Origin of the sequence: Cupriavidus basilensis (genome assembly GCF_000876015.1) — a bacterium.
GTDB classification, from domain to species: Bacteria; Pseudomonadota; Gammaproteobacteria; order Burkholderiales; family Burkholderiaceae; genus Cupriavidus; species Cupriavidus basilensis_B.
Window position 1 is genome coordinate 1 of sequence record NZ_BBQM01000010.1, and the last position, 113,537, is coordinate 113,537.

Consider the following 113,537-nt stretch of genomic DNA (forward strand, 5'->3'; position numbering starts at 1 on the left):
CGCCCACCACGAAACCAGTGCCGGTGCTACGCCGTGACCGCCAAAACCGGTAACGGCAGATGCCCGAACCAGCAGTGCGCTTGCCATCATAGGTCTGACCCCGCAACCCATACCGCCAGCCAGATCGTGGCCAGCCGAACCGGTAACGGCAGGATGCCAGCAGAACCACAGGCCCCACCACGAAACCACCAACAAGAGAAATCCCAACGTTTCTGCCCCTGCCGGCTAGGCAGCCCGCTTTCTTTGCCTACTTTCTTTTCGGGGAAAAGAAAGTAGGTCGCTCCGGGGGAGCGAAAGCCTTTGACTTTGACTTTGATGTTGACTTTGAATTTGACTTTGACGTTCAGCCGCTGGCTTTGAAGTTGACTTCGATCTTGACGTTAAAGCTCTTAAAGCCGTTGACCTTGAACCTGAATAAAATTCCAAAAAAATCACGCCACCCCCAACCTCTCCCTCAACTCCGCGATCTTCGCCCGGCTGACCGGCACCAGCGTGCGCTGCGCATCATCCATGACCAGTTGCACACGCTCCTCGTTCCTCACTACCTCCACCGCGTAAGCCAGGCTGACGATATGGCTGCGGTGCACCCGCAGATAAACACTGTCGTCGAGCCGCATCTCCAGGTCGGTCAGCGACAGGTTGGAGAGATAGTGCTCGTCCCTGGTGACGATGGTCGTGTAGTGCCCGTCGCCCTGGAAGCGCACGATGTCCTTGAGGTCCACCAGGATCACGCGGTTCTTGCGGTACACGGGGATCTTGAACAGCCGGCGCGGTAGCGGCGTGCTGCCTGACGCGGGCGCGTGGTGCGGCTCGGTGGTGATGTCGGTCACGTCGTAGAAGATCATGCAGGTGCCGCATGCACCGCCGCTGTCCGCCATCTTGGACACCTTGATGAGCAGCACGCGGTCCGGGATGTTGATCATCATCGCCAGCGGCGGCGGCGACTTGACCGGGCAGCCGCTGGCATCCTCGGACTGCAGCAGGAAGCGCAGTTTCTCGCGGCTTTTTTCCGGGTGCAGCTGCACCACGTCGATGCCGATCAGCCGGTCCTGGCTGACGCCGAGCGACTGCTCGCTGGCGGGGCCGAGGATTTGCAGCGCAACATCGTTGAAGGCGGTGACGCGGCCTTGCGCATCGAGCCAGACGATGCCCGGGTTGAACTGTTCCAGCTTGTGCTGGAAGGTCTCGTTGCGGCGCACCTCGGGGGCTGGCGGGGTGAACGGCGCGAGGCGGTCCATTGTGCAATCTCCTGGTTTCGATGTCGGCCTGTCGTTGTTCTTGTCTTCGCGCCCGCGGTTGCCCGGTTGCTGCCCATCGCGCGCCTGCGCGGCAATTCTGTTGTACGTCCCTGCCGTAGTTCGTGCAAGTTTCCCGGCGGTTGACGCAGCCTTGCCGGGCGTTCGGGAAGTCACATTGCTTTGCTGCGCTGCATTATGAAATGCTCCTGAAAACACAGCGATGCGCGCAAGGCCGCCGGCACGGACCGCAGGCGCGGGCGCGCGAGCGAGACAAGGAGACCAGCGTGATCCCCCGCCCGTTTGAATATCATGCGCCCAGGACGCTGCCCGAGGCGGTGGCCATGCTCGAGGAATACGGCGACGGCGCCAAGCTGCTGGCGGGCGGGCACAGCCTGCTGCCGATGATGAAGCTGCGCTTCGCCGAGCCGGCCCACCTGATCGACCTCGGCAAGGTCGAGGGACTGAAGGGCATCCGCGAGGAAGGCGGCGAGCTGCGCATCGGCGCCATGACCACCGAGAACGAGCTGATCTGGTCGGCGCTGCTGCAGCAGAAGTGCCCGCTGCTGGTGGAGGGCGCGCGCCTGATCTCGGACCCGCAGGTGCGCTACCGCGGCACCATCGGCGGCGACATCTCGCACGGCGATCCGGGCAACGACCATCCGGCGCTGATGATCGCGCTGGACGCTTCCTTCGTGCTGGCCGGCAAGCTGGCCGAGCGCGTGGTGCCGGCCGACGGCTTCTTCCTCGGCACTTACATGACGCTGCTGGAGCCGGGCGAGATCCTCACGGAAATCCGCATCCCGGTGCCGGCGCCGGGCAGCGGACACTGCTACGCCAAGCTCAAGCGCAAGTCCGGCGACTTCGCCACCGCGGCGGCGGCCGTGATGCTGCGCCGGCGCGGCGAGACGGTGGAGGACGTGCGCATCGCGCTGACCAACGTCGCGCCCACGGCGATCCGCGCCACCGACGCCGAGCAGAGCCTGCGCGGCAAGCCGCTCGACGACGCGGCCATCGCCGAGGCGGCGCGGCTGGCGATGGCCATCTGCGACCCGGCCGAGGACCTGCGCGGCGACGCCGAATACAAGACCGCGATGGCGGGCGAGATGACGCAGCGGGCGCTGCGCACCGCGTGGTCGCGCGCCGCGCCGTAGCCGGGCGCCAGCCGCGCGGCGGGTTGCACGGCAAACAGCACAGCAAACAGCACCGCAGGCCGCGCACGCGCGCGGCGACCATCGCAAGCCCCAGCGGAGACCGGACATGATCAAGAAAGTGATGGTGTCGTTCAAGCTCAACGGCAAGGACACCGACGTGGTGGCCGAGCCGCGCGAATTGCTGATCCACACCCTGCGCGAGCGCTGCCTGCACACCGGCCCGCACATCGGCTGCGAGACCTCGCACTGCGGGGCCTGCACGGTGGACCTGGACGGCATGTCGGTCAAGTCCTGCACGGTGCTCACGGTGCAGGCCGAGGGCGCCGAGGTGCTGACCGTGGAGGGGCTGGCGCAGGGCGGCGAGCTGCATGCGCTGCAGGAGGCCTTCATGCAGGAGCACGCGCTGCAGTGCGGCTTCTGTACGCCCGGCATGCTGATGCGCGCGTACCGCCTCCTGCAGGAAAACCCCGACCCGTCCGAAGAAGAGATCCGCTACTGGATGGCCGGCAACCTGTGCCGCTGCACGGGCTACCAGAACATCGTCAAAGCGGTGCAGTATGCCGCCCGCAAGCTGCGCGGCGAAGCGGTGCAGACCTCGCATCCGCTGATGGACGAGGCAACGCACTGACGCGGCCGGATGGACCATGCCGGGCGCGCAATGGCCGTGCCCGGCGTCTGAAGCAGACGCACGGAGACGCACCATGGGAACGATGAACGCCGAAGCCGAGCGCCTCGCCGCGCTGGAGGGCATGGGCTGCTCGCGCAAGCGCCGCGAAGACCCGCGCTTCCTGCAGGGCAAGGGCACCTATGTCGATGACATCAAGATGCCGGGCATGCTGTTCGGCGCGATGGTGCGCAGCCCCTACGCGCACGCCCGCGTGAAGAAGATCGACAAGTCGCGCGCGCTGGCGCACCCCGGCGTGCACGCGGTGCTGACCGCCGACGACCTCAAGCCGCTCAAGCTGCACTGGATGCCGACGCTGGCCGGCGACGTGCAGGCGGTGCTGGCCGACGAGAAGGTCTGCTTCCAGAACCAGGAGGTGGCCTTCGTGGTGGCCGACGACCGCTACGTGGCGGCCGACGCCGCCGAGCTGGTCGAGGTGGAATACGAGGAGCTGCCCGCGCTGGTGGACCCGCACCTGGCGCTGGCGCCGGACGCGCCGGTGATCCGCGAGGACATCCGCGACAAGCAGGTGGGCGCGCACGGCGCGCGCCGGCATCCCAACCACATCTTCAACTGGAAGATCGGCGACAAGGACAAGACCGACCGCGCCTTCGACAATGCCGAGGTCACGGTCACGCAGGAGATGCTGTATCCGCGCGTGCATCCGTGCCCGCTGGAGACCTGCGGCTGCGTCGCGTCCTACGACAAGGCGCGCGGCGACCTGACCGTGTACATCACCTCGCAGGCGCCGCACGTGGTGCGCACCGTGGTGGGCATGCTGTCGGCGATCCCGGAGTCCAAGATCCGCATCGTCTCGCCCGACATCGGCGGCGGCTTCGGCAACAAGGTCGGCGTGTATCCGGGCTACGTGGTGTCGATCGTGGCGTCGATCGTGCTGGGCCGGCCGGTCAAGTGGATCGAGTCGCGCGCCGAGAACCTGAGCAGCACCGCGTTCGCGCGCGACTATCACATGAAGGGCGAGCTGGCCGCCGACCGCGACGGGCGCATCAAGGCGCTGCGCGTGAACGTCGTCGCCGACCACGGCGCGTTCGATGCATGCGCCGACCCGAGCAAGTGGCCGGCCGGCATGTTCCACGTCTGCACCGGCTCGTATGCGATTCCCAACGCCTTCGTCTCGGTCGACGGCGTCTACACCAACAAATTCCCGGGCGGCGTGGCCTACCGCTGCTCGTTCCGCGTGACCGAGGCGGTCTACCTGATCGAGCGCATGATCGACGTGCTGGCGCTCAAGCTCGGCATCGACAAGACCGAGCTGCGGCTGCGCAACTTCATCCGCAAGGACCAGTTCCCGTATCTCACGCCGCTCGGGCTGGAGTACGACTCGGGCGACTACGAGCCGGCGCTGCGCAAGGTGCTGGCCGCGGTGGACTATCGCGCGCTGCGCGCCGAGCAGGACGCGCGCCGCGCCGACCCCGAGGCCGAGTGGCTGATGGGCATCGGCGTGTGCACGTTCACCGAGATCGTCGGCGCGGGGCCGTCCAAGGCGTGCGACATCCTCGGCATCGGCATGTTCGACTCGTGCGAGATCCGCGTGCATCCGGACGGCTCGGCCATCGCGCGCATGGGCACCATCACGCAGGGACAGGGCCACCAGACCACCTACGCGCAGATCATCGCGTCGGAGGCCGGCATCCCGGCCTCGGTGATCCAGGTGGAGGAGGGCGACACGTCCACCGCGCCCTACGGGCTGGGCACCTACGGCTCGCGCTCCACGCCGGTGGCGGGCGCGGCGGTGGCGCGCGCGGCGCGCAAGATCCGCGAGAAGGCCCGGCTGATCGCCGCGCACCTGTTCGAGGCCGGCCCCGACGACGTGGAGTTCGACCTCGACCGCTTCGTGCTCAAGGGCTCGCCGGGCAAGTTCAAGACCTTGAAGGAAGTGGCCTGGGCCGCCTACAACAACGTGCCCGAAGGCATGGAGATGGGGCTGGAGGCGGTGGACTACTACGACCCGCCCAACTTCACGTTCCCGTTCGGCGCCTACCTGTGCGTGCTCGACATCAACCGCCATTCGGGCGAGACGCGCGTGCGGCGCTTCTACGCGCTCGACGACTGCGGCACGCGCATCAACCCGATGATCATCGAAGGGCAGATCCACGGCGGCCTGACCGAAGGCTTCGCGGTGGCGATGGGGCAGGAGCTGCCCTACGACGAAGCCGGCAACCTGCTGGGCGGCACGCTGATGGACTACTTCGTGCCGACCGCGCTGGAGACGCCGCACTGGGACACCGACTTCACCGTCACGCCGTCGCCGCACCATCCGATCGGCGCCAAGGGCGTGGCCGAGTCGCCGCACGTGGGCTCGATCCCGTGCTTCACCTCGGCGGTGGTCGATGCGTTCGCCCATCTCGGCATCACGCACATGAACATGCCGCACAACGCCTACCGCGTCTGGCAGCAATGCCGTGCGCTCGGCCTGGCGCAGCGCTGACGCCGGGCCCGACCACGCGCGCCGCGCCGCGGCACGCAAGCCTGCGAGGACAAGCTGATGAAAGTCGTGCTCGAAAAGGTCTTCCCGCTCGCCGCCGGTGCCGACGCGGCCTGGCAGTCGCTGCAGGACATCGCCGCGGTGGCCGGCTGCATGCCGGGCGCCGCCATCACCGAGCGCGTGGACGACACGCACTACAAGGGCACCATCGTCGTGCGGCTCGGGCCGGCCACGATGTCGTTCAAGGGCGAGATCGAGGTGCTCGGCCTGGACCCGGCCGCGCGCAGCCTGCACCTGGCTGGCAAGGGCGCGGACTCGACCGGCACCTCGGGCGCGTCGATGGACCTGCTGGCGACCGTGCAGGGCAGCGAGGGCAGCGGCGGCGCCTGCGCGCTGTCCGGCAGGAGCGAGGTGACGATGAGCGGCAAGGCGGCCGCGTTCGGCGGCCGCATGATGAACACCGTGGCCGACCAGATCCTCAAGCAGTTCGCGGCCAACTTCGACGCGCTGGCGCAGTCGCGGCAGGCGCCCGCGCGGGATGCGGCGGCGCCGGACGGCGACACCGCGCCGGCCACGGTGGCCCAGGCCGCGCCGCCGCGCACCGAACTCAACGGCCTCGCGCTGGCGTGGGCGGTGCTGCGCGACTGGCTGCGCGGGATCTTCTCGCGCAAGGCCACCTGACGCAGGCACGCCGCCATGCCAGCCGACCGCATGCCCGACGTGGCGGCGCTGCAGCAGCGCCTGGCGCAGCATGGCTACATCGCCGAGCGCAGCTTCGCCGCCACCCTGCTGCTGACGCTGGAGATGCGCCGCCCGCTGCTGCTCGAGGGCGAGGCCGGCGTGGGCAAGACCGAGGTCGCCAAGGCGCTGGCGCGGCTGCTCGGCACGCGCCTGATCCGCCTGCAGTGCTACGAAGGGCTGGACGCGCACGCGGCGCTCTACGAATGGAACTACCAGCACCAGTTGCTGGCGATCAAGCTGCTGGAGCAGGACCCGCGCTCGGTGGCCGACAAGGAGCAGGACATCTTCTCCGAGCGCTACCTGCTCAAGCGCCCGCTGCTCGACGCGATCACCGCCACGCCGGCGCCGGTGCTGCTGATCGACGAGATCGACCGCACCGACGAAGCGTTCGAGGCCTACCTGCTGGAGTTGCTGTCGGACTTCCAGATGTCGATCCCCGAGCTGGGCGTGGTGCGCGCAACCGAGCGGCCCTACGTGGTGCTGACCTCCAACGGCACGCGCGAGATCTCCGACGCGCTGCGCCGCCGCTGCCTCTACCAGTACGTGGACTACCCGGGCTTCGACAAGGAACTGCTGATCGTGCGCATGCAGGTGCCGGACGTGCCCGAGGCGCTGGCGCGGCAGATCGTGGAGTTCGTGCAGGCGGTGCGGCAGATGGACATGCAGAAGCGCCCCGGCCTGGCCGAGACGCTGGACTGGGCCTCGGCCCTGCTGCGCCTGGGCGTGAGCGCGCTCGACCCCGGCGGCGCCGAGCGCATCATGGATTCGCTGGCCGCGCTGGTGAAGACGCGCGCGGACCTGGCCGGGCTCACGCGCCCGGTCGTCGAAAAACTGGCGGCGGCATGCTGAACGCGCTGCCCGGCGCCGCGCAGCGCGCTCCCGAGACGGACCTGGCGGCGCGGCTGGTGTCGCGCTACACCGGCTTCGCGGGCTGGCTGCGCGCCAACGGCTTCCGCGTGGCGAGCGAGGACATGGCGGCCTCGATGGAAGTGGCGCGGCGCATGGGCCAGCTCGACAGCGAGCTGCTGCGCTGGAGCCTGCGCGCGCTGCTGTGCTCGCGCGCCGAGGAGTGGCGCCGCTTCGACGCCCTGTTCGATGCCTACTTCCAGCGGCCCAACCGGCGCGCGCTGGCGCCGGCGCAGGCCAGCGGCGCCGGGCGCCTGGAGCCGCGCCGCGACGCCGGGCCGGGAGACGACAGCGAAGGCACCGCGCTGGCTTGCGCCGGCCCCGAGGCGGAGACGCTGGCGGCGGAGGGCAGCGCGGCCGCGCGCGGCGCCAGCGCGGCGGAGTCGCTCGCGCACGCGGATTTCCGCCATCTCAACCAGCCCGACGCGCTGTTCGCCATCGACGACGCGATCCGGCGCTTCGCGCAGCGGCTGCGCGGCGTGCAGACGCGGCGCGAGCGCAGCGCGGCGTCGGGCCGCATGATCGACATGGCCGCCACCATCCGGCGCAGCGTGTCGCGCGGCGGCCTGCCGCTGGAGCTGGCGTGGCGGCAGCGCCGGCGGCAACGCCCGCGCATCGTGCTGCTGCTGGACGTGAGCCGCTCGATGAGCCTGTACAGCTTTTTCTTCCTGCGCCTGGCGCGCGTGCTGAGCGCGCGGCTGGCCGACGTGCACTGCTTCATTTTCCACACCACGCTGGCGAACGTGGGGCAGGCGCTGCGCGACCCCGACCCGTGGCGCTCGCAGGAGCGCCTCGCGCTGCTGTCGGCGGGCTGGGCCGGCGGCACGCGCATCGGCGAAAGTCTGGAGGCGTTCAACCGCCGCCACGGCGCGGCGCTGCTGCATTCGCGCACGGCGGTGGTGATCGTCAGCGACGGCTACGACGCGGGCGAGCCCGGCCTGCTGCAGGAAGCCCTGCGCAAGATGCGGCGGCGCTGCCGCCGGCTGGTCTGGCTCAACCCGCTGATGGGCCAGCCCGGCTTCACGCCGGCCAGCGCCGGCATGTCGGCGGCGCTGCCGTATCTCGACCTGCTGGCCGGCGCGCGCGACCTGGCGAGCCTGCGGCAGGTGCTGCCGCAAGTCCTGTCGGTATTGCAGTAAACGACGTTCCGGACCCTGCCATGAACCACGCCACCATAGACCCCGCCACAGACACCGCCACGGACGCCATCGACGGCGAAGCGCTGCTGCTGCGCGAGCAGCGGCTGATCGACGCGCTGCGCCCGTTCGCGGTGATCACCGTGATCCGCGCGCAGCCGCCCACCTCGGCCTGGGTGGGCGCGCAGGCGCTGCTGGAAGAGGACGGCGCGCTGCACGGCTGGGTCGGCGGCGGCTGTTCGCGCGCCATCGTGATCCAGGCCGCGCTGGAGGCGATCCGCACCGGCGCCCCCAAGCTGCTGCGCATCAGCAACGCGCCCGCGGCGGCGGAGGCCGGCATCGAGATGCACGCCATGCCGTGCGCGAGCAACGGCACGCTGGAGCTGTTCATCCAGCCGACCCTGCCGCCGCCGGTGGCGCTGGTGTTGGGCGCCACGCCGACCGCGCTGGAAGCCTGCGTGCTGGCGCAGCGCATGGGCTTCGCCGTGGTGGCCGCGGCCGGCATGACGGTGCCGCTGGCGGCGCTGGGCCTGCGCCAGGTGGTGGCGGGCTACGACCCGGCCGCGCTCGCCGCGCTGGCGCCGCGGCTGGTGCTGGTGGCCACCCAGGGCGACGGCGACGAGGACGCGCTGGAAGCGGCGCTGCGCGGCCCGGCCGCGGCGGTGCTGCTGGTGGCGAGCCAGCGCAAGGCGCAGACGCTGCGCGAGGCCATGCAGCGGCGCGGCATCGCGCCGCAGCGGCTGGCCGCGCTGCATGCGCCGGCCGGCCCGCACATCCACGCGCGCACGCCGCAGGAGATCGCGCTCGGCGCGGTAGCCGGGCTGGTGGCGCTGCGCCGGCAGATGGAGGAAGAACAGGCCGCGCAGGCGCCCGCGCAGAGCGGCGAGGCGCTGCCGGCGATGCTGCCGTGCGAATCGATGGCACCGGCTCCCGCCGCCACCGCCGCGCGCTACGTCAATCCGGTGTGCGGCATGGCGGTCGACATCGCGTCGGCCAGGCACGTGGTCGAGCATGGCGGGCAGCGCGTGTATTTCTGCTGCGACGGCTGCAAGGTGGAGTTCGAGCGCGACCCGGACAAATACCTGCCGGCCGCGCGCGGCGCGCGCAAGGCCACATGAGCGCGCCGGCGGACGCGGCGTTGCCGGCCTTCTCGGCGGTGGTGCTGGCCGCGGGCATGTCGTCGCGCATGGGCGGGCCGCACAAGCTGCTGCTGCCGCTGGACGGCGAGCCGGCGGTGCGGCGCACGGTGCGCGCGCTGCTGGCGGCGCGGCCGCGGGAGATCGTGGTGGTGACGGGTTACAAGGGCCGCGAGGTGATCGGCGCGCTCGACGGCCTGCCGGTCGCTTTCCAGCCGAACCCGCGCTACGAGGAAGGGCAGATGACCTCGGTGGCCGCCGGCGTGGCGGCGCTGCGCATGCCGTGCAGCGTGGTGCTGGTGTGCCTGGCCGATCAGGTCCTGCTGGAGGCGGCCGACTACCTGGAACTGGTGCGCGCGTTCGCGGCGATGCCGCGCGGCGCGATCGTGGTGCCCATGCACGCGGGGCAGCGCGGCAACCCGGTGGCGTTCTCGGCGAGCTACGCCGCGGAGGTCGTGGCAGGACACGTGAATCCGGGCTGCCGCAGGCTGATCGCCGAGCACCCGGACGAGGTCTTCGTCCACGAGGCCGGCCACGACCGCTTCACCACCGACATGGATACGCCGGAAGACTACGCGCGCATCGCCGCGCGCGTGGCGCGGCTCACTTCAGCATCTGCACCGAGCCGTTCACCGTCACCGTGACCTGGGCCTTGCCGCCCTCGACCGGCACCGGCGCCGCGTCCGACATCATGGCCTTGGCCGCGTACATGCGCGGCATCGGCTGCACCGCGCCGATCTCGCTGACCTGCACTTCGCGGATCGCGTAGCTGCTGTAGCCGAACAGCTTGGTGGTGGTGTCGGCCTTGGCGCGGAACGAGGCCACGGCCTGCTCGGCCAGCCTGGCCTCGGTGGCCTGGCGCGTTTCGCGCGAGAGCGAGAAGGCGATGTTCTGCACCTGCATCTGGCTGGCAAGCTGGCCGGCGAGCTTCGAGACCGCGGCGAAGTCGCGCGATTGCAGGATCACCTCGGCGCGCCCGCGCCAGGTGCTGATGCGGCCGTTGCGGTCGGTGGACGGGTTGATCGTGAAGCCGCCCGATTCCGCCTGCACGCCGGCCGTGCGCCGGGCCTGCGCGATGACCTGCTGCGCCTTGGCGGACAGCGCGGACGAGATCGCGCCGGGCTCGGCGCCTTCCTGCTCGGCGGCCAGGGTCAGGTGGACCACGTCGGTGGGCACGTCGGTGGCGGCCTGGGCCGACAGCGACAGCACGCCGGCGGGCGCGGGATCGCGGGCCGGGGCGCCGCCCTGGGCCGAGGCGATCATGGCGGTGGTGCCGAGCAGCGTGGCGGCAAGCAGTTTTTTCATGGTGTTCTCCCGTTTCTGGCAATGCGTATTCTGACGCACCCGCGGCGCGATCGTTCCACGATGCGGGATCGACCTTGTATCCGCCCACTTGTATCCGCCCGCTAGAGCGCCTGGAGCGCGAACGCGTGCCACGCCTTCCACAGCATGTAGGCCGACAGGCAGAACAGCAGGCAGGCGAAGACCTTCTTCAGCTGCGCCACGTCCAGGCGGTGCGCGGTGCGCGCGCCCAGCGGCGCGGTCAGCACGCTGGCCAGCGCGATCACCGCCAGCGCGGGCAGGTAGATGTAGCCGAGCGAGCCGGCCGGCAGCCCCGCCACGCCGAAGCCGCTCCACACGTAGCCGATCACGCTGGCCACCGCGATCGGGAAGCCGAGCGCGGCCGAGGTGGCCACGGCGTTGTGGATCGGCACGTTGCACCAGGTCATGAACGGCACCGAGACGAAGCCGCCGCCGGCGCCCACCAGGCTGGACAGGAAGCCGATCACGCCGCCCGCGCCGAGCATGCCCGGCGTGGCCGGCAACTGGCGGTGTGGCGCGGGCTTGCGGTTGCGCAGCATCTGCCAGGCCGAGAAGCCGACGAACACCGAGAACAGCAGCGACAGCCAGCCGGTCTTGAGCGCGGCGAAGACCTTGCCGCCGCCGAGCAGGCCGCCGGCCAGGATGCCGGGCGCCAGCGCGAGCACCAGCTTCCAGCGCACCATGCCGTGCAGGTGGTGGGCGCGCACCGAGGACAGCGAGGTAAACAGGATGGTCGCCATCGAGGTGGCGATCGCCATGTGGACGATGGCTTCGTGCGGGAAATCCAGGTAGGTGAACAGCAGCGTGAGGAAGGGCACCATCAGCATGCCGCCGCCCACGCCGAGCAGGCCGGCGCAGAAGCCGGTAAAGGCGCCGAGCAGCAACAGCCCGGGAATCAGGGAGACATGCATGGAACGAGGCCGGCCTTGTGGATGTCGTTGGCGCCGATGCGCCGGGGAGGGCGGGCGCGGCGCGCGCCGCGCGGGGGCAGCCGATCAGGCGGTCAGCCCATCAGCCGCGTGGTGATGAAGCGCCATTCGGCTGGCGTCACCGGCGTGATGGACAGGCGGTTGCCCCGCCGCAGCACCACCATGTCGGCCAGTTCCTCGTGCGCGCGCAGGTCGGCCAGCGAGATCAGCGGGCCCTTGCCGACGTAGCGCACGTCGACCAGCACCCAGCGCGGCGCGTCGGGCCTGGAGGCGTCGTCGTAATACCCGCTCTCGGGATCGAACTGGGTGGGATCGGGGTAGGGCTGCGAGCCGACCTCGGCCAGGCCGGCGATGCCGGGCTGCGGGCACGACGAGTGATAGAACAGCACGCCGTCGCCGATGCGCATGGCGTCGCGCATGAAGTTGCGCGCCTGGTAGTTGCGCACGCCGGTCCAGGGCAGCGTGCCGCGCCTGGCGAGGTCGTCGATGCTGGCCTCGTTCGGCTCCGATTTCATCAGCCAGTACTGGCGGGCCCGGTCGGCGGCATTGGCTTGCGAGGAGCGGCTCATTGGCGGGTTGGCTCACGGCGGAGTGGCGTTGGCGACAGCGCTATGGTGCAGCAAGCCCGGCCAAAAGAAAACCGTGTATGCCAATCGTGCGGCAGTCGCGCAGCAGCCGTGCGCGGCTCGCGCGGCCGGGTGCGCCGCGCGGGCGCGAAGCGTGAAAAATGCGAAAAACGCGAGGAAATGCGGGGAGGCGCGAGGAACCGGCAGGCATCGCCAGGGCCGCGCAAAAAGAGGCCGCGCAAAAAAAACGAGCGCAAAAAAAAGGCGGTGGTTTCAAACCACCGCCTTCTCTCGTTGGGGTCCCCGCCTCGGCCGCTGGATCGGCATCCTGAACCCAAGTGAGGTTCAGAGTGGCTGCGGAAGCCGCATTTTGGGTACATCACTGACTCAGGGAGTCCCGACTGCGAACTTTGAATCAAGCGACGCGCTCGCCCACACGGCATTGTCCCGCACCAACAAATGCTTATCGGTTCAAGGAATATGATCCTGACGAACCAGGCAGGGAAACTGTCAAACGTCTGACTTTGTTGCCGTAGGACCAATCGCTTCCGCAGGCTGTCAGACGTTTGCCGTTTCTAACTTGGATGGGATGAAAACGGCGGTCAGGCACGATAACCCGACCTTTGGTGTCGCGACTATGTGGCTTGGCGCGACTTGGCTCCACTATACACCGCCGGGCATTTCATACCAAGCCCGCCGTGCCGGGCCGTTACATTTTGCCGACGCGCGCGGCACCTCGGGCACATCGCGGTCATCGCGGCGTCACAACTGTGCCGTGCGGGGCACCGCGCCGCGGCCGGCCGCGCGCGGTCCTGCCCGGTCCGCGCCCGGCCCCGTTCAGCCGCGGGAAATGGGCGCGCCGGTGCCGACATGGGCGTACTGGCGCAGCGCCTCGTCGGCGCGCTCGTTGAGCTCGCGGATGCGCGCGCGCACGGCGTCCACCGGAATCGCGCCGTCTTCCTGCTGCTTGCGCTTGAGCGAGAGCAGGTCCGAGGCGATGCTGATGGCCGCCATCACCGCCACGCGCTCCACGCCCTTGGCGGAGACGCCGCTCTTGAGGCGGGTCATCTGGTCGTCTACCAGGGCCACCGCTTCCAGCAGCGCGGCTTCGTTGTCCGGCGCGATGGCGAAGCGGTAGGACTGGCCGGCGATGCTGACTTCGACTTGCTTGTTGCTCATGCGTTTTCTCCGGGTGCCTTGGTGAGGGCGCTGTCCGCGGCCTGCGCGGCGCCGTCGCCGAGCAGGTCGAGCTGGCGGGCGTCGCTGGCGGTGGGGAGCTTGTCGAGGATCGACTGGATGCGCAACTGCGCTTCCTCGATCTTGATATTGAGCAGCTCCCGGTCGGCGGCCATCGCCTCGCGGTCGCCGCGCAGCTGGCTGGCCTCGGCCTGCAGGCGTTCGATCTCCTCGCGCAGGCGCTGGTTCTCCGCTGCCAGGGTGTCGGCGTGATGCAGCACGCGCCCGATCTTGGCGGCGAGTTGTTCGAGTTCGGTGAGCATAGAGCCTGTCATATCCGGGTTTCGGGTTCTGGGATTTTAGCCCAAGCGCTCCGCGCGCAGCCGTGGAAAGCAGCCCGGTGTGACCGGGCCAGCGCGCCGAAGTTGCATGCAACGTCGCCCAACGGGCGCCGCGGCGGCATTTCCTGCCTGCTTCCATGCGTTTTCGCGCGGCCCGGGGCGGTGCGCGGGGCGTCATTGACGCTCGCGGTGAAACTGCCTACACTCGCGCACGTTCCAGGTGCTCGCAATCCTGTTCACTACAGGGTTGCAGTTCAACGGGAAACAGGGAGCCAGCCGCCGCCGCCAGGGCGCGTGCCGGGCCAACCTGTGCTGCCCCCGCAACGGTAAGCGACCGCGATCGGAAATATCGCAAGGCCGACCCATCAGCCACTGAACCGCAAGGTCCGGGAAGGCGGTCGGACTGGTGTCGCCAGCCCGGATACCGGCCTGAACGAGAGTGCGCCGCCTTCCGCAGGATGCGTGGCGCGCTTCGTCGCCAGACGGTCCGCGGGGGAACGGACCAGGCTGCTCTCTCCCTCTTCGCACCATGCGTTCATCGTCTTCCCGGCATCGCCGGCCGGCATCGCCGGCGCTTCGCCAGTCTGTTCCCGTTCTCGTTGCCGCGCGCGCGCGCCGGCCATTGTCCGCCGGCCTGCTTGCCGTGCTCGCCGCCGGCGCGCACGGCCTGGCCCAGGCCCAGCCGGTTCCCGACAGCGAACCCGCGCCGCAGCCGGCCGCGCAGCCTGCCGTCGCGCAACCGGTCGCACAACCCGCCGCGCAATCTGCCGCACAACCGGCCACGCAACCCGCCGCCACGCCGCTGGCCCCGGTGGTGGTGACGGCCACGCGCACCGCGCAGGCGCTGACCGAGGCGCTGCCGCACACCACCGTGGTCACGCAGCAGGACATCGTCAACTCGCAGGCGCCCGACCTGCGCACGCTGCTGCGCTCGCAGGCCGGCGTGGAATTCGCCGCCAACGGCGGCATGGGCGCCAACACCACGCTGTTCATGCGCGGCGCCAACGGCAACCAGACTCTGATCCTGATCGACGGCGTGCGCGTGTCGTCGGCCAGCAGCGGCACGGCGCAGCTGGCCAACATCCTGCCCGACCAGATCGACCACATCGAGGTGGTGCGCGGCAACGTGTCGGCGCTGTACGGCTCGGACGCCATCGGCGGCGTGGTGCAGATCTTCACCAAGACCGGCGCGGGCAAGCCGCCCGCGGCCAACGCGCAGATCGAGTACGGCAGCAACAACACGCGCCAGGCCACGGTGGGCTACGGCGGCCAGGTCGGCGACACCTCGTTCAACCTCACCGGCTCGATCTTCAAGACCGACGGCTTCTCCGCCGTCAACCCGCAGCAGCAGCCCAAGGCCAATCCCAACGACAACCCCTACGACAACAAGAGCGTGTCGGGCCAGGTCAAGCACCGCTTCACCAGCGACTGGGACGCGGGCGTCACGGCCTACTACTCCAAGAGCAAGCTGTCCTACGACAGCACCTCGGGCAAGCCCACCGACGTCTGGTGGATGGACAGCGAGCTCTACACCGTATCGGGTTTCGTCAACGGCAAGCTGGGCCGGGACTGGAGCACGCATTTCAAGGTGGCGCAGAGCGAGGACCGCAGCACCACGACCAGGAACGGCCTGTTCGACAGCCGCTTCAACACGCGCAACCGCCAGTACACCTGGCAGAACGAATACGCGCTGGCGCCCACGCACACGCTGCTGTTCGGCGCCGAGTACGCGCAGCAGGAGCTCGATTCGAGCTCCTACGCCACGCCGGTGCGCAATATCGCCTCGGTGTTCGCCGGCTACGACGGCCGCCTGGGCAAGCACCAGCTGCAGCTCAACGTGCGCAACGACCACTACTCGGACTTCGGCAGCCAGGCCAGCTACTTCGCCGGCTACGGCTACAACCTGACCGAGGCCTTCAAGCTGATCGCCAATGCCAGCAACGCCTTCCGCGCGCCCACCTTCAACGAGCTGTACTACCCCGGCTACGGCCAGCCCGGCATCCAGCCCGAGCGCGCCCGCTCGGTCGAGCTCGGCGCGCAGTACAGCACCGACGGCGCCGGCCTGCTGCGCGTGACCGCGTTCGAGACCCGCTACGACAACCTGATCGTCTCGGCGCTGCAGCCCAATGGTCTGTACCTGGCGCAGAATGTCGCCGAAGCCAAGGTGCAGGGCGTCGAGGCCTCGTGGCGCGCGCGCCTGCTGGGCACCGACGTGGGCGCCAGCGTGACCTTCCAGAACCCGCTCGACGAGCAGAACAACACCCAGTTGCTGCGCCGCGCGCGCCGCCACGCCGCCTTCGACGTGGGCCGCCAGTTCGGCGACTTCCGCCTCGGCGGCGAGTGGGTCATTTCGTCGGCGCGCCTGGACAGCGGCTCGCGCACGCTGGGCGGATACGGTATCGTCAACCTCAACGCCCGCTACAACATCGACAAGCAATGGTTCATCGCCGCCCGCGTGGAAAACCTGTTCGACAAGAACTACCAGCTCGCCTATCCCTACAACACGCAGGGGCGCGCCGGCTTTGTCACGCTGGGCTGGCGCCAGCGTTGACGGCGGCCTGAGATGCGCCGCGCGCTGGCCGTCTGGCTGATGCTCGCCGCCGCCGGCGCGGCGGTGTTCGTGCTGTCGCTGGCGGTGGGCAGCGTGCCGCTGAGCGCGGCGCAGGTGTGGCACGCGCTGGCCGGCGGCGGGGCCGACACCGCCGACACCGCCAGCGCCATCGTGCGCGAGCTGCGCCTGCCGCGCGCGGCCGCGGCCTTCGCCTGCGGCGGCCTGCTGGCGCTGACCGGCGCACTGATGCAGGTGCTGCTGCGCAACCCGCTGGCCGAGCCCTACGTGCTGGGCGTCTCGGGCGGCGCGGCCACCGGCGCGCTCGGCGCCATGCTGATGATGTGGCCGCTGTGGACCGTGCAGGCCGGCGCCGCCGGCGGCGCGCTGTTCTCGATGCTGCTGGTGGCCACGCTGGCGCGGCGCGACCTGCTGCATCCGCAGGTGCAGGGCGGCCACCACGAGGCCGGCTCGCGCCTGCTGCTGACCGGCGTGATCCTGGCCGCGGGCTGGGGCGCGCTGATCACGCTGATTCTGAGCGTGGCGCCCGAGGCGCGCCTGCGCGGCATGCTGTTCTGGCTGACCGGCGACCTCGGCGGCACCGCCAGCTACGGTCTCGCGCTCGGCGCGCTGGCGCTGGCCGTGCTGCTGGCCATGCCGCTGGCGCGCGCGCTCAACGCCATGCTGATGGGCGAGACCGTGGCGCAGGCGCTCGGCGTGCGCGTGGGCGCGGTGCGCATGTCGGTGTTCGTGCTGGCCTCGGTGGCGATCGCGGTGGCCATCACCTCGGCCGGCTCGATCGGCTTCGTCGGGCTGGTGGTGCCGCACCTGGTGCGGCTCGCGTGGGGCAACGACCAGCGCCTGCTGCTGCCGGCCTCGGCGCTGCTGGGCGGCGCGCTGCTGATGGCGGCCGACCTGGTGGCGCGCACCGTGATCGCGCCGGCGCAGTTGCCGGTGGGCGTCATCACCGCGCTGCTGGGCGTGCCGACCTTCCTCTTCCTGTTGCTGCGCAGGCCGCGCTGATGCCGATGCCAAGCTGGAACGAACCCGTCTCGAACTGTCCCGTGCTGGCGTTGCGGGCCCTGCAGTTGCGCGCCGGCGCGCGCGTGCTGCTCGACGGTCTGAGTTTGTCGGTGCGGGCCGGCGAGCTGTGGTGCGTGGTTGGCCCCAACGGCGTGGGCAAGTCCACGCTGATGTCGGTGCTGGCCGGGCTGCGCAAGCCGGACGGCGGCGCGGTGCTGCTCGACGGCCGCGCGCCGCTGGAGATCGCGCCGGCCGCGCTCGCGTTGCAGCGCGCGTATCTGCCGCAGGCGGTGAGCGACACCTTCTCGATGCGCGTGCGCGACGCGGTGGCGGTCGGCCGCCATCCGCACCTGTCGGGCTGGGGCTGGGCGCGCCGCGAGGACGATGCCGTCGTCGCCGCGGTGATGCGCGAGCTCGATCTCGACGCGCTCGCCGCGCGCGACGTGCTGACCCTGTCCGGCGGCGAGCGCCAGCGCGTCTCGCTGGCCGCCACGCTGGCGCAGCAGGCGCCGCTGCTGCTGCTCGACGAACCCGCCGCGCATCTCGACCTGCGCCACCAGATCATGGTGCTGGACACGATGGCGGGCCTGGCGCGCGCCGGCCGCCATGCCGTGATCGTGATCCTGCACGACCTCAACCTCGCGCGCCGCTACGCCACCCACGCGCTGCTGCTGGCCGAGGACGGCCTGTGCCTGCACGGCGCGGCCGCCGACGTCCTCACGCCGGCGCACTGCTCGCACGCGCTGCGCACGCCGATCGTCAGCGTCAGCGACGGCCGGCATACCGCGCTGATCGCGCACGGCGCCTTCCACCCGCACCCGGGCGGGCCAGACGAACAAGACGGAATTTCATCATGACCGAACCCAACGCCAACGCCAACGCCAACGCCAATACCACCCCCACGCCGGAAGACGCCGCGCGCGACGAGCGCCACAACGCACGCATGGCGCGCAAGAAGGACGTGGTCGACGCCAAGATCGCCGCCGCGCAGGACGAGCGCGGCGTGATCGTCATCACCACCGGCAACGGCAAGGGCAAGTCCAGCTCCGGCTTCGGCATGGTGGTGCGCGCGCTCGGCCACGGCATGCAGGCCGCCGTGGTGCAGTTCATCAAGGGCGCGATCCCGAGCGGCGAGGAAATGTTCCTGCGCCGCTTCCCGGACCAGTGCGCGTTCCACGTGATGGGCGAGGGCTACACCTGGGAGACCCAGGACCGCGCGCGCGACGTGGCCAAGGCCGAAGCCGCGTGGGAAGTCGCGCGCGGCCTGCTGCGCGACCCGGCCATCGGCCTGGTGCTGCTGGACGAGCTCAACATCGCGCTCAAGCTGCACTACCTCGACGTGGACACCGTGATCGCCGACCTGCGCGCGCGCCCGCCGATGCAGCACGTGGTGATCACCGGCCGCGGCGCGCCGCAGGCGCTGATCGACGCCGCCGACACGGTGACGGAGATGACGCCGGTCAAGCACGCGTTCAAGCAAGGCATCAAGGCCCAGCGCGGCATCGAGATGTAAGCTCGCGCTACGCGATTCCAGAACGACTACGAGTATTCGAACATCATGCAGTTTCCCGCCATCGTCCCGCTCGATGCTTCTCTCCGCCCGGCGCTGCAGGCCGCCATCGACGCCAAGACCAAGCCGCTCGGCGCGCTGGGCCGGCTCGAATCGCTGGCCCTGCGGATCGGCCTCATCACCGGCAGCACCGCGCCCGAGCTCCGGCGCCCGGCGGTGATCGTGTTCGCCGCCGACCACGGCATCGCCGATGCCGGCGTGAGCGCCTATCCGGCCGAGGTGACGGCGCAGATGGTGCTCAACTTCCTCGGCGGCGGCGCCGCCATCAACGTGTTCGCGCGCCAGCACGGGCTGGCGCTGGAGGTGGTGGACGCCGGCGTGCGCGCGCCGCTGCCGGCCGCGCCGGGGCTGGTCAACTGCCGCATCGCCGCCGGCACGCGCAACTTCGCGCGGGAGCGCGCGATGAGCGCGGAGCAGGCCGAGGCGGCGCTCACCGCCGGCATGGCGCGCGTGCTGCGCCACGCGCAGCTGGGCACCAACGTGATCGCCTTCGGCGAGATGGGCATTGCCAATACCTCGTCGGCCGCCTGCCTGATGAGCCGGCTCGCCGGCACGCCGCTCGACGCCTGCATCGGCCGTGGCACCGGGCTGGATGATGCCGGCCTCGCGCGCAAGCGCGCGGTGCTGGCGCAGGCGCTGGAGCTGCATGCCGATGCGGTCGAGCCGCTCGACGCGCTGGCCGCGTTCGGCGGCTTCGAGGTCGCCATGATGGCCGGCGCCTTCCTGGCCGCGGCGGCCAGCCGCATGGTGATCGTGGTGGACGGCTTCATCGCCTCGGCCGCGCTGCTGGTGGCGCAGCGCCTCGATCCCGCGGTGCTGGACTACTGCGTGTTCTCGCACTGCTCGCACGAGCACGGCCACCGCGAGCTGCTCGCGCGCTTCGGCGCCGAGCCGCTGCTGGCGCTGGACCTGCGCCTGGGCGAGGGCACCGGCGCGGCGCTGGCCTATCCGCTGCTGGTGTCGGCCACCGCGTTCCTGCGCGAGATGGCCACCTTCGGCGGCGCCGGCGTCAGCACGGCGTCGGCGTAGACTGCGCGGATCGCTCCCAGGCACCGGCCCATGCTCGACGAACTTCGCTACTTCCTCACCGCGGTCGGCTATTTCACGCGCGTGCCGGTGCCGCGCTGGGTCGGCTTCGCGCCGCACTACCTGAACGCGGCGGCGCGCTATTTCCCGCTGGTGGGGCTGCTGGTGGGCGCGCTCGGCGCGCTGGCGAGCTGGGGCGCGCTGCAATGGTGGCCGCCCGGCGTGGCGCTGCTGCTCGGCATGGCGGTGACGCTGCTGGCCACCGGCGCCTTCCACGAAGACGGGCTGGCCGATTGCGTGGATGCCTTCGGCGGCGGCTACCGGGCCGAGGACGTGCTGCGCATCATGCACGACTCGCGCATCGGCGCGTTCGGCGCCATCGCGCTGGTGGTGGCGCTGCTGCTCAAGTGGCAGCTGCTGCTGGCCATCGCCATGCGCGGCGGCACCGCGGACCTGCTGCTGGTGCTGGTGGCCGCGCACGGCGCCAGCCGCGCGCTCGCGGCGAGCTATCTCGCCACGCTCGACTACGTGCGCCCCGAAGGCAAGGCCAAGCCGGTGGCGCAGCGCCTGTCCGGCTTCGGCCTGGCCTTCGCGCTGCTGTGCGGCGCGCTGCCGCTGCTGCTGGTGTCGCCCGCGTTCGCCGGCGCCGCGCTGGCCGCGCTGGCGCTGCTGCGCTGGCCGCTGGGCCGCTACTTCGTGCGGCGCATCGGCGGCTATACCGGCGACTGCCTCGGCATGGCGCAGCAACTGGCCGAACTGCTGATCTACCTCGTGGCGGCGGCATGGACCTGGTCCTGATCCGCCACGCGCAGCCGCAGGTGGCGCCGGGCCTGTGCTACGGCGCGCTCGACCTCGCGCTGGCCGAGCCGGTCGCGCCCGCGCCGGCGCGCATGCTGGCCGCGCTCGATGGGCTGGCCCCGCGGCGCATCCTGTGCAGCACGCAGCAGCGCGCGCGGGCGACCGCGGCGCTGCTGGCCGCGGGCCATGCGCTCGTGCCCGAGCCCGACGCGCGCCTGCGCGAGCTGGATTTCGGCAACTGGGAAGGGCTGGCCTGGGACGCGGTGCCGCGCGCGGAGCTGGACGCCTGGGCCGCCGACCTGCTGCACGCGGCGCCGCACGGCGGCGAGAGCGCGGCCGCGGCGCTGGCGCGCGTGGCGGCCTGGGCCGATGCGCTGCCGGCGGATTCGGGCGATTGCCTGTGGGTGGTCACGCACGCCGGGCCGATGCGCATGCTGGCCGCGCACTGGCTCGGCGTGCCGCTGGCCACCACGCTGGGCTGGGATCTGGCGTTCGGCGCCAGTTGCCGCTTCGCGCTGGGCGGCGGCGCGAAGCGGCTGCGCTGGTGGAACCGGATCTGACGATCCGTCTCGGCGCTACTGCGCGGGCCGCCTGGCGCGCGCTTCGTCGAGGTCCTTGCAGATGATCTCCGCCCCGCGCGCCAGGCGCGGGCCGGCGCGGTTGACGAGGTCGCCGTCGATCGCGTACAGGTTGCCGCGCGCCACCGCCGTGACCTGCTTCCAGCGCTCCCACATGGCGAAGTCCGGCAGCGGGCGGTCGGCGCGCGTGGCGCCCATGCTCGCGGTCATCATGACTTCGGGATTGCCGGCCACCACCGACTCCACCGAGACCGTCGGCACCAGCAGCGATTCGCTGGCGAACAGGTTGCGCCCGCCGCACAGCGCCAGCACGTCGCTGATCAGGTGCTGGCCGTTGAGCGTCATCAGCGGCTGCTGCCAGACCTGGTAGAACACCGTCACCGGCGCGCGCGCGGCGTAGGTCTGGCGCAGCTTGTCGATCTGCTGGCGGAAGCTGGCCGCGGCGGCGCCGGCGGCGGGTTCGGTGCCCATCAGCGTGCCGAGCCGCTCGATATTGCCGGGGATGCCGTCGAGTTTGCGCGGCTCGCTGAAGAACAGCGGCAGGCCGAGCGCGCGCAGGCGGTCGGTCTGCTTCTGCGCATTGCCGTGGCGCCACACCACGATCAGGTCCGGCTTGAGCGCGGCGATGCGTTCGAGGTCGAGCGCCTTGTTGTCGCCCACGCGCGGGATCTCGCGCGCCTGCGGCGGATAGTCGCTGTAGCTCACCGTGCCGACGATGCGCGCGCCGCCGCCGGCGGCGAACAGCAGCTCGGTGACGTGCGGCGCCAGCGAGATCACGCGCTGCGCGGGCTGCGCCAGCGTGACGGTCTGGCCGGCGTCGTCGACCACCGAGACGGTGGCGTGGGCGCCGGCGCACAGCGCACAGCCGAGCAGGACGGAGAGGGAAAGCAGGGCGCGGGTCATCGGCGGGCGGCTCATGTGCGGCTCATGCATGGGTGGGGTTGGAGGCGTGGCCGCAAGCACTGGCCAGGGCGGCGTCGAGCCGCTGCCAGGCGTCGTCGCGGGCCGGCGGCAAACCCAGGCGCAGGCTCGGCGGCGCGCCGTTGCCGGGCGCGTCGAACAAGCGCGTCCACACGCCTTGCCGCGCCAGCGCGTCGTGCAGCCGCGCGGCATCGGCGTGCGGCACCCAGCTGAACAACGCATGGCTCGCGGGCGCCAGCCCGTGCGCGCGCAGCAGCGCCGCCAGGCGCTCGCCGGACTGGCACAGCCGCGCGCGCGTGGCGTCCTGCCAGGCCGTGTCGGCCAGCGCCAGGCGCGCCACCGCGCGCGCCGGGCCGGCCACGGTCCAGTGGCCGAGATGCGCCGACAGCGCGGCCAGCAGCGCGGGTTCGGCCAGCACGAAGCCGCAGCGCACGCCGGCCAGCCCGTAGAACTTGCCGAGCGAGCGCAGCACCGCCAGCCCGGGCCGGTGCGCGTGCGCCGCCAGCGACAGCGCGGGCGTGCAGTCCATGAACGCTTCGTCGAGCAGCAGCGTGCCGCCGCGCGCGGCCAGCTGCGCGTGCCAGCGCAGCAGCGTGTCCGGCGCCAGCGTGCGCGCGGTCGGGTTGTTGGGGTTGACCACCACGAGGTGGTCGAGCCGCGCGGGCAGGTCCGGCCGCGCGAAGTCCGCCTCGGCCAGCGCCACCACCTCGTGGCCGGCGCGCGCGAAGGCGGGCGCGTATTCGCTGTAGCCCTGCGCGGCCACGCCGGTGCGGCCCGGCCGCAGCAGCAGCGGCAGCGCGCGGATGGCGGCCTGCGAGCCGGCCACCGGCAGCGCGTGCGCGGCGCCGCAGGCCCGCGCGGCCAGCGCGGCGAGGCCGTCGTCGTCCTGCGGCAGGCGCTGCCAGGCGTCGGCGGGCAGCGCCGGCACCGGATAGCCGTCGGGGTTGATGCCGGTGGAGAGGTCGAGCCAGCCGGCGGCGGGCCGGCCGTAGCGGCGCTCGGCGGCGAGCAGGTCGCCGCCGTGGCGGATGGGCATGGTCATGCGGGCAAGAAATGAAGGAGGATGGCGCTGGCGGCGGCAAGGGCCAGCCACAGCCACAAGGTGCGCCGGACCAGCCGCAGGCAGGCCCGCACTTCGGCGCTGCCGGGGGCCGCGCCCGCGCCCAGCGGCGGGCGGTCTTCCCATTCGCCGTGGTAGCGCGCGGGGCCGCCGAGGGCCACGCCGACCGCGCCGGCACCGGCCGCCATGACCGGCCCGGCGTTGGGGCTGGACCAGGCCGGTGCCTGCGCGCGCCAGCAGCGCAGCGCCTGCGCGGTGTGGCCGAGCAGCGCGTAGGACAGCGCGGTCAGGCGCGCGGGAATCAGGTTGAGCAGGTCGTCGAGCCGCGCCGCGGCCCAGCCGAAATACACGAGGCGCGGGGTGCGGTAGCCCCACATCGCGTCGAGCGTGTTGGCCAGGCGGAAGGCGACCACGGCCGGCGCGCCGCCGAGCAGGAACCAGAACAGCGCGCCGAACACGGCGTCGTTGCCGTTTTCCAGCGCGGACTCGCAGGCGGCGCGCGCCACCGCCTCGGCGTCCGCGTCGGCGGTGTCGCGCGAGACGATGCGCGCGGTCAGGCGGCGCGCCTCGGCAAGGTCGCCGCGCGCGAGCGCGGTGGCGATCGGCGCGATGTGCTGGTGCAGGCTGCGCGCGCCGAGCGCGGCGTACAGCGCCAGCGCCTGCAGCAGCCAGGCCAGCGCCACGCTCAGTTGCGCGGCGGCCTGCACCAGCAGGGCGGTGAGCGCGGCGGGCACCAGCACCATCAGCAGCCACGCGCCGATGCCGGCGATGCGCTGGCGCAGCGGCGCGCCGCCGCGGTTGACGCGCCGCTCGAGCGCGGCGGCGAGGTTGCCGAAACCGACCAGCGGATGCCAGCGGCGCGGCTCGCCCAGCCACTGGTCCAGCAGCACGCCGGCCACGGCCGCCGCCACGCAGGCGGGCCAGGTGAAAAGCGCGGACAGTATCAGCACGCCGGATCGGCGCCCTTGACGCTCACGGGAATGCCGGCCACCACCAGCCGCACGCGGTCCGCGGCGGCGGCCAGCTTCTGGTTGAGGCGGCCCAGTTCGTCGACGTAGAAGCGCGTGATGGCGCCCATCGGCACCACGCCGAAGCCGATCTCGTTGGAGACCAGGATCACGTGGCCGGGCAGCGTGGGCAGCGCGGCCAGCAGCGCGTCGATTTCCTCGGTGAACGCGGGCGGCGGCGTCACCAGGCCGTGCTCGGGATAGCTGCGCGCGTCGAGGAACAGCAGGTTGTTGAGCCACAGCGTGACGCAGTCGACCAGGATGCAGCCGTCGCGGGTGGCGTTGGCGTAGAGCGCGTCGGCCAGGTGCAGCGGCGCTTCCACCAGGCCCCAGTCGACCGGGCGGCGCGCGCGGTGCAGCGCGATGCGCAGCTGCATTTCCTCGTCGGCGCTGTCGTCGTCGTGGCGCGCGGTGGCGATGTAGGTGACGGGGCCGCCGCAGGCGGCGGCGTGGTCGGTGGCCAACTGCTCGGCGAAATGGCTCTTGCCGGAGCGCGCGCCGCCGAGCACCAGCGTGAGCTGGCGCGCGGGTCCGGCGGCAGCGGTGGCAGCCTGCGGCGCCGCAGCGGCGCGGGGCGCACGCTCGCCTTGCGGCACGGCGGTGGCCGTGGCGGCGGGCTCGGTGGCGGTAGCGGTAGCGTTGGCCGGCGTCATCCGGGTATTGTAGCGGGCGCATCCGGGCTCCGCACGCTCGGCGAGGCCGCCGCCGGCGCGCAGGCGGGTGCGATAATCCCGCGATGCAAAATCCTCTCTCCGAAGCCGGTCCCGGCGCGCTGCCGGGTGGCTTGCGCGGTACCTTGATGGTGCAGGGCACGACCTCCGACGCGGGCAAGAGCACGCTGGTGGCGGGCCTGTGCCGCCTGCTGGCGCGCGCCGGCGTGCGCGTGGCGCCGTTCAAGCCGCAGAACATGGCGCTCAACAGCGCCGTCACCGCCGACGGCGGCGAGATCGGCCGCGCCCAGGCGCTGCAGGCGCAGGCCGCCGGGCTGGCGCCGCACACCGACATGAATCCGGTGCTGCTCAAGCCCAGCAGCGATACCGGCGCGCAGGTCATCATCCACGGCCAGGCGCGCATGGACCTGAGCGCGCGCGACTACCACGCCTACAAGCCGGTGGCGATGCAGGCGGTGCTGGCGTCGCACCGGCGCCTGTCGGATGCCTACGAGGTGGTGCTGGTGGAAGGCGCCGGCAGCCCGGCCGAGATCAACCTGCGCGAGCGCGACATCGCCAACATGGGTTTTGCCGAGGCGGTCGACTGCCCGGTGGTGCTGGTGGCCGACATCGACCGCGGCGGCGTGTTTGCGCACCTGGTGGGCACGCTCGACTGCCTGTCGGACTCGGAGCGCGCGCGCGTGAAGGGTTTCGTCATCAACCGCTTTCGCGGCGACATCGCGCTGCTCGAGCCGGGCCTGGACTGGCTCGAGGCGCGCACCGGCAAGCCGGTGCTGGGCGTGCTGCCTTACCTGCACGGCCTGCACCTGGATGCCGAGGACGCCATCATCGGCGCGCAGGCGGCCAAGCACGGCGAGCTGCTGCGCGTGATCGTGCCGGTGCTGCCGCGCATTTCCAACCACACCGATTTCGACGCGCTGCGCGCCCATCCGCAGGTGGACCTGCGCTTCGTCGGCCCCGGCATGCCGGTTCCGCCGGCGGACCTGATCGTGCTGCCCGGCAGCAAGAGCGTGCGCGCCGACCTCGCCTTCCTGCGCGCCAACGGCTGGGAAGCGGCGCTGCGGCGGCACCTGCGCTACGGCGGCAAGGTGATCGGCATCTGCGGCGGCATGCAGATGCTGGGCCGGCGCGTGGAAGACCCGGCCGGCCACGAAGGCCCGGCCGGCGGCAGCGACGGCTTCGGCCTGCTCGACTACGCCACCGAGCTGGCGCCGCACAAGCAATTGCGCGTGGTGGCCGGGCGCCTGGCGCTGGAGGGCGGGGACGCGGCGGTGCAGGGCTACGAGATCCACATGGGCGTGACCACCGGCCCGGCGCTGGCGCGGCCGGCGCTGTGGCTCGACGGCGCGCGCCCGGACGGCGCGCTGTCGGAGGACGGGCAGGTGCTGGCGTCCTACGTGCACGGCCTGTTCGACCAGCCCGCCGCGTGCGCCGCGCTGCTGCGCTGGGCCGGGCTGGCGCGGGCCGAGGGCGTGGACCTGGCGGCGCTGCGCGAGGCCTCGCTGGCGCGGCTGGCCGACACGCTGGCCGCCCATCTGGACCTGGCCGCGCTGTTTGCCCCGCTGCAAACGCCCGCCGGCGGCTGTCACGAAGCCGCCGCCAACTGCTAAACTCGCACGCGGGCCCGCGCCGCCAGGGCCGGCGGCATCGGCGTCGCGGGCGGCAGGAGCCGATGCGGCGCCCGATGGCGGCCGCCCTGGAAATCGCTTGCGGAGAGCCCGGAAATGCCCGTAGTCGTGATCGCCAATCCCAAGGGCGGCGTAGGCAAGACCACGCTGGCCACCAACCTGGCCGGCTATTTTGCCCGCGCCGGCCACGCGGTGATGCTGGGCGACACCGACCGCCAGCAGTCCTCGCGCGCGTGGCTGGGCCTGCGCCCGCCCACGGCGCCCGCGATCCGTACCTGGGAAATCAGCTCCGACCACATCGCCCGGCCGCCCAAGGGCACCACGCACGTGGTGCTGGACACGCCGGCCGGCCTGCACGGCTGGCGCTTCAACGAGGTGATGAAGCTGGCCCACCGCGTGGTGGTGCCGCTGCAGCCATCCATGTTCGACATCCTCGCCACCCAGGACTTCCTCGCGCGCCTGGCCGACGACAAGCGCGTGCGCCACGGCGACGTGGCGGTGGGCGTGATCGGCATGCGGGTGGACCTGCGCACGCGCGCGGCCGAGCAGCTGCAGCGCTTCGTGGCGGGGCTCGGGCTGCCGGTGCTCGGTTTCCTGCGCGACACGCAGAACTACGTGCAACTGGCCGCGCACGGCCTGACGCTGTGGGACGTGGCGCCGTCGCGCGTGGCGCGCGACTGGGAGCAGTGGCAGCCGATCATCGGCTGGCTCGATCCCGCCGCCGCCAGGGCCAACGGGGCCACCGGGGCCGGCGCGCCGCGGGCGCCGGGCGCGTCGGCGCTGCCCGAGGCCGCGCCCGATGCGGCCAACGATGCCTCGGCGGCCTAGCCGCCCAGCCGCGCGAGCAGGGCGCCCACGTCGCCCCAGCTGACACGGCGCACGGTCACGATGAGGCCGGCGCCCGGGAACGGGTCCTCGAACGGCTCGCTCTCGGCGCCGCCCAGCCGCCGGTAGAACTCGCGCGCCTGCGCGTTGGCGTCCAGCACATAGAGAAATAGCGGCTGCCCGGGCCAGCCGGCGGCGACGCGGCGCGCGCAGGCGGCCAGCAGGCGCTTGCCCACGCCGGTGCCGTGCCATTGCGGCATCACATGCAGGTTGTCCAGGTAGATGCCGAAGGCCGGCTCGGCCTGCGGCTGCAGGCAGGAAAAGCCCGCCGGCTCGCCGTCCACGCGCGCCAGCGTGACCTCCAGCGGCGCCTCGGCGCCTTCCACCAGCCGCGCGTGCCAGGTGCGCAGGCGCTGCGCCGGGGCTTCGTGCTCCAGGTAGCCGTCCGGCAGGATGCCGCGGTAGGCGTGCTGCCAGCTGCGCGCGTGGAGCGAGGCGACCAGCGCCGCGTCGTGCGGGCCGGCCGGGGTCAGTTCGATGGTCCTGTTCATGTCGGTCATGGTTTGGCCGGTCCGGTCCAGGGGACCGGCGGTTCCTGGGGCCGCGCCGGCCCCGGACCGACATTCTGCGCCAACTCGCGCGTCCGCCGGCACCGCCGGCATTGCTGACACCGCTGACATATGGCCGCTACACAGCCAATGCACAGCCGCGCGGCCGTCCTGATAGAATCGCGAATCCTTCGCATTCTCATTGTTGCCGGCGGCCTGCCAGGTACTCTTGCCTGCTGTCGCCGCATGCTGTGCGCCTTACCCACCCCACACACGGATTCCCGTCCTCATGGTCACCGGCCGCCTGCGCGTCGTCATCGTCAAGACCCACCTGTACATCGGCCTGTCGCTGGGGCTGCTGTTCATCATGCTGGGGCTGACCGGCACCACCATCGCCTGGCGCGACGAGCTCGACGCGCTGATCAATCCCGAACTGCTGACCGCCACGGCGGACGTGCCGATGCCGCTGGCGCCGGCCACCATCAAGGCCGTCGCCGGACGCCTCGAAGCCGACCCGCGCTATGGCCGGCCGCGCATGCTGATGCTGCCGTCCTCGCCGCGCGAGGTCTTCGTCGCCTGGTATCCGCTCAAGGGGCCGGGCGGCGAGGGCCGCTCGCGCCAGGTCATGGTCGACCCGGTCACGCTGGCGGTGAAGGGCGAGCGCATCTGGGGCCAGCCGGGCCTGTCGCGCCCGCTGCTGATGCCCACGCTGTTCCAGTTGCACCACTACCTGCTGTCTGGCGAGACCGGGCGCACCATCCTCGGCGTGACCGGCATGCTGGTGCTGGTGCTGGTCGTGGCCGGCGTGCTGCTGTGGCTGCCCAAGCCCCGGCCGCGCGCGCTGCTGCGCGCGTTCCGCATCAGCCACGGCGGCTCGTGGTCGCGCTTCAACTACTCGCTGCACCGCACCGCCGGCATCTTCGCCGCGCCGGTGCTGGCCACGATGGCGTTCTCCGGCTGGTACCTGAACCTGCCCAAGTGGGTGACGCCGATCGTGGCCAGCGTGATGACGGTGACGCCGCCGGGCAAGCCGGTCTCGGCGCCGGCGCCGGCCGGCACGCCGCTGCTGGACATCACGCAGGCGGTCGCCGCCGCGCGCGGCCTGTACCCGGCGGCCGAAGTCACCCGCGTGAGCTTCCCGCGCAAGCCCGGCGATCCGTTCGAAGTGCGCCTGCGCCAGCCCGGCGAGGTGCGCCGCGACACCGGCGCCACCCGGCTCTGGCTCGACGCCCATACCGGCCAGCGCGTGGCGGTGCGCGATCCGCTCAAGGCGCCCGCCGGCGACACCTTCCTCAACTGGATGTACCCGCTGCACACCGGCGAGGCGTTCGGGCTGCCCGGGCGGATCTTCATCTCGGTGTTCGGCCTGGCGCCGCTGGCGTTCGGCCTGACCGGCTTCCTGATCTGGTGGAAGCGGCGGCGCGGCCACCGCAGGCATGTCGCGCGCACGATGGCGCGGGCGCAGGTCGGCGGGGTCAGGGGCGCCTGAGGCGGGATGCCGACAAAGAAATCCAGGGAATTTTGGCGTTCCTGAATAAAATCCGGTCTCGCTGAATAAAATCCATGTGTGCGATGCACATGGGCCCTCCCCGACGGCGTGTTGTTCGGTGCACTACTGAACAAAAGCCTGTCCTACACTGTGATTCTGAGAAAAATCATTGTCCAGTGAGGAAAAACATGGCCGTGGTGGGATACGAGTTCTTGCGCCGCGCGGACAGGCTATCTGCTTTTCCTCTCAAGCGCCAGGCGGAGATCCGGCCGGTCACGCGCGTGCTCGTCGAGCACGGTTTCATCGCGGTGCCGGCTTCGGTTGCGCCCCGGACCGAAGACAGGCTTGAACACCTCCTGTTCGCGCTCAAACACGAAGGCGTGAATCTCCAGGTGCTCGCACAGGCACTGCCGCTGATTCCCGCGCAGCGCGTGCTGCGGGCGGTCTGCGAAACGCCGAATGGCCAGTACGTGCGAGTGGCAGCCTACCTCTGGGAGCATTTCACGGGGCAACGGCTGGCAGGGCATCCGGAAACCACGGCCGCCTACGTTGACGTGTTCGACCCGGCCCGCTACGTGACGGGGCTGGCGCGGCGCGACCCACGATGGCGGGTCAATTTCAACGGCCTGGGCACGCTCGCCTACTGCGCCACGGTGGAACGCACGCCGGCGATCATGGCTGGCATCCAAAGCCGGATCCTGGAGCGTACCGCCGAATTCCTGGACGGCCTGGGGCCCGAAATGCGCGACCGCGCGCTGGCGTGGGCGTACCTTCATGAGACCGAGGACTCCTACGCCATTGAGCGCGAAACGCCCAGCGAGGACAAAGCCGAGCTCTTCGTGCAGTTGCTCCACCAGGCTCACGACGGTCGCCGGCTCAGCGAGGACTACCTCTGCGAGCTCCAGTCGTCGACGGTGAGCAATCCCCATCTGCAGGCCGACCAGTTCAGGACCGGGCAGAACTGGCTGCGCGGCCCTGGCCGTGGCGCCAGCGGCGTTACCTACGTGCCGCCGCGGCCCGAGCTCGTCGAGCCGCTCATGGCCGAGTGGATGGCATTCGCCAATGATGCGCCGGGCCAGATCGACCCGATCGTCGCGGCAGGCATCGCCTCATTCGGGTTCGTATTCATCCACCCGTTCTGGGATGGCAATGGCCGCTTGTCCCGCTTCATGTTTCACAAGGCCCTGTGCAGCTCGGGCAAGCTGGCCAAAGGCCTGCTTCTGCCGGTGTCGGTGGCGATGAAGCACCACGAGGACGAGTACCTGGCTGCGCTGCAATCGTATTCGCGCCCGGCCAGGGAGCGGGTGAAAGTCAGCTGGATCAGTGAAGGCGAATACGCGTTCGACTTCAAGGCCGATGACGCCATCTTCCGCTTCTGGGATGCCACCCCGTGCGTGGAGTTCGGTTTCAGGATGGCCGCGCTGGCGCTGGATGTGGAACTGCGCCAGGAGACCGTTTTCCTCCAGCGGTACGACAAGGTGCTGCGCCGGGTGAATGATCAGGTGGACATGATCGGAAGCGACCTCAGCACCTTGGTCGTCATCTGCCTGGACGCGGGCGGAACCCTCTCCAACAAGAAACGAAAGCGGTATGCGAACAAAGTGCCGGAGGCGTATTTCGGCATCATCGAGGACGCCGTGCGCGAGGTGCTCGAAGACGACGAGGATGGCGGCGAGCCGGCCTGACACCCAGGGCGCCGCCGCGACCGGCCGGCCTTCGGCGTTCGCGGACGCCGCTTTTTCATGCCGGCCTTCGCCCGCGGCTCAGATCTCGAGATTGTCGATCAGGCGGGTGGCGCCGAGCTTGGCGGCGGTCAGCACCACCAGCGGCTCGCCGGCGACGAACTCCTCGCGGCTGGGCGGCTGCAGATCGGCGCGCTTGCGCACCGCGACGTAGTCCGGCTTCCAGCCGCGCGCGGCCAGCGCGGACACGGCGCCGGCCTCGATCGCGGCCAGGTCCGCGCTGGCGCTGTTGGCGGCCAGCACGGTGTCGCGCACCTGGTGCAGGGTCTGGTAGAGCACGGGCGCCTCGGCGCGCTCGCCGGGGGTCAGGTAGCGGTTGCGCGAGGACAGCGCGAGGCCGTCCTCGGCGCGCACGGTCTCGGCCGGCACGATGTCGATCGGCAGCGCGAACTGGTTGGCCATGCGGCGCACGATCATGAGCTGCTGGTAGTCCTTCTTGCCGAACACGGCCACGCGCGGCTGCGCGCACGAGAACAGCTTCATCACCACGGTGCACACGCCCTTGAAGAAGCCGGGGCGGAACTCGCCTTCGAGGATGTCGCCGAGGTCGTGCGGCGGCTCGACGCGGTATTCCTGCGGCTCGGGGTACATGTCGCGCTCGGTCGGCGCGAACAGGACGTAGACGCCTTCCTTCTGCAGCTTCTCGATGTCATCCTGCAGCGTGCGCGGGTACTTGTCGAAGTCTTCGTTGGGCCCGAACTGGAGCCGGTTGACGAAGATCGAGGCGACCACCGGGTCGCCGTGCTGGCGCGCCAGGCGCATCAGCGACAGGTGCCCTTCGTGCAGGTTGCCCATCGTCGGCACGAAGGCCACCCGGTTCTGCCCGCGCAACTGGTCCCGCAACTCGTGAATGGAGGAAATGACTTTCATGAAGTTGGTGTGCTGGTCGTGGTAGGAGTATGCCCGGCGTGGTCCCGCGCGGATGGCGGCGGGTGGGGAACCGGGCTGGCGCTCTTGTCGGCGCCGGCTGTCGGCGGATTGTAGAGCAAGTCGCGCCGTTCGGACGGCGCCGGGGAATGCGGACTAGTTGGGAATGTACGCCAATCGCACATAAATCGGCGCGAAGGGCTCGGCCTGGGTGATCTCGACCAGCGACTCGCGCGACAGCTCGAGCATGGCGATGAAGTTGACCACCACCACCGGCACGCCCTTGCCGGAGCGCACCGCTTCGTCGAAGAGCTGGGTGAACTCCATGAAGCGCGCATGCTGCAGGCGGCGCAGGATGTTGCTCATGTGCTCGCGCACCGACAATTCCTCGCGCGAGATCTTGTGGTGCTGGTTGAGCCGGGCGCGCTTGAGCACGTCGGCCCAGGCGGCCTGCAGGTCCGTCAGCTCCACGTCGGGGAAGCGCGGCGCCAGGCTCTGCTCGATGTACACCTGCGAGTGCAGGAAGTCGCGGCCGAGCTGCGGCACCTGGTCGATGCGCATCGCGGCGAGCTTCATCTGCTCGTATTCCAGCAGGCGGCGCACCAGTTCGGCGCGCGGGTCCTCGGCTTCCTCGTCGCTGTCGGTCTTCCTGACCGGCAGCAGCATGCGCGACTTGATCTCGATGAGCATGGCCGCCATCAGCAGGTACTCGGCGGCCAGTTCCAGGTTGCTCTTGCGGATCTGCTCGATATACGCGAGGTACTGGCGCGTCACTTGCGCCATCGGGATGTCGAGGACGTTGAAGTTCTGCTTGCGGATCAGGTACAGCAGCAGGTCGAGCGGGCCTTCGAACGCTTCCAGGAAGACCTCGAGCGCGTCCGGCGGGATGTAGAGATCCTGCGGCAGCTTGAACAGCGGCTCGCCGTACAGGCGCGCGAAGGCCATGCCGTCCACCGCCGCGGGCGTGGAGTCCTGGCCGGGCGCGACGCTCGGCAGCTCGATCGCCAGCGACAGCTTGTCCTGCTCGCTCTGGTTCATCGGGGGCGGGGGCGGCGCGGCGGCTGCCTCAGTCCAGCGCGTAGACGTAGGGCTTCTGCGCCACGCGCGAGGCGATGGCGCGATCGCGTTCCTCGAGGTTGATCGGCGCCTTGTCCCACAGCAGGGCGCGGCCCTGGCGCTGTTCCGTCTCGAGCGACGGGCGCTCTTCCTTGAGCGACTTCAGGAACTGGGTGATGTCCGATTCGTAGGCAGCCATGACGGGGAAATTGGTGAAATTGAAGGGGCAGCCGGGATTTTACCGTATCGGCAGGCGCCGGCAGGGGTTTGCGCGCGGGTCTGCCCGCGGACCCGCCCGGGGCGGCCCGGCCCGAGCCGCCGGCGGGCGCTCTTTTTCGCCCGCATCGGCAGGCTGGGCGCGCGGTGTGGTCAAATGTCGACTTCGCATGAAGTGCACCGATCGATGAGGATGGATCCAGGGAACGAGCGCCTGCCGCCTGCCGCGCCCTCCGGCCCGCCGCCGGGGAATGCGTCCGTCCGGCGCCGCTCGCGGCGACTGCCGCCGGCGGCCACGCCGGCCGGCTGGGTTGTCTGGGCCGTCCTGGCGCTGTGCGCGCCGCCGGCCGCGGCCACCTACAAGGTCGAGGTGGACGCGCCCAAGGCGATCAAGGACATGCTCGAGGAGCACCTCGACCTGTCGCGCTACCGCACGCGCGACGACATCTCGCCGGACCAGTTCAACTACATGGTCGAGACCGTGGGCGAGCAGGTGCGCCAGTTCACCTCCACCGAAGGCTATTTCGACCCGGCCACCACCACGCGGGTGGAAGGCAGCGGCGACCAGCGCACCGTGTACCTCACCGTGGAGCCCGGCGCGCGCACGCTGATCCGCAACGTGGACGTCGACGTGACCGGCCCGGCCGCCACCCAGTCGCCGGCGCAGGTGGCCGAGCTGCGCGCCAAGTGGGGCCTGCCGGCGGGCGAGCCGTTCCGCCAGGCGGACTGGGACAAGGCCAAGGATGACGCGCTGGCCGAATTGCAGAGCCATACCTATTACGGCGCGCGGCTGGCCGGCTCGCAGGCGCGCGTCGACCCCGACGAGCGCGCCGCCGACCTGAACGCGCGTTACGCCAGCGGGCCGGCCTACAGCCTCGGGCCGCTGCGGATCAGCGGGCTGCGCCGCTATCCCGAGCAGATCATCCGCAACGTCAACCCGTTGTCGCAGGGCGAGCCCTACCGCGTGGAGCGGCTGCTCGAGTTCCAGCGCGCGATCCAGAACCAGCCGTACTTCTCCAACGTGGAGATCGACCTGGGCCCGCAGGGCGACGCCCGGAGCACCGATGCCCGGAGCACCGGCGACCAGGGCGCCGACGACCAGCCGTCCGGCGCGCCGGCCGACCCGCCGCTGGACCAGAACGCCGAGCGCGTGACCGCGCCGGTCCACGTGCGCGTGCGCGAGTACCCGACCAACCGGCTCACCTCCGGCGTGGGCTACACCACCGACACCGGGGCCCAGGTGGAGGGGCGCTATTCGTACTACAACCTGTTCAACCGCGCCTGGGTGTTTGACTCGCAGGCCCGCATCGAGCAGAAGCGCCAGTACGCCTTCGCCGAGGTGGCCATGCCGCCCGACACCCGGACCTACCGCAACAGCGTCTATGGCAGCTACGAGCGCACCATCGACCTGGAAAGCACCGACCTGACCAGCCTGCGCACGGGCCTCAAGCGCTCGCGCTCGCGCGAGAAGTACGACACCACGCTGTCGCTGGACTACTACTACGACAGCCTGCAGCCCTACGGCGAGGAAGCGCAGCTCAGCCGCGCGCTGGTGCCGGCCTTTGCCTGGACCCGGCGCGACGTCGACAACCCGGTCTTCCCCCGGCGCGGCAACGTCATCAACACGCAGCTCGGGGTGGCGGCCAAGCACGTGCTCAGCGACGAGACTTTCTTCCGCCTCTATGGCCGCATCCGCCAGTACATCCCGGTGGGCAAGCGCGATCTCGTGGTGGCCCGGCTGGAGCTGGGCGCCGACATCACCCGCGGCGACGTGACCGGCGTGCCGGCTTCGCTGCGCTTTCGCGCCGGCGGCACCGATTCGATCCGCGGCTACGGCTACCAGTCCATCGGCACGCGCAGCGGCGCCAGCGTGCTGCCCGCCAAGTACCTGGGCACGGCCAGCCTGGAATACCAATACTGGTTCCTGTACGACTGGGGCGTGGCGGTCTTCTGGGATACCGGCACCGCCACCGACAACCTGACCGGCGTGCGGCTCTACAACGGCGTGGGCATCGGCGCGCGCTGGCGCAGCCCGGTCGGGCCGGTGCAGCTCGACGTGGGCTACGGCATCCAGGAGAAGCAGTTCCGCCCGCATATCTCGCTGGGAGTCGCATTCTGATGACGCTGCGCGCGCCCGCCCGCGGAGGACCCGCCGCATGAGCATTCCCGACATGCCCCCGGTGCCGGCCGGCGACGGCGCGCCGCCGCCGCCGCGGCCGGGCCGCCGTCGCCTGGGACGCTGGCTGGCCTGGCTGGCCGCGCTCGTGCTGCTGGCGCTGGTGGCCACGGTGCTGGCGGTGGTGCTGGCGCTGCGCACGGAAGCCGGCACGCGCCATTTGTGGTCGCTGGCGACGCGGCTTTCCGCCGGCGCCCTGTCGGGCACGCTGGAAGGCGGCACGGTGGCGCACGGGCTGCGCCTGCGCGACGTGGTCTTCGCCAGCGGCCAGACCCGCGTCACGGTGGACCGCGCCGAGGGCGACTGGGCGCTGGGCTGGTCGCCGGCGCGGCTGCACGTGAACTGGCTGCGCATCGGCAAGGTCACGCTGCGCCTGCCGCCCGCCGCGCCGGCCGCGCCCGGCAGTGCGCCGGCCACGCTGCCGGCGTCGCTCGAGCTGCCGCTCGCGGTGGACGTGGACTCGCTCGCGCTGGAGCGCCTGGCGCTGCTGCAGGGGCCGCCGGCCACGCCCGACGAGCTGGTGTTCTCCGGGCTGGCGGGCTCGCTCCATTCGGACGGGCTGCGCCACCGCGTCAGCATCGACCAGCTGCTCACGCCCTACGGCAAGCTGGCCGCCAACGCGCAGCTCGCCGGCCAGGCGCCGTTCGCGCTCAACGGCGGGGCGCTGCTCGAAGGCAACTGGCAGAAGGAATCGTTCAGCATCAGCGCCGGCGTGAGCGGCACGCTGGCCGCGCTGCACGCGCAGGCCGAGGCCAGCGGCGACCGCCTGCGCGGCCGCGCCGCGGCGGACCTGACGCCGTTCGGCAAGGTGCCGTTCACCCACGTGGGCATCGACGCCGAGCAGATCAACCCGCAACTGTTCAGCCCGTCGGCGCCGCGCGCCAACCTGTCCGTGCATGCCGAGCTGCGGCCGGTCGACGGGGCCGCGGCATCGGCCCCGGCATCGGCTCCGGCCCCGGCCCCGGCCCCGGCCCCGGCCCCGGCCGCCGCGGGGGCGTCGGCCGCCGGGGCTTCCGCGCCGGCGCCGCTGCGCGTGGCCGGCGAGGTGCGCGTGGTCAACCACGAGGCCGGCCCGATCGACGCGCAGCGCCTGCCGGTGGCGTCCGCGCAGGCGCGCATCGAGGTGAGCGAGGCCTCGCAGGTGGTGCGCGACCTGCGCGTGGCGCTGCCGGGCGGCGGCGAGATCCGCGGCAGCGGCGCGCTGCGCGACGGCCGCGGCGGCTTCGACCTCGACGTGCGCGAGCTGGACCCCAAGGCGCTGCACGGCAGCCTGAACCGCGTGCGCCTGTCCGGGCCGGTGATCGTGCGGCTGGAGCCGGGCCGCCAGAGCCTGGCGGTGGACCTGTCCGGCGGCGAGCTCAAGCTGTTCGCCGACGCGCGCCTCGACGCCGACGCGGTGACGCTGACCGCGCTGCGCGCCGGCATCGGCCGCGGCACGCTCAGCGCCGAGGGCACGCTCTCGCTCAAGGACGCGCAGCCCTTCAGCTTCAAGGGCAAGCTGGCCAACTTCGACCCCGCGCGGCTGGCCGCGGTGGCGCCCGGCAACATCAACGCGGAGTTCGCCGCCAGCGGCACGCTCGCGCCCGAGCGGCGCGTGGCGCTCGATTTCACGGTGGGCGACAGCGTCTACGCGGGCCTGCCGATGCGCGGCGAGGGCAAGCTGCGGCTGGCCGGCGAGCGCTTGCTGCCGAGCCAGGCCACGCTCGACATGGCCGGCAACCAGGCCCGCCTCGACGGCAGCTTCGGCGCGCGCGGCGACCGCCTCAGGCTGCACGTGGACGCGCCCCAGCTCGAGCGGCTCAAGTTCGGCGTGGCCGGCCTGCTCAAGCTCGACGCCGACATCACCGGCACGCTGGCCCGGCCCGAGGTGGCCGGCAGCTACAGCGCGCAGGCGCTGGCGGTGGGCCCGCACAAGGTGGCCAGCGCCAGCGGCAAGGCCGATCTGCGCGGCGGCCTGGACGGCACGCTGGCGCTGCAGCTCAACGTGCGCGACTACCGCGGCCCGTTCGCCGCGCTGCGCACGCTCGACGCCTCCATCAGCGGCACCCAGGCCAGCCACGTGTTCGACCTCAAGGCGGCCGGCGCGATGCACGGCAAGCCGCTCGACCTGGCCCTGGCCGGGCAGGGCGCGTGGCAGGGCGCGACGGGCTGGAGCGGCACCATCCGCATGCTCGAGGAGCGCGGCACCGCCAACGTGCGCCTGCTGGCGCCGGCGTCGCTGCAGGTGGCGGACCAGCGCGTGAAGCTGGGCGCGGCCGGCCTGCAGTTCGAGCACGCCCGCGTCGACGTGGACGGCTTCGAGTTCGACCACGGGCGCATCCGCACGCAGGGCAAGCTCGACGGCCTGGAGGTGGCGAACCTGCTGCGCCTCGCCGAGGCGTTCACCGGCGAGGCGCCGCCGCTGCGCTCCGACCTGGTGCTGGACGGGCGCTGGAACGTCACGCTGGCCGAGAGCGCGGCCGGCTTCGCCGAGCTGCGCCGGCGCAGCGGCGACCTCTCGGTCAACGCGGGGCGCGGCTTCACCACGCTGGGTTTGGGCGAGAGCGCGCTGCGCGCCGACCTGGCCGGCAACCGCGTCAACCTGCGCGGCGGCATCGAGGCTTCGCGGCTGGGCCGGGTGACGGTGGACGCCTCGGCCGGGCTGCTGCAGGAACAGGGCCTGATGACGGTGACGCCGGCCTCGGCGCTGGCGGGCAAGGTGACGGCGGACATCCCCCGGCTCAAGACGCTCGAGGCGCTGAGCGGCCCGCAATATGCGTTCGAGGGCCGGCTGGCGGCCGTGCTGCAACTGGCGGGCACGGTGGGCAAGCCGCTGCTGACCGGCAACATCGACGGCGAGGACATCGCGCTGACGCTGTACGACGAAGGCATCCGCCTGACTGGCGGCGTGGTGCGCGTGGCGCTGGACCAGGACACGATCGAGCTCCGGCAGGTGGAGTTCTACGGCGGCGACGGCAAGATCGTCGCCACCGGCAACATCAAGCTGGGCGACACCGACCCCAACCTGACCGGCCGGATCGTGGCCGACAAGCTGCAGATCTTCGCCAGCCCGGAGCGTACCCTGATCGTTTCCGGCGACGCCAGCATCCTCAACGAGAACCGCCAGATCGTGATCCGCGGCAAGTTCCGCGTGGACCGCGGGCTGTTCGACCTGCCCAAGGCCGGCGCCCCGGTGCTCGGCGACGACGTGGTGGTGGTGCGCCGGCGCGACCAGCGCGAGCTGAAGACCGCCGCCACGCCGGTGCCGGAAACCAAGCCGGCCGGCCGCTTCAGCCCGCTGATCGACCTCACGCTGGATCTCGGCGACAACTTCCGCTTCCGCGGCGCCGGCGCCGACCTGCGGCTCGGCGGCCAGCTCGGCGTGCGCAGCGCGCCGCTCACGCCGCTGCGCGCCACCGGCACCATCCGCGTGACCGACGGCACCTACGAGGCGTTCGGGCGCAAGCTGGACATCGAGCGCGGCATCGTCAATTTCAACGGGCCGGTGGACAATCCCAACCTGAACATCCGCGCCATGCGCCGCAACCAGGAAGTGGCGGCCGGCGTGGAAGTGACCGGCACGGTGCGCCTGCCGCGCGTGCGGCTGGTGTCCGAGCCCAACGTGCCGGACGAGGACAAGCTGTCGTGGCTGATGTTCGGCTACGGCGCCGAGAGCAATACCAGCGGCCAGCAGCGGCAGCTCAGCGCCGGCGCGCTGGGCGGCGCGGCGCTGGGCATGCTGGGCGGGCGCGCGGGCAAGGGCGTGGTGCAGCAGCTCGGCATCGACGAATTCTCGATCGGCCCCAGCACCGCGGGCCTGAACGACCAGCAGGTGGTGAGCGTGGGCAAGGCCGTGACCGAGAAGATCTCGGTCGGCTACGAGCAGAGCCTGACCAGCGCCTCCAACGTGGTCAAGCTGACCTGGGCCTTCTCGCGGCGCTGGTCGCTGATTGCCAAGGGCGGCTCGATCAACGGGCTGTCCGTGCTGTTCAACCGCCGCTTCGACAGCTGGGGCAACCTGTTCAGCGGCACTTCCCGCCGCGCCGCGGGCGCAAGGAGCCAGACCGATGCCAGCCAGGACACCACTACCGACAACGCCACAGCGCCGGCCGGCGCCGCCTCGGATGCCCGCGCGCGCTGAGCCCGGCGGGCGCGTTTTCGCCATGTTCTCCACTCACGCGCCGTACCGGCGCCTTGCCGCCATGGGACTGATTTCCTCCGTGCTTGCGCTGTTCGGCTGCGACCAGCAGAAGGTCGACGAAGCCATGAAGAAGGCGGGCGAGGGCGCGCGCTCGGTATGGAACGCCGTCAAGCCCGACAGCGAGCTGTTCAAGGGCATCGTGGTCGGCCAGTCGGGCGAGGACGACGTGCGGCGCCAGGCCGGGCGCCCGGAAATCGTGTGGGAGGAGGACAACGGCGCGCGCCGGCTCGAATACCCGCGCGGGCCCGAGGGCGCCACCACGTGGATGGTGACCATCGGCGCGGACGGCAAGGTCGGCGCCATCGAGCAGGTGCTGACCGCGGAGAATTTCGCGCGCGTGCATGCCGGCATGAGCCGCGACGACATCCGCCGCCTGCTCGGCAAGCCGACCAAGGTGGAAGCGTTCGCGCTCAAGAAGGAAGAGGTGTGGGGCTACCGCTGGTGGGAGAGCTCGCAGGACAAGGCCTTCTTCAACGTGCACTTCGACGCCGCCGGCAAGGTGACGCACACCTCGCGCAGCGACGATCCGTCGAAGATGCAGGGCGGCTAGCTAGGCCGGCGGCGCGGCGGGGGCGGCCTGCGTCGCCTGGGCGGCATCGCGGGCAGCGCGCCCGGCCAGCAGCACGCCCGCGCGGGCGCAGGCCGCGGCCAGCGTGTCGCAGCAGTTCTCGGGGCCCATGCGCTCCAGGAAGCCGGCGCGCCGCATCAGCGAGAACACCTGCGCGGCGGCGTTGCACACCACCAGCGTGCCGCCGCGGCGCGCCAGCGTGCGGCGCAGCGCGTCGAGCGTGTCCAGCCCGGTGGTGTCCAGCGCCACCAGCTTGCCCACTTCCAGGATCAGCACCGCCGGCGCCGGCTGGCTGCGGTCGCGCGGGTCGATCAGCGCTTCCACCTTGTTGACCGCGCCGAAGAACAGCGCGCCGGTCATGCGGTAGGCCTGCACCTCGCCCGCCGGCAGCGCGCCGCCGGGCGCCGGCGGCAGCTCGGCCGGCGCGATCGGCTCGATCTGCGTCAGCGAGGCCATGCGGTAGATGAAGAACAGGCAGGCCAGCACCAGCCCCACCTGCACCGCCACGGTGAGGTCGAACACCACCGTCAGCACGAAGGTGCCGAGCATGATGATGCGGTAGTTGTTGCTGAAGCGCTTGAGGTGCGCCAGCCCGAACACGTGCCATTCGCCCATGTTCCACGCCACGTAGAGCAGGATGGCGGCCAGCGTGGCCAGCGGGATGGCGCTGGCCAGCGGCGCCGCCGCCAGCATGATCACCAGCAGCGTGGCGGCGTGGATGATGCCGGCCACCGGCGTGCGTCCGCCGCTGCGCACGTTGGTGACGGTGCGGGCGATGGTGCCGGTGGCCGGCAGCCCGCCGAAGAACGGCGTGACGATGTTGGCGATGCCCTGCGCCATCAGTTCCTGGTTGGGGTCGTGGCGGTCGTCGATGAGGCTGTCGGCCACGCGCGCGCACAGCAGCGACTCGATCGCGCCGAGCAGCGCGATGGTCAGCGTGGGCGCCAGCAGCTGCTGCGCCAGCTGCCAGCTCAGGTGCGGCAGCGCGAACGGCGGCAGGCCCTGCGGGATGCCGCCGAAGCGCGTGCCGATGGTCTCCACCGGCAACTCCAGCAGCGCGTTGGCCGCGGTGGCCAGCACCAGCGCCACCACGGTGCCGGGCACCATCGACAGGACCCGGCTCCAGCGCCCGGGCGCGGCCGGCGGCTGCGCCGGCGCCGGCGCGGCATGCCGGCGCCGGTCCGCCAGCCGCGCGAGGCGCGACCAGCCCGCCACCACCGCCAGCGAGCCCAGCGCGAGCGCCACCGTGGGCCACGATATGGTCGGCAGCGCCTGGCCCAGCACGCGCATCTGCGAGAGGAAGTCGCCCGGCAGCTTGCCGGTGCGCAGGCCGAGGAAGTCGCCGATCTGCGACACCATGATCAGCACCGCGATGCCGTTGGTGAAGCCGATCACGATGGCCACCGGAATGAAGCGCACCAGCGTGCCGAGCCGGAACAGCCCCATCGCGAACAGCAGCATCCCCGCCAGGATGGTGGCGATCAGCAGGTTGGCCACGCCGTAGCGCGCCACGATGCCGTAGACGATGACGATGAAGGCGCCGGCGGGGCCGCCGATCTGCACCGGCGAGCCGCCCAGCGCGGCGATCAGGAAGCCGGCGATGATGGCGGTAAACAGGCCGGCCTGGGGCGGCAGGCCCGAGGCGATGGCGAAGGCCATCGCCAGCGGCAGCGCCACCACGCCCACGGTCAGGCCGGCGGCGAGGTCCTTGGCGAAGGTGGCGCGGTCGTAGTCCCGCAGGCTGTCGCGCAGGCGCGGGTGGAAGGCGGCGAGGGGAAAGGGCTGGCGCAGGCGTGGGCCGCTGCGCGGGGTACCGGCGACGGGAGCGTGGCCGGGAACGCTGTCGGGCATGCCAGGGACTCCATCAACGCCCTTGTCGGGCAGGAATGCAGTATGGGCTTGCCGGCGCGGTGTCGTCAATCGCCGGGGCCGGCCGCCGCGCGGCGGCCGGCCCGCGTGGCGCGCGGGCGCGCTCGCCTGCGCGCCCGCGCGCGCTCAGCGGATGCGCATGCCGGGCACGGCGCCGTCGTGCGGCTCCAGGATCCACAGGCCCGGCGTGGCCTTCTCGTCGGCGGCCGAGGCGGCCAGCACCATGCCTTCGGACAGGCCGAACTTCATCTTGCGCGGCGCCAGGTTGGCCACCATCACGGTCAGCTTGCCGACCAGCTGCTCGGGCGCGTAGGCCGACTGGATGCCGGAGAAGACGTTGCGGGTCTTGCCTTCGCCCGCGTCCAGCGTGAGCTGCAGCAGCTTGCTCGAGCCTTCCACCTTCTGGCAGGCCACGATCTTCGCCACGCGCAGGTCCACCTTGGCGAAGTCGTCGATGGTGATGGTCTCGGCGACCGGCTCGATCGCGGCGGCGCCGGCATCGGCGCCGGCCGGCGCGGCGGCCTGCAGCGAGTCGCGGTTGGCGGCCAGCAGCGCGTCGACCTGCTTGGCGTCCACGCGCGTCATCAGGTGCGAGTACGGCTGCACCGGGCGCGCGGCGCTCAGCTGCTTGTCGATCGCGCGCCAGTCGAGCGGCTCGACGTTGAGGAAGCGCTCCACGCCGGCGGCCATCTGCGGCACCACCGGCTTGAGGTAGACGGTGAGCAGGCGGAACGCCTCGAGCGAGACCGAGCAGGCCGCGTGCAGGGCGGCGCGCCTGGCGTCGTCGCGCGCCAGTTCCCACGGCTTCTCGGTGTCGACGAAGGCGTTGACCGCGTCGGTCAGCTCCATCACCAGGCGCAGCGCCTTGCTGTACTCGCGGCTTTCATAAAGCTGCGCGACCTGCGGCGCGGCCTCGCGCAGCTGCTTGAGCAGCGGGTGCGCGAGCGCGGCCTCGTCCACCGCGCCGTCGAAGCGCTTGACCAGGAAGCCGGCGGCGCGGCTGGCGATGTTGACGTACTTGCCGATCAGGTCGCTGTTGACGCGCGCGATGAAGTCCTCGAGGTTCAGGTCGAGGTCTTCCATGCTGGCGTTGAGCTTGGCGGCGAAGTAGTAGCGCAGCCATTCCGGGTTCATGCCGGTGTCGATGTAGCTCTGCGCGGTGATGAAGGTGCCGCGCGACTTGCTCATCTTGGCGCCGTCCACGGTCAGGAAGCCGTGGGCGAACACGTTGGTCGGCGTGCGGTGGCCCGAGAAGCGCAGCATGGCCGGCCAGAACAGCGTGTGGAAGTAGAGGATGTCCTTGCCGATGAAGTGGTACTGCTCGGCGGTGGAGTGCGGGCCGACCCAGGCGTCGAAGTCGATGCCTTTCTTTTCGGCCAGGTTCTTGAAGCTGGCGTAGTAGCCGATCGGCGCGTCCAGCCACACGTAGAAGTACTTGCCGGGCGCGCCCGGGATCTCGAAGCCGAAGTAGGGCGCGTCGCGCGAGATGTCCCAGTCCGACAGCGTGGAAGCCTCGCCCTCGGCGCCGAGCCATTCCTGCATCTTGTTGGCGGCTTCCGGCTGGGCCAGGTCGGCCACCCACTCGCGCAGGAAGGTCTCGCAGCGCGGGTCGGACAGCTTGAAGAAGTAGTGGGCCGACGACTTGCGCACCGGCGTGGCGCCCGATACCACCGAGTACGGGTTCTTCAGGTCGGTGGGCGCGTAGGTGGTGCCGCACACCTCGCAGGAATCGCCGTACTGGTCCTTGGCGCCGCATTTCGGGCACTCGCCCTTGATGAAGCGGTCCGGCAGGAACATGTTCTTGACCGGGTCGTAGAACTGCTCGACCTCGCGCTCGGCGATCAGGTCCTCGGCCTTCAGCGCCAGGTAGATCTTCTCGGAAAGCTGCTTGTTCTCGTCCGAGTCGGTGCTGTAGTAGTTGTCGAACGACACCAGGAAGCTGTCGAAATCGCGCTTGTGCTCGCTCCAGACGCGGTCGATCAGCTGCTTGGGGGTGATGCCTTCCTTCTCGGCGCGCAGCATCACGGGCGTGCCGTGCGTGTCGTCGGCGCCCACGTAGTAGACCTCGTTGCCCATCATGCGCTGGAAGCGCACCCAGATGTCGGTCTGGATGTACTCCACCAGGTGGCCGATGTGGATCTGGCCGTTGGCGTATGGCAGGGCAGAGGTGACGAGGATGCGACGTGCGGTCATGGATGGTGCCGGTCAGGGGTAAACGGGGAAAGCGGGCACGCGCGGCGGGAGGCCGGCGCGCACCGTGAGACGGCTATTCTAGCAAGCGGGGCCGCAGGCGCGGGTGGCGCGCGGCGGACCGGTGGCGGACAGGACGGCGGCGGGGAGGGCCGGCGCGGCTTCGTGGTGACTTATATGCCACTTGGAGGGCTGCGGGCAAAAAAAGCGCCGGTCAGAACCGGCGCAGCTTTCCACAACGGAAAAGGAGGAGAAATCAGGTACCGCCCGGGAGGTCAGTCACCCATCGCGAGCCAGCAACGGTGACAAGCGGTACCTGTTTCTATGACTGCATCACCCTTGAATTGGTTTCAAAAAAATTTCCACGCGGCGATTCTGCGCGCGTCCCGCCTCGGTCGCGTTGTCCGCGATCGGCTGCGTCTGCCCGCGGCCCTCGGCCGCCAGGCGGTTGCGCGCGACGCCGCGGTCACCCAGGTAGCCGGCCACGCTCTGCGCGCGGCGCTGCGACAACTGCATGTTGTAGCTCGGGTTGCCGGTGCTGTCGGTATGGCCGACCACGGTGGCGGCCACGTCCGGATGCTGGTTGAGGGTCTGGGAGACCTGGTCGAGCACCGCGCGGAACGACGGCTTGATGGTCGAGCTGTCCGTGTCGAACGTCACCTGGCTCGGGATGTTCACCTTCAGCGAGCCGTCCGGCTGCTCGGTGATCTGCGTGCCGGTGCCGGCCGTGTCCTTGTTCAGCTTGCCGCGGATCGCGTTCCAGTTGTAGCCGGTGGCGCCGCCCAGGGCGCCGCCCACCGCCGCGCCGACCAGCGTGCCGGTGGTGTTGCCGCCGATCAGGTTGCCCAGCCCGGCGCCGACCGCGGCACCCACGCCGGTGCCGACCGCGGTCTGGGTGCCTTGTTCGGTGGCGCAGCCGGCAGCGAGCACGGCGACGGTGGCGAGGCTGACGAGCTTGAGTTTCATGCTTTCTCCTTCAGGACGAATCGTTGTTGGCTGGTTTTTTGACACGGTGCGCACCACAACGCTAGAAATAACGCGGAAGGCACGTGAATACAAGTATCCGGCGGTCCGCGCCGGGCGGCGTTTCTGGCGCACTACAATAAGGACATGAAGCCGGGCGCACAAGCGCAAGCCTGTGACAGTTGTAAGTGCGTGTAATTCCATGCGCGGCGCATGGGCTTGTCGGCCGCGCGCCACCCTCGGCGGGCGCGTGGTCCATACTTTGATACAGTACGCGCCTTCCCCCACATCCAGCAGCGGAGATTGTCTTGAGCCTCACCATCGACCAGGTTACCGAAGTCCTGCGCACCGTGATCGACCCGAACACGGGCCGGGATCTGGTGTCCACCCGCTCGGCGCGCAACGTGCGCGTCGATGGCGGCGACGTGTCGCTGGAAGTGGAACTGGGTTATCCCGGCAAGAGCCAGCTCGAGCCGATCCGCCAGGCGGTGCTTGCTGCGTTGCAGCAAATCCCGGGCCTGGCCAATGCCAGCGTGACCGTGACCAGCAAGATCGTGTCGCACGCGGTGCAGCGCGGCGTCAAGCTGCTGCCCGGCGTCAAGAACGTGATCGCCGTGGCTTCCGGCAAGGGCGGCGTGGGCAAGTCCACCACCGCCGTCAACCTGGCGCTGGCGCTGTCCGCCGAGGGCGCGCGCGTGGGCATGCTCGACGCCGACATCTATGGCCCCAGCCTGCCGATGATGCTCGGCATCACCGGCCGGCCCGAGTCGTCGGACGGCCAGACGATGGAGCCGCTCGAAGGCCACGGCCTGCAGGCCAACTCGATCGGCTTCCTGATCGAGCAGGACAACCCGATGGTGTGGCGCGGCCCGATGGTGACCTCGGCGCTGGAGCAACTGCTGCGCCAGACCAACTGGCATGACCTCGACTACCTGATCGTCGACATGCCGCCGGGCACCGGCGACATCCAGCTCACGCTGTCGCAGAAGGTGCCCGTCACCGGCGCGGTGATCGTCACCACGCCGCAGGACATCGCGCTGCTGGACGCCAAGAAGGGCCTCAAGATGTTCGAGAAGGTGGGCATTCCCATCCTCGGCATCGTCGAGAACATGGCGGTCTACTGCTGCCCGAACTGCGGCCACGTCGAACATATCTTCGGCGAGGGCGGCGGCGAGAAGATGTGCGAGGACTACCACGTGGACCTGCTCGGCAGCATGCCGCTGAACCGCTCGATCCGCGAGCAGGCCGACACCGGCCGCCCGACCGTGGTGGCCGATCCCGACAGCCCGGTGGCCGAGCTGTACCGGGCGATGGCGCGCAAGGTGGCGGTCAAGGTGGCCGACCGCGCGCGCGACATGAGCAGCAAGTTCCCCAGCATCGTGGTGCAGAACACCTGAGCGGCGCCCGGCGGGCCGGCCCGGGCGGGCGTCCGCCGCCGTCCGTCGCTTGCCCGCCACCTGCCCGCCGGCGCGCGCCATCGGGCGGCAAACTCTCGCCGGCACGTCACATTGCGGCGGTACAATCGGCCGCACAACACCGTGAGAGGAGGTTCTGCATGAAGCATGTACGCGTACTTTTCTGCCTGGCGGCAGTGGGCGCCCTGGCCGGCTGCGGCAGCATGGACATCGGCGGCGACAGCGCCGTGGCCAAGCTCGACGCCAAGAGCGGCACCGCCACGCAAGGCACCGTGACCTTCACCCAGCGCGGCGACCGCGTGCTGGTCAAGGCCGACGTGAGCGGCCTGCCGCCCAACACCGAACACGGCTTCCACGTGCACGAGAAGGGCGATTGCTCGAGCCCCGATGCCATGAGCGCCGGCGGCCATTTCAACCCGACCGGCAAGCCGCACGGCTCGATGTCGATGCCCGACCACCATGCCGGCGACATCAACAACCTGCGGGCGGACGCCAGCGGGCGCGCCCAGGCCAGCTTCGAGCTGACCGGCGTGACCGTGGCCCCCGGCCCCACCAGCGTGGTCGGCCGCGCCGTGGTGGTGCACAAGGACCCGGACGACTACCGCACCCAGCCGACCGGCAACTCCGGCGGGCGCGTCGCCTGCGGCGTCATCGCCAAATCCTGACGGGCGGGCACGGGAAGCGGGGCGCGCCGTCCCGGCTTCCCGCGCCGCTCCCCGCGCCGTCCACAGTCGCTCACGGCCGCTCCCGGCCGGTCTTCCGGTCCGGTCCTGGCCTGGTTCCGGCCTGATCCGAGCCCGATCCGGGCCCGATCCGGGCCCGATTGGCGCCTGATTCCACTCCGGCTCACTTCCCCGATGCCCGCGCGCCGGAAGCGCTTCCGATTGGTTGTACAATGCGGGCCATCGCGAGGCCCCGGCAGGTCCGGCGTGCCGTGAGCAAATGCGAGCAGCGTTCCCGGCTGCCCGGCGCGGCAACGCCGCCGGCCGCGCCCGAGCCTGCCCGCATTTGTTCATCCCGGTACCCATATGAGCATCAAATCCGACAAGTGGATCCGCCGCATGGCGGAGCAGCACGCCATGATCGAGCCGTTCGAGCCCGGCCAGGTACGGGAGTCCGACGGCCGCAAGATCGTTTCCTACGGCACCTCGAGCTACGGCTACGACATCCGCTGCGCCGACGAATTCAAGATCTTCACCAACATCAACAGCACCATCGTCGATCCCAAGAACTTCGACGAGAAGTCCTTCGTCGACTTCAAGGGCGACGTCTGCATCATCCCGCCCAACTCGTTCGCGCTGGCGCGCACGATGGAGTATTTCCGCATCCCGCGCAGCGTGCTGACCATCTGCCTGGGCAAGAGCACCTACGCGCGCTGCGGCATCATCGTCAACGTGACCCCGTTCGAGCCGGAATGGGAAGGCTATGTCACGCTGGAGTTCTCCAACACCACGCCGCTGCCCGCCAAGATCTACGCCGGCGAGGGCTGCGCCCAGGTGCTGTTCTTCGAAAGCGACGAGATCTGCGAGACTTCCTATGCCGACCGCGGCGGGAAGTACCAGGGCCAGCACGGTGTCACACTGCCGAAGACCTGATCGCTTTACAATGCGCGCGTCGCGGCATGCGCCGGCTCCCGAGTGAGCGCCGGCGGGCCGCGCGCCAAGCCCGAACGTCGAGCCACATGCCGCCCAGGGGAGAGCGTCCCCGGGCCATGTGGCTCAAGTCCTTCCTGCCGTCCAAGGATGCCCTATGAAATTCCGCTTTCCCGTCATCATCATCGATGAAGACTTCCGCTCCGAGAACATTTCCGGCTCGGGCATCCGTGCGCTAGCGCAGGCCATCGAGCAGGAAGGCATGGAGGTCATGGGCCTGACCAGCTACGGTGACCTGACCTCGTTCGCGCAGCAGTCCAGCCGGGCTTCGTCGTTCATCGTGTCGATCGACGACGACGAATTCGTCAGCGAGGACGACCGCCCCGAAGCCGCCGCCATCGAGAAGCTGCGCGCCTTCGTCAACGAAGTGCGCCGCCGCAACACCGACCTGCCGATCTTCCTGTACGGCGAGACCCGCACCTCGCGCCATATCCCCAACGACATCCTGCGCGAGCTGCACGGCTTCATCCATATGTTCGAGGACACGCCGGAGTTCGTGGCGCGCCACATCATCCGCGAGGCGCGGGTCTACCTGGATTCGCTGGCGCCGCCGTTCTTCAAGGCGCTGATCGCCTACGCGCAGGACAGCTCGTACTCGTGGCACTGCCCGGGCCACTCGGGCGGCGTGGCGTTCCTCAAGAGCCCGGTCGGCCAGGTGTTCCACCAGTTCTTCGGCGAGAACATGCTGCGCGCCGACGTCTGCAACGCGGTGGACGAGCTCGGCCAGCTGCTCGACCACACCGGCCCGGTGGCGGCCTCGGAGCGCAATGCCGCGCGCATCTTCAACTCCGACCACATGTACTTCGTCACCAACGGCACCTCCACCTCGAACAAGATGGTGTGGCATGCCAACGTGGCGCCGGGCGACATCGTGGTGGTGGACCGCAACTGCCACAAGTCGATCCTGCACGCGATCATGATGACCGGCGCGATCCCGGTGTTCCTGATGCCCACGCGCAACCACTACGGCATCATCGGCCCGATCCCGAAGAGCGAGTTCGACCCCGAGACCATCCGCCGCAAGATCGCCGCGCACCCGTTCGCCAGCCTGGCGAAGAACCAGAAGCCGCGCATCCTGACCATCACCCAGGGCACCTACGACGGCGTGCTGTACAACGCCGAGCAGATCAAGGAAATGCTGGCGACCGAGATCGACACGCTGCATTTCGACGAAGCCTGGCTGCCGCACGCGGCGTTCCACGAGTTCTACCGCGACATGCACGCGATCGGCCGCGACCGCCCGCGCAGCAAGGACGCGCTGGTGTTCGCCACGCAGTCCACGCACAAGCTGCTGGCCGGCCTGTCGCAGGCCTCGCAGATCCTCGTGCAGGACTCCGAGACGCGCAAGCTGGACCGCTACCGCTTCAACGAGGCGTACCTGATGCACACCTCGACCAGCCCGCAGTACTCGATCATCGCCTCGTGCGACGTGGCCGCGGCGATGATGGAAGCGCCGGGCGGCACCGCGCTGGTGGAGGAAAGCATCCAGGAAGCGATCGACTTCCGCCGCGCCATGCGCAAGGTCGAGGGCGACTACGAAGCCGGCAACAACGGCGACTGGTGGTTCAAGGTGTGGGGCCCCGACGCGCTGGTCGAGGACGGCATCGGCGACCGCGAGGAATGGATGCTCAAGTCCAACGAGCGCTGGCACGGCTTCGGCGACCTCGCCGACGGCTTCAACCTGCTCGATCCGATCAAGGCCACCATCATCACCCCGGGCCTGGACGTGGACGGCGAGTTCAGCGAGCGCGGCATCCCGGCGGCCATCGTCACCAAGTACCTGGCCGAGCACGGCATCATCATCGAGAAGACCGGGCTGTACTCGTTCTTCATCATGTTCACCATCGGCATCACCAAGGGCCGCTGGAACTCGCTGGTGACCGAGCTGCAGCAGTTCAAGGACGACTACGACCAGAACCAGCCGCTGTGGCGCGTGCTGCCCGAGTTCGTGGCCAAGCACCCGCAGTACGAGCGCATGGGCCTGCGCGACCTGTGCGACGCCATCCACAGCGTCTACAAGGCCAACGACGTGGCGCGCGTGACCACCGAGATGTATCTGTCGGACATGGAGCCGGCGATGAAGCCGTCCGACGCCTGGGCCATGATGGCCCACCGCGAGATCGAGCGCGTGGCCGTGGACGAGCTCGAAGGCCGCGTCACCGCCATCCTGCTCACGCCGTACCCGCCGGGCATCCCGCTGCTGATCCCGGGCGAGCGCTTCAATCACATCATCGTGCAGTACCTGAAGTTCGCGCGCGACTTCAACAAGCTGTTCCCCGGCTTCGAGACCGACATCCACGGCCTGGTGGAGGAAGAGACCGACGGCGGCGGCAGGGCGTATTTCGTCGACTGCGTGAAGCAGGTTCGCTGAGGCTGGGCGGCAGCAGGAGCCTCCCCGGCATCCCAAGGGCCTCGCGCGAGCGAGGCCCTTTCCATTGGCAATCCGCCCGCCGGCAAGCCGCGCGGGAATGCGCTAGAGTGGCGCCTGAATCGCCGCGGCCCGGCGGCATGTGGAAATCCCATCGGACGGAGTGAGCATGGCTTCAGCGCGTAGAGTGGAATTGACTGAGTTCGGCGGCGTCGAGGTGATGCGGCTGGTGACGGCCGACCTGCCGGCGCCGGCGGCGGGCGAGGTGCAGTTGCGCCAGACCGCCGTCGGCTTCAACTACATCGACGTGTACCAGCGCGCGGGCAAGTATCCGCTGCCCAACCCGACCGGCCTCGGCCACGAGGCCGCCGGCGTGATCGAGGCGGTGGGCGAGGGCGTGTCGGACCTGCGCGCGGGCGACCGCGTGGTCTACATGAACGCCGGCATCGGCGCCTACGCCGGGCGCCGCAACGTCGCCGCCGACAAGGTAGTGAAACTGCCCGACGGCATCGACGACGTGGCCGCCGCGGCGGTCTTCTTCAAGGCCATGACCGCGCAGTACCTGGTGAAGAAGACCCATCGCGTGCAGCCCGGCGACATCGTGGTCGTGCATGCCGCCGCCGGCGGCGTGGGCCAGATCCTCGCCAGCTGGGCCAAGGCGCTCGGCGCCACGGTGATCGGCACGGCCGGCTCGCCGGCCAAGTGCGAGGTCGCGCGGGCGGCCGGCTGCGACGCCGCCATCGACTATTCGCAGGCGGACTGGGTGCGGCAGGTGATCGACGCCACCGGCGGGCGCAAGGCGCGCGTGGTCTACGACTCGGTCGGCCAGCACACCTTCATGGGCTCGCTCGACTGCACCGCGCCGTTCGGGCTGGTGGCGCTGTACGGCGCGGCATCGGGCCCGGTCGCGGCGTTCGAGCCGGAGCTGCTCAACAAGAAGGGCTGCCTGTTCCTGACGCGGCCCTCGGTGTTCCCGCACAACGCCGACACCCAGACCTTCCGCGCCAACGCGGCGGACGTGTTCCAGGCCATCGAACAGGGCGCGATCCGCGCCACCATCGGCGCGCGCTATCCGCTGGAGCAGGTCGCCGAGGCGCACCGCGCGGCCGAGGCGCGCGCCACCACCGGCGCGATCGTGCTGCTGCCCTGAGCGGCCGGGCGCGGCGGGTAAAGAAAAAGGTCCCGCGTGCGGGACCTTCGGATTGCCGGCAAAGCCAGCATGCCGCCTGTGTTCTCCCCTCGCCCATTTCATGGGAGAGGGGAGCAAACCTCCGACAGCCTGAAAGCCGCGCCGCGCGGCCCTTGTCCGCGCAGGACACCCATCCCGCTCACTTCTTCTTGTCGAACTCGAACTGCGGCGCGGCCGGCTCGTCCTGCGCCGGGGCCGAGGGCAGCTCGAGCGTGCCGGCGCCGCCGGCCGCGCCCGAGGGCGGCGCCGAGGCTCCGCCGCTGTCGCCGCCGAGCGGGATCGACACCTCCGCCGCGTTGCTATGGTGCAGCGAGCCCTTGTCGAGGAACATCGTGACCATGCCCGGCCAGAACATCACCATCACCACCATGATGAGCTGCAGGCCGACCCAGGGCAGCGCGCCCCAGTAGATGTCCGCGCTTTTCACTTCCTTGGGGGCGATGCCGCGCAGGTAGAACAGCGCGAAGCCGAACGGCGGGTGCATGAACGAGGTCTGCATGTTCACGCACAGCATCACGCCGAACCACACCAGCGCCGCGGTGGCGGCCGCCTCCGGGTTGCCGCCCATCGAGTCGGCCACCACCGGCGCCAGCACCTTGACCGCGACCGGGGCCAGCATCGGCACCACGATGAAGGCGATCTCGAAGAAGTCGAGGAAGAACGCCAGGAAGAAGATGAACAGGTTGACCACCAGCAGGAAGCCGATCCAGCCGCCCGGCAGCGAGGTGAACATGTGCTCCACCCACGCGCCGCCGTCCACGCCCTGGAACACCACCGAGAAGCAGGTCGAGCCGATCAGGATGAACACCACCATCGCCGTGATGCGCGCGGTGGACTGGTAGGCGTCGACGATCAGCACGCGCAGGTCGGTCAGCTGCCCGGCGCGCAGCAGCAGCCAGGCGATGACGAGGTAGACCACCGCCAGCGGAATGCGGAACAGGTGCGAGCCGAAGGCGAAGAAGCCAGCCACGATGGCGATGCCGGTGGCGGCGATGGCGGTGCGGTAGAGCGCGCGGTCGAGCTTGCCGAAGCCGGGGTTGCGCAGCACCGCCAGCACCAGCGCGCCGACCGCGCCCATCGCGCCGGACTCGGTGGGCGTGGCGATGCCCAGCATGATGGTGCCTAGCACCAGGAAGATCAGCACCGCGCACGGCACGATGCCGCGCAGGCACTTGCGCCACAGCGCCCAGCCGCGCAGCGTGCGTTCTTCCGCCGGCACCGGCGGCAGCCAGTCCGGCTTGATGCGCGCGAGCACGAAGGTGTAGAGCGCGAACAGCGCGATCTGCACCACCGACGGGCCCCACGCGCCCAGGTACATGCTGCCCACGTCGGCGCTGCCCATCGGCGTCTTGAGCTGGTCGGCCAGCACCACCAGCACCAGCGACGGCGGCACCAGCTGCGTGATGGTGCCCGACGCCGCCAGCACCCCGGTGGCGTACTTCATGTTGTAGCGGTAGCGCATCATCACCGGCAGCGAGATCATCGCCATCGCGATCACCTGGGCCGCCACCGTGCCGGTGATGGCGCCGAGGATGAAGCCGACGATGATGACCGAGTAGCCCAGGCCGCCGCGCACAGGGCCGAACAGCTGGCCCATCGAGTCGAGCATGTCCTCGGCCAGCCCGCATTTCTCGAGGATCGCGCCCATGAAGGTGAAGAACGGGATCGCCAGCAGCAGCTCGTTGGCCAGCACGCTGCCGAACACGCGGCTCGGCACCGCCTGCAGGAAGCTGACCGGGAAATAGCCCCACTCGATGGCGAGGAAGCCGAACGCGAGGCCGACCGCCGACAGCGAGAATGCGACCGGGAAGCCGATCAGCATGAATACCACCAGGCCGCCGAACATGAGCGGCGGCATATATTCCAACGGAATCATCATTGCACCGGCCTCTCGTATTTCGATTCGATGCGCACCAGCCCCTTGAGGGCGGCAATGCGCTTGATCAGTTCGGACACGCCTTGCAGGCCGAGCAGGGCGAAGCCGAGCGGCACCACCAGCTTGATCGGGTAGCGCGGCAGGCCGCCGGAGTTGCCGGATTGCTCGAGGATGCGCCACGAGGGCAGGAACAGGGATTCCCACGACAGCCACGCGAACAGCGCGCACGAAGGCAGCAGGAAGACGACGATGCCGAAGATGTCGATCCAGTGCTGCGCGCGCTCGGACACGTTGCCGTAGATCAGGTCCACGCGCACGTGCTCGTTGCGCTGGAACGTGTACGACGCGCCGAACATCACGGCAATGGCGAACATGTACCACTGCAGTTCGAGCGGCCAGTTGTCGCTGAGGTTGAAGCCGTAACGCAGCAGGGCGTTGCCCGCGCTGATCAGGCACGACAGCAGGATCATGATGTTTGCAAGCCTGCCCGTGTGCTGATTCAACCTGTCGATCTGCCGTGACAGACCAAGCAAGTAGTACATGGGTTGTCTCCCCCTGTTTTTGCGCCGATTAGTTTATCTGTAACAAAATGCATCGGCGCTTGGGGCTAATACCTACCGCATTGCGCAAAGATCGGCGGCGCGAACCGGCGGCACAAATGAAAAAGCCGCCGAGGGCATGCGCCCTGGCGGCTCTTGCGCGATGCGCGGCTTACGTGGAACCTACATCGGCGGACGGCGTTTCGCTCAAAGCGCCGCGCGCGCGGCGGCGATCGCCGCGCGCACCTGCGCCGGCGCGGTGCCGCCGACATGGTCGCGCGCCGCGACCGAGCCTTCCAGCGTCAGCACCGCGTGCACGTCGTCGCCGATCAGCGCGGCCTTGTCGCCCAGGCCGGTGGCCTCGCGCAGCTCGGCCACGGTGAGGTCGGCCAGGTCGCAGCGGCGGTCGTCGCAGGCGCGCACGGCGTGGGCCACGGCTTCGTGCGCGTCGCGGAACGGCAGGCCGCGCTTGACCAGGTAGTCGGCCAGGTCGGTGGCGGTGGCGTAGCCCTGCAGCGCGGCGGCGCGCATGTTGTCGGGCTTGACCGAGATGCCCGGCACCATGTCGGCGAAGATGCGCAGCGTGTCGGCCACGGTGTCGACCGTGTCGAACAGCGGTTCCTTGTCTTCCTGGTTGTCCTTGTTGTACGCCAGCGGCTGGCCCTTCATCAGCGTCAGCAGGCCGACCAGGTGGCCGTTGACGCGGCCGGTCTTGCCGCGCGCCAGCTCGGGCACGTCCGGGTTCTTCTTCTGCGGCATGATCGAGCTGCCGGTGCAGAAGCGGTCGGCGATGTCGATGAAGCCCACGCGCGGGCTCATCCAGATCACCAGTTCCTCGGAGAAGCGCGAGACGTGGGTCATCACCAGCGCCGAGGCGGCGCAGAATTCGATGGCGAAGTCGCGGTCGGACACGGCGTCGAGCGAGTTGCGGCACACGCCGTCGAAGCCAAGCTGCTGCGCCACGAACTCGCGGTCGATCGGGTAGCTGGTGCCGGCCAGCGCGGCGGCGCCCAGCGGCAGGCGGTTGACGCGGCGGCGGCAGTCGGCCATGCGCTCGGCGTCGCGCGTGAACATCTCCACGTAGGCCAGCAGGTGGTGGCCGAAGGTGACCGGCTGCGCCACCTGCAGGTGGGTGAAGCCGGGCAGGATGGTGTCGGCGTTCTTCTCGGCCAGGTCCAGCAGCGCGCCGCGCAGCGCGCCCAGCAGGCCGATGATGGCGTCGATCTCGCTGCGCAGCCACAGGCGGATGTCGGTGGCGACCTGGTCGTTGCGCGAGCGGCCGGTGTGCAGGCGCTTGCCGGCGTCGCCGACCAGCGCGGTCAGGCGCGCCTCGATGTTGAGGTGGACGTCTTCCAGGTCGAGCTTCCACTCGAAGCCGCCGGCCTCGATCTCGGCGCGGATCTGCGCCATGCCGCGCTCGATCTCGGCGCGGTCGGCCTCGGCGATGATTCCCTGCTTGGCCAGCATGGCGGCGTGCGCGAGCGAGCCCTGGATGTCGAACAGCGCCAGGCGCTTGTCGAAGAACACCGAAGCGGTGTAGCGCTTCACCAGGTCGGACATCGGTTCGGAGAAGCGGGCGGACCAGGCTTCGCCTTTCTTGGCAAGTTGGGAGGTCATGGGCGGGTAAGGCTGGGTTGGCTCGCAGGCCGGCGGCGGTACCGCGGCGCGAGCGGGAAAATCGGGGAAACAGCGATTATATCGCTGCCGCCGCCCTCCCAGCCCGGCTTGTGGCTGGCGCCGGCGGCAGGCCGCGCGGACGCCGGCGGCACGCCGGGGCCGGCCGGGCGGGCGCGCCGCGGCGCCGATGGCCGGCGGCGGGTGATGCCGGCGGCACAGGGCCGGCGCGGGCCGGCGCGCGCGAGCCTGCCGGGGCCCGAACGGAAACCCGGGCCGGGCGGACTGGCGCCGCCGCGGCCCCGGCGGGGTCGGCGGGGTCGGCGGAATCGGCGGAACCCGCGGAACCTGCGGGATCAGCCGCTATTGCGCAGCCCCGCCGCCACCCCGTTGATGGTGAGGTGGATGCCGCGCCGCACGCGGATGTCGTCGCCGTCCTTGCCCGAGCGGTAGCGCTTGAGCAGCTCCACCTGCAAGTGGTTGAGCGGGTCGAGGTAGGCGAAGCGGTTCTTGATCGAGCGCGCCAGCAGCGGGTTGTCGGCCAGGCGCTCCTGGCGCCCGGTGATCAGCGCCAGCATGTCGCAGGTCAGGTGCCACTCGGCGCTGATGCGCGCGAACACGGTTTTGCGCAGCGCCGCGTCCTCGCACAGCGCGGCGTAGCGCGAGGCCACCGCGAGGTCGGTCTTGGCCAGCACCATGTCCATGTTGGACAGCAGCGTGGAGAAGAACGGCCACGACTTGACCATGCGCCGCAGCGTGGCCTGCGCCGCCTTGCGCGCCTTGTCGTCGGGCGCCGCGTCCAGCACCGCCCGGACCGCGCTGCCGAAGCCGAACCAGCCCGGCAGCAGCAGCCGGCACTGGCCCCACGAGAAGCCCCACGGAATCGCGCGCAGGTCCTCGATGCGGCGGTGCTTCTTGTCCATCAGCTTGCGCGAGGCCGGGCGCGAGCCGAGGTTCAGGTCGGCGATCTCGGTGATCGGCGTGGTGGCGAAGAAATAGTCCTTGAAGCCCGGCGTGTCGTAGACCAGGTCGCGGTAGGACGCGAAGGCGCGGTCCGAGAGCTGCTGCATCATCGCCTCGAACGCGGCCAGCTCCTTCGGCGCGTTCTGCGTGGGCAGCAGCGACGCTTCCAGCGTGGCGGCGATCACCGTCTCCAGGTTGCGCCGGCCGATCTCGGCGTTGGCGAACTTGCTGTTGATGATCTCGCCCTGCTCGGTCAGGCGGATCTGCCCGTTGACCGTGCCCGGCGGCTGCGACAGGATGGCCTGGTAGGTCGGGCCGCCGCCGCGGCCGACCGTGCCGCCGCGGCCGTGGAACAGGCGCAGCTTGACTTTGCGCTGCTCGAACAATTGCACCAGCGCCAGCTCGGCCTTGTACAGCTCCCAGTTCGAGGTCAGGAAGCCGCCGTCCTTGTTGGAGTCCGAATAGCCCAGCATCACTTCCTGCTCGCCGCCGTGGTGGGCGATCACCGGGGCGAAGCCCGGCAGCTCCAGCAGCGACTGCATGATGCCGGCGGCGTTGCGCAAGTCCTCGATGGTCTCGAACAGCGGGATCACCATCAGCTCCATGCGGGCCGGGTCGGTCTTGCTGCCGAGCGTGCCGCGCAGCATGCCGGCTTCCTTCTGCAGCAGCATCACCTCCACCAGGTCGGACAGCGTCTCGGTGTGCGAGATGATGTAGTTGCGCGCCACGCGCGCGCCGTAGCGGGCGCGCAGCTGGCGCGCGGTGTCCAGGATGGCGAGTTCGCTGCGGGTCTGCTCGGAGTAGGTGTGCCACGGCAGCGTCAGCAGGCGCGGCTGGCGCAGCTCGGCCAGCAGTAGCTCCAGCTTGCGCGCCTCGGGCAGGCCGGCGTAGTCGGCCTCCACGCCGGCGGCGGCGAACAGCTCGGCGATCACGGCTTCGTGCACGTCGGAGACCTGGCGCATGTCGATCGACGCCAGGTGGAAGCCGAACACGGCGATGGCCTTGGCCAGCGCGTCGATGCGCGTGCGCGCCAGTGCCGCGCCGTGGTGGGCGCGCAGCGAGTCGGTCACCACCTGCACGTCGGCGGCGAACGACTGCGCGTCGGCGTAGGGCGCGGCGTCGGCCACCGGGTGGCGCGGCGCGGCCTGGCCGTTGATGGCCAGGCAGGTGGCCGCCAGGCGCGCGTAGATGCCGATCAGCGCGCGGCGGTAGGGCTCGTCGGCGCGATGGTCGGAGTGGTCGGGCGAGATGTCGGCCAGCGCCAGCAGCTCGGGGCTGGCCTCCACCATCAGGCTGGACATCGACAACTCGGCGCCGAGCGCGTGCACCTCGTCCAGGTACCACTCCAGGATCAGCGACGACTGCTTGGTCGCGGCCTGCTCCAGCGTGGCCGCGGTGACGTTGGGGTTGCCGTCGCGGTCGCCGCCGATCCACGAGCCCATCTGGAAGAACGGCGCGAGCTGCGCCGGGCCGGCCGCGGCCGGCGCGCCCTTGTGGCGGCGCGAGGCCGGGAACACCGCGGCGATGTCCTCCTCCAGCTCGCTCATCAGCTGCGGGATGCCGCGCAGGAAGCAGGTGCGGTAGTAGGACAGCGCGTTCTCGATCTCGTCCACCACCATCAGGCGCGTGTTGCGCAGCATGCGGGTCTGCCACAGCGTGGTCACGCGCGCGCGCAGCAGCGCGGTGTTGTGCTCGCGCTCGCGCGCGGTCATGGGCAGGTCGCGCTCGGCCAGCAGGCGCGCGATTTCGCGCTCGGCGTCGAGGATGCTCTTGCGCTGCACCTCGGTCGGGTGGGCGGTGAGCACCGGCACGATCAGCGCTTCGTCGAAGAACTGGCGCAGGGTCTTGCCCGACACGCCGGCCGCGTCGATGGCCTGCAGCGCGCGCGCCAGGCTGCCCGGCTGCGCCGGCGAGCCGGCCAGCGCGTGCACGCGGCGGCGGCGGTTGTGGTGCTGGTCCTCGGCGATGTTGGCCAGGTGCGAGAAATAGCTGAACGCGCGCACCACCCAGTTGGTCTGGTCGCGCGACAGGCGCTTGAGCAGGCGGTCCAGCTCGGCGCCGGCGGCGCGGTCGTTCTCGCGGCGAAAGCGCACCGCCATCTGGCGGATGGTCTCGACCAGCTCGAAGGCGGCCTCGCCTTCCTGCTCGCGCACGCAGTCGCCCAGCAGGCGGCCCAGGAAGCGGATGTCCTCGCGCAGCGGCACGTCCTTGTCGCTGGCGCGGCGGGCCGGCGCCGGCGCGGCGGTGGCGTTCGCGGCACTGGCGGCCTTGGTGGGCTTGATGGGCCTGGTGGCCTTGACGGGCTTGGCGGCGTCGGCGGATCGCGGGAGCCGGGCCGGTCTGGCGCCGGCGGCGGGCGGGGCGGGGGGGCTTGCGGGAACCGTGGCCAGGGCCAGGGCGGCATCGGGGGCGTCGGCCCGGCTGGCGGCGGTCTGGCGCCGGCCGGCAGGGCGCGCGGCTTGCTGCGTCATGCAATCTCCTGTTGTCTCGTCTCTCTTATTCGTCGCCTGGAGCGGCTTGGGGTGCGTGCTAACATGCGCGGATGCAAGCATCCGTTCCCCAGTCTTCCTCCGGCGCCGCGCCGCGCAAGCTTGTCATCGCCTCCCGCGAAAGCCGTCTGGCGATGTGGCAGGCCGAGCATGTGCGTGCTGCGTTGCAACAATACTATCCCGCGTGCGATGTGTCCATCCTGGGCATGACGACCCGCGGAGACCAGATTCTAGACCGCACGCTGTCGAAAGTCGGCGGCAAGGGGCTCTTCGTCAAGGAGCTGGAGATCGCGATGGCCGACGGCCGCGCCGATCTCGCCGTGCACTCGCTCAAGGATGTGCCGATGGAGCTACCCGCCGGGTTTGCGCTGGCCGCCATCATGGAGCGCGAGGACCCGCACGACGCGCTGGTGTCGGCGCGCTTCGGCTCGCTCGACGAGATGCCCGCCGGCACCGTGGTGGGCACCTCCAGCCTGCGCCGCGAGGCCGCGCTGCGCGCGCGCTACCCGCACCTGGAGATCCGCCCGCTGCGCGGCAACCTCGACACGCGCCTGGCCAAGCTCGACCGCGGCGACTACGCCGCCATCATCCTGGCCGCCGCCGGGCTCAAGCGTCTCGGGCTGGCCGGCCGCATCCGCGCCGTGCTCGATCCGGTCAGCTCGCTGCCGGCCGCGGGCCAGGGCGCGCTGGGCATCGAGATTCCCGCCGGCCGCCCCGAGCTGGCCGCCTGGCTTGCCCCGCTCAACCACGCGCCCAGCGCGCTGGCCGTGACCGCCGAGCGCGCCGTGTCGCGCCTGCTGGGCGGCTCCTGCCAGGTGCCGCTGGCCGCCCACGCGCGCTGGGACGGCGCGCAGCTGCGCATCGACGCCTTCGTGGCGCTGCCCGACGGCAGCCGCAGCGTGCGCGCCAGCGCCGCGGCGCTGGTCGCGGGCGACGACGCGGTGGCCCGCGCCGAGGCGCTCGGCAGCGCCGTCGCCCGCGACCTGCTCGACCAGGGCGCCGCCGGCATCCTGGCCGCGCTGGCGGATCCGGCTTCGCCGCAAGCTCCCGCCTGAGGCCGGCCCATGCCCCGCCCGACCGTCGTTGTGACACGACCCGCCGGGCAGTCCCGGCAACTGACCGAGGCGCTCTCGGCAGCCGGCCTGGACGTGCTCGGCTTTCCCCTGCTGGCGATCGGCCCCGCCGCCGACGAAGGCCCGCTGCGCGCCGCGCTGGCGCAACTGGCGGACTTCGCGCTGGTGGTCTTCGTCAGCCCCAATGCCGTGGCCTTCGCGCTCGACGCGCTGGCCCAGGTGCAGGACAAGCCCGCGCCGCGCTGGCCCGAGGCCGTGCCGCTCGCGGTGGTCGGCCCGGCCAGCGTGGCCGCGCTGGCCGAACGCGGCATCGCCGCGCCCGCCTGCCGCGTGATCGCGCCGGCGGGCAGCCATGCGCATGAGGCGGACGGCGCCGGCCTGGCCGACAACGGCGACGGCGCCGACAACGAAAACGGCAATGGCAATGGCAACGACAGCAGCAACGGCAACGACGGCGGCGACACCCGCTTCGACTCCGAAGCCCTGTGGCAGCAGATCGACAGCCAGCTCGGCGCGGCGGCGCTGGCCGGGCGCCAGGTCCTGATCGTGCGCGGCAACGGCGGGCGCGACTGGCTGGCCGAGCGCCTGCGCGGCGCCGGCGCCGAGGTGCGCGCCGTCGAGGCCTACCGGCGCTCGGTGCCCGCGCCCGGCAGCATGCAGTGGCAGGCCGTGCGCGACGGGCTCAAGCCGGGCGCGCCGCCGCAGGCGTGGCTGCTGACCAGTTCCGAGGCCGTGCGCAATCTCGACGGCATGGCCCGCGAAGCGCTCAGCCCGCAGGAGCTGGCGGGCCTGCGCCAGGTGCAGTGCATCGCGCCGCATGCGAGAATCGCCGAGCAGGCCGCCGCGCTGGGCTTCGCGCACGTGCTGCGCGCCGCGCCGGGCGACGAAGGCCTGCTCGCCGCGTGCCGCCAGTGGGCCCAGGCCCACGCCGGCCCGCCCGCGCCGATGCCGGCGCCGGCATCGGCACCGTCCGCCGTGGCAACGGTGGCGCCGCCGCCGCCGGCCTTGCCGGACAACGCTTCCTCCGCCATATCGTCAACAACGCCAACGAAGGCCGATCGCGTGACGCAAGAACATACCGCTACCGCTCCTCCCGCCACCAGCCCGCCGCCCGCGGCGCCGCCCGCCCGCGGCGCGGCGCGCGTCAGTCCGTGGTGGCTGCTGCTGGTCCTGCTGATCCTCGCCATCGGCGGCGGCTTCTGGTGGCTGCAGAACCGCGTCGAGCACCTCACGCAGGAACTGGCGCGGCGCCAGCAGAGCAACGACGCGCTGGTGCAGGAAACGCGCGTGCTGTCGCGCAACGCGCAGGACACGGTCAAGGAGCTGCAGGCCAAGGTCGGCGCGCTCGACGGCCAGCTCGGCGAGGCGCGCGACAAGCAGTCCGCGCTCGAGCAGGTCTACCAGGACCTGATGCGCAACCGCGACGACTGGGAAATCGCCGAGATCCAGCAACTGCTGACCAACGCCGGCCAGCAGCTCCAGCTGACCGGCAACGTGCAGGTGGCGCTGGCCGCGCTGCAAAGTGCCGACACCCGCCTGGCGCGCACCGACAAGCCGCAGTACAACCTGCTGCGCCGGGCCATCGCGCGCGATGTCGCGCGCATGAAGGCGGTGCCGGACACCGACCTGACCGGCGCCGCCATCAAGCTCGACGAAGCCATCAACCAGGTCGACACGCTGCCGCTGCTGTCGAGCGAGCGCATGCTCGAGCGCAGCGAGGCCGACGCGCGCAAGGCGGAGGCGACCACCAGGGCCGAGGCGAAGCCCGACAAGGGCAATACGAAGAACGTGGCGCGCAGCGCCGCCGCGCCGTCGGTGGGCAACGCCGTGGCCGGCTGGTTCGGCGGCCTGTGGGACAGCGTGCGCGACGAGCTGACGCAGGTCATCCGCATCCGCCGCGTGGACGACGCCCAGGCGCTGCTGCTGACCGGCGACCAGGGCTGGTTCCTGCGCGAGAACGTCAAGCTGCGCCTGCTCAACGCGCGGCTGGCGCTGCTGTCGCGCAACGAGCCGGTGTTCCGCAACGACCTCGCCGCCGCGCAGGCCATGATCGGCCGCTATTTCGACACCAAGTCGCGCCGCGTGCAGGCCGCGCTGACGCTGCTCAAGCAGGCCCAGGCCGGCGCGGTGTCGGTGCAGCTGCCGACGATGGCGGAAAGCCTCGGCGCGCTGCAGGCGCTCAAGAAGGAGTAGCGCATGCGGCTTCTGTTCTGGGTGGCGATCCTCTTTGGCGGCGCGGTCGGGCTGGCGCTGTTTACGCAATTCAACCAAAGCAACGTGGTGCTGTTCTACCCGCCGTACCGGGTCGAACTCTCGCTCAACCTCGCGCTGGCCCTGCTGCTGCTGGCGTTCTTCGTGGTCTGGACCATCCTCACCACGGTGCGGCACCTGTCGGAGATGCCCGGGCGCGCCGCCGCCTACCGCGAGCGCAGCCGCATGAACCGCGCGCAGGCCGCGCTGCGCGAGTCGATCGAGAACCTGTTCGCCGGCCGCTTCGCGCGCGCCGAGCGCACCGCGCGCGAAGCCCAGGCCTGGCCCGAGCAGGCCCAGACCGCGGCGCTGATCGGCGCGCGCGCCGCGCACCGCATGCAGGAAATGGAGCGGCGCGACGCCTGGATGGCGCAAGTCACCGACCCCGAGCGCGAGCAGGCGCGGCTGGTGTCGATGGCCGAGCTGCTGGTCGACGCGCGCGACGCCGAAGGCGCGCTCGAGACCATCGCGCAACTGCAGTCGCAGGGCGCGCGCCAGATCCACGTGCAGCGCATCGCGCTGCGCGCGCACCAGCACCTGAAGAACTGGTCCGAGGTGCTGCGCCTGGCGCGCTCGCTGGAAAAGCGCAACGCCATCCACCCGGTGCTGGCGCTGCGCCTCAAGCAACTGGCCTGCGAAGCGCTGCTCGAAGAGCGCCGCCACGACGCCGAGGCGCTGCAGGACCTGTGGCGCTCGCTGTCGGCCGACGAGCGCCGCGCCGCGCGCATCGCCGAGCCCGCCGCGCGCTACTTCGCCGCGCTGGGCCGCCAGGACGAGGCGCGCAAGATCGTGGAAGACGCGCTCAAGGTGAACTGGGACAGCCGGCTGGTGCTGCGCTATGCCGAATGCGCCGAGCCGGGCCACGCGCTGCCGCAGATCCAGCAGGCCGAGAAATGGCTGGCGCAGCATCCGGTCGATGCCGACCTGTATTTCGCGCTGGGCATGCTGTGCCTGGGCGAGAAGCTGTGGGGCAAGGCCCAGTCGAGCTTCGAGCGCGCGCTGCGGTACGCCGACGACGAATCGCAGCGCCGGCTGCGCGTGCGCGCGCACCTGGCGCTGGGCCGGCTGTACGAAGAGACCGAGCGGCCCGAGGAAGCGCAGAAGCACTATCGCGAAAGCGCCATGCTGGCGGCGTAGCGAGGTAGCGGCCGCCGCGCCGGGCGCTCATCCGGCCGGCTTGCCGCCCGCGTCGTCGGGAATCGCCTCCGCCTCGGATTTTGTATCCGCCTCGCCCGGACCGCCGTCCGGGCGTTTTTCCTTCACCACCGCGTAACGCGCCAGCGTCTCCCTGCGCGCCACGTCGTGCTGCACGAGCGGGCGCGGGTAGTCCTCGCCGAGCTTCACGCCGGCGGCGGCCAGCACGTCGTCGGGCGCGGTCCACGGGGCGTGGACGTACTTGTCCGGCAGCCGCGCCAGTTGCGGCAGGTACTTGCGGATGAAGCGCCCCTGCGGATCGAACTTCTGCGACTGCGTGACCGGGTTGAAGATGCGGAAGTAGGGCTGCGCGTCGCAGCCGGTCGAGGCCGCCCACTGCCAGCCGCCGTTGTTGGCGGCCAGGTCGAAGTCGTTGAGCTGGTCGGCGAAATACTGCTCGCCGCGCCGCCAGTCCACGCCGAGGTCCTTGACCAGGAAACTGGCCGCCACCATGCGCAGGCGGTTGTGCATGTAGCCGCTCTGCCGGATCTGCAGCATGGCCGCGTCCACCAGCGGATAGCCGGTGCGGGCGTCGCGCCAGGCCTGGAAATAGCGCTCGCCGGTGTCGCCGTCCACCCAGCGGATGGCGTCGTAGGCCACATGGAACGCCTGCCCGGCGGCCACGCGCGGATGGTGGTGCAGGATCATGAAATAGAAGTCGCGCCAGATCAGCTCCGACAGCCACGTCGCCGCGCCCGCGCTGTCGGCGCCGCCGCGCAGCACCGCCTCGTGGGCCGCGCGCGCCAGCGTGCGGATCGAGAGCGTGCCGAAGCGCAGGTGCACCGACAGGTAGCTCGGTCCGCGCAGCGCGGGAAAGTCGCGCCGCCGGGCGTAGTCGCCCATGCGCGCGAGGAAGTCGCCGAGCAGCGCGTGGGCGCCGGCGCTGCCCGCCGGCATGGCGATCTCGGCCAGGTTGGACGGCGCGAAACCCAGCGCGTGCAGCGTGGGCAGCGCCCGCGCGTGGGCCCTGGGGACCGGGGCGAGCGCCGGCAGGTAAGGCTCGACCGGGTAGGGCTTGAGGTCGAACGGCAGCAGCGCCTTGAGCCAGGCGTTCTTGTACGGCGTGAACACCGAGAACGGCGTGCCCTGGCCGGTCAGGATCTCGTCGCGCTCGAAGACTGCCTGGTCCTTGAAGGTGAAGAAGGCGCGCGATGCCGCCGCCAGCGCCTGGCCGACGTCGGCATCGCGCGCCTGCGCGGCGGGCTCGTAGTCGTGGTTGGCGAAGACCGCCTCCGCGTCCAGTTCGGCGGCCAGCGCGGGGATGGCCGCGCGCGCCGCGGCGTCGAGCACGATCAGGCCGCCGCCGGCCGCCCTGAGGGCGGCGTCCAGCGGCGCCAGCGAGGCGAGGATGAACTCCACGCGGCGGTCGGCGGCAAGGCCGCGCGCGCGCAGCGCGGCGAGGATCTCGCGGTCGAACACGAACGCGCACCACACCCGGCGGCAGTGCTTGAGGGCATAATGCAGCGCCGCGTGATCGTCGGCGCGCAGGTCGCGCCGGAACCAGACCAGGCCGCGTTCGAAGCGCCGGTCGATCCGGTAGGGCTGGCGCGTGCCGGCGGGCGGGGTGGGCAAGATCGGCGTTCCTCGGGATTGAAGCCTGCTACCCTAGCACACGGGCGGCCGGAGGCCGCGCCGCGGCGCCGGTTTTGCATGCCGGTGCATATACTTCCCGATTTTTCCAGCATTCCAGACAGCAAGAAGCAAGACATGGCCACCACACTCGACCGCATCCTCCAATCGCAAGGCTTCGGCACCCGCCGCTACTGCGGCGACCTGATCGGCGCCGGCCTGGTCGAGGTCGACGGCGTGCTGTGCGAGGACCCGCGCGCGCAGTTCGAGATCGACGGGCTGCGCCTGACCGTGGACGGCGAGGAATGGATCGGCCACACCAAGGCCTACCTGATGCTCAACAAGCCGGTCGGCTACGAGTGCTCGCAGCGCCCGCGCCACCATCCCAGCGTGTACAACCTGCTGCCGGTGCCGCTGCGCCAGCGCGAGGTGCAGGCGGTGGGCCGGCTCGACCAGGACACCACCGGGCTGCTGCTGCTGTCGGACGACGGCCAGTTCATCCACGCCCAGACCTCGCCCAAGAAGAAGGTGCCCAAGGTCTACGAGGTGACGACCGCCGAGCCCGTCACGCAGGCCCAGGTCGACGCGCTGTTGGCCGGCGTGCAACTGGAGGACGAGCCGGCGCCGCTTGCCGCCGTGGCCTGCGAGGCCACCGGCGAGCGCGGCCTGCGCCTGACCTTGTCGGAGGGCAAGTACCATCAGGTCAAGCGCATGGTGGCGGCGGCCGGCAACCACGTGGAGGCGCTGCACCGCAGCGCCATCGGCGGGCTGGTGCTGGAGCCGGCACTGGCGCCGGGCGAATGGCGCTGGCTCACGCCGGACGACCTCGCCGCGCTGGCGCGCAAGGAGTAGGGCGCGCGGCAACGCGCGCCGGGGCCGGAAGGGTGTTCATGTTGCAGTGCGGCATGGGCGAATCTTTTCCGGACGGACGGCTTTGATTTGATAAAATGCAGGGATGGCGACGCTGGAAGCCCCAATCAATCTCACCAATCAGTTCCTGATTGCCATGCCCGGCATGGCAGACCCGACCTTTTCGGGTTCCGTCGTCTATTTGTGCGAGCACAACGACCGCGGCGCGCTGGGCCTGGTGATCAACCGGCCTATCGACATCGACATGGCCACGCTGTTCGACAAGATCGACCTCAAGCTCGAGATCCAGCCGGTGGCGCAGCAGCCCGTGTATTTCGGCGGTCCGGTGCAGACCGAGCGCGGTTTCGTGCTGCATGATCCGGTCGGCATCTACGTCTCGTCGCTGGCGGTGCCCGGCGGGCTCGAGATGACCACCTCCAAGGACGTGCTCGAAGCCGTCGCCAACGGCAGCGGCCCGCACCGCTTCCTGCTCACGCTCGGCTATGCCGGCTGGGGCGCCGGGCAGCTCGAGGACGAGCTCAGCCGCAACGGCTGGCTGACGGTCCAGGCCGATCCCGAGATCATCTTCAGCGTGCCGCCCGAAGAACGCTTCGCCGCCGCCATCCGCCTGCTGGGCATCGACTTCACCATGCTCTCGGGCGAGGCCGGGCATGCCTGAGGGCGCAGCGGCGTCCACGCCGCCAGGCCCGCTGCCCGCCGACGGCACCGTCCTCGCCTTCGACTACGGCGAGAAGAAGATCGGCGTGGCGCTCGGCAACTTCATCACGCGCGAGGCGCGCCCGCTCGTCATCCTGCCCAATCCCACCGTGGAAGCCCGCTTCGAGGCGGTGGCCGCGCTCGTGAGGGAATGGGCGCCGGTGCGGTTCGTGGTGGGCATGCCGGTCAACCCGGACGGCGGCGAGCAGCCTTCCATGCGCCTCGCCCGCCGCTTCGGCAACCAGCTCAACGGCCGCTTCGGCCTGCCGGTGGAGTGGGTCGACGAACGCTACACCTCGCGCCTGGCCCAGATGGCCGGCTACCGGCCCGGCGAGCTCGATGCCGAGGCCGCCCGCCTTATCCTGCAACAGTACTTCGACCAGCATCCCCTATGACCCAGACTTCCTCTCCAGACGCCGAGGCGCTCTATCGCACGCTGCGCGACCAGGTGCAGGCCGCGCTGCCTGACGCCGAGCGCGCGCAATGGTCGGTGGCCGGCATCCATTCCGGTGGCGCCTGGATCGCCGAGCGGCTGGCCGCCGACCTGCATCTGGCCGGCCACGGGGTCATCAACGTCGCCTTCCACCGCGACGACTACGCCAAGAAGGGCCTGCACAGCCAGGCCCAGCCCACCACGCTGCCGTTCGACGTGCAGGACCGCAAGATCCTGCTGATCGACGACGTGCTCGCCACGGGCCGCACCATCCGCGCCGCCGTCAACGAACTGTTCGACTACGGCCGCCCGGCCCGCGTGGCGCTGGCCGTGCTGGCCGACCGCGGCGGGCGCGAGCTGCCGGCCGCGGCCGACTTCGTCGCCGCGCACGTCGAGCTGCCGCCCGGCACCACGCTGGTGCTGTCGCACGAGGGCAGCGGCGCCGGCATGCGTTTCGCCTTCGCCGTCGAGGCCACCGGCAACTGAGGCCGGCGCATGGCCGGGCCAGGCGCGCGCGGGCGGATGCCCGCCACGCCGGGCCGGCCTGCAAGCTCAGCAACGAACCAGACCGCTCCAGACCAGCCAATCGCCGCCGCCCGGCTCTCTTCCACTGCCATGATCAAGACGTTCCGCAACCCGCAACTGACCAAGAACGGCGAGCTCAAGCACCTGCTGTCGATCGAAGGCCTGTCGCGCGAGATGATCGCGCACATCCTCGACACGGCCAGCCAGTTCGTCTCGCTGTCCGATTCCGACCGCGACGTCAAAAAGGTGCCCTTGCTGCGCGGCAAGAGCGTGTTCAACCTGTTCTTCGAGAACTCCACGCGCACCCGCACCACCTTCGAGATCGCCGCCAAGCGGCTCTCGGCCGACGTGCTCAACCTGAACATCAACGCGTCCTCGACCAGCAAGGGCGAGTCGCTGCTCGACACCATCAACAACCTGTCGGCGATGTCGGCCGACATGTTCGTGGTGCGCCACGCCAGCTCCGGCGCGCCCTACCTGATCGCCGAGCACGTCGCGCCGCACGTGCACGTGATCAACGCCGGCGACGGCCGCCACGCGCACCCCACCCAGGGGCTGCTCGACATGTACACGATCCGCCATTACAAGCAGGACTTCACCAAGCTCACGGTGGCCATCGTGGGCGACATCCTGCACTCGCGCGTGGCGCGCTCCGACATCCACGCGCTGACCACGCTGGGCGTGCCCGAAGTGCGCGCGATCGGCCCGCGCACGCTGCTGCCGTCCGGCCTGGAGCAGATGGGCGTGCGCGTGTTCCACAACATGGAAGAAGGGCTCAAGGGCGTCGACGTGGTCATCATGCTGCGCCTGCAGAACGAACGCATGAGCGGCGCGCTGCTGCCGTCGGCGCAGGAATACTTCAAGGCCTACGGCCTCACGCCCGAGCGGCTGGCGCTGGCCAGGCCCGACGCCATCGTGATGCACCCCGGCCCGATGAACCGCGGCGTGGAGATCGACTCCGCCGTGGCCGACGGGCCGCAGTCCGTGATCCTCAACCAGGTGACCTTCGGCATCGCCGTGCGCATGGCGGTGATGGGGATCGTGGCCGGGAACCACGACTGACCGCGACCGCACTCCAGCGCCACAGCCAGAACAACCGCAACAAGCCAAGCGACACGATATGAAGATCCACATCAAAGGCGGCCGCCTGATCGACCCGGCCGCGAACGTCGATGCGCAGCAAGACCTCTACATTGCCGCCGGCAAGGTCGTCGGCGTCGGCAGCGCGCCGGCGGACTTCCACGCCAACAAGACCATCGACGCCAGCGGGCTGGTCGTCTGCCCCGGCCTGGTCGACCTCTCCGCGCGCCTGCGCGAGCCCGGCTACGAATACAAGGCCACGCTCGAATCCGAGGTGGCCGCCGCCACCGCCGGCGGCGTCACCAGCCTGGTCTGCCCGCCCGACACCGATCCGGTGCTCGACGAGCCCGGCCTGGTGGAAATGCTCAAGTTCCGCGCCCGCACGCTCAACCAGACCCACGTCTATCCGCTCGGCGCGCTCACGCTCGGCCTCAAGGGCGAAACGCTGACCGAGATGTCGCAGCTCACCGAGGCCGGCTGCATCGGCTTCTCGCAGGCCGAAGCCCCGATCCGCGACACCCGCGTGCTGCTGCGCGCGCTGCAATACGCGCAGACCTTCGGCTTCACCGTGTGGCTGCGCCCTGAGGATCCCTATCTCGGCGGCGGCGTGGCCGCCAGCGGCGCGGTGGCCTCGCGCCTCGGCCTGTCCGGCGTGTCCGTGATCGCCGAGACCGTGCGCCTGCACACCATCTTCGAACTCATGCGCAGCACCGGCGCGCGCGTGCACCTGTGCCGCCTGTCCTCCGCCGCCGGCATCGAGCTGGTGCGCCAGGCCAAGCGCGAAGGCCTGGCCGTGACCTGCGACGTCAACATCCATCACGTCTCGCTGACCGACATGGACATCGGCTACTTCAACTCGCAGATGCGCTTCTCGCCGCCGCTGCGCGGCAGCCGCGACCGCGACGCCATCATCGCCGGGCTGATCGACGGCACCATCGACGCGCTGTGCTCCGACCACACCCCGGTGGACGACGACGAAAAGCTGCTGCCCTTCGCCGAAGCCTCGCCCGGCGCCACCGGGCTCGAACTGCTGCTGCCGCTGACGCTGCGCTGGGCCGAGCAGCACAAGGTCCCGCTCGCCAGCGCGCTCGCCCGCATCACCTCCGAGCCCGCGCGCGTGCTGGGCCTGCCCGCCGGCACGCTGGCCAGCGGCAGCACCGCCGACATCTGCATCTTCCACCCCGCACAGGAATGGAAGGTCGAGCGGCGCGCGCTCAAGAGCCAGGGCAAGAACTCGCCGTGGCTCGGCTACGACATGCGCGGCCGCGTGCGCGCCACGCTCGTCAGCGGCCACGTCGTCCACGAACTGCACTGACACCGTGCCGGGGAGCCACGCATGACCTGGCTGCGCAAGACCGCGCTGATCCTCCACCTGCTGCGCGGCATCGTCACCTGCGCGCTGCTGTTCCCGTGGCTGGGCGCCGAGTCCCGGCGCTGGCACATCCGGCGCTGGTCGCGCCGGCTGCTGCGCATCTGCGGCATCACGCTCGAAGTCCAGGGGCTGGAGCCGGGCGAACTGCCGCCGCGCGGCGCGATGGTGGTGTCCAACCATATCTCCTGGCTGGACATCTACGTCATCAATAGCTGGTACCCGCCGCGCTTCGTCGCCAAGTCGGAGATCCGCGACTGGCCCGTGATCGGCTGGCTGTGCGGCCACACCGGCACCATCTTCATCGAACGCGCGCGCAAGCGCGACGCGCACCGCGTGCTGCACGCCATCACCGACGTGATGCTGCAGGGCGACCTCGTCTGCGTGTTCCCCGAAGGCACCACCACCGACGGCACCAGCGTGCTGCCGTTTCACGCCAACCTGATGCAGGCGCCGGTTTCCGGCGGCCTGCCGGTGCAGCCGGCCGGGCTGTCCTACCTCGACGCCGCCACCGGACAACCGACCACCGCGCCCGCGTACATCGGCGACCTGAGCCTGCTCGACACGCTCAACGCCGTGCTGCGCTCCGGCCCGATCACGGCGCGCCTGAGCTTCGCTCCCGCGCTGCACGCAACGTCGACCAGCCGCCGCGAACTGGCCGAAGCCGCGCGCGAAGTGGTCAGCCACCTGAGCCAGGGCGCCCGGCAGCACGCCGTGGACGCGGTCGTGCGGGTCAACAGCGCCAGCGCCGCCGGCCGCGCGGCCGCACCCGCCGACGACCTGCCCGGCCTCGCGGACGACGGCTCGCCCGCGCCGGCTACGTCGCAATAAACCGGCTGCGCTAGGCCAGCGGGTCGCAGTACTGCGGGCACTCGACCTGCACCAGCGTCCGCCCGGCCGGATCCGCGGCCAGCCGCGCGGCGGTCAGCTTGCCGCCCCAGACGCAGCCGGTATCCAGCGCCATCAGGTTCGGCCGCATCACCAGCCCGAGCGTGGACCAGTGGCCGCACACCACGGTGGTGTCGGCCGTGCGGCGGCCCGGGACGTCGAACCACGGCATGACCCCGGCCGGCGCATCGGCAAGCCCCTCCTTGGTTTTCAGGTCCATCACGCCATCCGCGCTGCAAAAGCGCAGCCGCGTGAGCGCGTTGACGACGACGCGGTGACGCTCGATGCCGCGCAGGCCGTCGCTCCAGCGGTCGGCGCCGTTGCCGAAGATGTCGGCGAGAAAACCCTGCCAGTTGGCGCCCCGGAGCTGTTCCTCGATCTCCTGGGCAAGCTCCACCGTCTGCGCGGCGGTCCACTGGGGCAATACACCGGCATGGACCAGCAGGAAACCCCCCTCGCGGATGGCCAGCGGCCGGTGCCGCAGCCATGTGATCAATTCATCGCAATCCGGCGCGCCAAGCATCTCGTCCAGCGTATCGCTGCGCCCGCGCTTGCGCACGCCCGCGGCCACCGCCAGGAAATGGATGTCGTGGTTGCCGAGCACCGATTCGGCGCGCGCGCCGAGGGCGCGCACGGTGCGCAGCGTCCGCAGGGAAGCGGGGCCGCGGTTGATGAGGTCGCCGACGAAGCGCAGGGTGCTGTCGGTGGGAAGGCGGGAGAGCAGTTCGTCGAACGAACCGGCGCAGCCTTGGAGGTCGCCGATGGCGAACTGGTGTGTATCAGGCATGGATTGCATGGTCGAAATAACGGGCAGGGCCTGGCGACGGTTTGCTCCCGCGTGAACGGCAAGTTCGGCTGGGCGCGCCCTAGGGTGGGATAGAATACCGCACACCTTCTCAGCGTGCGTTTCCCGTCCTCTGGATCAGTCGGAGCCGACGGGCACTTTGTATTGGCCCGAGAGCCAACTCCATTCCAAGGCAGGGAGCGAAAAAGCTTGTCCCATATTCTCGTCACCGGTGGCGCCGGTTTCATCGGCGCCAATTTTGTCCTCGACTGGCTCGCCCAGCCGAGGGCGGACGGCATCGTTAACGTCGACAAGCTGACCTACGCCGGCAACCTCAAGACGCTGGCCTCGCTGGAAAATGACAAGCGGCATGTTTTTTCGCGCACCGACATTTGCGACCGGGCCGCACTCGACCGGCTTCTTGCCGAGTATCGACCAAGCGCGGTCGTCCATTTTGCCGCGGAAAGCCACGTGGACCGCTCCATTCACGGCCCCGGCGAATTCGTCCAGACCAATATTGTCGGCACTTTCACGCTGCTGGAGTCTGTCCGCGCCTATTGGGCTGCATTGAAACGCGAAGTGCAGGCGGGCTTCCGCTTCCTGCACATTTCGACCGATGAGGTCTTCGGTTCGCTCGGCGCCGACGATCCGCGGTTCTCCGAAACCACAGCCTACGCGCCCAACAGCCCGTATTCGGCATCGAAGGCGGCATCCGATCACCTTGTGCGGGCCTATCACCACACGTATGGGCTGCCTGTTTTGACCACCAATTGTTGCTGTGCTTGAAAGTGCGGCCAGGACTGACTACCAAGAACACAAGACATTCATGAAGCTCTCTATCGTTGCCACGCTTTACCAATCGGCCAGATACGTCGAAGAATTCTGTGCGCGTGCCAATGCGGCCGCAAGGCGCTTTGCCGGGGACGACTACGAAATCGTGTTGGTCAACGACGGCTCCCCGGATAACAGCCTGGATATTGCGGTTCGTATCAGCGAGGAGGATCCGCGCGTTGTGGTTGTAGATCTATCCCGCAACTTCGGGCACTACAAGGCGATGATGACTGGTTTGTCGCACGCGGTTGGTGATTACGTATTTCTTATCGATAGTGATATTGAGGAAGATCCCGATTGGCTCTCCAGTTTCGCCGAGGAAATGGAGCGAGAGCAATGTGATGTCGTTTTTGGTGTTCAGGAGCAGCGTAAAGGGGGATTCTTTGAGCGATGGAGCGGCCAGTGGTTCTACAGGATATTTCGATTCATCACGGGATTGCCGCTTCCTGATAATATCGTGACAGCCAGGCTGATGTCGCGCCGGTACGTGGATGCACTGTTGCGTCATGATGAGCGAGAGGTATTTATCGCTGGCCTGTGGCTTATCACGGGGTTCGATCAACGACCGCAGGTTGTCAGGAAGCGCAGTAGTAGCGATACAACTTATACTTTTGGCCGCAAGATGTCGGTCTTGATCAACTCGATAACGGCGTTCAGCAATGCGCCGCTGGTTGCCATCTTCTATGTTGGTGTTGCAATCTCGGCCGTTGCGGGTTTGTATGCCGTGTCTCTGATCGTTAACTGGTTGTTTTTCTTCAAGCCGCTCAGTGGTTGGACATCGGTGATGGCTTCCATTTGGCTGCTGGGTGGCTTGATAATTTCATTTATCGGAGTTATCGGCGTTTATTTGTCGAAGATATTTTCGGAGACAAAGAGGCGTCCCTATACGATCGTCAGAAAGATATATGGAAGAAAGGACGCCTGACTCGGGTGGTAGTCTTGCTGATAAGTATTGGTGAAAATTATGGCATATTTGACGGAAGATCAACTCAAGGCTGTTGGATTCAGGTTTCTGGGTAAGAATGTCAAGATTAGCGATAAGGCCGCGATATACGATGCGGATCGAATCGAGATCGGTGATTATTCGAGAATCGACGATTTCTGTGTGCTATCTGGAAAATTGAGAATTGGCAGGAATGTGCATATTGCAATTTTCTGCAATCTGGCTGGCGGGGAGAAGGGAATCCTAGTTGAGGATTTTTCCGGGATTTCCTATGGCTCTCAGGTTTTTTCCCAGAGCGATGATTACAGCGGGCGCGCGCTGACCGGCCCTACTGTACCCCTGAAATACCGGAAAGAAGCCAAGAAGGCGGTTCATATCAAACGACATTGCATCGTCGGGGCGGGGTCGGTCATATTTCCCGGGGTGGTTCTGGGTGAGGGGACCTCGGTGGGTGCCATGTCGCTGGTTTCCAAGTCAACGGAAGAGTGGTCGGTTTATATTGGCGTGCCGGCCAGGAAGATAAAAGACAGAGAGCGCCTGATGCTGGAGTTGGAGAAGGAGTATGTTTCCGAATACCCTGGCCAATCCTATGATGATGTAACCAAGATGTAGTTGTGATCAAGCGGGTAATAACATCTCAGCTGTTCAAATATGCCGTCGTCGGCATGATGAGTAATTTCCTGGGTTACGTGGCTTATATTGTCGCCACTTACTTGGGTGCCACGCCAAAAATTACCATGACTTTCCTGTATGGCATGAGCGCGGCGATCGGTTTTTTCGGAAACCGGAGTCTGACGTTCAGGGACAAGGGAAAGTTGTTGGGCACGGGAGCGCGCTATATTGCAGCGCACTGTCTCGGCTATGTAATTAATCTTGCGATTCTTGTGATAATGGTGGATAGGTTGGGCTATCCTCACCAGTGGGTGCAGGCGGCGGCAATTTTTTTTGTGGCGGCATTCCTTTTTCTTGCATTTAAATTCTTTGTGTTTACGTCGCACTATAATTCAACCGTCGAGGCAAAATAAAACGATGCATCAATGTGCATGTGTCTATTTTGATCCCAGGGATGGGCTCAGCGTTTCGTCTGGCGTGAGCGTGCTTCGATATAGGGTGATGTGGAGTGGGATGGCCTTTATTGAACTGGTGTCAATCTCTCATGGGATACGGCGTGGCCGGTCGCTATAAGGAAGTTGAGTAAGGATGCTGGACCGGGAGCCGGTGCCGACACTGACGGGCTGCCCTCCAGTGTCCATGGCATATGGCCAGGGCGGTGCCTAGGGGCGCAACAGTGTATTGGGAGTTCAGGCGTGAACAAAGACAAGACGATTCAGTTTAATCGCCCCTATATGACGGGCAAGGAACTGCATTACATTTCCGAGGCCAATCTGAGCAACAAGCTGGCCGGCGATGGGATATTCACGAAACGCTGCCATCAATGGATAGAGCAGCAGACCGGCTGTGCGAAGGCGCTCTTGACGCACTCATGCACGGCGGCGCTGGAAATGGCGGCGCTACTGCTTGATATCCAGCCGGGCGATGAGGTCATCATGCCCTCCTACACCTTCGTCTCCACTGCGAACGCCTTTGTGCTGCGGGGCGGCGTGCCGGTCTTCGTTGATATCCGTGAAGACACGCTGAACCTGGATGAACGGCTGATAGAGGCGGCAATTACTCCTCGCACCAAGGCGATCGTGCCGGTCCACTATGCCGGCGTCGCTTGTGAGATGGATACCATTCTCGATATCGCGCGTCGTCACGGCCTGAAGGTTGTGGAGGATGCCGCGCAAGGCGTGATGTCTCGCTACAAGGGGCGCTCGTTGGGAAGTATCGGCGACCTGGGGGCCTATAGCTTTCACGAAACCAAGAACGTGATTTCGGGAGAGGGTGGTGCGCTTCTCGTGAATGACGAGGAGTATGCGTTGCGGGCTGAAATCATCCGCGAGAAGGGCACGGATCGCAGCCGGTTTTTTCGTGGCGAGGTGGACAAGTACACGTGGCAGGAGGTGGGGTCGTCATTCTTGCCGGGCGAGATCGTGGCCAGCTTCCTGTGGGCGCAGCTGGAGGAGGCCGAGCGGATCACGCGCGAGCGGCTGGACATATGGGGACGCTACCACGATGCCTTTGCTTCGCTGGAGAGCGATGGTCTGTTGCGCCGGCCCATCGTTCCCGCCGAGTGCGATCACAACGCGCACATGTACTACGTGCTGCTGTCGCCGTCCGTCGACCGCCAGCACGCGATCACTGAACTCAAGCAGCGCGGTATCGCGACGGTGTTCCATTACGTCCCGCTGCACAGTTCACCCGCGGGGCTGCGCTACTGCCGGGCGGAGGGCGATCTACCGGTTACCTGTGCCGCGAGCGAGCGATTGCTGCGCCTGCCGCTATGGGTCGGGCTCGCGCAGGACGAGCAGGCGCAGGTGGTCGAGACCATTGCCAGCGTCCTGGCACGCGCTGCGTGACCCTTTCATTGACATGACCATGAATCAAGGCCAACAAGCCAATTCCGGCGGAGGGTTCCATGCGGAAGACTTCGCGACGCTTGCCAAGCTGGAAGGTGACAGTTTCTGGTTCAGGGCGAGAAACCAGCTCATTCTCTGGGCGGCCAAGCCATTATTGCGTGCCGATGCGAGCTTCTGCGAGATCGGGTGCGGTACGGGATTCGTGATCTCCGCACTGGCCAAGGAGATGCCGTTGGTGAAATTCTCGGGCACCGAATTGTTCGGTGACGCACTGCCTTTTGCGCGTTCTCGCGTGCCGTCGGCACAGTTCTACGAGATGGACGCGCGGCGGATCCCGTTCCGCTCAGCGTTCGACGTGGTCGGCACGTTCGACGTGCTGGAGCATATTCAAGAAGACCAGACGGTACTGGCCGAAATCCACAAGGCTCTCAAGCCGCAGGGCAAACTGGTGATCACCGTGCCCCAGCATCCGTTCATGTGGAGCCATCAGGATGAGAGGGCATGCCATGTGCGGCGCTATACGCGTGGTGAGCTGGTGGGGAAGCTGAAGAAGGCGGGTTTTTCGGTCAACTTCACGACGTCGTTCGTCAGCCTGCTGCTTCCTCTCATGTACATGGCGCGCCGACCCGCCCGGGTCGATGCGTCGGATTACGATCCCGTGGCGGACCTTCGGCTCAATCCGATCGTCAATTCCGCTATGGCGCTGGTCATGACCGTCGAGCGGCTGTTCATCAAGCTTGGTGTGCGGTTTCCGTTCGGTGGGTCTTTGCTCGTCGTGGCAACGAAGGTCTAGGTCTTGCCCGGCATGCCTTGGCACGGCCGGCCCGAATGGCATTCAGTCGCGCCGAATCGATGGCTGCTCGTCAAGAAAACATCGGGTCGCGTCGCGTGCTTGAGCCCGCGCAAGGGCTCGCCTGTCATGAGTGGCCGCATGGTCATTTCCCAATCGGCCGCTGTGTAAATGGCCGGAGCCTTGACCGTCTGTTTCCGCAGTGCGGCTCCGGCTATTCGCACAGCGGCGGGGAGCAGAATTGCCGTTGTTTTCTTACGGCTTGATGCGAGGGGAAATCCCGGCATCCTTTCGCTTGTAGATCCGATAAGCCTGTTCTTGCGTGTACCCCGACACGGGCTCGAAATTCTCCACGATGTACTGATAGGTCAGTGGGTGCGTGTTCCGAAAGCGGAGTTCCTCGCGATCGTCCAGGGCGGCGTCTATGACCAACGCAAATCCAGGGTTGGCCGCTTTGATTCGTTCGATTTCGGCGAGTTCGAATTGCCTTGTGCGCGGGAACAACGCATAGATTTCCCACGGCGGGGATTTTCGATTCAGCGCCGAATAGGCGCCCGGCCAGAATGGCATGACCAGAATCTCTTGGTGGTTTGGTGCGTAAGCATCGGCCAATTTGTTAAGCATCGCCAGGTCACTGGCCGTGCGAGGATCGACGGCAATCCTGTTGCCGCCAAGTTCGATAGGCTGGCATTGCAGCATGGCATAGCATTGCCAGCCGGCATGTACCGGGAGCATGGCGACGAGACTGGCGCTGCATAGCACTGCGGCCAGCGGCACGCTGACCAACGCGGACCTGTGCGTGGCGATCGCAAGGACGCCGATCAGGAGCGGAAAGATGCCTTGGGCCAGATGCACGGCGTCGGCGCGCGAAAATGCGTAGTGCGCATAAGGCAGGGCCAGCAGGCTGCAGGTCACCAATACGGGCGACACCGCCTTGCCGCGGGCACGCTGGATGAATGACCAAGTCAGTCCGAGGATGCCGAAGGCGACGATGGCAATAAACAAGATGCCCAGAAGCACCGCGGCCGCCGCATCCCACGGCGGGAGCACGTCGATCTTGACCAGCCAGGGCCAGGGCACCGGCAGTGAAATATTGGTTTCCTTCTGTTCCAGCAGGAGGAAGACAATGCTTTGCCGGAGTGCCGCGGCGAATCCGGGCACGACGGCCGCCATCGCAAGAATGGGGAGAAAACCCGTGCAGATGCCCGCGCCCCATGCGACTGCGCAGCGAATGGGGTGTTGCCCCTTCTCGCCCCGAATGGCAAGAAACAGCATGGCGCCAAGGCTCGCCGCCACGCCATACACGCCGTGATTCCTGCCGAATATGGCGGCCAGGCCGATCACCGTCCCCAGCACGAAATACTGTCGGTAAGACGGCTTGTCAATCAATAGCGTGATGCCGAAGGCGATCGCAATCGAAGAAACAATGTCGAATGTCTTGAACCACGGATACATCCATACCGAAAGCAGAACCGCTGCCGGCAGCAGCAGCAAGTGTCCCGGCTTTTCCGTACGGAAAAAAACCAGCTTCAGCGCGATGAACAAGCCAATGGCCTGAAACAACGCCGAGGCGGCGCGCAATGCCAGAAGGCTCTCGTTTCCGGTCAGCGCCATGATGGCCGCAGACCAGTAGTATCGGCCTGGGTCGTAGGACATGAAGTCGCGGATCGGCACCTCGCCGGCCAATACGCGCTGTACGCCATACCAGAGGAAGCCCTCGTCCGCGAGGTTGTATCCCTTGTCCGCTTGCAGGAGATAAATCAACAGGGTGGTGCAAACAGACCAGAGCAATATCCGGGTGTTGCTTCTCGATTGTCTTTGCGACAGTGACGACAGGGCTAGCAAACTCATTCCAATGAATCCCGCATAATAATCTTGCGATGTCGAAAGATAAAACCAAAATCCGAGGCGATGACTATCGTGATCGCTTGTCAGGGATCGGATTGCCCGGCAGCTAGCGTGTCCCGGGCACCTGGCAAAACCGGCCGAGCCGAATTCTTCAGCCAGCTCACGTGGCGCCTGTTGCCGTCGGATTGTACGGCGGTGGATCGGCCTGGGCGTCCCGATTGCCGGTTCGGCCGTCTTGTGTGCCACCTGGTGCTGCCTGGTGCCGCCGATGCAAAGGCTATCCCAGCGGATTGCAGCACTGCGGGCAAATGACCTGGATCACCGCGCGGCCGTCAGTGGCCCTCCCCCCCGTGCAGCCCGTATCCAGCGTCATGAGATTGGGTCGCGTGACAAGGTCCGGCGTGGGCCAGTGACCGCTGACCACTGCGACGTCTGCCGTGCGGCGGACGGGCACATCGGACCAGCGCAGCAGGCCATCGCCGGCAAAACGCGGGCTGGCGCCGGCGGGCAACCGGTCGAGCAGCCGGTCGAGCAGCCGGTCGAGCGAACCGGCGCGGCCCTGGATATCACCGATGGCGTAAAGTTGATTATGGGTCACATTAATGCTTTCTGCTTGTCAGATATGGCAGTAAACTGCGGACTGTGCCAGTTTCCGCGATCTGCCGAAACCGTTACAACAGGCTACAAAAAGACTCGAGCAGGGGAGCGGGCCCCGTCTCGGGTCGGATAGAATACCGCCACTTCTGCAAGTACTTAAGAGCCTGCCGTCTTCCCCACATGGACCAACGCGGGCGCTCGGCATTTGTCGGGTATTCGAAACATATCGATAGGCAGGGAGTATAGAATTTGTCTCACATTCTTGTTACGGGCGGTGCAGGTTTCATTGGCGGCAACTTTGTTCTCAACTGGCTCGCCAATGCCAGTGCCGACGGTGTAGTCAACGTCGACAAGCTGACGTATGCGGGCAACCGCAAGACGCTTGCATCGCTCGAAGGCGATCGCCGTCATGTGTTCTCGCAAACCGATATTTGCGACCGTGCCGCCCTGGACGAATTGCTGACGACGTACAAGCCGCGCGCCGTGGTCCATTTCGCCGCGGAGAGCCATGTCGATCGCTCGATCCACGGCCCGGGCGAGTTTATCCAGACCAATATCGTCGGCACCTTCACTTTGCTGGAAGCCGTGCGCGCCTACTGGAGCAGTCTTGACGACGCAGACCGTGCCGCGTTCCGGTTTCTCCATGTTTCCACGGACGAGGTTTTCGGTTCGCTAGGCGCCACCGATCCGCAGTTCGCCGAAACCACGCCATACGCGCCCAACAGCCCGTATTCCGCATCCAAGGCCGCTTCGGACCACCTCGTCCGCGCATATCACCACACCTACGGCCTGCCGGTGCTGACCACCAACTGCTCCAACAACTACGGCCCGTACCATTTCCCCGAAAAGCTGATTCCGCTGATGATCGCCAATGCGCTCGGCGGCAAGCCGCTGCCGGTCTATGGCGATGGCCTGAATGTTCGCGATTGGTTGTATGTTGGCGATCATTGCGCTGCCATTCGCGAAGTGCTGGCGCGCGGCACGGTCGGCGAGACCTACAACGTCGGCGGGTGGAATGAAATGACCAACCTCGACGTGGTGCACACGCTGTGCGACCTGCTCGACGAACTGAGTCCCAGGGCAGCCGGCTCGTACCGCGAGCAGATCACCTTCGTGAAAGATCGCCCGGGACACGATCGGCGTTACGCCATCGATGCCCGCAAGCTTGAACGCGAACTCGGCTGGAAGCCGGCCGAGACGTTCGAGACGGGGCTGCGCAAGACCGTGCAGTGGTATCTGGACAACCAGGCCTGGGTCCAGGACGTGATGTCCGGTGAATATCGCAACTGGGTGGCGAAGCAATATGCAGCATGAGCTGCCCCGCATTCCGACGCTTCTTGTAACAGGAAGCAACGGCCAGGTCGGTTTTGAACTGCGTCGTAGCCTGGCGCCGCTCGGCCGCGTGATTGCGGTCGATCGCCGGCAGTGCGACCTGACGCGCCCGGAGATCCTGCGGCAATTAGTGCGAGAACTGCGTCCCGACGTGATCGTGAACCCGGCTGCCTACACGTTGGTGGACAAGGCGGAAACAGACGCCGAGACGGCGTTTGCGGTCAACGGTGCCGCGCCCGGCGTGCTGGCTGAAGAGGCCCGGGCGCTCGGTAGCCTGCTGGTTCATTATTCGACCGACTATGTATTCGATGGCCGCAAGACAGGCGCCTATGTCGAGACCGATGCCGTCAACCCGCAGTCGGTCTATGGCAAGAGCAAGCTGGCAGGCGAACAGGCCGTCGCATCCACGGGGGCAGCGGCGCTGATTCTGCGCACGTGCTGGGTGGCCGGCGCTCACGGCGGCAATTTCGCCAAGACCATGCTGCGTCTGGCGCGGGAGCGCGACAGCCTGCGCGTGATCGCCGACCAGTTCGGCGCGCCCACGACGGCGGCGCTGATTGCCGATGTCACCGCCCAGATCGTGGCGCGTCACTGGCTGCACGGCCGGCCCGAGGCATTTCCTGGCGGGGTCTACCATCTGGCGGCCGGTGGCGAGACGACCTGGCACGGATATGCCGCGAGGGTTCTGGCCCGCGCCGCCGGGCGCGGCGTGGAACTGAAGGCGGATCCGGCGCGCATCGAGCCGATTCCTGCAACCGCATATCCGCTGCCCGCGCCGCGGCCGGCCAATTCGCGCCTGGATACCCGCAAACTGCGCGACACCTTCGATATCCATCTTCCGGACTGGCAGCAGGGCGTCGATCTCCTGCTGGATCAGATCCTTTCCTGAGTATTCGCACCATGCGCAAAGGCATTATCCTGGCTGGCGGCTCCGGCACACGGCTTTATCCGATCACTCGCTCGGTGTCCAAGCAATTGCTGCCGGTGTACGACAAGCCGATGATCTACTATCCGCTGTCCACGCTGATGCTGGCGGGGATCCGGGACATCCTCGTCATCTCCACGCCGGAAGACACGCCGCGCTTTGCCGAGATGCTCGGCGACGGCAGCAACTGGGGCATCAATCTGCAGTATGCCGTCCAGCCGTCGCCGGATGGTCTGGCGCAGGCCTTCATCATCGGCCGCGACTTCATCGGCAATGATCCGTCGACGCTGATCCTGGGCGACAACATCTTTCACGGACACGACCTGGTGCGCCAGCTCGAAAGCTCGGCCGCACAGCGGCAGGGTGCCACGGTGTTCGCGTATCACGTGCACGACCCGGAACGGTACGGCGTGGTGGAATTCGACGAGGGTTTCCGCGCGCTGTCGCTGGAGGAAAAACCCGTGAAGCCGCGTTCGCACTATGCGGTGACCGGCTTGTATTTCTACGACAACCAGGTGTGCGACATCGCGGCCGATATCAAGCCGTCGGCCCGCGGCGAACTGGAGATCACCGACGTCAACAAGCGCTATCTGGAGATGAAGCAGCTTGAGGTCGAAATCATGGGGCGTGGCTATGCCTGGCTAGACACAGGCACGCATGATTCCCTGCTGGAAGCGGCCAGCTTCATCGCCACGCTTCAGAACCGGCAGGGGCTGATGGTGGCTTGCCCGGAAGAAATCGCCTACCGAAGCAAGTGGATCACTGCCGATCAGGTCGAGCGGCTGGCCAAGCCGTTGCTGAAAAATGGCTATGGCAAGTATCTCCAGCACATTATTTCGGAATCCATCAAATGAGCCTGAATGTCATTCGTACCGCCATTCCGGACGTGATGATCATCGAACCAAAGGTGTTCGGCGATGCGCGCGGTTTTTTCTTTGAGAGCTTCAACGAGAAAGCGTTTGCCGAGGCTACTGGCGTGGACGCCCGCTTTGTCCAGGACAACCACAGCCGCAGCGGCAAGGGCGTGCTGCGAGGGCTGCACTACCAGATCCGGCAACCTCAGGGCAAACTGGTGCGCGTGGTCCGCGGCCGTGTGTTCGACGTGGCAGTGGATATTCGCCAGGGGTCCGTGACTTTCGGCAAATGGTCGGGTGTGGAACTGAGCGAAGATAACCACCGGCAGTTCTGGGTGCCGCCCGGATTCGCGCACGGTTTCGTCGTGCTTTCGGAATCTGCGGATTTCCTTTACAAGACGACCGATTACTACGCACCCCAGTTCGAGCGCACGATTGCCTGGAACGACCCTGAGATCGGTATCGAATGGCCGGAAATGGAGGTGTCTCCGTTGCTGTCGGCCAAGGACCAGGCGGGTGCAAGCCTTTCCACGGCCGAGCTGTTCGAATGACCTGGCTCGCGCGCGTGTCCTGGCGGCCGCGCGTCTTGTGGTCCCGGGCCCGCTAACCTAATACGTTCCTCTTTTTCCGCGCATGAATTTGAATCAAGCAAAAATCGCAGTCATTGGTCTGGGCTATGTAGGATTGCCGCTGGCGGTGGAATTCGGAAAGCAGCGCCCGGTGGTGGGTTTTGACATCAACCCGGCCCGGATCGCTGAATTGCAGTCCGGAGCGGATGCCACGCTGGAGGTCAGTCCCAGCGAACTGACCGAAGCGCGCCATCTGCGCTACAGCAGCAATCCCGACGATCTGCGCGATTGCGAAGTATTTATCGTGACGGTCCCGACGCCGGTGGACAAGGCCAATCGCCCTGACGTGACGCCGTTGGTGAAGGCCAGCGAGACGGTCGGCCGGGTCATGCCGCAAGGGGCCGTCGTGATCTATGAGTCAACGGTCTATCCCGGTGCCACGGAAGAGGTGTGCGTGCCGGTACTGGAGAAATTCAGCGGCAAGACGTTCAACACCGACTTCTTCTGCGGCTACAGCCCTGAGCGCATCAATCCGGGCGACAAGGAACACCGGCTGCCTACGATCAGGAAGGTGACGAGCGGCAGCACGCACGAAGTGGCCGAGGCCGTGGACGAGCTGTACGCGCAAATCATTTCCGCCGGCACGCACAAGGCCAGCAGCATCAAGGTCGCCGAGGCGGCCAAGGTCATCGAGAACACCCAGCGCGATGTCAACATCGCCTTGATGAACGAGCTGAGCCTGATTTTTCACCGGCTCGACATCGATACCCTGGAAGTGCTGCAAGCCGCGGGCACGAAATGGAATTTCCTGCCTTTCCGGCCGGGGCTGGTCGGCGGTCATTGCATCGGGGTCGATCCCTACTACCTGACCCACAAGGCGCAGGAGGTGGGTTATCACCCCGAGGTGATTCTGGCCGGACGCAGAATCAACGACAACATGGCGCAGCATGTGGCCGACGAGACCGTCAAGCTGATGCTGCGCAAGGGTCTCAATGTCCTGGGCAGCAAGATCCTCGTGCTGGGCCTCACCTTCAAGGAAAACTGCCCGGACGTCCGCAATACCAAGGTCGTGGACATCATCCGGTCGCTGCGCGCCTACAACGCGCACGTCGATATATTCGATCCGTGGATCAACGTGGCGGACGCCGAGCATGAGTACGGGTTGCAATGCCTGACGCAGTTGCCGGCACCGGGCGAATACGCCGCGATCGTACTGGCAGTGGGGCATCAGCAGTTCGTCGCAATGGGCGAGGCTGGCATCAAGGCGCTGGGACAGCCCGGCGCGGTATTGTTCGACGTCAAGGGTATCCTGCCGCTTGGCTCGGCTGACGGCCGTCTGTAATACGAGCGAAACAGGAAAAGCGATATGACCGAACATTCCGCTCAGCCGAGTGCTTATGCGCAACTGAAGCATCGCCTTGCCGGTGAGCCTCGCACGTGGCTGGTGACCGGGGTTGCCGGATTCATCGGCAGCAATCTGCTGGAAACCCTGCTGCGGCTCAACCAGCGGGTCGTGGGTCTCGACAATTTTGCGACCGGCCACCAGGCGAATCTGGACGAGGTCCATACGCTGGTAACGCCGGAGCAGTGGGCGAACTTCCACTTTGTCAAAGGCGACATCCGCAAGCTGGACGACTGCCGTCGGGCGTTTGTATTCCCGGGCGCGTCGGGCGACGTGGGGGTCGATCACGTACTGCACCAGGCTGCGTTGGGTTCTGTTCCGCGCAGTCTGCAAGATCCGATTGCGACCAACGAGACGAACATCAGCGGTTTCCTGAACATGCTGGTGGCGGCCCGCGATGCAAAGGTCGGAAGCTTTACCTACGCCGCAAGCAGCAGTACTTATGGCGATCACCCCGGCCTGCCGAAGATCGAGGATCGTATCGGCAAGCCGCTGAGCCCGTATGCGGTGACCAAGTATGTCAACGAGCTCTACGCCGACGTCTTTGCGCGCTGCTATGGCTTCAGGACCATCGGCCTGCGGTACTTCAACGTGTTCGGGCCCCGGCAGGATCCGGAAGGCGCCTATGCGGCGGTGATACCAAAGTGGACTGCCGCGTTGCTCGGCGGCGAGGCCGTGTACATCAATGGCGATGGTGATACCAGCCGTGATTTCTGCTACATAGCAAATGCCGTTCAGGCAAACCTGCTCGCCGCCACGACAGAGGACCCGGATGCGACGAACCAGGTCTACAACGTCGCCGTGGGCGACCGCACAACCCTGAACGATCTGTTTGCGGCCCTGCGCGTGAACCTGACCGACCATGGTGTTCCGGCAACCGTGCAGCCCATCTATCGGGACTTTCGGGCTGGCGATGTGCGCCACAGCCAGGCCGACGTTGGCAAGGCTGTTCAATTGCTGGGCTACGCGCCGACCCATCGCATCGGTGAAGGGTTGCAGGAGGCCATGGGCTGGTATGTCGAATACCAGCGAAAGCAGAAGTGAGTTGACGGCTGCTTCGGGAACTCGACATGCCATATCAGGACTAGAAGCGGGAGTGTCCGTGATCGGGCGCATCCCTTCTTGCCATGCGGCACATGATGCACAGCTCTCACAATTTGCGCAGCAAAGCCTCGGCTTTCTGCCCATCAAATAAATAATGCGTGCATCACACATTTCTTGGAATTTACTGGGTCTAGGTTTGCCGCTGCTGATCGCCGCGGCTACCGTCCCCCACCTGCTGGGCGCCCTGGGGAGCCAGCGGTTCGGGTTGCTCGCCTTGGCGTGGGGTCTGATTGGCTATGCCGGGGCGCTTGACCTGGGTATTGGCAGGGCGACTACGCAGCGCGTGGCAGCGTTGCGCGATGGACATAACGAACGCGAGATTCCTGATGTCCTGGCGACTGCAACCAGGCTGACCCTGATTACGGGCGGCATCGGCATGCTGCTGATCGTGCTCGCCGGCCTGCTGGGCGCGGGCCGCCTGGTGCATGCCAACGAGGTTCCCCAGCAAGAGATTCAATGGGCGATTTTCATGCTCGGTTTGGCGCTGCCGATGCAGGCCGTCAGCGCGACCTATCGTGGCGTCAACGAGGCTTATCTCAGCTTCAAGAACATCAGCGTGTTACGGGTGCTGCTGGGGGCGGCAAATTTCGGCGTACCCTATTTGATCGCTTTGCGTTCCAATCGCGTGGACTTTCTGATCGCGAGTCTGGTGATCTCGCGCGCGCTGGCGCTCTGGTTTTATCGGAAATTTGCGTTGCGATGCCTTGCGTCGCTTGACGTACGTGGGCATTACTCGGCCGCAGTGGCGCGGCAACTGTTCCATTTCGGTGGATGGTTCACCGTGAGCAGTATTCTGAGCCCGCTGCTGGTACAGGCGGACAGGTTCTTCATTGCTGCTCTTATTGGCGCGTCGGCGGTTACGATCTACGTGATTCCTTACGAGGTGACGGTACAGACGCTTATACTGTCCGGTGCAGTGACGACGGTGGCGTTTCCGATGATAAGTCGACTTCTCATCACCGATCAAGACGGTGCCATGCGTCTTTTCAGGCGCTGGCTGTATCGGGTCGTGGCCGCGATGGTGGGAGGCATGACTTTGCTGGCAATCATCCTGCCGGAGTTGCTGGCGCTATGGCTCGGCCAGCCTGCCGATGCAAATTCGGTGCTGGTCGGACGGATTCTGTGCTTGGGGGTGGTTGCGAACTCCATCGGAGCGATGTATTTTGCGCTGCTTCATGCGAAAGGAAAAACGCGTATGACGGCCATGCTTCATCTTGTTGAAGTACCGCTATATGTATGTGCACTGGTCGGCTTGATCAAGGGCTTTGGCATCCCGGGTGCGGCCGTTGCCTGGTCCTTGCGAATGATTTTCGATGCCTTTTGCCTGAAGGTCATGGTAAGGCAGGTGAAATGTGAATGAGGAAATTCTCGAGTGGTCCAAGGTGGCCGTCTGCATCGCCTTTCTTGCCGCGTTGGCGGTAATTCTTGGCTTGGTTGCGGGCAATCAGTACCTGGGTGTGAGCCGGGACTACCAGAACTATCTGGAATTTTTCGAGCTGGTTCGCAGTGGCGACGGGCTTCTCGATATAGAGACGAGGTTTGAGTTCGGCTTCGCAGCGCTTGTCTATTGGCTGGTCAGGCTAGGGCTCGGCAATGTGGCGATTTATGGGGTTATCTGTGCTATTTGCGTGATGATAAAAGGATTTGCGATAAGAATGTCCGAGCTGAGCATCGGCCTGATCGCAATTCTTTTATTTTTTTACCTCAGTCGATACTTCATTCTTTTTGAGATGACCGTGTTGCGGGCGTCGGTGGCGTTCGCGATAATTTTCTTTGTGTTCTGGAGAAAACGGGATTTCGATTTTCATCTTGATGAATTTGTCTTGCTGTTGATCGCTGTTGGTTTCCACTATTCCGCTGTCGTAGTGTTGGCTGTATATTTCCTGGGGCGATTGAAGCCTTCGGGTGTGATATTGCTTGTGTTGCTGATATTTCTGTTCGGAGTGTTGGCGAAGGATCTTCTCTTTGTAGAGTTCCAGGCAATTTTCCCCGTGCTTTCCTCGTACCAGGAGCTGGACGCGCGGGCGACCACGTTGCCCATTCCTTTCATGCTGGATATCGTACTTGTCGTGGTCGCGGTATACCTGTGGGATGAGAGCGACGTGGCGATGAAATATTCGGTGATCGGATTGCTGCTGAGCATTGCGATTCATTTTTCCATGCTCGAGCTTCCGATTATCGCGGCACGATTCAGGGAGCTGCTCTCTGTTTTCGTCTTGATTTATATAGCACGGGCGAGCCTCTCCGCATCGCCATGGATGAGGGGCATGGCCATCGGCTTCGCATTGCTGAGTGGCGTGCTGAATTTTTATGCGATGACCGTGTACGATCCATTGCTACTGTGATGAATGTAATTGATATTGTTATTGTCAACTGGTCTTCCGGCACGCAATTGCTGGATGCCATGCTTAGCCTGAAGCGCTTTGGCGCCAGCTATGTTGCTTCCGTCACGATCGTTGACAATGCCTCGGTGGATAATTCACTCGAGTTGGTCGCGGAGAGGACCGACTGGGGCTTCCCCGTGCATCTGGTCAGGAACACGGAAAATCTGGGGTTCGGTGCTGCCTGCAATCAAGGTGTCGCATTGGGAGATGGCGAATTCGTTCTCTTCTTGAATCCGGATACCAGGCTGTTCGAGAACTCGCTCGCCCTGCCTCTGGAGTTCATGATGCGCGAGGAGAATGCGCAGGTCTCCGTTACCGGTATCCAGTTGATCGACGAGACCGGGGAAATATCGAGAGCTTGCGCGCGTTTCCCCACGCTGGGCATGTTCGGGGCGGCGGCGCTGGGTCTTGACCGGCTGCCGTGGCTGCGCCACTACCGGCACCACATGAGCGACTGGAACCATGAATCCACGCGGGACGTCGATCATGTCATCGGCGCCTTCTATCTGATCCGCCGCAAGGTCTTCGAATCGCTGCACGGTTTCGACGAGCGCTTTTTCGTGTATCTCGAGGACCTCGACTTGTCGCTCCGGGTGATCCAATCGGGGGGGCGCATCGTCTATCTCGCCAGCGCGCAGGCATTTCACGCTGGCGGAGGCACGTCGCGCCAGATCAAGGCGACGCGCCTGTTTTATTCGCTTCGCAGTCGGTTGCTGTATGGATTCAAGCACTTCTCTCCGCTGGCGGCGTGGGCTCTGGTGGGCGTCACCATGATCCTGGAGCCCATTTCCCGGGTCGCTTTTTCCGCAGCGCGTGGCGGTATGCAGGACGTGAAAAATACACTGCAAGGCTACGGCATGCTGGTCCGGTCGCTACCGGCGGTACTGAGGGCATCCAGGAAATGAAAGTTCTCTTGCTTACCCGCTATGGCCGGATGGGGGCTTCGTCCCGGCTGCGCATGCTGCAGTTCCTGCCGTGGTTGAAGGAGGCCGGTCTCGAAAGCAACGCCCAGGCGCTTCTTGACGATGAGATGTTGCAGAAAAAGTATCGTTCCGGCGGATATAACCGGCGGGCGATGATGGCGGCCTATGGCGCCCGGATGCGTTCGCTGGGTCGCCGCCGGGAATCCGATCTGGTGTGGATCGAGAAGGAGGCCTTGCCGTGGTTTCCCGCATCGGTAGAGCATGCCTTGCTCCGGGGCGTGCCCTACGTGCTGGATTATGACGACGCCTTGTTTCACAACTATGACTTGCACCGTTCCATGTTGGTGCGGCGATTGATGGGGCGGCGTATAGATCGGCTCATGGCCGGCGCCCGCCTGGTCGTTGCCGGAAATGAATATCTTGCCAAGCGGGCGCGGGAGGCCGGCGCCCGGTGGGTCGAGATCGTACCAACTGTCATTGACCTCGACCGTTACCGGGTCGGAGACCGGCCGTCGCCGGCAGGCGTAACCCGTATCGTATGGATCGGTTCTCCGTCGACCGCGGCCTACCTGGAGGCTCTGGAGGAGCCTTTGAGGCGGCTGGCTGCTCGCCACCAGTTCAAGCTGCGCGTCATCGGTGCGGACGTGTCGATGCATGGCGTCGACGTGGAGTGCCTGCCCTGGAGCGAGGGCAGCGAGGTGGCGGCGATTGCCGAATGTCATGTCGGCATCATGCCGCTGAAGGACTCTCCGTGGGAGCGCGGCAAATGTGGCTACAAGCTCATCCAGTACATGGCATGCGGTCTGCCAGTCGTGGCGTCGCCGGTCGGCGTGAATGTACAGATCGTGCGCGATGGCGAGAATGGATTTCTGGCCGACGGGCCGCAGGCATGGGAGACCCGATTGGGCCAGCTTCTGGAAAATGAGTCGCTTCGCGAGTCCATGGGACGGGCGGGGCGTTGCCGCGTCGAGCAGGAGTATTGCGTCCAGCAGGTAGCTCCTCGTCTCACGCGACTGTTGTTGCAGGCGGGAGCACGTTGACCATGTGTGGATTTGCGGGATTTCTAGGCGACAGGCTTCGCGGCTCGACGGAGCGCGCCATGCTGCTCGAGGCCATGTCTGACCGGATCCGCCATCGCGGCCCGGACGACGGCGGCGTGTGGTGTGATGCGCAGGCACAGGTCGGTTTCGGGCATCGCAGGCTTTCCATCGTCGATCTGTCGCCGGCGGGGCACCAGCCGATGCTGGCTGCGAGCGGTCGCTACATGATCGCTTTCAATGGCGAGATCTATAACCACCTCGACCTTCGCGCCGAATTGGAGAAGGCGGGCGCGGCACCCCAATGGCGCGGCCACTCCGACACCGAGACCCTTCTCGCCGGCTTCGATGCCTGGGGAATCGAACCGACCCTGATCCGTGCGGTGGGCATGTTTGCCTTTGCACTATGGGATCGGGAAAAGCGTGTCCTTACGCTGGGCCGGGATCGGCTGGGCGAGAAACCGCTCTACTACGGGTGGCAGGGATCGGGGGCGGCCAGGGCATTCTTGTTCGGATCCGAACTGAAGGCCTTGCATGCGCATCCGGCGTTCGAGAAGCGCATCGACCGCGATGCGTTGTGCCTGTACATGCGGCACAACAACGTACCCGGTGGCCATTCGATCTACCAGGGAGTCCACAAGCTTCTGCCAGGCCATTTGCTGGAGGTCTCCCTGCAGTCGCCCGAGCCTGTGATCCGGCAGTACTGGTCGGGGGCCGAGGTCGCTTTGCGAGGCGTGCAACAGTCGTTTGGCGGCAGTCCGGAGGAAGCCGTCGATGCGCTGGAGGCGCTCCTGCGCGGGGCCGTCCGGCAGCAGATGATGGCGGATGTCCCGCTTGGCGCGTTCCTGTCGGGAGGGATCGACTCTTCCACGGTCGTGGCGCTGATGCAGGCGCAATCTTCGCGGCCGGTCCAGACATTCTCCATCGGGTTCCACGAGGACATCTACAACGAAGCGAAGCATGCCGAGGCGGTCGCCCGGCATCTGGGCACCCAGCATACCGAGCTATACGTCACGCCCGAGCAGGCAATGGCGGTGATCCCGAACTTGCCTTCGCTCTACGACGAGCCGTTCTCCGATTCGTCGCAGATTCCGACCTATCTGGTCAGCGAACTGGCGCGACGTCATGTCACCGTCTCGCTTTCCGGCGATGCCGGGGACGAGCTGTTCTGCGGCTACAATCGTTACCAGATCACAGCCAGTTTGTGGAGCCGGCTTTCTTCGGTGCCGGCCGGGGTGCGATCAGCGGCGGCCTGGTTCCTGACGCGCCTGTCGCCGCAGCAACTCAATAGCCTGTCCGCCTCTCTTCCTGGCGCGTCGCGCTGGGCGAATATCGGCGAGAAAATTCACAAGGGTGCCGGTGTGATGTCGGCAGGATCCGCCGCCGAGCTCTATCTTGGCGTGATATCGCAATGGAAGGACCCCGCTTCCATCGTGGCGGGAGGTGCCGAACCTGCGACACTGCTCAACCGGCCGGCGCATGATCTTGCCGGCTTGGGTGACGTGGAGCGTATGATGGCGCTCGATATGCTGACATACCTGCCGGACGACATCCTGACCAAGGTGGATCGCGCGGCCATGGGCAAGAGCCTGGAGACACGCGTACCGTTCCTCGATCACCGCGTCGTGGAGTTTGCCTGGCAGCTCCCGCTTGCGTACAAGTTGAGAAAAGAAGCCGCAGGTTATACGACGAAGTGGGCGTTGCGCGAAGTGCTGTACCGGTACGTGCCGCGCTCGCTGATCGAGCGGCCGAAAATGGGCTTTGGCGTACCCATCGATACATGGTTGCGCGGTCCGCTGCGCGGTTGGGCGGAGGATCTGCTCAGCGAGCAGCGTCTGCGGCGGGAGGGATTCCTTAACCCGGAGCCTATTCGCCAGAAATGGAACGAGCATCTTGGTGGCCAGCGCAACTGGCAGCACCAGTTGTGGTGCGTGCTGATGTTCCAGGCTTGGCTGGCGAAGGAGTCTGAACCTGTATTGCTGGAGAGTGCGGCTTGAAGTTTCTGATGATTGCCGGTTTCGCGGAGTCATTGCTGGGGTTCCGCGCGCCCTTGATCGCTGCGCTCCAGGCCAAAGGCCTGGAGGTGCACGTGGCGGCGCCGGATCTCCCACCCTCGCACCCTGTGCGCGCGCGGCTCGAAGCGAAGGGACTGGTCGTGCACGACGTTCACATGAACCGCACGGGCACCAGTCCGCTGGGCGACCTGCAGACGGTGGTGTCGCTCTATCGCCTGATGTGCCGCATCCGGCCGCATTGCGTCATGGGCTACACCATAAAACCCGTCATCTACGGCACGCTGGCGGCATGGATGGCGGGCGTTCCTCGCCGTTTCGCATTGATCACCGGCCTCGGCTATGCATTCCAGCAGGATCGTGGACGGGGAAGGCTGCGGGCACTTGTGCAGCGTCTGTATGCGCTTGCCCTCCGTCGGGCGGACAAGGTGTTCTTCCAGAATCCCGATGATCAGGCGCTGTTCCGCCAACGCGCGATTCTCAGTTCGACGGTACCGTCTTGCGTGGTGAACGGTTCGGGTGTCGACGTGGCGGACTTTCCGTTGACGCCCGTCCCGTCAGGGCATGTGCGTTTCCTGCTGATCGCCAGGCTGCTTGGCGACAAAGGGGTTCGGGAGTTCGCCGGGGCGGCGCGCCGGATTCGCGCGCACCACCCGGCTGCCACGTTCGCGATGGCCGGCTGGATCGACTCGAACCCTGACTCCATCACGCAGGACGAGCTGGATGCCTGGGTGGAAGAGGGCACGGTCGAGTACCTGGGCAAGCTGGCAGATGTGCGGCCGGCGATTGCACAAAGCACAGTTTACGTACTCCCGTCGTATCGGGAAGGTACCCCGCGCACCGTGCTGGAGGCGATGGCCATGGGCCGTCCCGTCATCACCACGGATGCCCCGGGTTGCCGGGAAACGGTCGTGAATGGCGACAACGGTTTTCTTGTGCCGGTCAAGTCGGTCGACGAATTGGAGACGGCAATGCTGGGCTTCGTCCTGGACCCGGATCTGGCACAGAGGATGGGGCAGCGTTCGAGAGCCATCGCGGAAGAAAAATACGACGTTCACAAAGTGAACGCGGTCATGCTTTGCGAAATGGGTATCCGATGAAGCGATTCTTTGATTTCCTGATTGCCGGCATCGCTATGCTCGTCTTGGCCATTCCGCTGCTGGCGCTGGTATGGCTGGTGCGGCGCCGGCTCGGCTCCCCGGTGTTTTTCCGCCAGGTCAGGCCCGGGCTGCACGGACGACCGTTCGTCATGGTCAAGTTCCGCACCATGACGGATGCGCGCGACTCGGATGGGCAATTATTGCCGGACGCGGAACGGCTCACCGCATTCGGGCGGTTCCTGCGCGCGACGAGCCTCGATGAACTTCCCGAGCTCTGGAACGTACTCAAGGGTGACATGAGCCTGGTCGGACCGCGCCCCCTGCTGATGGAATACCTGCCGCTCTACACGGCCGAGCAGGCCCGCCGCCATGACGTGCGGCCCGGCGTCACCGGCTGGGCTCAGGTGAACGGCCGCAATGCCCTGGGCTGGGACGAACGGTTCGCGCTGGACACCTGGTATGTCGATAACCGGTCTCTTTGGCTCGACATCAAGATCATTGGGATGACTCTGCGCAAGGTGCTGGTGCGGGAGGGCATCACCGCTGCGGGCGAGGCCACGATGTCCAAATTCACCGGCAAGAAGCAATGAAGCGGCTCGCGTTGTTTGGCGCGAGCGGCCACGGCAAGGTGGTTGCCGACGCCGCGCTCGCCGCGGGGTGGCATAGCGTGGTTTTCTTCGACGACGGCTGGCCACAGGTTCGCCAGAACCGCCACTGGCCCGTGGTCGGCGATTTTTCGGCACTGACGGGCGGTGCGCACGACTTCGATGCTGCGCTGGTCTCGATCGGAAACTGCGCGGTCCGCTGGCAGAAGCAGCAGGGCCTGCTGGCGGCCGGCATTGCGCTGGCCACGGTGGTACATCCGCGTGCCTGCATCAGCCAGTTTGCCCAGCTTGGGGCCGGTACGGTAGCGATGGCGGGAGCGGTCGTGAATGTCGATGCCGTGATCGGCGAGGGCTGCATCATCAATACCGCAGCCACGATCGACCACGATTGCATGCTGGCGCACGGCGTGCATGTCAGCCCCGGCGCGCACCTGAGCGGTAACGTCACAGTGGGCGCCTGCTCCTGGATTGGGGTGGGCGCATCGGTACGCCAGGGCATCTCGATCGGTGCGGGCGCGATGGTCGGCGCAGGTGCGGTCGTGGTACGGCAGGTGCCGGATAACGTGACGGTGGTGGGTTGTCCCGCGGCGGTTCGCGGCGCAGGCTCGTAGAGCGGTGAACGAATTCGGTGGTCCCCCGAATAACTTTCTGATGATCTTGAAATTCCTATGCTGAATACTCCCTTCTCCCCATGGCCGAGTTTTACCAGTGAAGAGGCTGCGGCGGTGCAGCATGTATTGCTCTCCAACAAAGTGAACTACTGGACCGGTACCGAAGGCCGCGAGTTCGAGAAGGAGTTCGCCGAATGGGCCGGCACGCGCTATGCGGTGGCGTTGGGCAATGGCACCCTGGCCCTCGATGTCGCGTTGAAGGGCATCGGAATCGCACCTGGCGATGAAGTGGTCGTGACGCCGCGCACGTTTATCGCCAGCGTGTCCTGCGTGGTCAACGCCGGCGCCACGCCTGTATTTGCCGACGTGGAATCGGATAGCGGGAACATTTCGGCGGCGACCATTGCCCGCGTCCTCACGCCGCGCACGAAGGCCGTGATCTGCGTGCATCTGGCAGGATGGCCGTGCGACATGGATCCCATCATGGCGCTGGCGGAACAGCACGGCCTGAAGGTGATCGAGGACTGCGCGCAGGCGCATGGGGCCCGCTACAAAGGCCGCAGCGTCGGCTCGATAGGCCATATGGGCGCCTGGTCTTTTTGCCAGGACAAGATCATGACCACCGGCGGCGAAGGCGGCATGGTCACCACGAACGACGAAGCCGCATGGCGAGCCATGTGGGCGTTCAAGGACCACGGCAAGAGCTACGAGGCCGTGTACGAGCGCCAGCATCCGCCCGGCTTCCGATGGCTGCACGAAAGTTTCGGCACGAACTGGCGAATGCTCGAGATGCAGGCTGCGATCGGCCGGATCCAGCTGCGCGGCATGGCGGACTGGTCGGCGCGGCGCACCGCCAACGCCGAAGCCATTTGGGCGACCTGCAGGCAATTCGCCGCAGTCAGGGTGCCGGACGTGCCGGAGCATAGCGTGCACGCGCAGTACAAATGCTATGTCTACGTGGATCCCGCCCATCTGGCGGCCGGCTGGACCCGAGACCGTATCGTGGACGAGGTGAACGCGGCCGGCGTGCCGTGCTACCAGGGTTCGTGTTCCGAGGTCTATCTGGAAAAGGCCTTTGATGGCACGGGATGGCGGCCCGCCGAAAGGCTGCCGGTCGCGCGCGCCCTGGGCGAGACCAGTCTGCTGTTTCTGGTGCACCCCACGCTGTCAGAGGCGGAGATCGCCAAGACCTGCCGCGCACTGGCCGACGTACTGGGACGGGCAAGCCGGTGAACAAGCTGACAGTTCCCCTGCTGGCGTTGCCACGCTCGACGAAGCGGCTGGTGGTGGTGGCCCTGGATCTGGTGCTATCGCTGGTCTCGGTCTGGGTGGCTTTCTACCTTCGCATCGACCAGGCCGGCTTGCCGATGCAGCAGCAGAAATATGTCTACTTGCTGGCCCCTCTGCTGGCTTTTCCGCTGTTCGTGCGCCTGGGGTTGTACCGTGCCATTTTCCGCTACACAGGCCTGGCGGCGCTGGCAAGCACCGCCAAGGCCGTCGGGTTGTATGGCATCTTGTTCTTTGGCGCACTGGTGCTGCTCAAGCTGGAAGGCGTGCCGCGCAGCGTGGGGCTCATCCAGCCGATGCTGTTCCTGCTGCTTGTCGGTGCAAGCCGGGCGCTGGCGCGCTTCTGGCTGGCAGGCTCGTACAGCACGTTTCGCCAGGAGGGCAGGCTGCTGATCTATGGCGCGGGCGAAGCGGGTGTGCAGACGGCGTCCGCGTTGGCCGTGACGCGCCAGTTCGTGCTGCTGGGCTTTATCGATGATGATCCGGCCAAGGTCGGCCGTACGATCAACGGACTCGACATCCTGAGCCCGGACGACGTCCCCGACGCAGCCGAGCGAATGGGCGTGACCGATATCCTGCTAGCCATGCCTTCGCTGGGACGGGTGCGCCGCAACGACATCATTGCGAAGCTCAGCGGCCTCCCGGTTCACGTGCGCACACTGCCCAGCATGGTGGATCTGGCCTCGGGGCGCGTGACCATCCGGGATTTCCAGGAACTTGATTTGGAGGACCTGCTCGGTCGCGCGCCGGTGCCGCCCGACGAGGCCCTCCTGGCGCGGAACCTGTCCGGCAAGACCGTGCTGGTGACCGGTGCGGGCGGCAGCATAGGAAGCGAGCTGTGCCGCCAGATCCTGATGGAGAAACCGCTGCGGCTGGTCTTGCTCGAGCACAACGAATTTGGCCTCTACACGGTCCACAACGAGCTGGAAGGACTGCGGGCGGAACACGACCTGCATGTCGAGGTGATTCCCGTCCTGGCCAGCGTGTCGAACCTGGCCCGTTTGCGGGAGATCTGTCAGCTCTATCAGCCGGCAACGGTCTATCACGCGGCTGCCTACAAGCACGTCCCGCTGGTGGAGTGCAATCCATCGGAGGGCGTGCTGAACAATGTGTTCGGCACGCTCAATATGGCGCGCGCCGCAATGGAAAGCGAGGTCGAGTACTTCGTGCTTGTATCCACCGACAAGGCGGTGCGTCCGACCAATGTCATGGGGGCATCCAAGCGGATGGCGGAACTTGTGCTGCAGGCGCTCTCCGCGAGTCCCGCACTGGATTTTGGCCTGCTCGACGGCACGCCGGGCAATCCCGTGCGCAACAGGACCGTGTTTGCGATGGTGCGCTTCGGCAATGTGCTCGGGAGCAGTGGCAGCGTGGTACCACTCTTCCGCCGGCAACTATCCGAAGGCGGGCCGCTCACGGTGACGCACGAAGAAGTCACGCGCTATTTCATGACCATTCCCGAGGCTGCGCAACTGGTGCTGCAGGCTGGCGCCATGGCGCACGGAGGGGAAGTCTTCGTGCTGGACATGGGGCAGTCGGTCAAGATCGTGGATCTGGCCAGGCGCATGATCCAGCTCTCCGGGCTTACCGTGCGCGATGAACAGAATCCCGGCGGCGATGTCGAGATCAGAATCAGCGGATTGCGTCCCGGGGAGAAGCTCTATGAAGAACTGCTCATCGGCGACAACCCCGAGACGACTGCGCACGAGAGGATCATGAAGGCCCGCGAGGAGTTCGTGCCGTGGTCCGAATTTGCGCCGGTTCTGATGCGGATGCGGCGGGTGGCCGAGCACAACGATGAAGCCTCGATCAAGGACATCCTGGGCCAGCAGGTCCAAGGGTACGGGGCACAAGTCGTGGATACCGCGACGAATGCGGCCGTAGCCTGAAGCGTACGGCCCCGGACCCCAGATCAGTCCAGAAGCCGCAGACAAGCGGTAGGCCTGGGGCAGGGACGGGTAGCGGCAACGCTTGCCGCCCCCCATGATCTGCTGGCGCTTGGCCGGCAAGGCCGGCTTAAGCAGCGCCGCGTCCCCCGAGCTGCGCGCCTCAGTTCCGGATCGACTTCCTCAACAATGCAAATACCGCACCGCCGAGCAGGCCGAGCAGGGCGCCAGACACGATCAGCATCGTTGGGCTCGGGGTGCTCGGGTGCTCGGGTACGAAGACATCTCCGATGGCCCGCGTCGGGTAGCTGCGCGTCGGCTCCAGGACTTCCTGGGTCTCGAGGACCTGCTGCTTCAATTGGACGATCTGGGCATTGATCAGCGTCGCCATATTCGTCACGAGAATATCCCGTGCCGCATTGCCCCCGGCGCCGGGCTGCGAGGCGCCGGACTTCAGGGTTTCATAGCTCCTGGCATATTCGCGCTCTGCCGCTGCCAGCCTGGTGGTGGCATTTTCGAGGTCGCTCTTCATTCGGTTGAAGGTCGGCTCGAACAATTTGATGTGCTCGGCCTTCAGTACCTGGAACGACGCGTTCAATGCCGCCGCCGCCTGATCGCGCGAATATCCGGATACCTGGAGACTCAGCAAGTCCGGGCTTTTCCCGGTAGAGGCGCGCAATGTGTCGAAAACCAGGTTCGCTTCCCGATTGCCGGAGTCGGGGACTGGCAGCCCGAGCACGCTAAGCACCTTGAGCCGTGACGCAGCCAGATTGTAGCGATCTGCCGCGGTCAATTGATTCTCAATCAATCGGCTGGCAACGCCAATCTGCGCCGGGCTGGACAGTTGTCCGATCTGAATGGTCATTTTGGCTACCCAGCGCGGCTGCAAAAAATGGGAAGCCAGGAATCCGACCAGCGCGCCGAATACGCCGATTGCAACGATAAGTTTTAAGGACGCGGCGAGAGTACGAAAGGAAGTCAAAATCTGGTTGGCAGCTGTGGGTAGTTTCGGCATGCAGAGAGCGTTTATAGGTATTCCGAATATGCTGGATTGTAGCGCGAGTCTCAGGGAATTCTGATCTTGGCGGCCGGCAAGTATTGGCCAGATCACCCAGGGGTGCTCGCAGATCGGTACTCGACTCCCCTAGCTGTCGGCAGCGTGGCCTTTCGCGGGCATCTCATGGTCCAGCAGGCCTTGCCAGCGCAGAGCGATTTTCCCGATATCCAGGGTCCGCGCTGTCTCCCTGGCTCCAGATGCAAGGGATGAGGACAGTGCATTGTCGTCGATCAGCTGAGCAATGGAGGTGGCGAGCGCCGCGGGGTCTCCGGCATGAACGAGAAGACCATTCCGGCCATCCTGCACGAGTTCCTTCGGGCCGGTTTCACAGTCGGTCGAGACGATCGGCAGGCCGAACGCCATGGCCTCGGCCAGCACCAGCCCAAAGCCTTCATAACGGGAACTCAGGCAGAAGATGGCGGCGCTCCGATAGGCGTCTTCGATCTGCGCGCTCGCGCCCGGCATGTCGACTGAACTCATTATGCCGAGTGTTTGTGCCTGTTTCGTCAGCGCGTGGCGTTCTTCGCCCTCACCCACAATGACAAGTCGCCAGTCGGGCCGCCCCGACACCACCGCGGACCATGCCTGCAGCAAGACATCGAAGCCCTTCGCATGGGTAAGCCGCCCAACCGCGAGCACGACGCGTCCGAGCCGTTTCGCCGGCTCGGCCGGGAATGGAAAGGGCAGCGGATTGCCAATGCTCTCGACACGGGCACGCGGCGCCAGCGCGGTCTGCCACCGTCGCTTGTCGCGCGCGGTCAACACCACGACTGCCTCACAGGTCCGCGCCGCCAGCCGCCGCGCAAGCCGCCGCGCCGGCTTGCCGAGGTCCTCGTCGAAATGGCAGTGCTCCCAGGCAATCCGGCGCACGTTCAGCCCCAGCGTCGCCGGCAGCGTGAACAAGGTCAGCATGGTGTCGACGTCGATCAGCACGTCGATACCGTGTTGCCTGACAAAGCGCCGGATGCCGGACACCGTGGCCAAGTAAGCCCGCTTGAACGACGGCCGCTGCGCGAACAGCGCGTGGTGCCTGACCGCCGGATGCAGGGCAAAGCAACTGCGCTCGTCCCACAGGCTCAGGATCAGCACCGGATAGCCGCGCTCGGCGAGGGCGTTGGCGATGACCGCGGTCATCCGCTCGGCACCTGCAAAGGCGTTGAGCGTGCCGGTCAGAAAGCAGATCGTCGGCAGCGTCTTCATGAGGATGAGGCGGCGAGCGCGGGGGCTTTCCTGCTGCGCCGCCACAGCCACAGCCCGAATGCCACGGCCACGGCATTGCCGGCCGTATAGCCTCCGACCGCGCCCCAGGCGCCGTAGGCGGGCACCGTCACGAGGTCGAAGGCCAGCGTGACGCCGAATACCACGCCCCACTTGATGGCGATCCATTCGGGGCGCCGCAGGTAGACCGGCAGCAGCGTCAGGCCGACGTCGGCGAAGATCAGCGTCGACGAGACTGCGGCGGCGCGCAGCAGCGATGCGGAGGACGAGAACGCGTGGCCGTACAGCAACTGGACGATCCACGGCGCGCCGATGGCGATCAGGATAGCGCCGCAGAGGCCGATCGCGGTCATGCCGATGGCGATGCGGGCGATGTTGGCGCGCGCGGTGGCGAACTCGGCCTTGCCGTACACGTAGATCGGCGCGACGCCGGCGGCCAGGATGGTGGCCACGACGGTGTAGTTGTCGAGTATCTGCATGCAGGCCGCATACGCGCCGAAGTCGGCCAGCGTCACCGCGGGCTGCAGTACCAGCTGGTCGATCCGGCGCGCGCCCATCATCAGCATGAAGCTGACCCAGAACAGCGCGCCGTTGCGCATGAGTTCGCGGGTGAGCCCGAAGTCGTACCGCAGGGGGCCGCGCTCCGCATGTGTCAGGTAATAGAGGGCCAGCAGGCCGGCGAGGATGACCGCTTCGGCGGCGAAGGCGCCGGCGAAGCCCGGCACGCTGTGCGTGCCCGCGGCGAACAGGGCTGCCACGAGGCCGGCCTTGACGGCCAGCGATGCCAGGCTGAACAGGGTGTTGGGCCGGTTGTTGGTGTGGGCCTGCATCCAGGCCACCACGATGCCGAACGGTTCGCGCAGCAGGATGGCGATGCCGAGCAGCAGCGCCGCGGCCCAGGTTTCGGCGGCGGGCCGCTGCAGCAGCAGGTAGCCGCACATCAGCAGGTAGCCGAGCACGGCGCCGCCGATCCGCAGCGAGAACGCGTGGGCAAGCAGCCGGTGCTGCGCCTGCGGCGACGGCGTGGCGACCAGCCTGGGCACGACGACTTCGCCGCCGCAGATCAGCGCGACCGAGGCGGCGATCAGCACCACGGCCTGCGCGTACTGGAAGTGGGCGAAGCCTTCGGGCCCGAGCGCGCGCGCGAGCATGGCGACGATGCCGATGCCGGCGGTGACCTGGATGCCGCGCTCGGCGAGCATCCAGAACAGGTTGCCTGCAACGCGGCGGCGCATCAGGCGGGCTCCGCGCAACGCGCGCCGCGCGCGGCGGCGAGGCTGGCGTAGCAGTCCAGCCACTGGCGGGCGATCGCCTCGATGCCGAAGCGCGCGGCGATGCGCTGGCGGCGTGCGGCCTGGGCTTCGGGCGAGCCGGCGCCGGCCTCGAGCGCGCGGCGCATGGCGGCGGACAGGGCGGCGGCGTCGCCCCGTGGGACGATCTGTCCCGCATCGCCGAGCATGTCGGCGACGCCGGGCGCATCGGTGGAGACGACCGGGCAGCCGCATGCGAGCGCTTCGGCAATGACCAGCGGCATGCCTTCGATGCGCGAGGACAGGACGAACAGATCGGCCGCGCTCAGCAGTTCGGGAATGTCGCGCCGCATGCCCAGCAGCGTGGCGCGGCCGGTCAGCCCGAGTCGGTCGACGGCGCTGGCCAGCGCGGCACGCTCGGGGCCGTCGCCAGCGATCGCCAGGTGCGGCGTGCGGTCGGACTCCGCCGCCATGTCGAGGCGGCTGAATGCTTCGAGCAGGAGGTCTTGCGCCTTCTCCGGGACCAGCCTGCCGACATTGAGGACCAGCCTCGCGCCGGGCGCGAGGCCGAGGGCGGCGCGCGTGGCCTGCCGCAGTTCGGGCCGCGGCCGGAAGCGGGCGATGTCGATGCCGTTCGGCACCACGACGATGCGCTCGGGCCGCACCGCGCCGGCATCGATCATGCCCTGGCGCCCGTCGGCGCTGACGTGGGTGGTGAGCGTGGCCCAGCGGTCGGTCAGCCGGTAGGCGAGCATGCGCAGCCGGCCGCCTTCGCGAAAGCTGTGCGCGGTGCAGACCACCGGCGGCGTGCGCGCGATGCGCGTGAGCGCGCGCGCGAACACGTTGGCGTGGACCATGTGCGCATGGATGACGTCGGGCCGCCAGTCCTGCACGAAGCCGCGCAGGCGCCACAGCGCGCGCGCCATCGACCACGGCGTCTTGCGCATGTCCAGGCAGAACTGGGTCGCCGCCTCGGGCACGTCGACCTCGCGGCCGGGCGTGAGGCTGACGACCGCCACCGCATGGCCGAGCGCGATGAACTGCCGTGCCAGCGCGGCCACCTGCTGTTCGGCGCCGCCGAGTTTCAGGCCGGTGCCGAGCAGCAGGATGCGCATCGGCGGGCGGGGCTGGCCGGGATCGCGTGGCTGCTTCACCGCGCGCCATACCCCGTCAACAACGTCCGCAGCGTCTTCACCGCGATCAGCAGGTCCAGCGCGAACGAGCAGTGCTTGACGTAATACAGGTCGTAGCTGAGCTTGGTCACGGTCTCTTCGTGCGTGCCGACGTAGCCCTGTTGCACCTGCGCCCAGCCGGACAGGCCGGGCCGCACGAGATGGCGGTAGGGGTAATAGGCGATGGTGCGGGCGAACTCCTCGACCATCGGCACCTGCTCGGGGCGCGGGCCGATCAGGCTCATGTCGCCGGCCAGCACGTTCCACAGTTGCGGAATCTCGTCCAGGCGGTACTTGCGGATGACGCGGCCCACGCGGGTGACGCGCGGATCGCGGCGCGCGGCGAACTGCGCCGGGGCGCCGGCGTCGTATCCCATGCTGCGGAACTTGAGCATGGTGAACGGCTTGCCGAACAGGCCGACGCGGGCCTGGCGGAACAGCACCGGGCCCGGCGACTCCAGCCGGATGGCGAGGCCCACGATGAGGCTCACGGGCAGCGCGACAGGCGCCAGGCACAGCACGGCGGCGAGGTCGATCGCGCGCTTGGCGAAGCTGTAGAAATAGTGGGCGGCGTAGTCGTCGAGGAAGTTCTCGTCGATGTGGGCCAGGCCGACGCGGCCGGTGAGCATTTCGCCGATGCGCTCCACCGAGTACATGCGCACGTGGCTGAGCTTGAACTGGGCCAGCACGCGGGTGCGCTCGGGGTCGGCGGTGGCGTTGCGGTCCAGCATGAGGCCGTCGCAATGCACGGCTTCGTCGAGCGAGCTGATGGCCTGGAAGCGCGTGGGGCTGGCCGGCGCGGCGCCGGGCATGGCGAGGATGCGTTCGAGCTGCGCCAGCGTGGCGGCGTCGGTGTAGCCGAACACCGGCACGTAGTTGCGCACGAAGCGGCGGTAGCCGAACCAGATCCAGCCCAGCGTGGTGAGGTAGCTGAGCAGCAGCGCGCCGCGCGAGTATTCGAGGTGGAACGCGGCGAAGCCGAACAGCAGCGCGGCGAAGGGCAGCGTGGCGGCGAGGCCGACCAGGCTGTTGCCTTCCATCGCCGGCAGGTGCAGCGAGCGGTGCAGCAGCACGAAGGCGGACAGGTAGGGCAGCACCGACCACAGCAGCGTGCGGCTGAACACATGCGTGACCAGCCCGGCGTGGCGGGCGAACTCGGCCAGCGCGGCGTTGAGGCCGAACAGCAGCAGGCCGAACAGCGCCCACACCAGCATGCGGCTGGCGCGGCGAATGGTTTCCGATCCCCGCGAACGGGGTAATTGGGCGGCGCGGCTCACGCTGTGGCTCTTGTTCATGTTCCGCTCGCTTTGCTGCGGGCCGCCGCGCGCGCGGCGGGGCGCCTGCCGGCCAGTGCCTGCTGGTAGACCGCCCAGGTGGCTTCGGCCATCGGCGCGAGGCCGAATTCGCGCGCCCAGCGCGCGCGCGCGGCCTGCCCGAGCGAGGCGCGCAGGCCGGCATCGCCGGCCAGCCGTTGCAGCGCGGCGGCCCAGGCTGCCTCGTCGTTGCCGGGCACCAGCAGGCCGCAGGCGCCGTCTTCGAGCTGCTCGCGGATGCCGGGCAGGTCGCTGGCGGCGACCGGCAGGCCCGCGCGCATGGCTTCCAGCACCGACAGCGGGAAGCCTTCGTGGTCGGAGGCCAGCATGAAGGCCTGGGCCGACGCCAGCAGCGCCGGCACGTCGGCCACCGCGCCGGCGAAGCGGACCCGGCCGGGCGCCACGGCTTCGGCCAGGGTACGCAGGGCATCCAGTTGCGGGCCTTCGCCGGCGATCACCAGTTCGCAATCGGGCAGCGCGGCGCGCGCGAACGCGCGGATCGCTAGGTCGGCGCGCTTGGGCGCGGCCAGGCGCGCCACCATGACGATGCGGCGCAGCGGCGCGTGCGGCGCGGCGCGCGCCGGCGTGTCGGCGATGCCGTTGCGGATCACGCTGATGCGCGACGCGGCGATCGGCAGCGACGCGGCCAGCTCGCGCTCGGCCTGCGCCACGCAGATCAGGCGCGTGGTGAGCGGGGCCAGCAGCCATTCCGCCGCGCGCGCGGCCAGGCGCTGGCGCGCGGGCGCGGCGGCCTTGAAGGCGAAGCCGTGCACGGTATAGACCACCGGCACGCCGAGCAGCCAGCCGGCCACCCGGCCGAGCGCGCCGGCCTTGGCGCTGTGCGTGTGGATCAGGTCGGGCGCGGCGGCGCGCAGCGCGCCCAGCAGTTGCCGGAACGCGGCCAGCGCGCGCAGCGGCGACAGCGCGTTGTCCAGCAGCGGCAGGCGCACGGTGCGCGCGCCCGCGGCGCGGGCGTGGTCGAGCAGCGGGCCGTTGCCGCCGGCCAGCAGTGTCGGCTCGATCCTGCCGCGCAGGGCTGTCAGCAGGTCGGCGACGTGCGTCTGCGCTCCCCCGATCTCGGAGTTCGTGATCAGGTAGGCAACGCGCGGACGGGAAGCGGGCAGGGAAGGTGGCACGGGCAAGGCACTAGGGGCGGCGCGCCGGCAGTGGGCCGGCGCGTCCGCGGCGCCGATTTTTTCCGGCACAGCCGCACGATTATAACTGGCGCGTCATCCGCATTCCGGCAAAATACGGACTTTGGCGCGTTTGCCGCCGGCCCGCGGGCCGGTGCCGCCGCCGCGCACCGCCGGCCATTCAATCGACCACTCTCAGGATGTGACCCATGCAAGCTGATCCTTCCATTTTCAAGGCCTACGACATTCGCGGCATCGTTGGCAAGACCCTGACACGCGACGTGGCGCGCGCGATCGGCTTGTCCTTCGGCTCGGCCGCCGCCGAGCAGGGCGAGCGCGCGGTGGTGGTTGGCCGCGACGGGCGCCTGTCCGGGCCGGATCTGCTGGGCGGTCTGGTCGAGGGGTTGCGCGCCGCGGGCGTGGACGTGATCGACCTGGGCATGGTCGCCACGCCGATGGTCTACTTCGGCACCAACATCGAGCTGGCCGGCCGCCGCGCCGCCTCCGGCATCATGGTCACCGGCAGCCACAACCCGCCCGACTACAACGGCTTCAAGATGGTGCTCGGCGGCAAGGCCATCTACGGCGAACAGATCCAGGCGCTGCGCCAGCGCATCGAAGCCGGCCGGTTCGCCAGCGGGGCCGGCAGCTACGAGCAGGTCGACGTCCGCCAGCAGTACCTCGACCGCATCACCGGCGACGTCAAGCTGGCGCGCCCGATGAAGATCGCGCTGGATGCCGGCAACGGCGTGGCCGGCGCCTTCGTCGGCGACCTGTTCCGCGCGCTCGGCTGCGAGGTCACGGAGCTGTTCTGCGAGGTGGACGGCAATTTCCCCAACCACCATCCCGATCCGGCCCACGTGGAGAACCTGCAGGACCTGATGCGCTGCCTGCGCGAGACCGACTGCGAGCTGGGCCTGGCCTTCGACGGCGACGGCGACCGCCTTGGCGTCGTGACCAAGGACGGGCAGGTGATCTTCCCCGACCGCCAGTTGATGCTGTTCGCCGAGGAGATCCTGGCGCGCAACCCGGGCCAGCAGATCATCTACGACGTCAAGTGCACCGGCAAGCTGGCGCCTTGGATCCGCCAGCATGGCGGCGAACCGCTGATGTGGAAGACCGGCCACTCGCTGGTCAAGGCCAAGCTCAAGGAAACCGGCGCGCCGCTGGCCGGCGAGATGAGCGGCCACGTGTTCTTCAAGGACCGCTGGTACGGCTTCGACGACGGCCTGTACACCGGCGCGCGCCTGCTCGAGATCCTCTCGAAGCACGCCGACCCGAGCGCGGTGCTCAATGCGCTGCCCAACTCCAACTGCACGCCCGAGCTGCAGCTCAAGTGCGCCGAGGGCGAGGCCTTCACGCTGCTCGACCAGATCCGCGCCAACGCGAAGTTCGACGGCGCGCGCGAGGTCATCACCATCGACGGCGTGCGCGTGGAATACGCCGACGGCTTCGGCCTGGCACGCCCGTCCAACACCACGCCGGTGGTGGTGATGCGTTTCGAAGCCGACAGCGATGCCGCGCTGGCCCGCATCCAGGCCGAGTTCAAGCGCGTGATCCTGGCTGAAAAGCCGGACGCGCAACTGCCGTTCTGAGCGGATGTCGCTGACCGCGCCCGCGAAGGGCGGAACGAGCAATGCGGGCGCAACGGGCGCGACAGACGCCGCAGATGCGGTCGGCGAAGCCGCCGCGCCCTACGCGCTGCCCGCAAGGCCGCGCATCCTGGTGGTCAAGGTCTCGTCGCTGGGCGACGTGGTGCACAACATGCCGCTGGTGCATGACCTGCGCGCGCGCTGGCCGGAGTGCGAGATCGACTGGGTGGTCGAAGAAGGCTATGCCGACCTGGTGCGCCTGCTGCCCGAGGTGCGCCGGGTGATTCCGTTCGCGCTGCGGCGCTGGCGCAAGCGCGTCTACCAGGGCGCGGCCTGGCGCGAGATCGGCGCCTTCCGCCGCGCGCTGCGCGAGCAGGCCTACGATGCCGTGATCGAGACCCAGGGCCTGCTCAAGACCGCCGTGGTGGCGCGCGTGGCGCGCCGCCACCCGGGCGCGCCGGTGATCGGGCTGGGCAACGCCACGCAGGGCTCGGGCTACGAGCCGGCCGCGCGGCTGTTCTATACCGACCCGGTGACCGTGCCGCTGCAGACCCATTCGGTGCGGCGCTCGCGCCTGCTCGGCGCGGCGCTGACCGGCATCGCGCCGCCGGGGCTGCCGCGCTTCTTCGGCCCCGGCGCGCGCAGCCTGCATGTCGACGATCCGCTGTGGGCCGCTTTGCCCGCGCGCTACGCGGTGTGCTTCCATGCCACCGCCGGCGCGAAGAAACGCTGGCCGCTGGCAAGCTGGCACGATCTCGGCCGCCGCCTGGCGGACGAGGGGCTGACCGTGCTGCTGCCGTGGGGCAGCGAGGCCGAGCGGCGCGCGGCGCAGGAGATCGCCGCCGGCGTGCCGGGCGCGCAGGTGCTGCCGCGCTTTTCCGTGATGCAGGGGTTCGGGCTCATCAACCGGGCCGAAGTGGTGATCGGCGTCGACACGGGGCTGGTCCATATCGCCGCCGCGCTGTGCCGGCCTACCGTGGAAATCTATACCGCCACGTGGCGCTGGAAGACAGAAGGCTACTGGTCGGACAGCATCGCCAATGTGGGCGACGACGGCGTGGTGCCGACCGTCGACGAGGTGCATGCCGCGGCCCGGCGCGTGCGCGGGGTGGTGGCCTGATGCTGCGTGCCCTCTACAATCTGCTGTGGCTGGTGGCGCTGCCGGTGGCGTTGCTGCGCCTGGTGTGGCGCGCGCGCAAGGAGCCCGGTTACGTGCAGCACGTGGGCGAGCGCCTGGGCGCCTATGGCAAGCTGTCCGCGGCTGGTCCCTGGCTGTGGGTCCACGCCGTGTCCGTCGGCGAGACGCGCGCGGCCCAGCCGCTGATCGAAGCGCTGCTGTCGCAGTATCCGGCTCACCGCCTGCTGCTCACGCACATGACGCCCACGGGCCGCCAGACCGGCGCCCAGCTGTTCGGTGCGCAGCCGCGCGTGACCCAGTGCTACCTGCCCTATGACCTGCCCTGGCTGGTGCGGCGCTTCCTGCGCTACTTCCGGCCGGCGGCGGGCATGCTGATGGAAACCGAGGTCTGGCCCAGCCTGGTGCGCGGCGCGCGCCTGGAGGGCGTGCCGCTGCTGCTGGTCAATGCCCGACTGTCGCCGCGCAGCTACCGGCGCACGGCGCGCTTCGGGCGGGCCGCCACGGCGATGTACCGCGATTTCACCGAAGTGCTGGCGCAGACGCAGGGCGATGCCGAGCGCTTCCGCGCGCTTGGCCTGCCTTCCGTTGCCGTCACCGGCAATCTCAAGTTCGACATGCAGCCGCCCGAAGCCGGCCTGCGGCGCGGCCGCCTGCTGCGCGCGGGGTTTGGCGGGCGCGCCGTGTTCGCCGCCACCAGCACGCGCGACGGCGAGGAGGCGCTGGTGCTGGAAGCGTTCGCACGCTGGCAGGCGCTGGCCGCGGCGGCGCCCGCAGCCGTGCCGCGCCCGGCCTTGCTGCTGGTGCCGCGCCATCCGCAGCGCTTCGACGAGGTCGCGGCGCTGGTGGCGCGCCACGGGTTCTCGCTCCAGCGCCGCAGCGCGCTCGGCGACGCCGCCGGCTGGGAACAGTCGGGTTTGCCGGAGCCGGTCACGGCGGACGTGCTGCTGGGCGACTCGATGGGCGAGATGGCGCAGTATTTCGCCGCCTCCGATATCGCCTTCATCGGTGGCAGCCTGCTGCCGCTGGGTGGCCAGAACCTGATCGAGGCCTGCGCGGCCGGCACGCCGGTGCTGATCGGCCCGCACACCTTCAACTTCGCGCAGGCGACCGAAGACGCCATCGCCGCCGGGGCCTGCCGGCGCGTGGCCGATGCCGACGACCTGATGCGCACGGCCGCGGCGGTGCTGGGCGATGCGCCCGGGCTGGCCGCCATGCGCGATGCCGCGCGCGCGTTCTCGGTGCTCCATCGCGGCGCCACGCAGCGGACCCTGGCCGCGCTGGCGCAGGTGATCCGCGCGGTGCGCTAGCGCAGGGCGCGGCATGTAGGCCGATGCCTGATGGGCCGCCGCCGCGCGCTTCGCTACACTGTTCCGCGTGAGGGCCGCTCCCGCGGCCCGCCGCAGGGCGGCGCGGGCAGGCCAGGCCGCACGCCCCCGGAACAGGAGCTACCAGATGCAGAATCCGCGGAATACCCGCCATCGTCACGTCCGCATGCCGGCCATGCGGGCAGCGCGCGCCGCCTCGGCCTTGCTGCTCGCCGCCGCCCTGGGCGCCTGCGCCACCGGCGCCGCGTCCGATTCGCCCGGCGCCAGCGCCAGCCTCAACCAGGCGCAGAGCGGCGGCCCCGGCCGCTGGGAACTGATGCGCTGGCAGCAGCCGGACGGCACGCTCAGGCCGGTTCCGCATGGCGACAACGGCCAGCCCATCATCTTCGAGTTCAACCGCGGCATCGATGCCGCGCAAGGCACGGTGAGCGGCTACAGCGGCTGCAACCGCTTCACCGGCGGCTACGGCAAGACCGGGTCCGGCATGCGCTTCGACCGCCTGGCCGGCACGCGCATGGCCTGCATGCCGCCGCGGGGCGAGCTTGAAGCCGCGCTGCTCAAGGCCATGCAGTCGCCGTTCACCACCGTGGGCACGCAGCCGTCGGCGGGATCGACGGGGCGCCAGATCGTCTGGAAGACCGCCGACGGCGACCTGCTGCAGTTCGTCGAGCGCGAAGGGGTAGGCCGGCGCGGCGCCAGGGTCGACGCGCAGCAGGCGGGCGGCGTGGAAAAGACCGTCTACGTGGACTCGCAGCGCGTGGCGTGCAGCGGCATGGGCCGGCAGACCTGCTATCGCGTGAGGGAGAATCCGGACGGGCCCTGGTCGCTCTGGTACGGGCCGATCGAGGGGCTCGATTTCGAGCCGGGCGTGGCATACACGCTGCGCGTGCGGGAGACGCGGGTGGAGAACCCGCCCGCGGACGCTTCATCGATCCGCTGGCAACTGCTGGGCGTGGAGGCGCGCACGCGGGCGAATTGAGCTTGGGAGATGGACGCCCCTCGCGGCGTCAGATGTTCAGCTACGCGGCGCCTGCGCGCCCGCAATGGCTTCCCGCCGCGGCGCAGGCCGCCGGCCGGCCGGTGCGCTCGCTGGCGCCGCCGTGCCCAGCTTTGCCCTCTCCGGCAACCTGTACATGGACCCCGGCACCGAAGTCAGCAGCGTATTGATCTGCACCACGTCGTCCTCGGCCAGCGCGCCGGTGGCCGCCTTCAGGCGCAGGCCGTTCATGATGGTGTCGTAGCGCGCCTTGGCCAGGTCGCGGCGGGTGGAGTACAACTGCGCTTCGGCGTTCAGCACGTCGATGTTGATGCGCACGCCCACCTCGTAGCCGAGCTGGTTGGATTCCACCGCGCTTTGCGCCGAGTGCTCGGCGGCTTCGAGCGCCTTGACCTGGGCCAGGCCGTTGGACACGCCGGAGTAGCTCTGGCGCGCGCTCTGGGCGGCGGTGCGGCGCGCGAACTCGAGGTCGCTGGCGGCCTTGTCGGCCAGCGCGATGGTTTCGCGCACGCGCGACTGGATCTGGCCGCCGCTGTAGATCGGCACGTTGAGCTGCACGCCGATCTGGCCGCTGTTGTAGCGGCTGGCGACGTTGACGGTCTGCGTGGTGGTGCCGGTGGCGTTGTTGAAGCCGTAGGAGGCGACCAGGTCGACCGTGGGCAGGTGGCCGGCGCGCGCCTTGTTGTATTCGCGCTGGGCCGTGTCGAGGTTGTAGCGGGCCAGGCCGACCTGCGGGTTGGTGTTCTCGGCCTGGCTGGCCCAGGTGTTCACGTCGGCCGGCATCGGGCCCGGCAGTTCGGCGGCGGGGCGCAGGCCGAGCAGTTCGTCGACGGGCTTGCCGGTGATCTGCTGCAGGTTGGCGCGCTTGATCTCGAGGTCGCTCTGCGCCGCGATCTCGGTGGAGATGGCGAGGTCGTAGCGGGCCTGGGCGTCGTTGGCGTCGGTGATGGTGGCGGTGCCGACCTCGAAATTGCGCTTGGCCTGCGCCAGCTGCTCGGCGATGGCCTTTTTCTGCGCGCCGGCCAGGTAGAGGTTGTCCTGCGAGGCCAGCACGTCGAAGTAGGCCTGCGAGGTGCGCGTGATGAGGTCGAGCTGCGCCTGGCTGAAGCTGACCTCGCCGGCCAGCGCGGCGAGCTCGCCCTGCTTGTAGGTCTCCCAGCGGTCCCAGCGGAACAGCGGCTGGGTCAGTTGCAGCGCCCAGTTGTTGCCGTTGAGGAAGCGGTCGCCGACGACCGGCGCGGACTGGTCGACCTTGGTGCGCGAGGCGCCCACCGCGCCGGCGATCTGCGGCAGCAGGCCGGCGCGCCCTTGCGGCAGCTTTTCCTGGCTGGCGGCGAGCTGCGCGCGCGCGCTGGCGAACTGCGCGTCGTTGGCCTGGGCATCGCGGTAGACCTGGAGCAGGTCGTCGGCGCCATGCGCGGCCGGCAGGTACAGCAGCGCGAGCAGCGGGGCCGCCAGTGCCAGGCGCGTCGCGGGCAGGCCACGCGCGGGGAACAGCGCAAACCTCAGCGCAAACCTCATGACATCTCCAGTCGGCCGGCCGGCGGGCGCGGCTTGCGTTTGCATCGATCAGCGTTCAAGGGGAGCGGCGCCGCCAGCCTGCCGGCGCCGCGATAAAGGACCAAAAAGGACGAAAGCGACTGCTGCGCGGTCAGTACTTCGGCATGGCCGGGTCTACCTGGCTGGCCCAGGCATCGATGCCGCCGCTCAGGTTGTAGACCTTGCCGAAGCCTTGCCGCTCGAGGAAGCCGGCCACCTGCATGCTGCGCATGCCGTGGTGGCAGATGCAGACGATGTCGGCGTCCTCGTCGAGCTCGGCGGCGCGCGCCGGGATCTGGCCCATCGGGATATGGGTGATGCCGGGCATGGCGCAGGTCTGCACCTCCCAGCCTTCCCGCACGTCGAGCAGCACCGGCGCCGGGCGGCCGGCGTCGGCCAGCCACTGCGCGAGTTCGGGAGCGTTGATGACCTGCATGTGGCCCGTCCCGTTCAGAAGTGGAAGCGCGACGGCTGCTCGGCGCCGGTCAGCGGCGCGACCACGGTCTCGAACAGGTTGATGGTCTTGTATTCGGTCTCGCTCACGCGCGTGATGATCTGCGCTTCCATCGCGGGCTGCGTGCCGACGAAGGCGGCGATGCGCCCGCCGACCTTGACCTGCGACAGGATCGAAGCCGGCACCGAGGGCAGGGCGCCGGAGATGCAGATCACGTCGTAAGGCGCGCCCGCGGCCCAGCCGGCGGCGGCATTGCCTTCGGCCACGTCGACGTTGGTCACGCCGGCGTCGGCGAGGTTCTTGCGGGCCAGCGCGGCCAGCTCCGGCAGGATGTCCACGGTCAGCACGTGGCGCGCGCGGTGGGCCAGCAGGGCGGCCATGTAGCCGGAGCCGGCGCCGATCTCGAGCACCTGCTCGTGCTTGCGCACGGCGAGTTCCTGCAGGATGCGGGCCTCGACGCGCGGCGCCAGCATGTTCTGGCCGCCCGGCAGGGGGATTTCCATGTCGACGAAGGCCAGCGCGGCATACCCCTGCGGCACGAATTGTTCCCGCTTGACCACGGCCAGCAGGTCCAGAATTTCCTGGTCCAGCACATCCCACGGGCGGATTTGCTGTTCGATCATATTGAATCGGGCTTTCTCGAGATCCATCTTGCCATTCCTTCCAGTGCCAACCGCTAGTTCAGTTCTGAGTCCGGCCGCGCGGTGCAAAGGGCCGGGGAAATCCATCCAAACCTGGGATTTTAACCCCTCGCCAAGGCAGTTGCGCGACGCGCATGGGCCGATTTGTGGCTCGCATGCCGCAATCCGGCCATCCCGTCGCCGCGGCAGCGCTCTCGTGCTGGCCGTGCGCGCCGGTATCCGGTGGCGCCGATGCGCGCGATGCCCTGGCCGCCTCGCCTCGCCCGCGCGCGCACCAGCGCCCGCCGCATCTCGCCCGAGACCTTGTCCTCGCCCTTGTGCGAGGCCCGGCTGCGCTTCCCGCACCGGATCATTCGGTCTCCGGCGGCCGCGTCGGCGGGGCCGCCGCGTCCTGCTGCGTCTGGGTCCGCTCCAGCGCTGCGCGTTGTTCCTGCTGTTCCTGCAGCATCAATTCCCAGACGTAGGGCCCGACCTTGGGCGGCAGGGGCGTATCGCGCGCCGCGCCCGTGGTCAGGCCGAACAGCAGCATCTGCAGCAGGTTGTCGATGAACGCCTCGGGATCGATCTCGAGGTTCGAGAACGTCCCGAACCCGCGCTGCCACAGCATCAGGAACATCAGCGGCGCGCAGATCAGCGAGCTGGTGGGGTTGGCCGGCACGGCGCGCAACTCGCCGCGCGCCGTGCCGCGCGCCAGCACGCGGGCGAACAGCTCGTCTCCCGGCACCGTCACTTCCTCGTGGTAGAAGCGGGCGATGTCGGGGAAGTGATTCGCCTCGGCCATGATGAGCTTGGTCAGCCCCGCCACCGGCGTGGCGCCGATCAGGCCCCACCAGCCGCGCAGCAGTTCGCGCAGCAGCTCGGCGGTGCTGCCCTCGAAGCGCTCCACCAGGTCGACCCCGCGGGCCAGCGCGGGCCCCAGGTTCTCCCGCACCACCGTCTTGAACAGCTCTTCCTTGTTGGCAAAGTACAGATACACCGTGCCCTTGGACACGCCCGCCGCCGCCGCGACATCTTCCAGGCGGGTGGCGGCGTAGCCGCGTTCGACAAACAGCTCGAGCGCCGCGGCCACCAGTTCCTGCGGGCGCGCGGCCTTGCGGCGGG

At 68.4% G+C, this 113,537-nt stretch carries 97 protein-coding genes, 1 other RNA gene, 1 pseudogene and 1 riboswitch (1 of these 100 running past the window's edge); of the genes and pseudogenes, 63 read left to right on the top strand and 36 right to left on the bottom strand.

Features of this window, described 5'->3' with window-relative positions; all coding sequences use genetic code 11:
• Window positions 1-431 precede the first annotated feature (431 nt).
• The gene (locus tag KF708C_RS05790) at window positions 432-1,238 is read right to left on the bottom strand and encodes a PAS domain-containing transcriptional regulator (RefSeq protein WP_059411058.1); all 807 of its coding nucleotides are present in this window, start codon (window positions 1,236-1,238) and stop codon (window positions 432-434) included.
• 284 nt (window positions 1,239-1,522) lie between these two features.
• Here KF708C_RS05790 and KF708C_RS05795 point away from each other — a divergent pair, with 284 nt between their 5' ends.
• From KF708C_RS05795 to KF708C_RS05830, 8 genes are all read left to right on the top strand, one after another.
• Window positions 1,523-2,389 carry an FAD binding domain-containing protein gene (locus tag KF708C_RS05795; protein WP_059411060.1) on the top strand — a complete coding sequence of 289 codons (867 nt, stop codon included), beginning with the start codon at window positions 1,523-1,525 and terminating at the stop codon, window positions 2,387-2,389.
• A gap of 106 nt (window positions 2,390-2,495) precedes the next feature.
• On the top strand, window positions 2,496-3,017 hold the full coding sequence (locus KF708C_RS05800; RefSeq protein WP_020206939.1) for a (2Fe-2S)-binding protein: 522 nt from the start codon (window positions 2,496-2,498) through the stop codon (window positions 3,015-3,017).
• A 73-nt stretch (window positions 3,018-3,090) separates the two neighbouring features.
• A complete protein-coding gene (locus KF708C_RS05805) occupies window positions 3,091-5,502 on the top strand; it encodes an aerobic carbon-monoxide dehydrogenase large subunit (RefSeq protein ID WP_059411061.1) in 2,412 nt (803 codons plus the stop codon).
• 57 nt (window positions 5,503-5,559) lie between these two features.
• Window positions 5,560-6,180, top strand: a complete 621-nt coding sequence (locus KF708C_RS05810) for an SRPBCC family protein (RefSeq protein ID WP_059411063.1) — start codon at window positions 5,560-5,562, stop codon at window positions 6,178-6,180.
• 15 nt (window positions 6,181-6,195) lie between these two features.
• Window positions 6,196-7,089 (top strand): AAA family ATPase, encoded by an 894-nt coding sequence (locus KF708C_RS05815; protein ID WP_020206936.1) that lies wholly within the window; start codon window positions 6,196-6,198, stop codon window positions 7,087-7,089.
• Complete coding sequence (locus KF708C_RS05820; protein ID WP_059411065.1) at window positions 7,083-8,285, top strand: vWA domain-containing protein; 1,203 nt, start codon at window positions 7,083-7,085, stop codon at window positions 8,283-8,285. The genes KF708C_RS05815 and KF708C_RS05820 overlap by 7 nt, the downstream gene beginning before the upstream one ends.
• Before the next feature lie 20 nt (window positions 8,286-8,305).
• Entirely contained in the window at window positions 8,306-9,400 is a 1,095-nt protein-coding gene (locus KF708C_RS05825; protein ID WP_059411067.1) for an XdhC family protein, read from the top strand.
• Complete coding sequence (locus tag KF708C_RS05830; protein WP_059411069.1) at window positions 9,397-10,062, top strand: nucleotidyltransferase family protein; 666 nt, start codon at window positions 9,397-9,399, stop codon at window positions 10,060-10,062. Before KF708C_RS05825 ends, KF708C_RS05830 begins: the two co-directional genes overlap by 4 nt.
• Here KF708C_RS05830 and KF708C_RS05835 read toward each other — a convergent pair.
• The 6 genes from KF708C_RS05835 to KF708C_RS05860 form a co-directional block, all read right to left on the bottom strand.
• The gene (locus KF708C_RS05835; protein ID WP_020204313.1) at window positions 10,022-10,723 is read right to left on the bottom strand and encodes an SIMPL domain-containing protein; all 702 of its coding nucleotides are present in this window, start codon (window positions 10,721-10,723) and stop codon (window positions 10,022-10,024) included. The two genes, KF708C_RS05830 and KF708C_RS05835, sit on opposite strands and share 41 nt — an antisense overlap.
• Window positions 10,724-10,824: 101 nt before the next feature.
• Window positions 10,825-11,652 carry a sulfite exporter TauE/SafE family protein gene (locus KF708C_RS05840; protein ID WP_020423855.1) on the bottom strand — a complete coding sequence of 276 codons (828 nt, stop codon included), beginning with the start codon at window positions 11,650-11,652 and terminating at the stop codon, window positions 10,825-10,827.
• A 92-nt stretch (window positions 11,653-11,744) separates the two neighbouring features.
• Complete coding sequence (locus KF708C_RS05845; protein ID WP_059411073.1) at window positions 11,745-12,239, bottom strand: EVE domain-containing protein; 495 nt, start codon at window positions 12,237-12,239, stop codon at window positions 11,745-11,747.
• Window positions 12,240-12,532: 293 nt separating this feature from the next.
• A non-coding RNA gene (gene ssrS, locus KF708C_RS05850) (6S RNA) lies at window positions 12,533-12,744 on the bottom strand.
• Between the two features lie 329 nt (window positions 12,745-13,073).
• Window positions 13,074-13,415 (bottom strand): cell division protein ZapA, encoded by a 342-nt coding sequence (locus KF708C_RS05855; protein WP_020204316.1) that lies wholly within the window; start codon window positions 13,413-13,415, stop codon window positions 13,074-13,076.
• On the bottom strand, window positions 13,412-13,735 hold the full coding sequence (locus tag KF708C_RS05860; protein ID WP_020204317.1) for a hypothetical protein: 324 nt from the start codon (window positions 13,733-13,735) through the stop codon (window positions 13,412-13,414). Before KF708C_RS05860 ends, KF708C_RS05855 begins: the two co-directional genes overlap by 4 nt.
• 218 nt (window positions 13,736-13,953) lie before the next feature.
• A riboswitch (cobalamin riboswitch) is annotated at window positions 13,954-14,200 on the top strand.
• An 82-nt stretch (window positions 14,201-14,282) separates the two neighbouring features.
• Here KF708C_RS05860 and KF708C_RS05865 point away from each other — a divergent pair.
• Genes KF708C_RS05865 through cobC form a run of 7 tightly spaced genes read left to right on the top strand, consistent with a single transcriptional unit; the run spans window position 14,283 to window position 21,278 of the window.
• Entirely contained in the window at window positions 14,283-16,304 is a 2,022-nt protein-coding gene (locus tag KF708C_RS05865) for a TonB-dependent receptor plug domain-containing protein (protein ID WP_231586391.1), read from the top strand.
• Window positions 16,305-16,316: 12 nt separating this feature from the next.
• Entirely contained in the window at window positions 16,317-17,324 is a 1,008-nt protein-coding gene (locus KF708C_RS05870; protein WP_020204319.1) for a FecCD family ABC transporter permease, read from the top strand.
• A gap of 5 nt (window positions 17,325-17,329) precedes the next feature.
• A complete protein-coding gene (locus KF708C_RS05875; protein ID WP_029043879.1) occupies window positions 17,330-18,181 on the top strand; it encodes an ABC transporter ATP-binding protein in 852 nt (283 codons plus the stop codon).
• On the top strand, window positions 18,178-18,837 hold the full coding sequence (gene cobO, locus KF708C_RS05880) for a cob(I)yrinic acid a,c-diamide adenosyltransferase (RefSeq protein WP_020204321.1): 660 nt from the start codon (window positions 18,178-18,180) through the stop codon (window positions 18,835-18,837). The genes KF708C_RS05875 and cobO overlap by 4 nt, the downstream gene beginning before the upstream one ends.
• 45 nt (window positions 18,838-18,882) lie before the next feature.
• On the top strand, window positions 18,883-19,923 hold the full coding sequence (gene cobT, locus KF708C_RS05885; RefSeq protein WP_020204322.1) for a nicotinate-nucleotide--dimethylbenzimidazole phosphoribosyltransferase: 1,041 nt from the start codon (window positions 18,883-18,885) through the stop codon (window positions 19,921-19,923).
• A gap of 30 nt (window positions 19,924-19,953) precedes the next feature.
• Window positions 19,954-20,718, top strand: coding sequence for an adenosylcobinamide-GDP ribazoletransferase (locus KF708C_RS05890; RefSeq protein ID WP_059411075.1), 765 nt, complete (start codon window positions 19,954-19,956; stop codon window positions 20,716-20,718).
• Complete coding sequence (gene cobC, locus KF708C_RS05895) at window positions 20,703-21,278, top strand: alpha-ribazole phosphatase (protein ID WP_059411077.1); 576 nt, start codon at window positions 20,703-20,705, stop codon at window positions 21,276-21,278. Before KF708C_RS05890 ends, cobC begins: the two co-directional genes overlap by 16 nt.
• 15 nt (window positions 21,279-21,293) lie before the next feature.
• On the opposite strand, the gene KF708C_RS05900 is transcribed toward cobC, so the two are convergent.
• From KF708C_RS05900 to cobU, 4 genes are read right to left on the bottom strand one after another with little or no spacing between them, the layout of a single operon-like run.
• Window positions 21,294-22,199 carry a cobalamin-binding protein gene (locus tag KF708C_RS05900; RefSeq protein WP_059411199.1) on the bottom strand — a complete coding sequence of 302 codons (906 nt, stop codon included), beginning with the start codon at window positions 22,197-22,199 and terminating at the stop codon, window positions 21,294-21,296.
• A 22-nt stretch (window positions 22,200-22,221) separates the two neighbouring features.
• Window positions 22,222-23,259: a threonine-phosphate decarboxylase CobD gene (gene cobD / locus KF708C_RS05905; RefSeq protein WP_059411078.1), complete on the bottom strand. Its 1,038-nt coding sequence runs from the start codon at window positions 23,257-23,259 to the stop codon at window positions 22,222-22,224.
• The gene (cbiB, locus tag KF708C_RS05910; protein ID WP_020204327.1) at window positions 23,256-24,227 is read right to left on the bottom strand and encodes an adenosylcobinamide-phosphate synthase CbiB; all 972 of its coding nucleotides are present in this window, start codon (window positions 24,225-24,227) and stop codon (window positions 23,256-23,258) included. The genes cobD and cbiB overlap by 4 nt, the downstream gene beginning before the upstream one ends.
• Window positions 24,221-24,937, bottom strand: coding sequence for a bifunctional adenosylcobinamide kinase/adenosylcobinamide-phosphate guanylyltransferase (gene cobU / locus KF708C_RS05915; protein WP_197090319.1), 717 nt, complete (start codon window positions 24,935-24,937; stop codon window positions 24,221-24,223). Before cobU ends, cbiB begins: the two co-directional genes overlap by 7 nt.
• Window positions 24,938-25,020: 83 nt before the next feature.
• On the opposite strand from cobU, the gene KF708C_RS05920 reads away from it, so the two are divergent.
• Both KF708C_RS05920 and KF708C_RS05925 read left to right on the top strand, forming a co-directional pair.
• Window positions 25,021-26,565, top strand: coding sequence for a cobyric acid synthase (locus KF708C_RS05920; RefSeq protein ID WP_082079446.1), 1,545 nt, complete (start codon window positions 25,021-25,023; stop codon window positions 26,563-26,565).
• A gap of 114 nt (window positions 26,566-26,679) precedes the next feature.
• On the top strand, window positions 26,680-27,411 hold the full coding sequence (locus KF708C_RS05925; RefSeq protein ID WP_059411082.1) for a ParA family protein: 732 nt from the start codon (window positions 26,680-26,682) through the stop codon (window positions 27,409-27,411).
• On the opposite strand, the gene KF708C_RS05930 is transcribed toward KF708C_RS05925, so the two are convergent.
• Window positions 27,408-27,968 (bottom strand): GNAT family N-acetyltransferase, encoded by a 561-nt coding sequence (locus tag KF708C_RS05930; RefSeq protein WP_059411084.1) that lies wholly within the window; start codon window positions 27,966-27,968, stop codon window positions 27,408-27,410. The two genes, KF708C_RS05925 and KF708C_RS05930, sit on opposite strands and share 4 nt — an antisense overlap.
• Before the next feature lie 277 nt (window positions 27,969-28,245).
• On the opposite strand from KF708C_RS05930, the gene KF708C_RS05935 reads away from it, so the two are divergent.
• Both KF708C_RS05935 and KF708C_RS05940 read left to right on the top strand, forming a co-directional pair.
• Window positions 28,246-29,445: a PepSY-associated TM helix domain-containing protein gene (locus tag KF708C_RS05935; RefSeq protein ID WP_059411086.1), complete on the top strand. Its 1,200-nt coding sequence runs from the start codon at window positions 28,246-28,248 to the stop codon at window positions 29,443-29,445.
• A 188-nt stretch (window positions 29,446-29,633) separates the two neighbouring features.
• Window positions 29,634-31,130, top strand: a complete 1,497-nt coding sequence (locus tag KF708C_RS05940) for a Fic family protein (RefSeq protein WP_059411088.1) — start codon at window positions 29,634-29,636, stop codon at window positions 31,128-31,130.
• 78 nt (window positions 31,131-31,208) lie between these two features.
• Here KF708C_RS05940 and panC read toward each other — a convergent pair whose 3' ends face one another.
• The 3 genes from panC to KF708C_RS05955 all read right to left on the bottom strand — a co-directional run bounded on the left by panC (window position 31,209) and on the right by KF708C_RS05955 (window position 33,309).
• Complete coding sequence (panC, locus tag KF708C_RS05945) at window positions 31,209-32,057, bottom strand: pantoate--beta-alanine ligase (RefSeq protein WP_029043881.1); 849 nt, start codon at window positions 32,055-32,057, stop codon at window positions 31,209-31,211.
• Between the two features lie 153 nt (window positions 32,058-32,210).
• Window positions 32,211-33,092 (bottom strand): segregation and condensation protein A, encoded by an 882-nt coding sequence (locus KF708C_RS05950; protein ID WP_020204334.1) that lies wholly within the window; start codon window positions 33,090-33,092, stop codon window positions 32,211-32,213.
• Window positions 33,093-33,120: 28 nt separating this feature from the next.
• Entirely contained in the window at window positions 33,121-33,309 is a 189-nt protein-coding gene (locus KF708C_RS05955; RefSeq protein WP_059411089.1) for a DUF3460 family protein, read from the bottom strand.
• Between the two features lie 210 nt (window positions 33,310-33,519).
• On the opposite strand from KF708C_RS05955, the gene KF708C_RS05960 reads away from it, so the two are divergent.
• The 3 genes from KF708C_RS05960 (at window position 33,520) to bamE (ending at window position 40,232) form a co-directional block, all read left to right on the top strand.
• Window positions 33,520-35,445, top strand: a complete 1,926-nt coding sequence (locus KF708C_RS05960) for an autotransporter assembly complex protein TamA (RefSeq protein WP_082079447.1) — start codon at window positions 33,520-33,522, stop codon at window positions 35,443-35,445.
• Window positions 35,446-35,482: 37 nt separating this feature from the next.
• On the top strand, window positions 35,483-39,622 hold the full coding sequence (locus KF708C_RS05965; RefSeq protein ID WP_059411092.1) for a translocation/assembly module TamB domain-containing protein: 4,140 nt from the start codon (window positions 35,483-35,485) through the stop codon (window positions 39,620-39,622).
• A gap of 61 nt (window positions 39,623-39,683) precedes the next feature.
• A complete protein-coding gene (gene bamE / locus KF708C_RS05970) occupies window positions 39,684-40,232 on the top strand; it encodes an outer membrane protein assembly factor BamE domain-containing protein (protein WP_029043882.1) in 549 nt (182 codons plus the stop codon).
• Here the strand turns inward: bamE and KF708C_RS05975 are convergent, their stop codons facing one another.
• The 3 genes from KF708C_RS05975 to KF708C_RS05985 all read right to left on the bottom strand — a co-directional run bounded on the left by KF708C_RS05975 (window position 40,233) and on the right by KF708C_RS05985 (window position 45,275).
• Window positions 40,233-42,101 (bottom strand): SulP family inorganic anion transporter, encoded by a 1,869-nt coding sequence (locus tag KF708C_RS05975; protein WP_059411093.1) that lies wholly within the window; start codon window positions 42,099-42,101, stop codon window positions 40,233-40,235. It lies immediately after the preceding gene.
• A 144-nt stretch (window positions 42,102-42,245) separates the two neighbouring features.
• On the bottom strand, window positions 42,246-44,312 hold the full coding sequence (metG, locus tag KF708C_RS05980) for a methionine--tRNA ligase (protein WP_059411094.1): 2,067 nt from the start codon (window positions 44,310-44,312) through the stop codon (window positions 42,246-42,248).
• A 330-nt stretch (window positions 44,313-44,642) separates the two neighbouring features.
• Window positions 44,643-45,275: an OmpA family protein gene (locus KF708C_RS05985; protein ID WP_020204341.1), complete on the bottom strand. Its 633-nt coding sequence runs from the start codon at window positions 45,273-45,275 to the stop codon at window positions 44,643-44,645.
• A 305-nt stretch (window positions 45,276-45,580) separates the two neighbouring features.
• Between KF708C_RS05985 and apbC the strand changes: the two genes are divergently transcribed.
• From apbC to KF708C_RS06010, 5 genes are all read left to right on the top strand, one after another.
• A complete protein-coding gene (gene apbC, locus KF708C_RS05990) occupies window positions 45,581-46,669 on the top strand; it encodes an iron-sulfur cluster carrier protein ApbC (RefSeq protein WP_020204342.1) in 1,089 nt (362 codons plus the stop codon).
• 158 nt (window positions 46,670-46,827) lie between these two features.
• Complete coding sequence (locus KF708C_RS05995) at window positions 46,828-47,352, top strand: superoxide dismutase family protein (protein ID WP_059411096.1); 525 nt, start codon at window positions 46,828-46,830, stop codon at window positions 47,350-47,352.
• Window positions 47,353-47,715: 363 nt separating this feature from the next.
• On the top strand, window positions 47,716-48,282 hold the full coding sequence (dcd, locus tag KF708C_RS06000) for a dCTP deaminase (protein ID WP_020204344.1): 567 nt from the start codon (window positions 47,716-47,718) through the stop codon (window positions 48,280-48,282).
• 154 nt (window positions 48,283-48,436) lie between these two features.
• Window positions 48,437-50,710 (top strand): arginine/lysine/ornithine decarboxylase, encoded by a 2,274-nt coding sequence (locus KF708C_RS06005; protein WP_020204345.1) that lies wholly within the window; start codon window positions 48,437-48,439, stop codon window positions 50,708-50,710.
• Between the two features lie 166 nt (window positions 50,711-50,876).
• Window positions 50,877-51,857 carry a quinone oxidoreductase family protein gene (locus tag KF708C_RS06010; protein WP_059411098.1) on the top strand — a complete coding sequence of 327 codons (981 nt, stop codon included), beginning with the start codon at window positions 50,877-50,879 and terminating at the stop codon, window positions 51,855-51,857.
• A gap of 178 nt (window positions 51,858-52,035) precedes the next feature.
• On the opposite strand, the gene KF708C_RS06015 is transcribed toward KF708C_RS06010, so the two are convergent.
• The 4 genes from KF708C_RS06015 to ppc form a co-directional block, all read right to left on the bottom strand.
• Complete coding sequence (locus tag KF708C_RS06015; protein WP_029043885.1) at window positions 52,036-53,772, bottom strand: TRAP transporter large permease; 1,737 nt, start codon at window positions 53,770-53,772, stop codon at window positions 52,036-52,038.
• Window positions 53,772-54,314, bottom strand: coding sequence for a TRAP transporter small permease subunit (locus KF708C_RS06020; RefSeq protein ID WP_029043886.1), 543 nt, complete (start codon window positions 54,312-54,314; stop codon window positions 53,772-53,774). The genes KF708C_RS06015 and KF708C_RS06020 overlap by 1 nt, the downstream gene beginning before the upstream one ends.
• 204 nt (window positions 54,315-54,518) lie before the next feature.
• Complete coding sequence (gene argH, locus KF708C_RS06025; RefSeq protein ID WP_029043887.1) at window positions 54,519-55,928, bottom strand: argininosuccinate lyase; 1,410 nt, start codon at window positions 55,926-55,928, stop codon at window positions 54,519-54,521.
• A 353-nt stretch (window positions 55,929-56,281) separates the two neighbouring features.
• Window positions 56,282-59,359, bottom strand: a complete 3,078-nt coding sequence (gene ppc, locus KF708C_RS06030) for a phosphoenolpyruvate carboxylase (RefSeq protein ID WP_020206180.1) — start codon at window positions 59,357-59,359, stop codon at window positions 56,282-56,284.
• Between the two features lie 71 nt (window positions 59,360-59,430).
• Here ppc and hemC point away from each other — a divergent pair, with 71 nt between their 5' ends.
• From hemC to KF708C_RS06045, 3 genes are read left to right on the top strand one after another with little or no spacing between them, the layout of a single operon-like run.
• The gene (gene hemC / locus KF708C_RS06035) at window positions 59,431-60,432 is read left to right on the top strand and encodes a hydroxymethylbilane synthase (protein ID WP_059411100.1); all 1,002 of its coding nucleotides are present in this window, start codon (window positions 59,431-59,433) and stop codon (window positions 60,430-60,432) included.
• Between the two features lie 9 nt (window positions 60,433-60,441).
• Window positions 60,442-62,643, top strand: a complete 2,202-nt coding sequence (gene hemDX, locus KF708C_RS06040; RefSeq protein ID WP_059411102.1) for a fused uroporphyrinogen-III synthase HemD/membrane protein HemX — start codon at window positions 60,442-60,444, stop codon at window positions 62,641-62,643.
• Window positions 62,644-62,646: 3 nt separating this feature from the next.
• Window positions 62,647-63,837, top strand: coding sequence for a heme biosynthesis protein HemY (locus KF708C_RS06045; RefSeq protein WP_059411104.1), 1,191 nt, complete (start codon window positions 62,647-62,649; stop codon window positions 63,835-63,837).
• 27 nt (window positions 63,838-63,864) lie between these two features.
• Here KF708C_RS06045 and KF708C_RS06050 read toward each other — a convergent pair whose 3' ends face one another.
• Window positions 63,865-65,466, bottom strand: a complete 1,602-nt coding sequence (locus KF708C_RS06050) for a cryptochrome/photolyase family protein (RefSeq protein WP_059411106.1) — start codon at window positions 65,464-65,466, stop codon at window positions 63,865-63,867.
• Window positions 65,467-65,601: 135 nt separating this feature from the next.
• Between KF708C_RS06050 and KF708C_RS06055 the strand changes: the two genes are divergently transcribed.
• The 7 genes from KF708C_RS06055 to KF708C_RS06085 all read left to right on the top strand — a co-directional run bounded on the left by KF708C_RS06055 (window position 65,602) and on the right by KF708C_RS06085 (window position 71,267).
• Window positions 65,602-66,315, top strand: a complete 714-nt coding sequence (locus tag KF708C_RS06055) for a 16S rRNA pseudouridine(516) synthase (protein ID WP_020206185.1) — start codon at window positions 65,602-65,604, stop codon at window positions 66,313-66,315.
• Between the two features lie 103 nt (window positions 66,316-66,418).
• Window positions 66,419-66,991 (top strand): YqgE/AlgH family protein, encoded by a 573-nt coding sequence (locus tag KF708C_RS06060; protein WP_020206186.1) that lies wholly within the window; start codon window positions 66,419-66,421, stop codon window positions 66,989-66,991.
• A complete protein-coding gene (gene ruvX / locus KF708C_RS06065; RefSeq protein WP_059411111.1) occupies window positions 66,984-67,424 on the top strand; it encodes a Holliday junction resolvase RuvX in 441 nt (146 codons plus the stop codon). The genes KF708C_RS06060 and ruvX overlap by 8 nt, the downstream gene beginning before the upstream one ends.
• Window positions 67,421-67,948, top strand: a complete 528-nt coding sequence (pyrR, locus tag KF708C_RS06070) for a bifunctional pyr operon transcriptional regulator/uracil phosphoribosyltransferase PyrR (protein ID WP_020206188.1) — start codon at window positions 67,421-67,423, stop codon at window positions 67,946-67,948. The genes ruvX and pyrR overlap by 4 nt, the downstream gene beginning before the upstream one ends.
• Before the next feature lie 129 nt (window positions 67,949-68,077).
• Window positions 68,078-69,049 (top strand): aspartate carbamoyltransferase catalytic subunit, encoded by a 972-nt coding sequence (locus KF708C_RS06075; RefSeq protein ID WP_020206189.1) that lies wholly within the window; start codon window positions 68,078-68,080, stop codon window positions 69,047-69,049.
• A gap of 58 nt (window positions 69,050-69,107) precedes the next feature.
• A complete protein-coding gene (locus KF708C_RS06080) occupies window positions 69,108-70,382 on the top strand; it encodes a dihydroorotase (protein ID WP_020206190.1) in 1,275 nt (424 codons plus the stop codon).
• 21 nt (window positions 70,383-70,403) lie between these two features.
• The gene (locus tag KF708C_RS06085) at window positions 70,404-71,267 is read left to right on the top strand and encodes a lysophospholipid acyltransferase family protein (RefSeq protein WP_059411114.1); all 864 of its coding nucleotides are present in this window, start codon (window positions 70,404-70,406) and stop codon (window positions 71,265-71,267) included.
• Between the two features lie 10 nt (window positions 71,268-71,277).
• On the opposite strand, the gene KF708C_RS06090 is transcribed toward KF708C_RS06085, so the two are convergent.
• Entirely contained in the window at window positions 71,278-72,120 is an 843-nt protein-coding gene (locus KF708C_RS06090) for a symmetrical bis(5'-nucleosyl)-tetraphosphatase (RefSeq protein ID WP_059411116.1), read from the bottom strand.
• A gap of 198 nt (window positions 72,121-72,318) precedes the next feature.
• Here KF708C_RS06090 and KF708C_RS06095 point away from each other — a divergent pair.
• The 6 genes and pseudogenes from KF708C_RS06095 to KF708C_RS06120 all read left to right on the top strand — a co-directional run.
• Window positions 72,319-72,882: pseudogene (locus tag KF708C_RS06095) on the top strand (dTDP-glucose 4,6-dehydratase); the annotation flags it as partial.
• A 52-nt stretch (window positions 72,883-72,934) separates the two neighbouring features.
• A complete protein-coding gene (locus KF708C_RS06100; RefSeq protein ID WP_059411118.1) occupies window positions 72,935-73,864 on the top strand; it encodes a glycosyltransferase family 2 protein in 930 nt (309 codons plus the stop codon).
• Between the two features lie 39 nt (window positions 73,865-73,903).
• Window positions 73,904-74,494, top strand: coding sequence for an acyltransferase (locus KF708C_RS06105; protein ID WP_059411202.1), 591 nt, complete (start codon window positions 73,904-73,906; stop codon window positions 74,492-74,494).
• 2 nt (window positions 74,495-74,496) lie between these two features.
• Window positions 74,497-74,907: a GtrA family protein gene (locus KF708C_RS06110; RefSeq protein ID WP_059411121.1), complete on the top strand. Its 411-nt coding sequence runs from the start codon at window positions 74,497-74,499 to the stop codon at window positions 74,905-74,907.
• 282 nt (window positions 74,908-75,189) lie between these two features.
• Entirely contained in the window at window positions 75,190-76,341 is a 1,152-nt protein-coding gene (gene rffA / locus KF708C_RS06115) for a dTDP-4-amino-4,6-dideoxygalactose transaminase (RefSeq protein ID WP_082079448.1), read from the top strand.
• A gap of 19 nt (window positions 76,342-76,360) precedes the next feature.
• On the top strand, window positions 76,361-77,134 hold the full coding sequence (locus KF708C_RS06120; RefSeq protein ID WP_059411204.1) for a class I SAM-dependent methyltransferase: 774 nt from the start codon (window positions 76,361-76,363) through the stop codon (window positions 77,132-77,134).
• Between the two features lie 252 nt (window positions 77,135-77,386).
• On the opposite strand, the gene KF708C_RS06125 is transcribed toward KF708C_RS06120, so the two are convergent.
• Window positions 77,387-78,982, bottom strand: a complete 1,596-nt coding sequence (locus KF708C_RS06125) for a hypothetical protein (protein WP_059411125.1) — start codon at window positions 78,980-78,982, stop codon at window positions 77,387-77,389.
• A gap of 274 nt (window positions 78,983-79,256) precedes the next feature.
• A complete protein-coding gene (locus KF708C_RS37010; protein WP_059411128.1) occupies window positions 79,257-79,577 on the bottom strand; it encodes a hypothetical protein in 321 nt (106 codons plus the stop codon).
• 248 nt (window positions 79,578-79,825) lie between these two features.
• Between KF708C_RS37010 and rfbB the strand changes: the two genes are divergently transcribed.
• The 16 genes from rfbB to KF708C_RS06210 all read left to right on the top strand — a co-directional run bounded on the left by rfbB (window position 79,826) and on the right by KF708C_RS06210 (window position 97,610).
• A complete protein-coding gene (rfbB, locus tag KF708C_RS06135) occupies window positions 79,826-80,890 on the top strand; it encodes a dTDP-glucose 4,6-dehydratase (protein WP_059411132.1) in 1,065 nt (354 codons plus the stop codon).
• Window positions 80,880-81,797, top strand: a complete 918-nt coding sequence (rfbD, locus tag KF708C_RS06140) for a dTDP-4-dehydrorhamnose reductase (protein WP_059411134.1) — start codon at window positions 80,880-80,882, stop codon at window positions 81,795-81,797. The genes rfbB and rfbD overlap by 11 nt, the downstream gene beginning before the upstream one ends.
• Before the next feature lie 11 nt (window positions 81,798-81,808).
• The gene (gene rfbA, locus KF708C_RS06145) at window positions 81,809-82,687 is read left to right on the top strand and encodes a glucose-1-phosphate thymidylyltransferase RfbA (RefSeq protein ID WP_059411135.1); all 879 of its coding nucleotides are present in this window, start codon (window positions 81,809-81,811) and stop codon (window positions 82,685-82,687) included.
• On the top strand, window positions 82,684-83,238 hold the full coding sequence (gene rfbC, locus KF708C_RS06150; protein ID WP_082079449.1) for a dTDP-4-dehydrorhamnose 3,5-epimerase: 555 nt from the start codon (window positions 82,684-82,686) through the stop codon (window positions 83,236-83,238). The genes rfbA and rfbC overlap by 4 nt, the downstream gene beginning before the upstream one ends.
• Before the next feature lie 82 nt (window positions 83,239-83,320).
• Window positions 83,321-84,598: a Vi polysaccharide biosynthesis UDP-N-acetylglucosamine C-6 dehydrogenase TviB gene (gene tviB / locus KF708C_RS06155; protein ID WP_059411137.1), complete on the top strand. Its 1,278-nt coding sequence runs from the start codon at window positions 83,321-83,323 to the stop codon at window positions 84,596-84,598.
• 24 nt (window positions 84,599-84,622) lie between these two features.
• Window positions 84,623-85,702, top strand: coding sequence for an NAD-dependent epimerase/dehydratase family protein (locus KF708C_RS06160; RefSeq protein ID WP_059411139.1), 1,080 nt, complete (start codon window positions 84,623-84,625; stop codon window positions 85,700-85,702).
• A 154-nt stretch (window positions 85,703-85,856) separates the two neighbouring features.
• On the top strand, window positions 85,857-87,122 hold the full coding sequence (locus KF708C_RS06165; RefSeq protein ID WP_059411141.1) for a flippase: 1,266 nt from the start codon (window positions 85,857-85,859) through the stop codon (window positions 87,120-87,122).
• Complete coding sequence (locus KF708C_RS06170; protein ID WP_059411142.1) at window positions 87,115-88,107, top strand: EpsG family protein; 993 nt, start codon at window positions 87,115-87,117, stop codon at window positions 88,105-88,107. The genes KF708C_RS06165 and KF708C_RS06170 overlap by 8 nt, the downstream gene beginning before the upstream one ends.
• Window positions 88,107-89,051: a glycosyltransferase family 2 protein gene (locus tag KF708C_RS06175; protein WP_059411144.1), complete on the top strand. Its 945-nt coding sequence runs from the start codon at window positions 88,107-88,109 to the stop codon at window positions 89,049-89,051. Before KF708C_RS06170 ends, KF708C_RS06175 begins: the two co-directional genes overlap by 1 nt.
• Window positions 89,048-90,109: a glycosyltransferase family 4 protein gene (locus tag KF708C_RS06180; protein ID WP_059411147.1), complete on the top strand. Its 1,062-nt coding sequence runs from the start codon at window positions 89,048-89,050 to the stop codon at window positions 90,107-90,109. Before KF708C_RS06175 ends, KF708C_RS06180 begins: the two co-directional genes overlap by 4 nt.
• Window positions 90,110-90,111: 2 nt before the next feature.
• The gene (asnB, locus tag KF708C_RS06185; RefSeq protein ID WP_059411149.1) at window positions 90,112-92,103 is read left to right on the top strand and encodes an asparagine synthase (glutamine-hydrolyzing); all 1,992 of its coding nucleotides are present in this window, start codon (window positions 90,112-90,114) and stop codon (window positions 92,101-92,103) included.
• The gene (locus tag KF708C_RS06190) at window positions 92,100-93,218 is read left to right on the top strand and encodes a glycosyltransferase family 4 protein (RefSeq protein WP_059411150.1); all 1,119 of its coding nucleotides are present in this window, start codon (window positions 92,100-92,102) and stop codon (window positions 93,216-93,218) included. Before asnB ends, KF708C_RS06190 begins: the two co-directional genes overlap by 4 nt.
• Window positions 93,215-93,808 (top strand): sugar transferase, encoded by a 594-nt coding sequence (locus tag KF708C_RS06195; protein WP_059411152.1) that lies wholly within the window; start codon window positions 93,215-93,217, stop codon window positions 93,806-93,808. The genes KF708C_RS06190 and KF708C_RS06195 overlap by 4 nt, the downstream gene beginning before the upstream one ends.
• On the top strand, window positions 93,805-94,434 hold the full coding sequence (locus KF708C_RS06200) for an acetyltransferase (RefSeq protein WP_059411154.1): 630 nt from the start codon (window positions 93,805-93,807) through the stop codon (window positions 94,432-94,434). Before KF708C_RS06195 ends, KF708C_RS06200 begins: the two co-directional genes overlap by 4 nt.
• A 57-nt stretch (window positions 94,435-94,491) precedes the next feature.
• On the top strand, window positions 94,492-95,667 hold the full coding sequence (locus KF708C_RS06205) for a DegT/DnrJ/EryC1/StrS family aminotransferase (protein WP_059411156.1): 1,176 nt from the start codon (window positions 94,492-94,494) through the stop codon (window positions 95,665-95,667).
• Window positions 95,664-97,610, top strand: a complete 1,947-nt coding sequence (locus KF708C_RS06210) for a polysaccharide biosynthesis protein (protein ID WP_231586392.1) — start codon at window positions 95,664-95,666, stop codon at window positions 97,608-97,610. Before KF708C_RS06205 ends, KF708C_RS06210 begins: the two co-directional genes overlap by 4 nt.
• A gap of 160 nt (window positions 97,611-97,770) precedes the next feature.
• Here KF708C_RS06210 and KF708C_RS06215 read toward each other — a convergent pair whose 3' ends face one another.
• The 6 genes from KF708C_RS06215 to KF708C_RS06240 form a co-directional block, all read right to left on the bottom strand.
• Window positions 97,771-98,622: a hypothetical protein gene (locus KF708C_RS06215; protein ID WP_082079451.1), complete on the bottom strand. Its 852-nt coding sequence runs from the start codon at window positions 98,620-98,622 to the stop codon at window positions 97,771-97,773.
• A gap of 129 nt (window positions 98,623-98,751) precedes the next feature.
• Window positions 98,752-99,864, bottom strand: coding sequence for a glycosyltransferase family 4 protein (locus KF708C_RS06220; protein ID WP_059411210.1), 1,113 nt, complete (start codon window positions 99,862-99,864; stop codon window positions 98,752-98,754).
• Window positions 99,861-101,117, bottom strand: a complete 1,257-nt coding sequence (locus KF708C_RS06225; RefSeq protein WP_059411160.1) for a lipopolysaccharide biosynthesis protein — start codon at window positions 101,115-101,117, stop codon at window positions 99,861-99,863. Before KF708C_RS06225 ends, KF708C_RS06220 begins: the two co-directional genes overlap by 4 nt.
• Window positions 101,117-102,247 carry a glycosyltransferase gene (locus tag KF708C_RS06230; RefSeq protein WP_059411162.1) on the bottom strand — a complete coding sequence of 377 codons (1,131 nt, stop codon included), beginning with the start codon at window positions 102,245-102,247 and terminating at the stop codon, window positions 101,117-101,119. Before KF708C_RS06230 ends, KF708C_RS06225 begins: the two co-directional genes overlap by 1 nt.
• Window positions 102,248-102,282: 35 nt before the next feature.
• Window positions 102,283-103,599, bottom strand: a complete 1,317-nt coding sequence (locus KF708C_RS06235; RefSeq protein WP_059411164.1) for a sugar transferase — start codon at window positions 103,597-103,599, stop codon at window positions 102,283-102,285.
• Window positions 103,596-104,759: a glycosyltransferase family 4 protein gene (locus KF708C_RS06240; protein ID WP_082079452.1), complete on the bottom strand. Its 1,164-nt coding sequence runs from the start codon at window positions 104,757-104,759 to the stop codon at window positions 103,596-103,598. The genes KF708C_RS06235 and KF708C_RS06240 overlap by 4 nt, the downstream gene beginning before the upstream one ends.
• 200 nt (window positions 104,760-104,959) lie before the next feature.
• On the opposite strand from KF708C_RS06240, the gene KF708C_RS06245 reads away from it, so the two are divergent.
• The 4 genes from KF708C_RS06245 (at window position 104,960) to KF708C_RS06260 (ending at window position 109,784) form a co-directional block, all read left to right on the top strand.
• The gene (locus KF708C_RS06245; protein ID WP_059411166.1) at window positions 104,960-106,345 is read left to right on the top strand and encodes a phosphomannomutase/phosphoglucomutase; all 1,386 of its coding nucleotides are present in this window, start codon (window positions 104,960-104,962) and stop codon (window positions 106,343-106,345) included.
• Window positions 106,346-106,349: 4 nt separating this feature from the next.
• A complete protein-coding gene (gene waaC, locus KF708C_RS06250) occupies window positions 106,350-107,462 on the top strand; it encodes a lipopolysaccharide heptosyltransferase I (RefSeq protein ID WP_059411172.1) in 1,113 nt (370 codons plus the stop codon).
• On the top strand, window positions 107,462-108,787 hold the full coding sequence (gene waaA / locus KF708C_RS06255) for a lipid IV(A) 3-deoxy-D-manno-octulosonic acid transferase (protein ID WP_059411176.1): 1,326 nt from the start codon (window positions 107,462-107,464) through the stop codon (window positions 108,785-108,787). Before waaC ends, waaA begins: the two co-directional genes overlap by 1 nt.
• A gap of 184 nt (window positions 108,788-108,971) precedes the next feature.
• Complete coding sequence (locus tag KF708C_RS06260) at window positions 108,972-109,784, top strand: META and DUF4377 domain-containing protein (RefSeq protein WP_059411180.1); 813 nt, start codon at window positions 108,972-108,974, stop codon at window positions 109,782-109,784.
• A gap of 36 nt (window positions 109,785-109,820) precedes the next feature.
• On the opposite strand, the gene KF708C_RS06265 is transcribed toward KF708C_RS06260, so the two are convergent.
• The 4 genes from KF708C_RS06265 to KF708C_RS06280 all read right to left on the bottom strand — a co-directional run.
• Entirely contained in the window at window positions 109,821-111,323 is a 1,503-nt protein-coding gene (locus KF708C_RS06265; RefSeq protein WP_059411182.1) for a TolC family outer membrane protein, read from the bottom strand.
• Between the two features lie 130 nt (window positions 111,324-111,453).
• Complete coding sequence (locus KF708C_RS06270; RefSeq protein WP_020204229.1) at window positions 111,454-111,777, bottom strand: rhodanese-like domain-containing protein; 324 nt, start codon at window positions 111,775-111,777, stop codon at window positions 111,454-111,456.
• Between the two features lie 14 nt (window positions 111,778-111,791).
• The gene (locus KF708C_RS06275) at window positions 111,792-112,445 is read right to left on the bottom strand and encodes a protein-L-isoaspartate O-methyltransferase family protein (protein WP_059411185.1); all 654 of its coding nucleotides are present in this window, start codon (window positions 112,443-112,445) and stop codon (window positions 111,792-111,794) included.
• Window positions 112,446-112,785: 340 nt separating this feature from the next.
• On the bottom strand, window positions 112,786-113,537 hold the 3' portion of the coding sequence (locus KF708C_RS06280) for a TetR/AcrR family transcriptional regulator (RefSeq protein WP_059411187.1). The gene runs 52 nt beyond the window's last position; 752 of the gene's 804 nt are visible here — the last part of the coding sequence; its start codon lies off the right edge, out of view; it ends in the stop codon at window positions 112,786-112,788.

What these genes read in the sequence shown, in the direction of transcription:
- KF708C_RS05790 (WP_059411058.1), bottom strand. Translation starts at nt 1,238, where the DNA reads ATGGACCGCCTCGCGCCGTTCACCCCGCCAGCCCCCGAGGTGCGCCGC.
- KF708C_RS05800 (WP_020206939.1), top strand. Translation starts at nt 2,496, where the DNA reads ATGATCAAGAAAGTGATGGTGTCGTTCAAGCTCAACGGCAAGGACACC.
- KF708C_RS05805 (WP_059411061.1), top strand. Translation starts at nt 3,091, where the DNA reads ATGGGAACGATGAACGCCGAAGCCGAGCGCCTCGCCGCGCTGGAGGGC.
- KF708C_RS05810 (WP_059411063.1), top strand. Translation starts at nt 5,560, where the DNA reads ATGAAAGTCGTGCTCGAAAAGGTCTTCCCGCTCGCCGCCGGTGCCGAC.
- KF708C_RS05815 (WP_020206936.1), top strand. Translation starts at nt 6,196, where the DNA reads ATGCCAGCCGACCGCATGCCCGACGTGGCGGCGCTGCAGCAGCGCCTG.
- KF708C_RS05820 (WP_059411065.1), top strand. Translation starts at nt 7,083, where the DNA reads ATGCTGAACGCGCTGCCCGGCGCCGCGCAGCGCGCTCCCGAGACGGAC.
- KF708C_RS05825 (WP_059411067.1), top strand. Translation starts at nt 8,306, where the DNA reads ATGAACCACGCCACCATAGACCCCGCCACAGACACCGCCACGGACGCC.
- KF708C_RS05830 (WP_059411069.1), top strand. Translation starts at nt 9,397, where the DNA reads ATGAGCGCGCCGGCGGACGCGGCGTTGCCGGCCTTCTCGGCGGTGGTG.
- KF708C_RS05835 (WP_020204313.1), bottom strand. Translation starts at nt 10,723, where the DNA reads ATGAAAAAACTGCTTGCCGCCACGCTGCTCGGCACCACCGCCATGATC.
- KF708C_RS05840 (WP_020423855.1), bottom strand. Translation starts at nt 11,652, where the DNA reads ATGCATGTCTCCCTGATTCCCGGGCTGTTGCTGCTCGGCGCCTTTACC.
- KF708C_RS05845 (WP_059411073.1), bottom strand. Translation starts at nt 12,239, where the DNA reads ATGAGCCGCTCCTCGCAAGCCAATGCCGCCGACCGGGCCCGCCAGTAC.
- KF708C_RS05855 (WP_020204316.1), bottom strand. Translation starts at nt 13,415, where the DNA reads ATGAGCAACAAGCAAGTCGAAGTCAGCATCGCCGGCCAGTCCTACCGC.
- KF708C_RS05860 (WP_020204317.1), bottom strand. Translation starts at nt 13,735, where the DNA reads ATGCTCACCGAACTCGAACAACTCGCCGCCAAGATCGGGCGCGTGCTG.
- KF708C_RS05865 (WP_231586391.1), top strand. Translation starts at nt 14,283, where the DNA reads ATGCGTTCATCGTCTTCCCGGCATCGCCGGCCGGCATCGCCGGCGCTT.
- KF708C_RS05870 (WP_020204319.1), top strand. Translation starts at nt 16,317, where the DNA reads ATGCGCCGCGCGCTGGCCGTCTGGCTGATGCTCGCCGCCGCCGGCGCG.
- KF708C_RS05875 (WP_029043879.1), top strand. Translation starts at nt 17,330, where the DNA reads ATGCCAAGCTGGAACGAACCCGTCTCGAACTGTCCCGTGCTGGCGTTG.
- cobO (WP_020204321.1), top strand. Translation starts at nt 18,178, where the DNA reads ATGACCGAACCCAACGCCAACGCCAACGCCAACGCCAATACCACCCCC.
- cobT (WP_020204322.1), top strand. Translation starts at nt 18,883, where the DNA reads ATGCAGTTTCCCGCCATCGTCCCGCTCGATGCTTCTCTCCGCCCGGCG.
- KF708C_RS05890 (WP_059411075.1), top strand. Translation starts at nt 19,954, where the DNA reads ATGCTCGACGAACTTCGCTACTTCCTCACCGCGGTCGGCTATTTCACG.
- cobC (WP_059411077.1), top strand. Translation starts at nt 20,703, where the DNA reads ATGGACCTGGTCCTGATCCGCCACGCGCAGCCGCAGGTGGCGCCGGGC.
- KF708C_RS05900 (WP_059411199.1), bottom strand. Translation starts at nt 22,199, where the DNA reads ATGACCCGCGCCCTGCTTTCCCTCTCCGTCCTGCTCGGCTGTGCGCTG.
- cobD (WP_059411078.1), bottom strand. Translation starts at nt 23,259, where the DNA reads ATGACCATGCCCATCCGCCACGGCGGCGACCTGCTCGCCGCCGAGCGC.
- cobU (WP_197090319.1), bottom strand. Translation starts at nt 24,937, where the DNA reads ATGACGCCGGCCAACGCTACCGCTACCGCCACCGAGCCCGCCGCCACG.
- KF708C_RS05920 (WP_082079446.1), top strand. Translation starts at nt 25,021, where the DNA reads ATGCAAAATCCTCTCTCCGAAGCCGGTCCCGGCGCGCTGCCGGGTGGC.
- KF708C_RS05925 (WP_059411082.1), top strand. Translation starts at nt 26,680, where the DNA reads ATGCCCGTAGTCGTGATCGCCAATCCCAAGGGCGGCGTAGGCAAGACC.
- KF708C_RS05930 (WP_059411084.1), bottom strand. Translation starts at nt 27,968, where the DNA reads ATGACCGACATGAACAGGACCATCGAACTGACCCCGGCCGGCCCGCAC.
- KF708C_RS05935 (WP_059411086.1), top strand. Translation starts at nt 28,246, where the DNA reads ATGGTCACCGGCCGCCTGCGCGTCGTCATCGTCAAGACCCACCTGTAC.
- KF708C_RS05940 (WP_059411088.1), top strand. Translation starts at nt 29,634, where the DNA reads ATGGCCGTGGTGGGATACGAGTTCTTGCGCCGCGCGGACAGGCTATCT.
- panC (WP_029043881.1), bottom strand. Translation starts at nt 32,057, where the DNA reads ATGAAAGTCATTTCCTCCATTCACGAGTTGCGGGACCAGTTGCGCGGG.
- KF708C_RS05950 (WP_020204334.1), bottom strand. Translation starts at nt 33,092, where the DNA reads ATGAACCAGAGCGAGCAGGACAAGCTGTCGCTGGCGATCGAGCTGCCG.
- KF708C_RS05955 (WP_059411089.1), bottom strand. Translation starts at nt 33,309, where the DNA reads ATGGCTGCCTACGAATCGGACATCACCCAGTTCCTGAAGTCGCTCAAG.
- KF708C_RS05960 (WP_082079447.1), top strand. Translation starts at nt 33,520, where the DNA reads ATGGATCCAGGGAACGAGCGCCTGCCGCCTGCCGCGCCCTCCGGCCCG.
- KF708C_RS05965 (WP_059411092.1), top strand. Translation starts at nt 35,483, where the DNA reads ATGAGCATTCCCGACATGCCCCCGGTGCCGGCCGGCGACGGCGCGCCG.
- bamE (WP_029043882.1), top strand. Translation starts at nt 39,684, where the DNA reads ATGGGACTGATTTCCTCCGTGCTTGCGCTGTTCGGCTGCGACCAGCAG.
- KF708C_RS05975 (WP_059411093.1), bottom strand. Translation starts at nt 42,101, where the DNA reads ATGCCCGACAGCGTTCCCGGCCACGCTCCCGTCGCCGGTACCCCGCGC.
- metG (WP_059411094.1), bottom strand. Translation starts at nt 44,312, where the DNA reads ATGACCGCACGTCGCATCCTCGTCACCTCTGCCCTGCCATACGCCAAC.
- KF708C_RS05985 (WP_020204341.1), bottom strand. Translation starts at nt 45,275, where the DNA reads ATGAAACTCAAGCTCGTCAGCCTCGCCACCGTCGCCGTGCTCGCTGCC.
- KF708C_RS05995 (WP_059411096.1), top strand. Translation starts at nt 46,828, where the DNA reads ATGAAGCATGTACGCGTACTTTTCTGCCTGGCGGCAGTGGGCGCCCTG.
- dcd (WP_020204344.1), top strand. Translation starts at nt 47,716, where the DNA reads ATGAGCATCAAATCCGACAAGTGGATCCGCCGCATGGCGGAGCAGCAC.
- KF708C_RS06005 (WP_020204345.1), top strand. Translation starts at nt 48,437, where the DNA reads ATGAAATTCCGCTTTCCCGTCATCATCATCGATGAAGACTTCCGCTCC.
- KF708C_RS06010 (WP_059411098.1), top strand. Translation starts at nt 50,877, where the DNA reads ATGGCTTCAGCGCGTAGAGTGGAATTGACTGAGTTCGGCGGCGTCGAG.
- KF708C_RS06015 (WP_029043885.1), bottom strand. Translation starts at nt 53,772, where the DNA reads ATGATTCCGTTGGAATATATGCCGCCGCTCATGTTCGGCGGCCTGGTG.
- KF708C_RS06020 (WP_029043886.1), bottom strand. Translation starts at nt 54,314, where the DNA reads ATGTACTACTTGCTTGGTCTGTCACGGCAGATCGACAGGTTGAATCAG.
- argH (WP_029043887.1), bottom strand. Translation starts at nt 55,928, where the DNA reads ATGACCTCCCAACTTGCCAAGAAAGGCGAAGCCTGGTCCGCCCGCTTC.
- ppc (WP_020206180.1), bottom strand. Translation starts at nt 59,359, where the DNA reads ATGACGCAGCAAGCCGCGCGCCCTGCCGGCCGGCGCCAGACCGCCGCC.
- hemC (WP_059411100.1), top strand. Translation starts at nt 59,431, where the DNA reads ATGCAAGCATCCGTTCCCCAGTCTTCCTCCGGCGCCGCGCCGCGCAAG.
- hemDX (WP_059411102.1), top strand. Translation starts at nt 60,442, where the DNA reads ATGCCCCGCCCGACCGTCGTTGTGACACGACCCGCCGGGCAGTCCCGG.
- KF708C_RS06045 (WP_059411104.1), top strand. Translation starts at nt 62,647, where the DNA reads ATGCGGCTTCTGTTCTGGGTGGCGATCCTCTTTGGCGGCGCGGTCGGG.
- KF708C_RS06055 (WP_020206185.1), top strand. Translation starts at nt 65,602, where the DNA reads ATGGCCACCACACTCGACCGCATCCTCCAATCGCAAGGCTTCGGCACC.
- KF708C_RS06060 (WP_020206186.1), top strand. Translation starts at nt 66,419, where the DNA reads ATGGCGACGCTGGAAGCCCCAATCAATCTCACCAATCAGTTCCTGATT.
- ruvX (WP_059411111.1), top strand. Translation starts at nt 66,984, where the DNA reads ATGCCTGAGGGCGCAGCGGCGTCCACGCCGCCAGGCCCGCTGCCCGCC.
- pyrR (WP_020206188.1), top strand. Translation starts at nt 67,421, where the DNA reads ATGACCCAGACTTCCTCTCCAGACGCCGAGGCGCTCTATCGCACGCTG.
- KF708C_RS06075 (WP_020206189.1), top strand. Translation starts at nt 68,078, where the DNA reads ATGATCAAGACGTTCCGCAACCCGCAACTGACCAAGAACGGCGAGCTC.
- KF708C_RS06080 (WP_020206190.1), top strand. Translation starts at nt 69,108, where the DNA reads ATGAAGATCCACATCAAAGGCGGCCGCCTGATCGACCCGGCCGCGAAC.
- KF708C_RS06085 (WP_059411114.1), top strand. Translation starts at nt 70,404, where the DNA reads ATGACCTGGCTGCGCAAGACCGCGCTGATCCTCCACCTGCTGCGCGGC.
- KF708C_RS06090 (WP_059411116.1), bottom strand. Translation starts at nt 72,120, where the DNA reads ATGCAATCCATGCCTGATACACACCAGTTCGCCATCGGCGACCTCCAA.
- KF708C_RS06100 (WP_059411118.1), top strand. Translation starts at nt 72,935, where the DNA reads ATGAAGCTCTCTATCGTTGCCACGCTTTACCAATCGGCCAGATACGTC.
- KF708C_RS06105 (WP_059411202.1), top strand. Translation starts at nt 73,904, where the DNA reads ATGGCATATTTGACGGAAGATCAACTCAAGGCTGTTGGATTCAGGTTT.
- KF708C_RS06120 (WP_059411204.1), top strand. Translation starts at nt 76,361, where the DNA reads ATGAATCAAGGCCAACAAGCCAATTCCGGCGGAGGGTTCCATGCGGAA.
- KF708C_RS06125 (WP_059411125.1), bottom strand. Translation starts at nt 78,982, where the DNA reads ATGAGTTTGCTAGCCCTGTCGTCACTGTCGCAAAGACAATCGAGAAGC.
- rfbD (WP_059411134.1), top strand. Translation starts at nt 80,880, where the DNA reads ATGCAGCATGAGCTGCCCCGCATTCCGACGCTTCTTGTAACAGGAAGC.
- rfbA (WP_059411135.1), top strand. Translation starts at nt 81,809, where the DNA reads ATGCGCAAAGGCATTATCCTGGCTGGCGGCTCCGGCACACGGCTTTAT.
- rfbC (WP_082079449.1), top strand. Translation starts at nt 82,684, where the DNA reads ATGAGCCTGAATGTCATTCGTACCGCCATTCCGGACGTGATGATCATC.
- tviB (WP_059411137.1), top strand. Translation starts at nt 83,321, where the DNA reads ATGAATTTGAATCAAGCAAAAATCGCAGTCATTGGTCTGGGCTATGTA.
- KF708C_RS06160 (WP_059411139.1), top strand. Translation starts at nt 84,623, where the DNA reads ATGACCGAACATTCCGCTCAGCCGAGTGCTTATGCGCAACTGAAGCAT.
- KF708C_RS06165 (WP_059411141.1), top strand. Translation starts at nt 85,857, where the DNA reads ATGCGTGCATCACACATTTCTTGGAATTTACTGGGTCTAGGTTTGCCG.
- KF708C_RS06175 (WP_059411144.1), top strand. Translation starts at nt 88,107, where the DNA reads ATGAATGTAATTGATATTGTTATTGTCAACTGGTCTTCCGGCACGCAA.
- KF708C_RS06180 (WP_059411147.1), top strand. Translation starts at nt 89,048, where the DNA reads ATGAAAGTTCTCTTGCTTACCCGCTATGGCCGGATGGGGGCTTCGTCC.
- asnB (WP_059411149.1), top strand. Translation starts at nt 90,112, where the DNA reads ATGTGTGGATTTGCGGGATTTCTAGGCGACAGGCTTCGCGGCTCGACG.
- KF708C_RS06195 (WP_059411152.1), top strand. Translation starts at nt 93,215, where the DNA reads ATGAAGCGATTCTTTGATTTCCTGATTGCCGGCATCGCTATGCTCGTC.
- KF708C_RS06200 (WP_059411154.1), top strand. Translation starts at nt 93,805, where the DNA reads ATGAAGCGGCTCGCGTTGTTTGGCGCGAGCGGCCACGGCAAGGTGGTT.
- KF708C_RS06205 (WP_059411156.1), top strand. Translation starts at nt 94,492, where the DNA reads ATGCTGAATACTCCCTTCTCCCCATGGCCGAGTTTTACCAGTGAAGAG.
- KF708C_RS06215 (WP_082079451.1), bottom strand. Translation starts at nt 98,622, where the DNA reads ATGCCGAAACTACCCACAGCTGCCAACCAGATTTTGACTTCCTTTCGT.
- KF708C_RS06220 (WP_059411210.1), bottom strand. Translation starts at nt 99,864, where the DNA reads ATGAAGACGCTGCCGACGATCTGCTTTCTGACCGGCACGCTCAACGCC.
- KF708C_RS06225 (WP_059411160.1), bottom strand. Translation starts at nt 101,117, where the DNA reads ATGCGCCGCCGCGTTGCAGGCAACCTGTTCTGGATGCTCGCCGAGCGC.
- KF708C_RS06230 (WP_059411162.1), bottom strand. Translation starts at nt 102,247, where the DNA reads ATGCGCATCCTGCTGCTCGGCACCGGCCTGAAACTCGGCGGCGCCGAA.
- KF708C_RS06235 (WP_059411164.1), bottom strand. Translation starts at nt 103,599, where the DNA reads ATGAACAAGAGCCACAGCGTGAGCCGCGCCGCCCAATTACCCCGTTCG.
- KF708C_RS06245 (WP_059411166.1), top strand. Translation starts at nt 104,960, where the DNA reads ATGCAAGCTGATCCTTCCATTTTCAAGGCCTACGACATTCGCGGCATC.
- waaC (WP_059411172.1), top strand. Translation starts at nt 106,350, where the DNA reads ATGTCGCTGACCGCGCCCGCGAAGGGCGGAACGAGCAATGCGGGCGCA.
- waaA (WP_059411176.1), top strand. Translation starts at nt 107,462, where the DNA reads ATGCTGCGTGCCCTCTACAATCTGCTGTGGCTGGTGGCGCTGCCGGTG.
- KF708C_RS06260 (WP_059411180.1), top strand. Translation starts at nt 108,972, where the DNA reads ATGCCGGCCATGCGGGCAGCGCGCGCCGCCTCGGCCTTGCTGCTCGCC.
- KF708C_RS06265 (WP_059411182.1), bottom strand. Translation starts at nt 111,323, where the DNA reads ATGAGGTTTGCGCTGAGGTTTGCGCTGTTCCCCGCGCGTGGCCTGCCC.
- KF708C_RS06270 (WP_020204229.1), bottom strand. Translation starts at nt 111,777, where the DNA reads ATGCAGGTCATCAACGCTCCCGAACTCGCGCAGTGGCTGGCCGACGCC.
- KF708C_RS06275 (WP_059411185.1), bottom strand. Translation starts at nt 112,445, where the DNA reads ATGGATCTCGAGAAAGCCCGATTCAATATGATCGAACAGCAAATCCGC.